At 40.8% G+C, this 115,343-nt stretch carries 117 protein-coding genes, 10 pseudogenes and 1 riboswitch (1 of these 128 cut by a window edge); of the genes and pseudogenes, 31 read left to right on the top strand and 96 right to left on the bottom strand.

Annotated elements, in window-relative coordinates; translation table 11 throughout:
* Positions 1–186: 186 nt before the first annotated feature.
* From ACZYRN_RS03400 to ACZYRN_RS03390, 3 genes are all read right to left on the bottom strand, one after another.
* Entirely contained in the window at positions 187–621 is a 435-nt protein-coding gene (locus tag ACZYRN_RS03400) for a MarR family winged helix-turn-helix transcriptional regulator (protein ID WP_488910075.1), read from the bottom strand.
* A gap of 12 nt (positions 622–633) precedes the next feature.
* Positions 634–996 carry a transcriptional activator HxlR gene (hxlR, locus tag ACZYRN_RS03395; protein WP_488910073.1) on the bottom strand — a complete coding sequence of 121 codons (363 nt, stop codon included), beginning with the start codon at positions 994–996 and terminating at the stop codon, positions 634–636.
* Positions 997–1,390: 394 nt separating this feature from the next.
* Positions 1,391–1,540 (bottom strand): ribbon-helix-helix domain-containing protein, encoded by a 150-nt coding sequence (locus ACZYRN_RS03390; protein WP_488910072.1) that lies wholly within the window; start codon positions 1,538–1,540, stop codon positions 1,391–1,393.
* Between the two features lie 78 nt (positions 1,541–1,618).
* Here ACZYRN_RS03390 and tnpB point away from each other — a divergent pair, with 78 nt between their 5' ends.
* Positions 1,619–2,770: an IS200/IS605 family element RNA-guided endonuclease TnpB gene (gene tnpB, locus ACZYRN_RS03385; protein WP_488910538.1), complete on the top strand. Its 1,152-nt coding sequence runs from the start codon at positions 1,619–1,621 to the stop codon at positions 2,768–2,770.
* A gap of 309 nt (positions 2,771–3,079) precedes the next feature.
* On the top strand, positions 3,080–3,769 hold the full coding sequence (gene fsa, locus ACZYRN_RS03380; protein ID WP_488910071.1) for a fructose-6-phosphate aldolase: 690 nt from the start codon (positions 3,080–3,082) through the stop codon (positions 3,767–3,769).
* 216 nt (positions 3,770–3,985) lie between these two features.
* Here fsa and ACZYRN_RS03375 read toward each other — a convergent pair whose 3' ends face one another.
* The 7 genes from ACZYRN_RS03375 to ACZYRN_RS03345 form a co-directional block, all read right to left on the bottom strand.
* A complete protein-coding gene (locus tag ACZYRN_RS03375) occupies positions 3,986–4,618 on the bottom strand; it encodes an FMN-dependent NADH-azoreductase (RefSeq protein WP_488910070.1) in 633 nt (210 codons plus the stop codon).
* Between the two features lie 176 nt (positions 4,619–4,794).
* Positions 4,795–5,532 (bottom strand): SDR family NAD(P)-dependent oxidoreductase, encoded by a 738-nt coding sequence (locus ACZYRN_RS03370; protein ID WP_488910069.1) that lies wholly within the window; start codon positions 5,530–5,532, stop codon positions 4,795–4,797.
* Positions 5,533–5,824: 292 nt separating this feature from the next.
* Positions 5,825–6,643, bottom strand: coding sequence for a histidinol-phosphatase (locus tag ACZYRN_RS03365; protein WP_488910068.1), 819 nt, complete (start codon positions 6,641–6,643; stop codon positions 5,825–5,827).
* Between the two features lie 186 nt (positions 6,644–6,829).
* The gene (locus ACZYRN_RS03360) at positions 6,830–7,897 is read right to left on the bottom strand and encodes an ABC transporter substrate-binding protein (protein ID WP_488910067.1); all 1,068 of its coding nucleotides are present in this window, start codon (positions 7,895–7,897) and stop codon (positions 6,830–6,832) included.
* Positions 7,898–7,910: 13 nt separating this feature from the next.
* A complete protein-coding gene (locus ACZYRN_RS03355) occupies positions 7,911–8,690 on the bottom strand; it encodes an ABC transporter ATP-binding protein (RefSeq protein WP_488910066.1) in 780 nt (259 codons plus the stop codon).
* Positions 8,691–8,695: 5 nt separating this feature from the next.
* Positions 8,696–9,502, bottom strand: coding sequence for an ABC transporter permease (locus ACZYRN_RS03350; protein WP_488910065.1), 807 nt, complete (start codon positions 9,500–9,502; stop codon positions 8,696–8,698).
* A 340-nt stretch (positions 9,503–9,842) separates the two neighbouring features.
* Positions 9,843–10,364: a CarD family transcriptional regulator gene (locus ACZYRN_RS03345; RefSeq protein ID WP_488910064.1), complete on the bottom strand. Its 522-nt coding sequence runs from the start codon at positions 10,362–10,364 to the stop codon at positions 9,843–9,845.
* A gap of 151 nt (positions 10,365–10,515) precedes the next feature.
* Here ACZYRN_RS03345 and ACZYRN_RS03340 point away from each other — a divergent pair, with 151 nt between their 5' ends.
* Positions 10,516–10,911: a MarR family transcriptional regulator gene (locus ACZYRN_RS03340; RefSeq protein ID WP_488910537.1), complete on the top strand. Its 396-nt coding sequence runs from the start codon at positions 10,516–10,518 to the stop codon at positions 10,909–10,911.
* 114 nt (positions 10,912–11,025) lie between these two features.
* Here the strand turns inward: ACZYRN_RS03340 and ACZYRN_RS03335 are convergent, their stop codons facing one another.
* Positions 11,026–11,685, bottom strand: a complete 660-nt coding sequence (locus ACZYRN_RS03335; RefSeq protein ID WP_488910063.1) for a DNA alkylation repair protein — start codon at positions 11,683–11,685, stop codon at positions 11,026–11,028.
* Positions 11,686–11,914: 229 nt separating this feature from the next.
* On the opposite strand from ACZYRN_RS03335, the gene ACZYRN_RS03330 reads away from it, so the two are divergent.
* Together ACZYRN_RS03330 and ACZYRN_RS03325 are read left to right on the top strand one after the other, a co-directional pair.
* Positions 11,915–12,325 carry a YugN family protein gene (locus tag ACZYRN_RS03330; RefSeq protein WP_488910062.1) on the top strand — a complete coding sequence of 137 codons (411 nt, stop codon included), beginning with the start codon at positions 11,915–11,917 and terminating at the stop codon, positions 12,323–12,325.
* 112 nt (positions 12,326–12,437) lie between these two features.
* On the top strand, positions 12,438–13,232 hold the full coding sequence (locus ACZYRN_RS03325; protein ID WP_488910061.1) for a VLRF1 family aeRF1-type release factor: 795 nt from the start codon (positions 12,438–12,440) through the stop codon (positions 13,230–13,232).
* Between the two features lie 81 nt (positions 13,233–13,313).
* On the opposite strand, the gene ACZYRN_RS03320 is transcribed toward ACZYRN_RS03325, so the two are convergent.
* Positions 13,314–14,138, bottom strand: coding sequence for a carbonic anhydrase (locus ACZYRN_RS03320; RefSeq protein WP_488910060.1), 825 nt, complete (start codon positions 14,136–14,138; stop codon positions 13,314–13,316).
* Between the two features lie 351 nt (positions 14,139–14,489).
* Here ACZYRN_RS03320 and ACZYRN_RS03315 point away from each other — a divergent pair, with 351 nt between their 5' ends.
* The gene (locus ACZYRN_RS03315; protein ID WP_488910059.1) at positions 14,490–15,269 is read left to right on the top strand and encodes a hypothetical protein; all 780 of its coding nucleotides are present in this window, start codon (positions 14,490–14,492) and stop codon (positions 15,267–15,269) included.
* A gap of 91 nt (positions 15,270–15,360) precedes the next feature.
* On the opposite strand, the gene ACZYRN_RS03310 is transcribed toward ACZYRN_RS03315, so the two are convergent.
* The 10 genes from ACZYRN_RS03310 to ACZYRN_RS03265 all read right to left on the bottom strand — a co-directional run bounded on the left by ACZYRN_RS03310 (position 15,361) and on the right by ACZYRN_RS03265 (position 28,742).
* Complete coding sequence (locus ACZYRN_RS03310) at positions 15,361–16,932, bottom strand: Vga family ABC-F type ribosomal protection protein (protein WP_488910058.1); 1,572 nt, start codon at positions 16,930–16,932, stop codon at positions 15,361–15,363.
* 374 nt (positions 16,933–17,306) lie between these two features.
* A complete protein-coding gene (locus ACZYRN_RS03305) occupies positions 17,307–18,389 on the bottom strand; it encodes a maleylacetate reductase (RefSeq protein WP_488910057.1) in 1,083 nt (360 codons plus the stop codon).
* 87 nt (positions 18,390–18,476) lie between these two features.
* Positions 18,477–19,454, bottom strand: coding sequence for a ring-cleaving dioxygenase (locus ACZYRN_RS03300; protein WP_488910056.1), 978 nt, complete (start codon positions 19,452–19,454; stop codon positions 18,477–18,479).
* A gap of 266 nt (positions 19,455–19,720) precedes the next feature.
* Entirely contained in the window at positions 19,721–22,900 is a 3,180-nt protein-coding gene (locus tag ACZYRN_RS03295; RefSeq protein ID WP_488910055.1) for a bifunctional cytochrome P450/NADPH--P450 reductase, read from the bottom strand.
* A gap of 139 nt (positions 22,901–23,039) precedes the next feature.
* Complete coding sequence (locus ACZYRN_RS03290) at positions 23,040–23,600, bottom strand: TetR/AcrR family transcriptional regulator (RefSeq protein WP_488910054.1); 561 nt, start codon at positions 23,598–23,600, stop codon at positions 23,040–23,042.
* A gap of 166 nt (positions 23,601–23,766) precedes the next feature.
* Positions 23,767–24,561, bottom strand: coding sequence for an SDR family NAD(P)-dependent oxidoreductase (locus ACZYRN_RS03285; RefSeq protein ID WP_488910053.1), 795 nt, complete (start codon positions 24,559–24,561; stop codon positions 23,767–23,769).
* Between the two features lie 195 nt (positions 24,562–24,756).
* A complete protein-coding gene (gene alr / locus ACZYRN_RS03280) occupies positions 24,757–25,944 on the bottom strand; it encodes an alanine racemase (RefSeq protein ID WP_488910052.1) in 1,188 nt (395 codons plus the stop codon).
* Positions 25,945–26,016: 72 nt separating this feature from the next.
* Positions 26,017–26,172 carry an aspartyl-phosphate phosphatase Spo0E family protein gene (locus tag ACZYRN_RS03275; protein WP_488910051.1) on the bottom strand — a complete coding sequence of 52 codons (156 nt, stop codon included), beginning with the start codon at positions 26,170–26,172 and terminating at the stop codon, positions 26,017–26,019.
* 31 nt (positions 26,173–26,203) lie between these two features.
* The gene (gene ald / locus ACZYRN_RS03270; protein ID WP_488910050.1) at positions 26,204–27,346 is read right to left on the bottom strand and encodes an alanine dehydrogenase; all 1,143 of its coding nucleotides are present in this window, start codon (positions 27,344–27,346) and stop codon (positions 26,204–26,206) included.
* 172 nt (positions 27,347–27,518) lie between these two features.
* Positions 27,519–28,742 carry a PucR family transcriptional regulator gene (locus ACZYRN_RS03265; protein ID WP_488910536.1) on the bottom strand — a complete coding sequence of 408 codons (1,224 nt, stop codon included), beginning with the start codon at positions 28,740–28,742 and terminating at the stop codon, positions 27,519–27,521.
* 340 nt (positions 28,743–29,082) lie between these two features.
* Here ACZYRN_RS03265 and ACZYRN_RS03260 point away from each other — a divergent pair, with 340 nt between their 5' ends.
* Positions 29,083–30,519, top strand: a complete 1,437-nt coding sequence (locus ACZYRN_RS03260; RefSeq protein WP_488910049.1) for an amino acid permease — start codon at positions 29,083–29,085, stop codon at positions 30,517–30,519.
* Between the two features lie 151 nt (positions 30,520–30,670).
* On the opposite strand, the gene ACZYRN_RS03255 is transcribed toward ACZYRN_RS03260, so the two are convergent.
* From ACZYRN_RS03255 to ACZYRN_RS03225, 7 genes and pseudogenes are all read right to left on the bottom strand, one after another.
* Complete coding sequence (locus tag ACZYRN_RS03255; RefSeq protein WP_488910048.1) at positions 30,671–31,054, bottom strand: helix-turn-helix domain-containing protein; 384 nt, start codon at positions 31,052–31,054, stop codon at positions 30,671–30,673.
* A gap of 406 nt (positions 31,055–31,460) precedes the next feature.
* A complete protein-coding gene (locus ACZYRN_RS03250) occupies positions 31,461–32,486 on the bottom strand; it encodes an HD domain-containing protein (RefSeq protein ID WP_488910047.1) in 1,026 nt (341 codons plus the stop codon).
* Between the two features lie 176 nt (positions 32,487–32,662).
* Positions 32,663–32,899 (bottom strand): annotated as a pseudogene (locus tag ACZYRN_RS03245) (DUF2935 domain-containing protein); the annotation flags it as partial.
* A 248-nt stretch (positions 32,900–33,147) separates the two neighbouring features.
* On the bottom strand, positions 33,148–33,960 hold the full coding sequence (locus ACZYRN_RS03240; protein WP_488910046.1) for a squalene/phytoene synthase family protein: 813 nt from the start codon (positions 33,958–33,960) through the stop codon (positions 33,148–33,150).
* 19 nt (positions 33,961–33,979) lie between these two features.
* Positions 33,980–34,972, bottom strand: coding sequence for an LLM class flavin-dependent oxidoreductase (locus tag ACZYRN_RS03235; protein WP_488910045.1), 993 nt, complete (start codon positions 34,970–34,972; stop codon positions 33,980–33,982).
* Between the two features lie 71 nt (positions 34,973–35,043).
* The gene (locus ACZYRN_RS03230) at positions 35,044–35,223 is read right to left on the bottom strand and encodes a hypothetical protein (protein WP_488910044.1); all 180 of its coding nucleotides are present in this window, start codon (positions 35,221–35,223) and stop codon (positions 35,044–35,046) included.
* Between the two features lie 677 nt (positions 35,224–35,900).
* Positions 35,901–36,059, bottom strand: a complete 159-nt coding sequence (locus ACZYRN_RS03225; protein WP_488910043.1) for a DUF2935 domain-containing protein — start codon at positions 36,057–36,059, stop codon at positions 35,901–35,903.
* Between the two features lie 138 nt (positions 36,060–36,197).
* Between ACZYRN_RS03225 and ACZYRN_RS03220 the strand changes: the two genes are divergently transcribed.
* Positions 36,198–36,341: a uroporphyrinogen-III decarboxylase gene (locus ACZYRN_RS03220; protein WP_488910042.1), complete on the top strand. Its 144-nt coding sequence runs from the start codon at positions 36,198–36,200 to the stop codon at positions 36,339–36,341.
* 59 nt (positions 36,342–36,400) lie between these two features.
* On the opposite strand, the gene ACZYRN_RS03215 is transcribed toward ACZYRN_RS03220, so the two are convergent.
* The 14 genes from ACZYRN_RS03215 to ACZYRN_RS03150 all read right to left on the bottom strand — a co-directional run bounded on the left by ACZYRN_RS03215 (position 36,401) and on the right by ACZYRN_RS03150 (position 49,520).
* Entirely contained in the window at positions 36,401–37,255 is an 855-nt protein-coding gene (locus ACZYRN_RS03215; RefSeq protein WP_488910041.1) for a class I SAM-dependent methyltransferase, read from the bottom strand.
* A 5-nt stretch (positions 37,256–37,260) separates the two neighbouring features.
* Entirely contained in the window at positions 37,261–37,824 is a 564-nt protein-coding gene (locus ACZYRN_RS03210; protein WP_488910040.1) for a nitroreductase family protein, read from the bottom strand.
* Positions 37,825–37,841: 17 nt separating this feature from the next.
* Positions 37,842–38,618, bottom strand: coding sequence for a uroporphyrinogen-III C-methyltransferase (gene cobA / locus ACZYRN_RS03205; RefSeq protein WP_488910039.1), 777 nt, complete (start codon positions 38,616–38,618; stop codon positions 37,842–37,844).
* A gap of 41 nt (positions 38,619–38,659) precedes the next feature.
* Complete coding sequence (locus ACZYRN_RS03200; RefSeq protein WP_488910038.1) at positions 38,660–40,039, bottom strand: cobyrinic acid a,c-diamide synthase CobB; 1,380 nt, start codon at positions 40,037–40,039, stop codon at positions 38,660–38,662.
* A gap of 174 nt (positions 40,040–40,213) precedes the next feature.
* Complete coding sequence (locus ACZYRN_RS03195) at positions 40,214–41,335, bottom strand: cobalt-precorrin 5A hydrolase (protein WP_488910037.1); 1,122 nt, start codon at positions 41,333–41,335, stop codon at positions 40,214–40,216.
* The gene (gene cobM, locus ACZYRN_RS03190) at positions 41,335–42,114 is read right to left on the bottom strand and encodes a precorrin-4 C(11)-methyltransferase (RefSeq protein WP_488910036.1); all 780 of its coding nucleotides are present in this window, start codon (positions 42,112–42,114) and stop codon (positions 41,335–41,337) included. Before cobM ends, ACZYRN_RS03195 begins: the two co-directional genes overlap by 1 nt.
* A complete protein-coding gene (cobI, locus tag ACZYRN_RS03185) occupies positions 42,111–42,818 on the bottom strand; it encodes a precorrin-2 C(20)-methyltransferase (protein ID WP_488910035.1) in 708 nt (235 codons plus the stop codon). Before cobI ends, cobM begins: the two co-directional genes overlap by 4 nt.
* Positions 42,811–44,025, bottom strand: coding sequence for a precorrin-6y C5,15-methyltransferase (decarboxylating) subunit CbiE (cbiE, locus tag ACZYRN_RS03180; protein WP_488910034.1), 1,215 nt, complete (start codon positions 44,023–44,025; stop codon positions 42,811–42,813). Before cbiE ends, cobI begins: the two co-directional genes overlap by 8 nt.
* Positions 43,988–45,121 (bottom strand): cobalt-precorrin-5B (C(1))-methyltransferase, encoded by a 1,134-nt coding sequence (locus ACZYRN_RS03175; RefSeq protein WP_488910033.1) that lies wholly within the window; start codon positions 45,119–45,121, stop codon positions 43,988–43,990. The genes cbiE and ACZYRN_RS03175 overlap by 38 nt, the downstream gene beginning before the upstream one ends.
* 4 nt (positions 45,122–45,125) lie before the next feature.
* Complete coding sequence (locus tag ACZYRN_RS03170; RefSeq protein WP_488910535.1) at positions 45,126–45,776, bottom strand: precorrin-8X methylmutase; 651 nt, start codon at positions 45,774–45,776, stop codon at positions 45,126–45,128.
* A 12-nt stretch (positions 45,777–45,788) separates the two neighbouring features.
* On the bottom strand, positions 45,789–46,559 hold the full coding sequence (gene cobK, locus ACZYRN_RS03165) for a precorrin-6A reductase (RefSeq protein ID WP_488910032.1): 771 nt from the start codon (positions 46,557–46,559) through the stop codon (positions 45,789–45,791).
* Positions 46,556–47,440, bottom strand: coding sequence for a sirohydrochlorin chelatase (locus ACZYRN_RS03160; protein ID WP_488910031.1), 885 nt, complete (start codon positions 47,438–47,440; stop codon positions 46,556–46,558). Before ACZYRN_RS03160 ends, cobK begins: the two co-directional genes overlap by 4 nt.
* 21 nt (positions 47,441–47,461) lie before the next feature.
* Positions 47,462–49,138 carry a precorrin-3B C(17)-methyltransferase gene (gene cobJ, locus ACZYRN_RS03155; RefSeq protein ID WP_488910030.1) on the bottom strand — a complete coding sequence of 559 codons (1,677 nt, stop codon included), beginning with the start codon at positions 49,136–49,138 and terminating at the stop codon, positions 47,462–47,464.
* Between the two features lie 16 nt (positions 49,139–49,154).
* Positions 49,155–49,520 (bottom strand): (2Fe-2S) ferredoxin domain-containing protein, encoded by a 366-nt coding sequence (locus ACZYRN_RS03150; protein WP_488910029.1) that lies wholly within the window; start codon positions 49,518–49,520, stop codon positions 49,155–49,157.
* A 142-nt stretch (positions 49,521–49,662) separates the two neighbouring features.
* Positions 49,663–49,847, bottom strand: a riboswitch (cobalamin riboswitch).
* Between the two features lie 310 nt (positions 49,848–50,157).
* Between ACZYRN_RS03150 and sspL the strand changes: the two genes are divergently transcribed.
* Entirely contained in the window at positions 50,158–50,292 is a 135-nt protein-coding gene (sspL, locus tag ACZYRN_RS03145) for a small, acid-soluble spore protein L (RefSeq protein WP_488910028.1), read from the top strand.
* 55 nt (positions 50,293–50,347) lie between these two features.
* Here sspL and ACZYRN_RS03140 read toward each other — a convergent pair whose 3' ends face one another.
* The 3 genes from ACZYRN_RS03140 to ACZYRN_RS03130 form a co-directional block, all read right to left on the bottom strand.
* Positions 50,348–50,746 (bottom strand): cupin domain-containing protein, encoded by a 399-nt coding sequence (locus ACZYRN_RS03140; RefSeq protein WP_488910027.1) that lies wholly within the window; start codon positions 50,744–50,746, stop codon positions 50,348–50,350.
* Between the two features lie 220 nt (positions 50,747–50,966).
* Entirely contained in the window at positions 50,967–51,131 is a 165-nt protein-coding gene (locus ACZYRN_RS03135) for a hypothetical protein (protein ID WP_488910026.1), read from the bottom strand.
* Positions 51,132–51,277: 146 nt separating this feature from the next.
* Positions 51,278–51,697 carry a GlcG/HbpS family heme-binding protein gene (locus ACZYRN_RS03130; protein ID WP_488910025.1) on the bottom strand — a complete coding sequence of 140 codons (420 nt, stop codon included), beginning with the start codon at positions 51,695–51,697 and terminating at the stop codon, positions 51,278–51,280.
* 485 nt (positions 51,698–52,182) lie between these two features.
* Between ACZYRN_RS03130 and ACZYRN_RS03125 the strand changes: the two genes are divergently transcribed.
* On the top strand, positions 52,183–52,404 hold the full coding sequence (locus tag ACZYRN_RS03125) for a cysteine-rich CWC family protein (protein WP_488910024.1): 222 nt from the start codon (positions 52,183–52,185) through the stop codon (positions 52,402–52,404).
* A 28-nt stretch (positions 52,405–52,432) separates the two neighbouring features.
* Here ACZYRN_RS03125 and ACZYRN_RS03120 read toward each other — a convergent pair whose 3' ends face one another.
* Positions 52,433–53,161: a MerR family transcriptional regulator gene (locus ACZYRN_RS03120; protein ID WP_488910023.1), complete on the bottom strand. Its 729-nt coding sequence runs from the start codon at positions 53,159–53,161 to the stop codon at positions 52,433–52,435.
* A gap of 86 nt (positions 53,162–53,247) precedes the next feature.
* Here ACZYRN_RS03120 and ACZYRN_RS03115 point away from each other — a divergent pair, with 86 nt between their 5' ends.
* From ACZYRN_RS03115 to ACZYRN_RS03095, 5 genes and pseudogenes are all read left to right on the top strand, one after another.
* Positions 53,248–53,949 carry a CPBP family intramembrane glutamic endopeptidase gene (locus ACZYRN_RS03115; RefSeq protein WP_488910021.1) on the top strand — a complete coding sequence of 234 codons (702 nt, stop codon included), beginning with the start codon at positions 53,248–53,250 and terminating at the stop codon, positions 53,947–53,949.
* A gap of 181 nt (positions 53,950–54,130) precedes the next feature.
* On the top strand, positions 54,131–54,697 hold the full coding sequence (locus ACZYRN_RS03110) for a permease (protein ID WP_488910020.1): 567 nt from the start codon (positions 54,131–54,133) through the stop codon (positions 54,695–54,697).
* Positions 54,698–55,268: 571 nt separating this feature from the next.
* Positions 55,269–55,634 (top strand): hypothetical protein, encoded by a 366-nt coding sequence (locus tag ACZYRN_RS03105; RefSeq protein WP_488910019.1) that lies wholly within the window; start codon positions 55,269–55,271, stop codon positions 55,632–55,634.
* Between the two features lie 125 nt (positions 55,635–55,759).
* Positions 55,760–57,325, top strand: a complete 1,566-nt coding sequence (locus ACZYRN_RS03100; protein ID WP_488910018.1) for an alkaline phosphatase family protein — start codon at positions 55,760–55,762, stop codon at positions 57,323–57,325.
* A 301-nt stretch (positions 57,326–57,626) separates the two neighbouring features.
* Positions 57,627–57,734 (top strand): annotated as a pseudogene (locus tag ACZYRN_RS03095) (DUF3231 family protein); the annotation flags it as partial.
* A gap of 605 nt (positions 57,735–58,339) precedes the next feature.
* Here the strand turns inward: ACZYRN_RS03095 and ACZYRN_RS03090 are convergent.
* The 4 pseudogenes from ACZYRN_RS03090 to ACZYRN_RS03075 all read right to left on the bottom strand — a co-directional run.
* Positions 58,340–58,981: pseudogene (locus ACZYRN_RS03090) on the bottom strand (glycosyltransferase); the annotation flags it as partial.
* Between the two features lie 665 nt (positions 58,982–59,646).
* Positions 59,647–60,306: pseudogene (locus tag ACZYRN_RS03085) on the bottom strand (collagen-like domain-containing protein); the annotation flags it as partial.
* A gap of 226 nt (positions 60,307–60,532) precedes the next feature.
* Positions 60,533–60,694 (bottom strand): annotated as a pseudogene (locus tag ACZYRN_RS03080) (sulfite exporter TauE/SafE family protein); the annotation flags it as partial.
* 146 nt (positions 60,695–60,840) lie between these two features.
* A pseudogene (locus ACZYRN_RS03075) lies at positions 60,841–61,544 on the bottom strand (DUF421 domain-containing protein).
* A 246-nt stretch (positions 61,545–61,790) separates the two neighbouring features.
* Here ACZYRN_RS03075 and ACZYRN_RS03070 point away from each other — a divergent pair.
* Positions 61,791–62,177, top strand: a complete 387-nt coding sequence (locus tag ACZYRN_RS03070) for a YmaF family protein (protein WP_488910017.1) — start codon at positions 61,791–61,793, stop codon at positions 62,175–62,177.
* Positions 62,178–62,547: 370 nt separating this feature from the next.
* Here the strand turns inward: ACZYRN_RS03070 and ACZYRN_RS03065 are convergent, their stop codons facing one another.
* The 3 genes from ACZYRN_RS03065 to ACZYRN_RS03055 all read right to left on the bottom strand — a co-directional run bounded on the left by ACZYRN_RS03065 (position 62,548) and on the right by ACZYRN_RS03055 (position 65,899).
* Positions 62,548–64,368 carry a LysM peptidoglycan-binding domain-containing protein gene (locus tag ACZYRN_RS03065; RefSeq protein ID WP_488910016.1) on the bottom strand — a complete coding sequence of 607 codons (1,821 nt, stop codon included), beginning with the start codon at positions 64,366–64,368 and terminating at the stop codon, positions 62,548–62,550.
* A gap of 183 nt (positions 64,369–64,551) precedes the next feature.
* On the bottom strand, positions 64,552–64,707 hold the full coding sequence (locus ACZYRN_RS03060; protein ID WP_488910015.1) for a hypothetical protein: 156 nt from the start codon (positions 64,705–64,707) through the stop codon (positions 64,552–64,554).
* A gap of 16 nt (positions 64,708–64,723) precedes the next feature.
* Positions 64,724–65,899, bottom strand: coding sequence for a DUF2325 domain-containing protein (locus ACZYRN_RS03055; protein ID WP_488910014.1), 1,176 nt, complete (start codon positions 65,897–65,899; stop codon positions 64,724–64,726).
* A 329-nt stretch (positions 65,900–66,228) separates the two neighbouring features.
* Between ACZYRN_RS03055 and ACZYRN_RS03050 the strand changes: the two genes are divergently transcribed.
* Positions 66,229–66,504, top strand: a complete 276-nt coding sequence (locus ACZYRN_RS03050) for a hypothetical protein (protein ID WP_488910013.1) — start codon at positions 66,229–66,231, stop codon at positions 66,502–66,504.
* A gap of 189 nt (positions 66,505–66,693) precedes the next feature.
* Here the strand turns inward: ACZYRN_RS03050 and ACZYRN_RS03045 are convergent, their stop codons facing one another.
* Complete coding sequence (locus tag ACZYRN_RS03045) at positions 66,694–68,022, bottom strand: RNA-guided endonuclease InsQ/TnpB family protein (RefSeq protein ID WP_488910012.1); 1,329 nt, start codon at positions 68,020–68,022, stop codon at positions 66,694–66,696.
* Positions 68,023–68,276: 254 nt separating this feature from the next.
* On the opposite strand from ACZYRN_RS03045, the gene ACZYRN_RS03040 reads away from it, so the two are divergent.
* Together ACZYRN_RS03040 and ACZYRN_RS03035 are read left to right on the top strand one after the other, a co-directional pair.
* Positions 68,277–68,684: a hypothetical protein gene (locus ACZYRN_RS03040; protein ID WP_488910011.1), complete on the top strand. Its 408-nt coding sequence runs from the start codon at positions 68,277–68,279 to the stop codon at positions 68,682–68,684.
* A 476-nt stretch (positions 68,685–69,160) separates the two neighbouring features.
* Complete coding sequence (locus ACZYRN_RS03035; RefSeq protein WP_488910010.1) at positions 69,161–69,982, top strand: protein kinase domain-containing protein; 822 nt, start codon at positions 69,161–69,163, stop codon at positions 69,980–69,982.
* A 771-nt stretch (positions 69,983–70,753) separates the two neighbouring features.
* On the opposite strand, the gene ACZYRN_RS03030 is transcribed toward ACZYRN_RS03035, so the two are convergent.
* Together ACZYRN_RS03030 and ACZYRN_RS03025 are read right to left on the bottom strand one after the other, a co-directional pair.
* Positions 70,754–71,053, bottom strand: a complete 300-nt coding sequence (locus ACZYRN_RS03030; RefSeq protein WP_488910009.1) for a hypothetical protein — start codon at positions 71,051–71,053, stop codon at positions 70,754–70,756.
* A 198-nt stretch (positions 71,054–71,251) separates the two neighbouring features.
* Entirely contained in the window at positions 71,252–71,608 is a 357-nt protein-coding gene (locus ACZYRN_RS03025; protein WP_488910008.1) for a hypothetical protein, read from the bottom strand.
* 161 nt (positions 71,609–71,769) lie between these two features.
* On the opposite strand from ACZYRN_RS03025, the gene ACZYRN_RS03020 reads away from it, so the two are divergent.
* Complete coding sequence (locus ACZYRN_RS03020) at positions 71,770–72,195, top strand: CBS domain-containing protein (RefSeq protein WP_488910007.1); 426 nt, start codon at positions 71,770–71,772, stop codon at positions 72,193–72,195.
* 406 nt (positions 72,196–72,601) lie between these two features.
* On the opposite strand, the gene ACZYRN_RS03015 is transcribed toward ACZYRN_RS03020, so the two are convergent.
* From ACZYRN_RS03015 to ACZYRN_RS03000, 4 genes and pseudogenes are all read right to left on the bottom strand, one after another.
* On the bottom strand, positions 72,602–73,156 hold the full coding sequence (locus ACZYRN_RS03015; RefSeq protein WP_488910006.1) for a hypothetical protein: 555 nt from the start codon (positions 73,154–73,156) through the stop codon (positions 72,602–72,604).
* A gap of 28 nt (positions 73,157–73,184) precedes the next feature.
* Positions 73,185–73,436 carry a hypothetical protein gene (locus tag ACZYRN_RS03010; protein WP_488910005.1) on the bottom strand — a complete coding sequence of 84 codons (252 nt, stop codon included), beginning with the start codon at positions 73,434–73,436 and terminating at the stop codon, positions 73,185–73,187.
* Between the two features lie 141 nt (positions 73,437–73,577).
* Positions 73,578–74,433 (bottom strand): annotated as a pseudogene (locus ACZYRN_RS03005) (RNA-guided endonuclease InsQ/TnpB family protein); the annotation flags it as partial.
* A pseudogene (locus ACZYRN_RS03000) lies at positions 74,430–74,612 on the bottom strand (universal stress protein); the annotation flags it as partial. The pseudogenes ACZYRN_RS03005 and ACZYRN_RS03000, both read right to left, overlap by 4 nt.
* Positions 74,613–74,739: 127 nt before the next feature.
* On the opposite strand from ACZYRN_RS03000, the gene ACZYRN_RS02995 reads away from it, so the two are divergent.
* Positions 74,740–75,258: a hypothetical protein gene (locus ACZYRN_RS02995; RefSeq protein WP_488910004.1), complete on the top strand. Its 519-nt coding sequence runs from the start codon at positions 74,740–74,742 to the stop codon at positions 75,256–75,258.
* 413 nt (positions 75,259–75,671) lie between these two features.
* On the opposite strand, the gene ACZYRN_RS02990 is transcribed toward ACZYRN_RS02995, so the two are convergent.
* The 7 genes and pseudogenes from ACZYRN_RS02990 to ACZYRN_RS02960 all read right to left on the bottom strand — a co-directional run bounded on the left by ACZYRN_RS02990 (position 75,672) and on the right by ACZYRN_RS02960 (position 81,578).
* Positions 75,672–75,899, bottom strand: a complete 228-nt coding sequence (locus tag ACZYRN_RS02990; RefSeq protein ID WP_488910003.1) for a DUF3006 family protein — start codon at positions 75,897–75,899, stop codon at positions 75,672–75,674.
* A pseudogene (locus ACZYRN_RS02985) lies at positions 75,896–76,009 on the bottom strand (excalibur calcium-binding domain-containing protein); the annotation flags it as partial. The gene ACZYRN_RS02990 and the pseudogene ACZYRN_RS02985, both read right to left, overlap by 4 nt.
* 746 nt (positions 76,010–76,755) lie before the next feature.
* Positions 76,756–77,464, bottom strand: a pseudogene (locus ACZYRN_RS02980) (IS6 family transposase).
* 358 nt (positions 77,465–77,822) lie between these two features.
* A complete protein-coding gene (locus ACZYRN_RS02975) occupies positions 77,823–79,088 on the bottom strand; it encodes a glutamate-5-semialdehyde dehydrogenase (protein WP_488910002.1) in 1,266 nt (421 codons plus the stop codon).
* Positions 79,089–79,103: 15 nt separating this feature from the next.
* The gene (gene proB / locus ACZYRN_RS02970; RefSeq protein ID WP_488910001.1) at positions 79,104–80,219 is read right to left on the bottom strand and encodes a glutamate 5-kinase; all 1,116 of its coding nucleotides are present in this window, start codon (positions 80,217–80,219) and stop codon (positions 79,104–79,106) included.
* 32 nt (positions 80,220–80,251) lie between these two features.
* On the bottom strand, positions 80,252–81,082 hold the full coding sequence (gene proC, locus ACZYRN_RS02965) for a pyrroline-5-carboxylate reductase (protein ID WP_488910000.1): 831 nt from the start codon (positions 81,080–81,082) through the stop codon (positions 80,252–80,254).
* Positions 81,083–81,425: 343 nt separating this feature from the next.
* Positions 81,426–81,578 (bottom strand): aldehyde dehydrogenase family protein, encoded by a 153-nt coding sequence (locus ACZYRN_RS02960; RefSeq protein WP_488909999.1) that lies wholly within the window; start codon positions 81,576–81,578, stop codon positions 81,426–81,428.
* A 550-nt stretch (positions 81,579–82,128) separates the two neighbouring features.
* Between ACZYRN_RS02960 and iscB the strand changes: the two genes are divergently transcribed.
* The 3 genes from iscB (at position 82,129) to ACZYRN_RS02945 (ending at position 85,243) form a co-directional block, all read left to right on the top strand.
* The gene (iscB, locus tag ACZYRN_RS02955; protein ID WP_488909998.1) at positions 82,129–83,409 is read left to right on the top strand and encodes an RNA-guided endonuclease IscB; all 1,281 of its coding nucleotides are present in this window, start codon (positions 82,129–82,131) and stop codon (positions 83,407–83,409) included.
* Between the two features lie 105 nt (positions 83,410–83,514).
* Positions 83,515–84,414, top strand: coding sequence for an aldo/keto reductase (locus tag ACZYRN_RS02950; protein ID WP_488909997.1), 900 nt, complete (start codon positions 83,515–83,517; stop codon positions 84,412–84,414).
* Between the two features lie 292 nt (positions 84,415–84,706).
* Entirely contained in the window at positions 84,707–85,243 is a 537-nt protein-coding gene (locus tag ACZYRN_RS02945) for a ribonuclease H-like YkuK family protein (RefSeq protein WP_488909996.1), read from the top strand.
* A gap of 257 nt (positions 85,244–85,500) precedes the next feature.
* On the opposite strand, the gene ACZYRN_RS02940 is transcribed toward ACZYRN_RS02945, so the two are convergent.
* The gene (locus ACZYRN_RS02940) at positions 85,501–85,584 is read right to left on the bottom strand and encodes a putative holin-like toxin (RefSeq protein ID WP_488910534.1); all 84 of its coding nucleotides are present in this window, start codon (positions 85,582–85,584) and stop codon (positions 85,501–85,503) included.
* A 288-nt stretch (positions 85,585–85,872) separates the two neighbouring features.
* Positions 85,873–86,163, bottom strand: coding sequence for a hypothetical protein (locus tag ACZYRN_RS02935; protein ID WP_488909995.1), 291 nt, complete (start codon positions 86,161–86,163; stop codon positions 85,873–85,875).
* A gap of 743 nt (positions 86,164–86,906) precedes the next feature.
* Here ACZYRN_RS02935 and ACZYRN_RS02930 point away from each other — a divergent pair.
* Positions 86,907–88,055, top strand: coding sequence for a hypothetical protein (locus ACZYRN_RS02930; protein WP_488909994.1), 1,149 nt, complete (start codon positions 86,907–86,909; stop codon positions 88,053–88,055).
* A gap of 146 nt (positions 88,056–88,201) precedes the next feature.
* Here the strand turns inward: ACZYRN_RS02930 and ACZYRN_RS02925 are convergent, their stop codons facing one another.
* The 4 genes from ACZYRN_RS02925 to ACZYRN_RS02910 all read right to left on the bottom strand — a co-directional run bounded on the left by ACZYRN_RS02925 (position 88,202) and on the right by ACZYRN_RS02910 (position 91,818).
* Positions 88,202–90,034, bottom strand: a complete 1,833-nt coding sequence (locus ACZYRN_RS02925; RefSeq protein ID WP_488909993.1) for a DUF262 domain-containing protein — start codon at positions 90,032–90,034, stop codon at positions 88,202–88,204.
* Between the two features lie 45 nt (positions 90,035–90,079).
* Positions 90,080–90,952, bottom strand: coding sequence for a phosphorothioated DNA-binding restriction endonuclease (locus ACZYRN_RS02920; RefSeq protein WP_488909992.1), 873 nt, complete (start codon positions 90,950–90,952; stop codon positions 90,080–90,082).
* 203 nt (positions 90,953–91,155) lie between these two features.
* Positions 91,156–91,392: a hypothetical protein gene (locus ACZYRN_RS02915; RefSeq protein ID WP_488909991.1), complete on the bottom strand. Its 237-nt coding sequence runs from the start codon at positions 91,390–91,392 to the stop codon at positions 91,156–91,158.
* Between the two features lie 147 nt (positions 91,393–91,539).
* Positions 91,540–91,818 carry a 2TM domain-containing protein gene (locus tag ACZYRN_RS02910; RefSeq protein ID WP_488909990.1) on the bottom strand — a complete coding sequence of 93 codons (279 nt, stop codon included), beginning with the start codon at positions 91,816–91,818 and terminating at the stop codon, positions 91,540–91,542.
* Between the two features lie 294 nt (positions 91,819–92,112).
* Between ACZYRN_RS02910 and fabF the strand changes: the two genes are divergently transcribed.
* Entirely contained in the window at positions 92,113–93,348 is a 1,236-nt protein-coding gene (gene fabF, locus ACZYRN_RS02905; protein ID WP_488909989.1) for a beta-ketoacyl-ACP synthase II, read from the top strand.
* A 115-nt stretch (positions 93,349–93,463) separates the two neighbouring features.
* Positions 93,464–94,087: a hypothetical protein gene (locus ACZYRN_RS02900; protein ID WP_488910533.1), complete on the top strand. Its 624-nt coding sequence runs from the start codon at positions 93,464–93,466 to the stop codon at positions 94,085–94,087.
* A 38-nt stretch (positions 94,088–94,125) separates the two neighbouring features.
* Here the strand turns inward: ACZYRN_RS02900 and ACZYRN_RS02895 are convergent, their stop codons facing one another.
* Positions 94,126–94,560, bottom strand: coding sequence for a hypothetical protein (locus ACZYRN_RS02895; RefSeq protein ID WP_488909988.1), 435 nt, complete (start codon positions 94,558–94,560; stop codon positions 94,126–94,128).
* Positions 94,561–94,873: 313 nt separating this feature from the next.
* Here ACZYRN_RS02895 and ACZYRN_RS02890 point away from each other — a divergent pair, with 313 nt between their 5' ends.
* Positions 94,874–95,611, top strand: coding sequence for a YwqG family protein (locus tag ACZYRN_RS02890; RefSeq protein ID WP_488909987.1), 738 nt, complete (start codon positions 94,874–94,876; stop codon positions 95,609–95,611).
* A 259-nt stretch (positions 95,612–95,870) separates the two neighbouring features.
* Positions 95,871–97,202, top strand: coding sequence for a protoglobin domain-containing protein (locus ACZYRN_RS02885; RefSeq protein WP_488909986.1), 1,332 nt, complete (start codon positions 95,871–95,873; stop codon positions 97,200–97,202).
* A gap of 72 nt (positions 97,203–97,274) precedes the next feature.
* Here ACZYRN_RS02885 and ACZYRN_RS02880 read toward each other — a convergent pair whose 3' ends face one another.
* Positions 97,275–98,489, bottom strand: a complete 1,215-nt coding sequence (locus ACZYRN_RS02880) for a polysaccharide deacetylase family protein (RefSeq protein WP_488909985.1) — start codon at positions 98,487–98,489, stop codon at positions 97,275–97,277.
* Positions 98,490–98,698: 209 nt separating this feature from the next.
* Between ACZYRN_RS02880 and ACZYRN_RS02875 the strand changes: the two genes are divergently transcribed.
* Positions 98,699–100,054, top strand: coding sequence for an MATE family efflux transporter (locus ACZYRN_RS02875; RefSeq protein ID WP_488909984.1), 1,356 nt, complete (start codon positions 98,699–98,701; stop codon positions 100,052–100,054).
* Between the two features lie 175 nt (positions 100,055–100,229).
* On the opposite strand, the gene ACZYRN_RS02870 is transcribed toward ACZYRN_RS02875, so the two are convergent.
* From ACZYRN_RS02870 to ACZYRN_RS02810, 13 genes are all read right to left on the bottom strand, one after another.
* A complete protein-coding gene (locus ACZYRN_RS02870) occupies positions 100,230–100,532 on the bottom strand; it encodes a hypothetical protein (protein ID WP_488909983.1) in 303 nt (100 codons plus the stop codon).
* A 148-nt stretch (positions 100,533–100,680) separates the two neighbouring features.
* Positions 100,681–101,451 (bottom strand): SDR family oxidoreductase, encoded by a 771-nt coding sequence (locus ACZYRN_RS02865; RefSeq protein WP_488909982.1) that lies wholly within the window; start codon positions 101,449–101,451, stop codon positions 100,681–100,683.
* Positions 101,452–101,549: 98 nt separating this feature from the next.
* On the bottom strand, positions 101,550–101,885 hold the full coding sequence (locus tag ACZYRN_RS02860; protein WP_488909981.1) for a rhodanese-like domain-containing protein: 336 nt from the start codon (positions 101,883–101,885) through the stop codon (positions 101,550–101,552).
* A gap of 52 nt (positions 101,886–101,937) precedes the next feature.
* Positions 101,938–102,180 carry a hypothetical protein gene (locus tag ACZYRN_RS02855; RefSeq protein ID WP_488909980.1) on the bottom strand — a complete coding sequence of 81 codons (243 nt, stop codon included), beginning with the start codon at positions 102,178–102,180 and terminating at the stop codon, positions 101,938–101,940.
* A gap of 257 nt (positions 102,181–102,437) precedes the next feature.
* A complete protein-coding gene (locus ACZYRN_RS02850; RefSeq protein WP_488909979.1) occupies positions 102,438–103,883 on the bottom strand; it encodes a lmo1851 family serine protease in 1,446 nt (481 codons plus the stop codon).
* 115 nt (positions 103,884–103,998) lie between these two features.
* On the bottom strand, positions 103,999–104,778 hold the full coding sequence (locus ACZYRN_RS02845) for a M15 family metallopeptidase (protein WP_488909978.1): 780 nt from the start codon (positions 104,776–104,778) through the stop codon (positions 103,999–104,001).
* Positions 104,775–105,482 (bottom strand): purine-nucleoside phosphorylase, encoded by a 708-nt coding sequence (gene deoD / locus ACZYRN_RS02840; protein WP_488909977.1) that lies wholly within the window; start codon positions 105,480–105,482, stop codon positions 104,775–104,777. The genes ACZYRN_RS02845 and deoD overlap by 4 nt, the downstream gene beginning before the upstream one ends.
* 67 nt (positions 105,483–105,549) lie before the next feature.
* Positions 105,550–106,311, bottom strand: a complete 762-nt coding sequence (locus ACZYRN_RS02835; protein ID WP_488909976.1) for a sporulation protein — start codon at positions 106,309–106,311, stop codon at positions 105,550–105,552.
* 59 nt (positions 106,312–106,370) lie between these two features.
* Positions 106,371–106,598 (bottom strand): YozE family protein, encoded by a 228-nt coding sequence (locus ACZYRN_RS02830; protein ID WP_488909975.1) that lies wholly within the window; start codon positions 106,596–106,598, stop codon positions 106,371–106,373.
* A 24-nt stretch (positions 106,599–106,622) separates the two neighbouring features.
* The gene (gene msrB, locus ACZYRN_RS02825) at positions 106,623–107,048 is read right to left on the bottom strand and encodes a peptide-methionine (R)-S-oxide reductase MsrB (protein WP_488909974.1); all 426 of its coding nucleotides are present in this window, start codon (positions 107,046–107,048) and stop codon (positions 106,623–106,625) included.
* Positions 107,045–107,569, bottom strand: coding sequence for a peptide-methionine (S)-S-oxide reductase MsrA (gene msrA / locus ACZYRN_RS02820; protein ID WP_488909973.1), 525 nt, complete (start codon positions 107,567–107,569; stop codon positions 107,045–107,047). The genes msrB and msrA overlap by 4 nt, the downstream gene beginning before the upstream one ends.
* Before the next feature lie 11 nt (positions 107,570–107,580).
* A complete protein-coding gene (locus ACZYRN_RS02815) occupies positions 107,581–108,159 on the bottom strand; it encodes a YpmS family protein (RefSeq protein ID WP_488909972.1) in 579 nt (192 codons plus the stop codon).
* Positions 108,156–108,941 (bottom strand): SGNH/GDSL hydrolase family protein, encoded by a 786-nt coding sequence (locus tag ACZYRN_RS02810; RefSeq protein WP_488909971.1) that lies wholly within the window; start codon positions 108,939–108,941, stop codon positions 108,156–108,158. Before ACZYRN_RS02810 ends, ACZYRN_RS02815 begins: the two co-directional genes overlap by 4 nt.
* Before the next feature lie 118 nt (positions 108,942–109,059).
* Between ACZYRN_RS02810 and ACZYRN_RS02805 the strand changes: the two genes are divergently transcribed.
* The gene (locus ACZYRN_RS02805) at positions 109,060–109,548 is read left to right on the top strand and encodes a PCYCGC motif-containing (lipo)protein (protein ID WP_488909970.1); all 489 of its coding nucleotides are present in this window, start codon (positions 109,060–109,062) and stop codon (positions 109,546–109,548) included.
* 107 nt (positions 109,549–109,655) lie between these two features.
* On the opposite strand, the gene ACZYRN_RS02800 is transcribed toward ACZYRN_RS02805, so the two are convergent.
* The 7 genes from ACZYRN_RS02800 to ACZYRN_RS02770 all read right to left on the bottom strand — a co-directional run.
* Positions 109,656–110,504: a DegV family protein gene (locus ACZYRN_RS02800; protein ID WP_488909969.1), complete on the bottom strand. Its 849-nt coding sequence runs from the start codon at positions 110,502–110,504 to the stop codon at positions 109,656–109,658.
* Between the two features lie 122 nt (positions 110,505–110,626).
* Entirely contained in the window at positions 110,627–111,421 is a 795-nt protein-coding gene (locus ACZYRN_RS02795; protein ID WP_488909968.1) for an ABC transporter ATP-binding protein, read from the bottom strand.
* The gene (locus tag ACZYRN_RS02790; RefSeq protein ID WP_488909967.1) at positions 111,414–112,340 is read right to left on the bottom strand and encodes an ABC transporter permease; all 927 of its coding nucleotides are present in this window, start codon (positions 112,338–112,340) and stop codon (positions 111,414–111,416) included. Before ACZYRN_RS02790 ends, ACZYRN_RS02795 begins: the two co-directional genes overlap by 8 nt.
* A gap of 53 nt (positions 112,341–112,393) precedes the next feature.
* On the bottom strand, positions 112,394–113,374 hold the full coding sequence (locus ACZYRN_RS02785) for an ABC transporter substrate-binding protein (protein ID WP_488909966.1): 981 nt from the start codon (positions 113,372–113,374) through the stop codon (positions 112,394–112,396).
* 312 nt (positions 113,375–113,686) lie between these two features.
* Positions 113,687–114,175, bottom strand: a complete 489-nt coding sequence (locus ACZYRN_RS02780; protein ID WP_488909965.1) for a dihydrofolate reductase — start codon at positions 114,173–114,175, stop codon at positions 113,687–113,689.
* A gap of 12 nt (positions 114,176–114,187) precedes the next feature.
* Complete coding sequence (locus ACZYRN_RS02775; RefSeq protein ID WP_488909964.1) at positions 114,188–115,141, bottom strand: thymidylate synthase; 954 nt, start codon at positions 115,139–115,141, stop codon at positions 114,188–114,190.
* A protein-coding gene (locus ACZYRN_RS02770) for a class I SAM-dependent methyltransferase (RefSeq protein ID WP_488909963.1) crosses the window boundary here: on the bottom strand, positions 115,134–115,343 show its final stretch. The gene runs 576 nt beyond the window's last position; 210 of the gene's 786 nt are visible here — the last part of the coding sequence; the start codon falls outside the window, past its right edge; the stop codon is at positions 115,134–115,136. Before ACZYRN_RS02770 ends, ACZYRN_RS02775 begins: the two co-directional genes overlap by 8 nt.

Genomic DNA, 115,343 nt, shown 5'->3' with positions numbered 1-115,343 from the left:
GTACAGTAAAAAATGGGGACTGACACCGTCATTTCATTTTAACTATTTCAGATAGTTGTTAATAATAGCAACAATACGTCCAAAAGACGACTAAAATCATGATGATTTTAGTCGTCTTTTCAGTTGTTCTATAGTCCGTTCATCTCAATCTCTTATTACGTATCGTTAGTTAGATAATAAAAAAAATTAATGATCATCTACTAAATTTTTTCTAACTAACTTTAATTGTTCTATAAATGAAGCAAGCTGTTCCTCCATTATGTACTGTGATAATTGTGCTTCCATTTCTTCTTTAATGCTCCATAAGCTCTCTTCTAGCTGCTTCCCCTTATCCGTCAAACTAATTTTTTTCACTCTGCCGTCTTTTCCGCTATTTGTCCTTTTCACTAAACCTTTTCGCTCTAATGTGTCAATTAATTTTGTTACAGAGGATGGTTTAATAAACAAGTCTTGTTGCAGGTTGGACTGAGTAACACCATCATGTTTGTAGAGTAGGACAAGCACACGTTCTTGCGAAGCCGTGATCCCTTCACGCTCTAGCTTTTCGTTATACTGCTGTAAAATAAGATGGGATATTTGATGAATTAAATACCCTATATGATTGTCCTGCGACTTTCGCATAGCCCTCCTCCATTATTCAGTTCCACTATTTGAAAATTCATTTATTACATGAATTTCCATATAGTTTTTCCCCCATTCATTCATTTTTTCGAGAATAGGCAATAAACTTTCTCCTTGTTTGGTCAGTGAATACTCTACTTTAGGTGGAACAACTGGGTAAACTTCACGATGAACAAGACGATCTTCTTCTAGTTCTCGTAGTTGAGTCACAAGCATTCGTTGGGTAATACCTGGAATTAACGCTTTTAGTTCGCCAAAACGCTTCGTTCCATCTTTTCCTAAATGCCACAAGATCCGCATTTTCCATTTCCCACTAAACATAGAAAGAGTAAGCTCTTTTTCACAGTTAAATGTTTTGTCCTGAAAATGAATCATTGTTTTGCCCTCCTGTCGCGTATTTTTCATATTATCTAAAAAAGTGCACACTTTTTCCTATATGAACGGGCAGCAGTAAACTCCCCACTTCAAACCTAAAAGGAATTTACATATTTCAACAATATTATTTAAAAAGGAAATGAATAAATATAATCATTTCCTTCCCCTCACAATTAATTATTTTCCTAACTAAGTATATTATATCCAACTCTCTTAGTTTACACAAATCTTAATTTTCCAATTATTTTGGAATTCCTGTATGTTTATTCATTTAAACTTATGGGGAAATTGCTGTACAATAGCATCGCTAATAGCATCTGCCATTTCTAAAGCTTGTGCCTCAATTTTATCATTTTTAGGCGGGAGTCTTCTCGCCTTCGGACAAGGGATCGCTTCAGCGGCCTCGATTGTCCGACTGTTCGAGCGCATACTGAATGAGATAAATAATGGTTTGTGTACGAGTGACAAACCCTTTCTTTTCTTTAAATTCGTCAATGCGCTTCAATAATTCTTTCGGGTAGCGCATGTTTACAACTTGTGACATACTATTCTCTCCTTGTGTATTAAAATGATACATTGTATAATGAGTATACTATACGATGACGTGGAGGTGAAGTGCATGATGGTAAACAAAGCATTCAAATTTCGCATCTATCCAAATAAAGAACAGGAAGTCTTAATCGCCAAGACAATCGGCTGTTCCCGTTTCGTATTCAATCATTTTTTAGGAAAGTGGAATGATGCTTACAAAGAAACAGGTAAAGGGTTAACATACAACTCATGTTCTGCTCAATTAACACAGCTAAAGAAAGAATTAGTTTGGCTAAAAGAAGTCGATAGCATTGCGATTCAATCATCACTAAAGAACCTTGCGGATGCGTACACTCGCTTTTTTAAAAAGCAGAATGATGCACCTCGATTCAAAAGCAAACGCAACAACGTTCAATCCTACACGACAAAACATACAAACGGAAACATCGCCGTTGTTGATCATAAAATCAAGCTGCCTAAACTTGGATGGGTCAAGTTTGCGAAGAGCCGTGAAGTCAAAGGGCGTATTTTGAGCGCTGCCGTGAGACGTAATCCAAGTGGAAAATACTTTATCTCGATCCTTGTTGAAACAGAAGTAACGGAAAAACCTAAAACCCATTCTTCTGTTGGCGTTGACGTTGGACTGAAAGACTTTGCAGTTCTTTCTGATGGAACGGTATACGAAAACCTGAAGTTTTTCCGTTCTTTTGAAAGGAAGCTGGCAAAAGAACAGAAGATTCTCTCCCGCCGGAAAGAGCAAGCGATAAACCGGAAGTGTCCGCTCCATGAGGCGAAAAATTATCAAAAGCAAAAACGAAAAGTAGCACGGCTGCATGAGAAAATCACAAACGCACGTACAGACTACTTGCATAAAATCAGCACCGAGATCGTCAAAAACCACGATGTGATCGGCATTGAAGATCTGCAGGTATCTAATATGTTAAAAAACCACAAGTTAGCCAAAGCGATTAGTGAAGTATCCTGGGCTCAATTCAGAACGATGCTGGAATACAAAGCAAAATGGTATGGCAAACAGGTTGTGGCTGTGTCTAAAACCTTTGCTTCCAGTCAATTGTGTTCTGGTTGTGGATACCAAAACAAAGACGTGAAAAATCTGAATCTTCGTGAATGGGACTGCCCTTCTTGTGGCGTCCATCAAGACAGAGATAGTAACGCAGGACAAAATCTTAAAAAGGAAGCCATACGACTTCTAACCGCAGGGACTGCGGGGCTAGCCTACTAAATAACGGGCGGTTACGCTGGTGATCGTAGGAATCCCCCACTTCAATCAGCTCGTAAGAGCGATAAGTGGGGGATGGTTCAACAAACACAGCAACATCTGTTTCATAATCCTTACTGATCATGGAAACGGCTTCCGTTTTTGATTAAGGCTAAGTGTTTATAAATCATTTTCCTTCCTTTTTCTTTCTTTAAATCCGGTTTACTTTATTCATCTTTCAGCGGTTAGGTGCATGTGTCATCAACAGGAAGGGATCGGCCCTTGTTCGGCGAATTCTATTAAATGAAGTCAAAAGGAAAGGAAGGGATTCATATGTTATTAGTGATTGATTCAGCGAATGTAGAAGAGATTAAAGAACTCATTGACTATTATCCAATTGACGGAGTGACGACAAATCCGAGTATCATTGTAAAAGAAAAAGCGGATTTTTTGTCATTGCTTAAGGAAATTAGCGAAGTGATCGGAAATGAACGAGAATTATTTGTCCAAACACTGACGTTTAAGGCCGAAGACATCATTGAAGAAGCGAAGTATATACGTGAGAACGTACCAGGTAATGTGGTCGTTAAAATACCTGTTACAAGTGAAGGAATAAAAGCGATTAAAACATTAAAAGAAGTAGGTATACGCACACTGGGGACGACTGTGTATACACCTTTGCAAGCATATGTAGCCGCAAAAGCAGGCGCTTCTTACGTAGCACCTTACGTGAATCGAATTGATAATCTGACAGGGAACGGTGTCAATGTAGTAAAAGAGATCACTCAGTTATTAGAGATACATGACTATAACTGCCAAGTACTCGCTGCTAGTTTTAAAAATGTTCAGCAAGTGCATAACGTTTGTTTAGACGGGGCGCACGGTGTGACAGCAGCACCCGATATTATCAGAGAGTTTCTCACACATCCGGCAACGGAAGCGAATGTCCATTCCTTCAGCGACGATTGGGAAAAAGCATATGGCGAGAAGAGTGTCGTCCGTACGGATAAAGTAAAATTATAACAGACAGTCTTTCCCTTCCTTTCTACACATCTTAATGGTCATTTTTGCTCTCCTTTTTTGGTAACCGATATGATGATTTTCCTTTTAGGATTTCAAATGAAAGGACCAATTAACAAAGTATTTAATAATCATTTTATCCATAGCAATGAACAGACCAAATCATATGCGATTTGGTCTGTTCATTGCTATGCTGTTTTTTATAAATAGGAAGAATCATTAAGCCTTTACTGCTGAGAATGTTTTTGCTACAGCTTCCACTTTTGCTAACCCTTCAGCAATAATGGTTTCAGCTTGATCTGGCGCTGCATTATGACCTTCAATGATGACCTCATCTACGAGTTGCATACCGAATACGCCACCTACAACATTTTTAATATACGTTGCAGCCATTTCCATTGGCGCTGCTTCTGGTGTGGAGTAAATTCCACCGCGTGCACTTAGAACAATGAATTTTTTGTCTGTCATTAATTGGACTAGTTGGCCATTTTCATCATATTTGAATGTGAAACCAGCTTGGTACACGTAATCGATAAATGTTTGTAGTTTAGCTGGGATGGTTAAGTTCCATAATGGGAATGCAAATACAACGACGTCTGCTGCTGTTAAGGCATCCATTGCTTTTTGTTTTGCCGCTAATAAACGCTGTTCGACGTCTGTCATTTCTTCGCCTGATTGTACTTTACCGAAAGCATTGAATAAATCTTGGCCGAAGTAAGGCATATCTTCCGCAAACACATCGTACGTTGTGACGTTGGCACCTTCTATGTTTTTCATGAACGTTTCATACATTTTACTTGATACAGCCTCTGTTGCTGGACGATTATTTGCTTTTACTACTAATACATTCATTATATTGTCAATCTCCTTTAATTATCATTAATTTAATTATCTTGAATTAATAATATATCAAACTAGCGTAAATGTCAACAAAGTCGCTCAGATTCTCAAACGAAAGCTTAAAAATAAGATATTTCTTATTTCACGGGCCTTGTTCATTCGTTTTATGATCTTCTAGCAGTATGACTTTATTGTGCCGTATAGCCGCCGTCAATGGTTAAGGTATTGCCTGTCATGAAGGATGAATCGTCTGAAGCCATGAATAATACGGCTTTTGCCATTTCCTCTGCTTTGCCAAGACGCTGCATTGGTGTAAGAGAAGCAAGCACCTGTTTACTTTCTTCAGGAATAATAGGTGTATCAATAAAGCCTGGTGCTAAAGAGTTCACACGAATATTTTTCGTTGCATACTCTAACGCAAGTGAGCGTGTTAAGTTAAGAACCCCGCCTTTTGCTGCATTGTATGCTGCTGAACCTGGCGACCCGACCCAACCATACATAGAAGCGGTATTGACGATAGAGCCGCCGCCTGATTTTAGCATTTCACGAATGGCTTCACGCGCGACTAAAAATACACCGTCTAAATCCACATTGACTGTGTTGCGCCATTCCTCATAGGAAAGCTCCTCTGTTTTTGTTACACGCCCAATCCCTGCATTATTAAAGACGATATCTACTTTTCCAAAGGTATCCACTGTCTGTTTAAAGATATTTTGTACCTCTTCTTCAATGGTAATGTTTGCTTTTACAAAAAGCGCTTCTGCATTTTGCGCCTTTAACTCCGCTTCAAAGGCTTTTCCTTTTTCTTCGTTTAAGTCGACAAGTACTACTTTTGCGCCCTCTTCCACAAATAATTTTGCTGTGGCAGCCCCAATACCGGATGCACCTCCAGTAATAACAGCTACTTTATTTTTTAATTTGCTCATATTCATTCATCCTTTCTCACTTTACATATTAATGGGCTAACATCTCAAAATCATTTATCTTGAAAGTGAGATGTTTGTGTACTAATTGTATTCTTTTTTTAAAATAATGTCAACTTGAATGGCTTTTTACAACCTTCATAAGGGCATTTCCCTAAAGTACGATCCGGGTCATGGATGATCATTACCTCGATATAACGGAAATATACTCCAAACCTGCCCGGATTCTACAATAGTTTCCTCTCACAAAACCCCTTTTAACGAATGGGGTTTTCTTTCGTAAATGGTGGGTCGTTCAAATGGTAGTAAGAAATCTTTTTTTATTTTTGAAATAGGCCCATTCTTTGTAGCCGATTGTTTTAAGTCGTTGTCTTACCAATTCAAAATCATCACCTACGCGATCTGGAGTGTGAGCATCCGATCCAAATGTGGCTTTTACGCCATAATGCAGTGCCCTCTCGAGGATTTCATCTGCCGGATACCATCCACCGCAGTCCTTTGTTTTACCCGACGTATTCACTTCTATCGCTAGATCATATTCTGCAATGACTTTTAATGTCTTGTCGATCGCTTCCGTTTGAATGGCAGAAAAGGAAGGATAAAACCCTTTCATCGCATCAATATGACCTAAAATTTGGAACAATCCACTTCGGGCAGATTCTTCTATTAAGTAATAATAATTTTCTTTCGTTTGCTGTTTTTCTTTATTCGACAGACCTTCCCAGCGGCCTCTCTTAAAAATATTAACGCCATCTACAACATGTACCGAACCAATAATGTAATCAAACGGATACAAATGATACTGCTGGCGATATAAATCTGCATGTTCGGGAAAGAAATCGGATTCTACACCTAATAAAACATCAATTTTCCCGCTATATTCCTTTTTCAACTGCAAAACTTCTGATACATATTCCGAAAATTGAGTTTTACCCATGGCAATACCCGGATACAACTGATCCTCTTCACTAAAAAAATAAGGGGAATGATCGGAAATTCCAATCATATCCAGACCATGATCAATAGCTGCTTCTACATACTCCCGTATAGTCCCCAAAGCATGTCCGCAGCGGTCGTGATGGGTATGGAAATCAAATTTCAAATCGGACTTCATTTTTATTGGCACCTCTCTTCCATCATTTTTACAAATTGTAGCATATACAATAAAGATGAATCCAACTTATGTAATCATAGAATTCGTCTCAAAGCAGATAGAAAAAACCCGGTTTTTAATTCGGGTCTTTTCTAAAAAAGAATCGATATACAATTATAACGCTTCTCAGGGCTATCGTTTGAATGATTATTTATATTCTCCTATAATTTTGGCTGCTTTTTCTGTTATGACTGTGTCAATTGCTTCGTCAAAATGGACTTCTCCCCGAATGGCTCCATTTTTCTTATACATTTCATACTGAGCCTGAATGTCATCAATGAACATTTTCCCATTTGGATCCAGTCCTGTCACAAATACATCTTCCCAAATGGCCGCCTTTTTTAAAGCGGTATATTGTGTCATGATGTTGATAATCTCATCTTTTCCCTCGCCTTTTTTGAAGGCATCGTTATAATCGCGAACCCCTTTTAAATAGGCAGCCATAAAACGCAACGATACATCTTGTTCTTCTTTCATAAATTGCGGTGATCCAAGTACCATCGCAATTTGTGCTTCCGGTGCGAAATCGGTTGCATCACCGAAACGAACGTGAATGCCTTCAGCCACACCTTGTGTAATGAGTGGTTCAATTTGCAGCGCGGCATCAATGGAGCCATTTTCAATCGCTGCCATCATATTGCCAAAGTCAGACATAATGACAAACTCAACGTCGTTTTTCGTTAAGCCTGCGTGCTTAAGCATTTGCTGGAAAATGTAATCGTCCACAGCGTGCTGAGTGGAAACGGCAATTTTCTTGCCCTTCAAATCACTGTATTCCTTTATTTTATCTTTTTGATCAGCACCTATTACAAATGTAAAATACGATTTTCCTTTTTCATTGTGCCCTTTATCAGCGATAATTTTCACATCAATTCCTTGAGCGATCGCATTAAAAAACGAAGCGGACGAAATGCCTCCTGCAATATCCACATCACCAGATGCAAGAGCGGGCAACATATCATCGCTATTGGAAAATGTCGCAAACTCTACTTCAATGTTGTAATCGTCAAAATATCCTTTTTCGTTGGCAATGTAAAAACCTGCGCCTGACGCAGAACCATCTTCTGCAATGACCACTTTCGTCTCTTTACTTAAAGGGGCTAAGTCGCCAGACGGATGGTCTTTACTGACGTCATCATTCACCTTCACCGCTTCCTCTTCCGCACATCCCGCCAGTAAGAATAAGATCCCTAACATACCTAACCACTTTTTCATCCATATGCCCCCTTCATAATCTTGACCCTTGTACTTCCACCTGCAAATGCTGCCAAATCGCCAAAAATTTGGCGGCCATTTCCGGATTTGATCGAATGTCTTCCAGTTTTCTGGGCCGCGGCAAATCAATTTTTACCTCATGAATGATTTTGCCCGGCTGCGTACTCATCAGTAACACCCGGTCACTTAAATACAACGCTTCGTCTATGCTATGTGTAATGAACAGCACTGTCTTCTTTGTTTCAGACCAAATGGATAACAGTTCTTCTTGCAAAATATATCGGTTCTGCTCATCCAATGCCCCAAACGGTTCATCCATCAGCAAAATTTCCGGATCATTCGCAAATGCTCTCGCAATGCTAACCCGCTGCTTCATCCCGCCAGACAGCTCTTTCGGGTACATTTTTGCGAACTTTGCCAGTCCCACTTTATTTAAAAAGTAGGTTGTTCGTTCTTTTACATACGATTTTGGTAAATGACGCATTTTCAGGCCAAACGCCACATTTTCCTCCACCGTTAACCATGGCAAAACACCTCGTTCTTGAAACACCATCGACTGGTTCGGACGATCTTCGTTGCTTCTCTTAATCTTGAAGTGACCAGAACTCTGATTTTCAAGCCCTGCTAATATGCGGAGCAACGTTGTTTTTCCACAACCGCTCGGTCCAACGAGACAAACGAACTCTCCCTCTTCGATATCAATTGAAATATTCTCAAGTGCCGTGACGCTATTTTGTTTTTTATAAAACACTTTCGTCAATTTATGAATCGATATTTTGGGGTTCATGCTCACCATCGTCACCTCCACGGTATTAATTTTCGCTGCAACCCCCGTAATAACAATGAAAAGATATAGCCAAAAAACGAAATAAGAATTAACCCAACAAACATTTCTTTTAGTAAAAAGGCACTGTAGGACGTCCAAATCAAATAACCAATTCCTGATCTTGCCCCCATCATTTCAGCTGCGACTATGGTCAGCAAGGCGATGGCCTGCCCCATCTGAATTCCTTCTAGCATGACGGGAAGGGAACCAGGTAAAGCAATTTTCAAAAAGAAATCTTTCCTGCTGGCTCCGTAGTTTTTGGCTACATCCAAGTAAATGGATTCAATAGATATAACACCAGCAACAGTATTAATCACAACAGGAAAAAAAACACTTCCCGCAATGGTCACGACTTTTGACACTTCACCAATGCCGAAGATGATTAAAATAATCGGCAATAAAGCAAGTGTGGGAATGGGCATTAACGCCATAATAAGAGGAGAAATAAAGTGTCGAATGGGTGCGTATAAGCCCATACATAAACCGAGAACGATCCCAGGAATGACACCTAGTAAGAAACCAGTGAAGATCCGAAACAAGGAGATGTTTATGTGATGAAACAATTCACCACTTGTGAGCAATTCAATAAATGTGGAAATAATCGCAGTGGGCGGCGGGAAAAATCGTGCGTCAATTAGTCCGCTTTGAGATAAAAACTGCCAAATAAGCAAAAGACATACAGGAGAAAATATGGTTAACCATGTCTTCAATCTTTGTTTCGTTTGTTGTTTGCGCCATTCTTGTTTTTCCGTTTCAATTGGATTTTTTATATCCTTCATTTTCCACCACCTCTTCATCAAAATAATATGTAGGCGCCCGGAAATGTGTGCACAGCATACAAGATGCTGATCGTTAATCTACTACACTAACGCTCCGTTAATTAGTAGCCAAAATGTACTTATCTGGCCGAAAATTCCACATTCAGCTGTCATGTCTGCCTTCCTCTTTCAGCACCGCAGCTAACAAAGGATGCCTCTGAGATTTGAGTATGCGAAACACATAACTTAAAACAAAAAAGCCTCAATCCCCTGTTCTACAAGAAATTAAGACTTTATGAAGGAATGATTCCTATTTGGTTTAAATGAGCCGCTAATTATCTCTTCAGTATGAACCTATTTATTACTTATTTACAGTGATCAAGCTAGTAACCTTTTCAGCTATTGCTTCAAAAGTAGTATTTAGTGAGAGTGCCAATTCTGCGAACAATATGTTTTGAGTAAACGTTAAAAGTTTATGGTCGCGATCGTAAAGTTTCTTTTGGTTCATTTCAACTTCATACTTTTTCCGCATCAACGTATTAATTATTTTAGAAATTTCTTTTCGGTTTCCGCTATTTATAATATCGGAATATATTTGGAAACGTTGATGACTTTTTTCTATCCAACTTATACCTGGCCGTTTGAACGAGTTTAAAATTTCTTCTGCTTCATCTTGATGAATAATTTCTAACATAACGGCTTTATTATTATCCACCGGTGTACTTATTGTTAATTTTGTATCTTTAAGGGGATGTAAAACGTAATAATTTCGGGAATCGCCAAAATATGTTTTTTCACATATATCATCTATGTGGCATATGCCATGCGCTGAATAGATAATCAAATCTCCAACATTAAACATTTTATTTGCTCCTCTATTCATTATCGTCAACCTTATTGACTAATTTTATTTTAATACAATATCCTTCGAACGTCAACAAGGTTGACATAATTCACTGATTTTTATATATTAAATAGCAAACAAAACGTTTAGAGTGAAATGGTTGAATTCTGAATGACAAAACTTAGATTTAATTGACTTATTAAGCGAGCGTCACGTTCTGTTTCGTAGAATATGTGAGAAATCATGGAACGACAGCAGTGATATTTATATTTCGAATTCTGAATGGGATATCATGGCTAGGACATATAAAAGGCAGCCAACCATTTCGCATGTTTCGAAACATGTAGACATTTCTCGTCAGGCGACCCATAAGTTTATAAAAAGCCTTGAGTCAAAAGGATTAGTGGAAATTAATAGCATAGAAAATAACAAGAAAGATAAATGCTTACAGTTAACTGTATTAGACAAAGATTGTTATGAGAAAAATGAGTCTTTAAAGGCAATACTTGAAGAAAAAATCGTAGCGGATCAATTAACACTTCTCAAAGAAATTTTAAAATTAGATTGGGGATCATCATCTTCTTAAAATAAATTCCTCTTATTTGTTGTGATGAACAAAAAAACAAGAAATTTGAAGAAAAATTACATTATTTTAGCTACGTTTTAAAAAGTTGCTGCGCATCCGTTTGTTACAAAAAAGCTAAAGATATTTACTAGCCTCTTTTATACTTAATGGAGCAAGTTTTTCGTGATAATTTTTAATAAAATCTCTCACCCATTTGGGATTTGTTTTACTATACTCCCGTAAACTCCAACCGATTGCTTTGTTTATGAAAAATTCTGTTTGTCCAAAATTATTTTTAATAATTTCTTCCAATAAATCCGTATTTGTTTTTGCTTTTCTTGATAGCTGATGGTCAATAGCGATCCTCTTCAACCAAAAGTTTTCGTCTGTACTCCACTCTAACATCGTTTCGTTTACCTCTGGATAGGACAATGCAATCTCTCCAATTACTCCATCAAGTCCGTCAATGGTATCCCACCACGATTTAGAAATGGCTAATTCCTTGATTTTGGGAACATCTGAAACCGTAAGATCCTTTTTCATAAGCAATAAATAATCCGTAGCCACATATTGATATTCTCTGTAATCTTGTTTCCAACAATTATAGACAAACGACCAATCCACTTGTTTTTCTTTTTTTGCTTGTTTGAAGTATTTCTTGCATAATGCTTTGCGCTTTGGTGAACGTATTCCTAAGAATGGAAATTGGTCACGCATGTAAGCGCTCATTTTAATTGCCTGTTCATTGTCTCCACTATTCGCTATATCAACAAATAAATTTTTAAAATCCATCATTCTCCCTTTCTTCCCTAAACAAAATAGCCATTCTTTAACATGGCTTTCAAAATAATACCACAAATGATTCCATTAAACGGTCCCGGTCGTGAAATAAGAAGATCAAAAATCAACATCACCGTTATACAAGAAATTTGTTCCAATGAAAAGTTTAATTTCATGATAACGTATTTTAGTTTTATTTTTAGCAAAGGATAGTCACTGAATACTTTAAAAGGAGTGGATCATCATGTTAAAGTTACAAACAGATCTTGAAGGGAAACAAGCCTTCTTTGGTCATATGCAAGATACGCTTAAAGACCTCGGGTACGATTTAGGAGGGCACTGGGATTATGATCAAGGGAGCTTTGATTCCGTTTTGTGGCGTGACGGAGCAGAGACCATTTATTTAAGAATCCCTTTTCTTGTGGTGGATGGAGAACTTGAGAAACCTGATGCTTCGATTGAATTTCAAACACCTTTTGTGATCAAACATGTCGTCAATACGGGTTTAGACAATGATGAACATTCATTAGCAACGGCTACAGGATTTAACCAGTTCCAGGACCCTCTGGATACAGACGGACAAATAAAAAATAAAAATAAATGGGAACATGCTGGTGAAGAAGCCATCAAACAGATCGTCGGTTGTTTACATTAAATAATTGGCCCTCTTTTCATGCTGCGGTTTCATACAAACGTACTTTAAATGCGCTTTAGAATGCCTTTCTCTACTTGTAACACGGAGAAATTTGAGGAGGTTTAATAAATTAATGACCTTAAACAAAGAACTTCAAACTTTAAAAAAATATCACAGCGGTGAACGTGGCGTATTGAGTGTTTATTTAAACACAAACCCAGCTGACCCAGAACAGCAAAACGGTGCATGGAACATTCATTTAAAGAACGGTTTAAAGGAGTTAGAGAAATATTTAACCGATTCCAAAAATGAAAATGAATTAACATTATTTAAAGAAATAAAGAAAAAAGTATTAAAAGAAATTGATGATCATAAGGATGAGTTGCGCAAAGGTGTGGTCCTTTTTGCTTCAGTGAATCCGGAATTATGGTCAGTTCACTATGTACAAGTCCCTGTTAAATCAAGCTTTCATTGGGAAGATCATCCGGTGCTAGAACAATTGGAATATATGCACAAAGCATATCCAGAAGCAGGCATCATTTTACCAAGCTTCGGGGAAGTCCGAATATTGGATACAGCAATGGGAAGGGTTAAAGAAGATTTTGCTTACAGCTTCGATCCTAACCTTGAAGAGTGGGGAGAAAAGAAGGACATGGACCCCGGTGGTCGTCATGTAATCGGGAGCAGCAAAGTAGACTTTTTAGAGTCCCGGCTTAAAGAAAACTTGCAAAGGTTCTTTAAAAGCATGGGTGCGAACGTAGAACGATTGAAGAAAGAAAGAGGATGGGTAGAGATCCATGTAGCAGGTGAAACTGAATTGGCCATCGCTTTTGCTGAAACTTTACGAGAAAAACCGGCAAGCTGTATTTACAAAAACCTAAATAACAGCAAACCGAATGAAGTGATCAATCAAGTTTTAGAAAAATAAAAGTGCTTTTATCCTTGTCTTCCCTTTGAAAAAAGGGAGGACTTTTTATCGTAATCTGTTGGCTAACAATTCCACGGGCCTTTACTTCTCCATCACTTTACGATCTTCTAAGGCTTGGATCGGACGATGGTTATTCGGATAAATTTGACGAAATGCATCGATTTGCTCTTTAGATATATCAATCGGCTTTCCTAGTACAATCCACTGCACAGCCTCTGAACATGGCGGCGTCGTTAACGAACCCCTATATTGAAACGATTGTTGGTCCTTTGGCAGGATACTCATTAAGTCAACGGGCGCTGATAATTTTACACCTTCTGCTGTTTCTTCTTCGGGAAGAGCACTCCACACATTTGCTAACACGCGGTTTGACATGCCTTCCTTCATCATGACCGCGATAACAGCCAGTTGATCCTTTTCATCTTTATGCACAAGATGCAACTCCATATCAAAATGTTGGCCGTTAAACTGATGTTCACTTGGCGTGTGAAAGTGAAATTGGACGAGTGGATACTCTTTGCCACGTGCAGTCACGATATTATCCGTTGTTCTGGCATTCGCTTGAATTGTATGTCCATTGTTCACTAACGAAAAGTCACTCGGTGTATAGTTTATTTCCATCTTTTCCAGTTGTTCACTTTCTATGACACGCGACATATCGATATTAATGGGAGACTGTTCTTTTCCGTTCGCGCATGCTGCATTTGCAGGATCTAAATCATCCCAATGCTCTGGTCCGTTTTCTCCATCGTAAGACCAATCATGAGTACGATCGGTCTCTGCTCTGTTCCTCTCTTCCTGATGCTCTTTTCCACTTGTTTCCTGCGATATATTCGAGGAACAGGCCGTTAAAGGGAGAGCAAGAAGGAACGATACAACAGGAAAAAGAAATTTATTTTTTGCCATAGCATCTCCTTCCTCCTTATCCGATGCAAATGTATTGGGCCATTAATTAAGAGAACAAGAATAGCTGAGCAAATCAGGATAGCAACGATCAATTCCCATTCGTCTTTTCTCTTACCTCTGATTATTCTTTTCTAAATCAAAAAATTCCTTTTTTCAGCATCGGAGTAATCGCCGTTTCTTTTCGTTTACTCGGTATTGGACGAATCCATAGACGATCATCTTTTATGTCAAAATTGTAATAAAGATTATGAATGATTGACATTTTGCCATAAGGGACATAATGCGGCTTATTTTTTCTTATAATAGATTAATATCATTACATAGCGTAATTAGAACGAAGGGAGGAACATTGTGAACACAGATCAAGCTTTTGAGCTGTTAATGGATGCTGGATTAGCAGAAAGTATGAGTATTCAAACGGTTAGACGCTGGCTTCGTGAAGGAAAAATTAAATACGAGGGAAATGAAAAGAGAAAAACCGGATACATAATTGATGACACAGATCAAGCTTTTGACCTGTTAAAAGATGCTGGATTAACCAAAAGCATGAGTATTCAAACAGTTAGACGCTGGCTGCATGAAGGGAAGATTAAATACGATAGAACGAAGACTCGGTCAACTGAATATACAATTGATGACACCGCCTCAAAGCTGTTTAAACATGATCGTACGGATCCCAATAAGGACGAGATCATACACCAGTTGAAATTAAAAATAAAAACACAAGATAAATATATAGAAGGAATAGAAGAAATTCATAAGACTTCAAAAAATATAGTACTCCAGCAAAGAGAGAAGTTAAATAAGCTAAATAAGGAAATTGCTCTGCTACAGAATGTGACAAGAAAATTACAAAATGAAACAAAGGATTTATTAAAAGAAAATACGGAATTGAATAAGGAATTAATCCATTTAAAAGAAAAGAAAAGAGACTATCTTCACTCTCCTGCTCAATCAAATGATTATAGTAAAAAACTAGGACTTTCAAGAACAGCGAGTAATAAAGATGTGATGACAGAATATAAAGGGTTATTAAAAATAACTCACCCGGATCATGGCGGCAACACAAAGTTATTTCATTATATTAAAACGGATTACGATCATTTTAAAAATAATATCAAAGGCAGCTGAAAGAAAAAAAGACAAGACATATTAGTCCTATCAAATATGCCTTGCCCTTTTTTTATTCATTTCATATTTTTACGAAAGGAACTCTTTTACGTTATTCAAACGTGTCCAATTTCCGTTTTTCTTCTAAAAGGATTTGAAATTCCCTTTCCATTTCTTCACATGGTTTCATACTTAATCGACTTAGTACTTCTGATATTTTCATTTCAAGTACGAGCCGTTTATCTTCTATGGTATTTCGGCTTTTTTGGTGTTCATCCTGTTTATATTGTGTGTAGGTTCCTTCAAACAGTTCAATCTCTCTATTACGAATAGCCAAAATGCGTGTAGCCATGTTTTCGATTAGCCGGCGGTCATGGGAGACGAAGATTACGGTTCCTTCATATTCTTTTAAGAGCAATTCCAGTGCGCTGGCAGCTTCAATATCGAGAAAATTTGTCGGTTCATCCAAAATTAGCGTATTAATATCGCTCAAAAATAATTTCGCAAACGCTACTTTTACTCGTTCACCCCCACTCAAAATGCCTACAACCTTATAAACATCTTCTCTAAAGAAATGCAGCCTTGCGAGTACAGTTCGAATGAATGTTTCATCCTGCTTGGAAGTGGAGCGGACATTTTCTAAAATCGACTTTTCAACATCTAGTATATTTAAGTTTTGACTAAAGTAGCCCATTTTCATAGATGGAGAAATCGTGATCCCTTCATCTTGATTGATGATCTTTTTCACAAGAGTAGTTTTCCCACTGCCATTTGGACCGATAATCGCTAGTTTATCGCCACCACGAACATGAAAACTTATTTTGTTCCAAAGAATACGTTCAAAAATGGCACCTGTCACATCTTGTACACGAAGAATAATTCTGTCTTTAAATGTTTCTTCATGAGGCAAATTCATTTTGAGCGAAGGAGTCTCTTTCATTTTTTCTACTTTTTCTAGTTTTTCCAGTCTCGTTTCAATTACTTTTGCCGTTTTTTGGAGTTTCTTTTGTTTTTTAGCAAAGTATGGTTTCGCTTTTTTTGCTTCTAATTGACTTACCTTTTTTGGCGCTTTTGTTGCTTTTTCAGCTTTTTTCTCTTTTATTTTCACTGCTTCTTCTAACTGTTTTTTCTTTGCCTCATATCTTTCATACGCTACTTTCTTTTGATTATGCTCCCATTCTTTTTGTTCTGCATAATCGCTATAGTTGCCTTTATACTTTTTTATTTGTCCTTCATTGATCTCCCATATGGTGGTGCAAATGGCATCCAGAAATGCTCGATCATGAGAGACAACGACGAAAGCCCCTTTCCACTCTATCAGTTTCTTTTCCAGCCATTCAATATGCTCTGTATCAAGATTTGTGGTTGGTTCGTCTGCAAATAAGATTTCTGAAGCTGTAACGAGTGCCTCATTAATGCAGGCCTGTGTTACTTCTCCTCCGCTTTTTGTTGTATCTGTTGTTCTTTTTAGCTGCGGCAGAAGTTCACATTGAGCATGACAGATAACGGTCCCGCTGTCTGGAATTATCTTTCCAGCCAATACGTTCAACAATGTCGTTTTTCCACTGCCATTACGGCCGACTAAGCCGATCCGGTCATTTTTATGAATTTGTAATTGATCAGTCTCTAGTAATAACCGGTCCTTTACATAGTGCTTTATATGAAGTACTTCTAATAGAAACATACAATCATCCCCCCATTTTTTCATTTTCCAGGGACAAAAAAATGCCCCTATCTATATTCAGAATAGGCGGCATAGGTATAGGTGGGCACTAAAAAGAGACTTCTCCTTTTAGGTTCAACTATAGAAAACCAATCCTATTCTGAAAACTCCGAGTGAAGGCATCAAAAATAAGGCAGAAACGTTCATCTGCTAAAAAAACACCTTCAACTAACGGCTTTCGTCAATAGGATTAGTACTTCATTTAGTTGGGTCACCCTTCCGTTCTTTTTATTTTAGTGCAACTCTAAATGATACATTCAGAATTGTCAAATGTTAATTTCCTCTACCATTATAAGCTGCTTGATTTGTTTCTTAAAGATGAATTCCTCTTTCCCTCAAAGAATATCCATCCCTTTTAAAGGCCGTGTTCCTTTAAACGCATACTCTAGTAATTGCCGGATTGATTGCTGCTCAATAGGCCGGGGGTTATAATAAGGATTCTTCACAGCCCGTTCTGCAGCCTGATCCAAATCACTTTCCCTCATCCCAATGCTCATCAATGACGCAGGGGCGCCTAGAGAGGCAGCCCAATCAAAAAGAGAGCCCGCTGCATCCTCTTCCTCTACATGAAGGGCACGTGCGATGGATGTTATCGCTTTCGGTGCGTAGGCCGCATTGTACCAAATAACGTATGGCAGCACGACCGAGTGGGTTTCTGCATGTGGAAGGTTGTAACTGCCTCCCAATACGTGACATAGCTTATGGTGCAAGGCCATTCCTACAGATCCTAGAACAGTCCCCCCAATCCAACAACCATAAAATGCCTCGGAGCGTGCCTCTATATCATATGGATCCGCTATAATAGACGGTAAACTTGAACGAAGAGCACGAATGCCATCTTCTGCCAAAAGAGAAATGATGGGGTTTATATTTTCTGCATATAATCCTTCTACACAATGGGCCATCGCATTCATTCCACTCGTGACCGTCACACGTGCTGGCAAATTAACCGTAAGAGTCGGATCATAAATGACCGATTTCGGCTTCACAATAGGATCTTTTCCAGTCTTTTTCATCCCATTCTCCGTGATTCCCCAAATCGGCGTCATTTCCGATCCTGCATACGTAGTAGGTATGGCCACAATGGACAAACTAGTATTTAGGGCAATGGCTTTTGCTAAACCGATAGAGGAACCTCCACCAATGGGAACAAGACTGTCTATATGGCGTTCCCGCACAATCTGTAACGCTTCCTGAACGTTTTCCATCGGCACATGCTGCACCGCTTTTGCATGAATCCCCGCACATAATGGACCTAGTATAGATGAAACCTGGTTGGCTAGCTTTTGTTGTCCAGGGGTGGAGATCACTAACGCCCTTTTCGCCCCCACCTTATGCAGTTCCATGCTAACTTCTTTCATTTTCCCGGTGCCAAAGTTCACCCTCATCGCTTGTGCTTCATATAAAAAATGTTGCATCGCTGCTTCCTCCTTTGTTTGCCTTTCTTTCATCGCCTGTACTTAAAAACGTCTGATGGGCAATCAATCCCCATCAGACGTTTTCCTTTATTCTTTCACAAATTCTTTTGTGCTTCTTACAGTATCAATCGGGCGTACCAATTTTTCAATTTCTTCCCGTTTTGGTTCTAAAAATGGAGGCAATGACAATTTTTCTCCAAGCGTTTCATACGGTTCATCGTCCATAAACCCTGGTCCATCTGTTGCAAATTCAAATAAAATTTGCGGAGCCACTCTTGCGTATAATGATCCAAAAAAGAATCGGTCTACGAAACCAGATGTTTGGAATCCGAAACTTTGCATCCGTTTAATCCATTCTTCTAAAACAGAACGGTCTTCCACACGAAAAGCCGCATGATGAACAGTACCAAATCCTTGTCGAGCCTGAGGCAATATCACATTTTTTTCTACCACGACTTGCGCACCATTTCCTCCTTCTCCTACTTCAAATAAATGAAAAGCTCCCTCTTGAGCGATTTCTTTAAAAAGGAGAACTTTTTCCAGCATCTCTTTAAAGTAATCAAATTCAGCGATCCGAACAAAGATGGGGCCTAAGCCTGTAATGGCATACTCTAAAGGAATCGGTCCTTTTTGCCACGGTGTACCAGCCGCAACACCTTCATTATTTTCATCTGAAATCAATTGGTATTGTTGATCATCAAAATCAACAAAAGAAAGGGTCTTTTTACCAAATTGTTCTTTGATTCCTGTATGTTTTACTTCTAAACGATCAAAACGTTTCATCCAATACTCTATTGCTGCATCACTCGGTACACGAAAAGAGGTTTTTGCTATCTCATTTGTCCCATGGATTCCTTTTGAAATACCCGGAAAGTCGAAGAATGTCATATCTGTACCTGCACTGCCCGTGTCATCCGCAAAAAATAAGTGATACGTTTGAATGTCATCTTGGTTCACGGTTTTCTTTACTAACCGCATCCCTAATACATACGTGAAAAAGTCATAATTCTTCTCTGCACTGCTTGTAATCGCCGTTACGTGATGGATTCCTTTTAATTCATTCATTTTATATTCCTCCAGTTGGTTATTCATTTTGCTTGTTTTTATCTATATATCTTTAATTAATATATCTCTAATTCAAAACAATTTTATCATGGCTGCCAGTGCCTGTCAATCCTCGGGAAGAAGATCAATAACCTAGATAATACTTACTATTCCCTATAAATAGCTCCTTAAAAACAAAAATGAACCGTTCGTTATTTCCAATGAACGGTTCATCGTTAGTTATCGGAATTTAATAAACAGAAAGCCCAAGCGCTGGAAGTTTCAATTTATCTTCCAGCCCAAACGTCTTTTGCATATCGGCCTTCTTGTTGCAGCTGTTCTAGCCACTTTTTAGCTTCTTGCCTGCTTACACTATGTACCTCTTGATAGGCATGACATAGTGTTGACTCTACATCCGGCGCCATTTTGCTTCCGTCTCCACAAAGGTACAGGTGGGCTCCGTCATCGAGTAATTGAATTAACGCGGCAGCGTCTCGTTTCATTAAATGCTGAACATACGTCTTTGGCTGCCCGTTTACGCGAGAGAAAGCTGTATGCAATGTGACCAATCCATCCTGTTCCGCTTGCTGCATTTCTTGGCAGTAAAGATAATCCTGTTCAAAATCGCGGCAGCCATAATACAGGTGTGCTTCCCCGAGCTTTTTTCCCTCTTCTTTCTGAATTCTACGGGCTTGGAGGAAGCCTCTGAATGGCGCAATGCCGGTCCCTGGACCCACCATAATGATAGGCGTTTCAGGATTTTCCGGTAATTGAAAGCCTGATTGCGGCGTGTGGATAAAACAAGTAATGTTGTCCCCTATTTGACGATCCGCTAAATAAGTGGAAGCCACTCCCTTATATTCACCCCGTCCGCTCCATGCTCGTTCATATACGACTCCTACCGTTATACTTAAAGAATCGGAAAACATTTTAGATGAACTTGAAATGGAATAATATCGGGCCTTTAATGATGGCAGAAGCTCTATAAATCGAGCAAACGGCAATTCACAAGCCGGATATTGCTCCAGTAAATCAAACATCGTGAGACGTTTTTGAAGGACCTTTTCCTTGTATGTCTCTTCCTCTAAAAGAGATTCCAATTCCCGCTTATGAGGCGGGCACACCGTGAAGGAGGCTAATTCACGAAGCTGTACGCGTGTCGCCGCTTCCTGCAATTCCACATTGCACGTAAGCAGATCATACACACTTACAGGATAACCGAGCGGAAGATGTGCCACATTGCGTCCACTTCCGCTAAGAACGATATGATCGTGTGGCGTTAGCCGGTATCGATCGAGAACACGTTCTACAAGCTCTCGTCTATTTTGCGCAACGACGCCTAGATGATCTCCTTCGCGGTACGTTACACCTTTTGGCAGCACAATTTCAATATGGCGGGTGCTCCGATCACTTTTCTCTGTTTGAAGTTCACGGTTTTCCTTCACTTGTCCTGAAAAAGCGTCGTGTGTTGCCACAAATGGTGTATGGATCGGCCCTTTCACAAACTCCATAGTAAGTGTACTTTCATCTTTCTCTCTCTGTTCTGTCTCTTTCAAATTAAATTCTTTCATTAAATCAGTCCACAATTGATCGTGCCAATGATCCAATTGGGCTTCAAAATCATCATTTGCATCCCCTTCGCCCATTGGAACAATGCGGTTCGCTCCTTTAACAGCCAGTTGTTCATCTATTAATTGAGGAATTCGCTGATAGGTACTTGCCCAGTTACGGTTTCCGCATCCAAAAACAGTATACTTCACCCCTCTGAACTCTCTGGCTTCCGCCTGATCAATCCATTTGACAAACTTAGCTGCATTATCAGGCGCTTGCCCATTGTACGAAGAAGTGATGATCAAAACGGCCCCTTCTTTAGGCAGTTTTCCGCTATATTCATCAAGAGCAGCTACTTTACTCTGAAATCCTTCATAACGGGCCGTCTCCGCAAGCTCTCTTGCAATCCCTTCTGCTGTTCCAAGGTTTGACCCGTAAAGCACGAGCAGCGGTGTATTGTGTACATCAGTTATCTGTCTAAATTCCCTTTTCGATTTCTTTTCTTCTGCAGGTACTGTTCCCTGACTGGAAACAGCCAAAGCCATCTGCTTTTTTCTTGATTTTACACGTATCGTAAAATTATCTGGTTTTAATGTTAATGTTTCTTTCACATTTAACTCATAGTCCGTATGATCAATCAATTCAAAATGCTGAAGAATCATTCCTAAAACGAGTGTCGCCTCTTGAAGAGCAAACTGCATGCCAATACACGCCCGCTGCCCGTTCCCAAATGGTTTATACGCATGTTGAGGAATTTTACTTGGATCTTCAAAACGTTCAGGCCGGAACGTTTCCACATCCTCTCCCCACGCCTCTTTATCCCGATGCAGTTTTGGAATAAGAACAACAACGCTTTTCCCTTTTTCAATCAAATACTCCCCGCCAATGACCGTGTCTTCTTTTGGATATAATGAAAAACCTGGAGCAGTCGGCCATAAACGTAATGATTCATTAAGAATCATCTTAATGTACGTAAGATTTTTCACTTGTTTATAGGAAGGGACTGAATCTGTTAAAACGCTATCCACTTCCTCGTATGCTTTCTTAAGCTTATCTGGATTCTTTAAAAGGTAATAGATTGCAAAGGACAGCAAGCCGCTCGTCGTCTCGTGTCCCGCTATTAAGAACGTAATAATTTGATAGCGAATATTAATATCATCCAATTTCTCGCCTGTCTCTGGATCTTTCGCATTTAGCATAAGAGAGAGCAGGTCCTCTTCTCCTTGATCCCCCTTCTCTTTACGCTCCGCAATCATTTGATCCACTAACGAAAACATGACGTCAATGTCCTGATTATATTGACGTTTTGTCCGCACCATCAGCTTATCTTGCAAACCTAAACGCTGCGTTTGATTCATCGATTCGTTAAGGGCTCGAAACATACTCGTAATAAATGGGTGCGGCGTTTCACGATAGAAACTGTTAAAGCGGTAATTAAAACCACACAGTCCAATCGTATCAAGTGTAAGATTCGTCATATCTTTTGGTACATCAATCGATTCCTTTGGGTTAAGACGCCCCCATTTTTGGACGAGCTGCAAAGCAAGATCCATCATCATCGGATAATATCCCTTCATCGCTTGCTGGCTAAAACTAGGCAGAAGAATATTATGAGCCTTTTTCCAATTCGGTTCTTGTGTTTCACTCGTAAATAAACCGTCTCCCGCAAATGCACGAACTTTTTTCAATGACGAAGATAGATTTTTATCAAAACGCGTTGGATCGCAAACGTCTGCTACTAATTGATGGCTCGAAACAAGCGTAGTGGCTGCACCGGGAAATTCAAATTCATAAATCGGACCATACTCATCGGCCAGTTTACAAAGTGACTGAATTGGTTTTTCTCTATCGATAAGAGGGATATTGCTAAGCGGACCGAACGTTTTAGGTTTTGGAATCTTTTTCGTATTCTTCAATATAAACCACCTTTTCTTATTACGTTTTATTCCTCTTTCATTTGTCCTCATACCATTTTCAAGGCTCTATGAGGAAACTCTTTTTAATATTTCAAACGGAATGAATATTCATTCCTGTTTAGACACAGCAGTCGAACTGTTATTCAATCCGAACTGCCCGCGCGATGAAAGTACCCATTCGTTCAATTAATTCTGTCGAATCCTCTATACGCTCACTTTCAAATAATTTCAAAACCTCAATAATGCCTCCAACAATAAAGGATATGAGCACATTTGGTGGAAATTCATATACTTCTTGTTTCATTTGGCCTTCTATAATAATTTTCTCGATGGACATAAGCAAATGCTGATACGCCTTTTCACTGTCTTGACTTAAATAAGGCATTCCTTTTTGACTGTGAATAAAACGCACCACGTGCGGATTTTGTTTCGAAAAATGAAAAAATTGATGGAACAAAAAACGAAATTGTTCATCGGTTGATTTAACATGTACATCCATTTGAATGGCTTTCGTTAACTGTTTCATACAATGTTGAAAGAGCTCATTCACTAACGCTTCTTTATCAGCAAAGTATCGGTAAATAGTACCAGCTCCGACTCCTGCCCGGCTGGCGATCATCGGGATGGTCGTTCCGTCAAACCCTCGCATGGAAAACTGCTCTAATGAAGCGGCTAAAATATCTTCTCGTTTCGTTGTCATGCTGCACCTCCATATAGGAATGAATGTTCATTCCTATTGTTTACATCATATGTTCTTTTTTTGCATCTGTCAATGATAAAATACATGATCACCTTCTAAGGAAACTAGTATAAAGAAAAGGGAAAGAGAACCGTTTAAAGCTGAAAAGGAGCCACTAGAACCATTGTTACTTCATGACGCTTCCCCCTGACAACAAGACCGATTCCCCTACTATATTTTGCGTTGCATCTGTCAGCAGAAAGCCAATGATGTTGGCTACTTCAAACGGCGTAGTGATTCTTCCGGAGGGAAGACCTTTTAAGACTTCCTCATACTGCTGCTCAAATGTCACACCGTTTCGCTGTGCTTTTGCTTTTATCGCCTCTCTGCCCATCTTCGTTTCGACAAAGCCAGGACAAATTGCATTGACAATGACGCCATGTTGGACCGCTTCAACAGCGAGTGATTGCGTAAAGCCGCGCAGCGCAAATTTGCTGGCTGCGTACGCGCTGTTGCCATGCGTGCCTCTTATACCGGACAGCGAGGAGACATGAATGATTCGGCCCGAACGTTTTTCTCTCATTTTTTCATATACAAGCTTTGTCAGCATCATTGCCGATATCAAATTTACGTCAAGCATGTTTCTCACAAACGCTTCTTCTAGTTCTTCTAATACGGTTCCTCCTGCTATTCCGGCACAGTTTACCAGGCCTGAAATAAATCCTAGTTGATTTTCACAGGACTCTACAAGAAAATTCCGTTCTTCTTCTTTTGTCATGTCTGCTTTCAAAAAATGAACAGACGTGCCTTCTGCTTTCAGCTCATTTGCTAATAGCGAAAGTTTCTCCTCATTTCTTCCTGTTAAAGACACAGATGCCCCCATCGCAGCTACTGTTTTGGCAGTTTCAGAGCCAATTTCTCCTGAGGCTCCCGTAATCAGCACATGTTTGCCGTTTAGTGCAGTGTTTGAAAAAACAGTCATGTTCTTCCGCCTCCTTGTTTTTCATAATAAAGAAATATTTCCCTATTAAGAGGAAAGTATGCCTTGTTTGCTCTAAATTCTCCTCTCTCTATCAGAAAATTAATGACAATCATTGTCGCAGAGTACGTAAAGCTTGGCTGAATAGACCGTAAGAAACTCCTCTCCAGTAAAAAACCCTGCCAATTGACAGGGTTTTTAAGCAAATTCCTGTTGGATAATTTGCTGGTGATTCTCGTCTAAACTCTTTGCCGAACCAAAATAAATGCGCGGAACACGCTTCCCAATTAAACAAACAACTTCATAGTTAATGGTCCCCATGAGACTGGCGATTTCATCAATGGACTGAAATACTTGATCATCGCCTCCAAAAATAATGACCTCGTCACCCTGTTGGCAGGCAGGCACGTCACTGACATCAATCATCGTCTGGTCCATACAGACACGGCCAGCAACCCGAACTTTTTGCCCGTTTACTAAAAACTGCCCGCGGTTTGAAAGGTGCCTGGAAAGTCCATCAGCGTAACCAATTGGAAGCGTAGCAATACAGCTGTCGCGTAAAGGCGCATACGTACATCCGTAGCTAATAGGCTGAGACTTTGAAACCCTTTTAAGTGCGGCAATTTTTGTTTTAAGTGTCATGACTTGCCTGAGTGAGATCGAATGTTTTTTTAATGAAGCTTTCGGATAAAGACCATATAATCCAATTCCCACTCGTACCATATCAAGATGCATCTCGGGAAAGTTCATCGTCCCCGCACTATTGCAGCAATGCTTTAAAGGGATATGAATATGATGATGATCTAAATAGGAAATAACTGAAATAAATTCTTTATATTGCTTCATCGTGTAAGAAGGATCTTCATTATCGGCGTCAGCAAAATGGGTAAAAACCCCTTTAAGATCGATATATGGTGAGGCCATACTCTTTTTTGCCAACAAGAGCGCTTCTTCACTTGATTGAACTCCTATTCTTGACATTCCTGTATCGACTTTGAGATGAATCGATACTCTTTTTTGCAGCTGTTCAGATTGGCAGATGATTTCGTTAAGCACGTCTTCAGAAAAGACTGTTAAGTCAACACCTGCCAAGATCGCTTCCTTTAAGGAGCGAATCGGTGTATACCCCAGTACAAGAATAGGTTCGGTAATTCCTTCCTCTCTCAGCAGCAGCGCTTCATCTAATAAGGCAACAGCTAAATAGTCTGCACCAGCTTGTAAAACTGCTTTTGCTATCGGGAAAGCTCCGTGACCGTATCCATCTGCCTTTACTACAGCCATCAGTTTCACAGCTTTTTTAATATACTTTTTATATTGCTCCGTATTATGTTTAATCGCATCTAATGAAATTTCAGCCCATGTATTTCGATAACTTTGCTGATTCATGTGAATCCCCCTGACCCCGGCTCTTTTTATATGAAAAATCCCTCAAGAATGAACTTGAGGGAAGCGATATCGTTATTGAAATTGCATAATTAACTTGTCCAGTTGTTCACTATATTTAAGGGTTTCACTATCTGTAAATCCCTTTTTTAAACCAGTGGCGATCAGTAACTTACGCATCTCATTAATTTGAGCAGATAATTCCTCCAGACTTAATTGATTAGATAACATTACATTTCCCCTATGTGAGTTTGTTTGCTTTCTAAAACACAAAGTGAGTCACTTTTTCTTTTTCCAATGCTTCTTCCACTGTCACATATTCATATTGTAAATCCTTTGCAACAGCTTCGTAAGTAATTTCATTGTTGGCAACATTGACTCCGAGCTTTAATGGTGGATTTTCTGAAATCGCTTTAATGACACCTTTATTGGCAATTTGTAATGCATATGGAACCGTTACATTTGTAAGTGCCATTGTAGATGTTCTTGGAACTGCTCCAGGCATGTTGGCAACAGAGTAATGAACGACACCATGTTTTTCAAAAGTTGGAGTATCATGTGTTGTTACATGATCAATTGTTTCCACGCTGCCACCTTGGTCAATGGCTACGTCTACAATGACAGAACCAGGCTTCATTGATTTCACCATTTCTTCTGTCACGAGCTTAGGTGCTTTTGCCCCTGGTATTAAGACGGCACCAATTACTAAGTCCGCTTCTGCTACTGCTTCGGCAATATTAAAGGGATTAGACATGAGTGTTTTAATTTGATTGCCGAAAATATCATCTAAATAACGAAGACGGTCAGCGCTTACATCAATGATCGTAACATCCGCACCTAAACCAATCGCCATTTTGGCAGCGTTTGTTCCCACGATTCCGCCGCCAACAATCGTTACTTTACCGCGGCTTACCCCTGGAACACCTGCAAGAAGGATGCCTTTACCACCGTTAAATTTTTGTAAAAATTGGGCACCGATTTGTGCAGACATACGGCCTGCAACTTCGCTCATTGGTTGAAGGAGCGGAAGAGTACGGTTAACAGCGACGGTTTCATATGCAATGGCGGTCATACCACTTTCTTTTAGAGCTTTTGCCAAGAACGGCTCTGCTGCTAAATGAAGGTAAGTAAATAACACTAAATTCGGACGAAAGTATTTATATTCACTCTCAAGTGGCTCTTTTACTTTCATGACCATTTCAGCCTTTGTCCAAACATCTGACGCACCATCAATCATTTCAGCACCGGCTGCTTTGTAATCTTCATCCGTGAAACCGCTTCCTAAACCGGCCCCTTTTTCGATTATTACTTCATGTCCTTCATTCACAAATGAAACAACTCCTGCTGGAGTAAGTGCAACACGATTTTCATTATTTTTAATTTCTTTAGGCACCCCAATAATCATTTTCTATTTCCTCCTTAGATAACTTGGTTTGTGATTGCTGTGTATTAAGAATAATCAATTCCAAACGATTTATCTTTGTTTAGATAGGAGAAAGAAAATGACTCTTTTCGTTGACTTAAACAAATCATTTAAGTCTGTCTCGATGTATTGGGAGCGATTACAAAATTTTCGATCATAAAAATTTTTCAAGCTTTAAATCCAGATATAATGTGATCTTTTGATTAGCATCTTTTAAATTAACATCACCGATTTCTGATATTCGCTTAAGCCGATAATTTAGCGTATTCGTATGAACATTTAATGCCTTCGCCGCTTCATGAACATTGCTGTCTTTGTTTAAATAGACTTCTAATGTTTCGACGAGATCGCAGTGATTTTTACTATCATACTCGTGAAGCTTTTTCAGGGAGTAGTTTTCATATTGGTCTGTTACTGCTTTTTCCAACAATACATCAATATACTTGTATATCCCTAAGCTTTGATAGCTATGGATATCTTTTGCTTCAGATGGGAATTTTTCTTTTATCGATAATACCGTTCGTGCTTCCCTGTACGCTTTTTCTACTTTTAAATAATCACTATATATACTGCTAAAACCTTGAACAATCGATTCTATTCCGTGTCGCTCTTTCATTTTATCAACAAACAAATCACAAAACGTATTTAGTTTTTTCAATGGTTGTTCGCATTGATCAAGAGAAATAAACAGGATTAATTGTTCATGGTCTATTGTATAAAGCAAAATCTTTGGCTGTTGAATAGTTTTTAAATGATAGGCTATCTGTTTCTCTTTCTCCGTCGTTATTTCCTGTGAAAATTGGTAGACGACAACTGAGTATAAAGATGGGGGTGTAATTTGCAGCAACTGAAATTTATCACTAATCTCTCTATTGTTATGAAAATGACTCGTCAACAGCTGCCAGAAAAACTCTTGATATTGTTTTTCTTTTTTATTTTTACGAGTCTGCACCTGAATTAATTTATTTTTCGCCGCTTCTGCAGCCTGTTTTAAACATTCTATATCTTCTTCCTCTAACATTTTCTCAATCTCCAATGCCCAAATAAAACCGAGCACTTCATCATTTTTCCAAATGGACACGGCCACTCTGTTTCCCAGGCCAATATCATCCATCGTCTTCACCCGTATTGGATGACGACTGCTTAACAACGAAGGTATAACTCCTTCTTTCCATAATGAATTAATCACTTTTTCAGGGACACGACGGCCGATAATGGTTGCCGTTCTTGCAGGGTCCGTTTTATCACCATGTGTACTGTAGGCAAGAAGCCGATGGTTGGCATCTTCAATGGTAATCGGACAACGTAACACTTCACTTATGGCATCAGCAAACTCTTCCAAACTATCAAAACTAGCACGAAATGGATTGTTTTTCATCATTAAAAATCAACCTTTCTCTTAGTGTGCATTCTTTTCCAAATAGAATTGGAGTTTGTGCACAATTTAACGTATTTGTGTAATATAAACAATCTCCCCACAAATATTTGTATTATTCTATAATATAATCCGTGTACAAACATGATATATTTAGCATCAAGAAACGTTCATCTTTCTTTCTTAGTAATACTTGTAAGCGTTACCAACATAAAGGGAATAGGGGGATTTATTTAAACAACGACTTAGTTAGTTTTATTCAAATAATATTTTTTGCTTTTCTATTTTATCTTTTATGAAGAAAAAGATAAATAAATTTTTTACGAAACTGGAGGTGCAGTACATGCAAAAAAGTCAAAAATCAAATAATTATCAACTGCAAAGAGGATTAGAAGCAAGACATATTACTCTTATGTCTTTAGGAGCAGCGATTGGCGTGGGTCTGTTTCTAGGATCAGCAACGGCTATCAAACTTGCAGGGCCTGGTATCATACTTGGTTATGCATTTGCGGGTATGATCATGTTCTTTATTATGAGGGCTCTTGGGGAGATGGCGATTCAAAAACCAGTTGCCGGATCATTCAGTCAGTATGCCCGCGACTATCTAGGCTCTCTGCCCGGTTTCCTGACTGGCTGGAATTACTGGTTTTTATGGGTTGTGACGTGTATGGCAGAGATTACGGCCGCAGGGATATACATGGAGTATTGGTTTCCAGATGTGCCTCGCTGGATTTGGGCTCTGGCCGCTTTAGTGATCATGGCTGCAGTAAATTTTCTAGCGGTTAAAGCTTACGGCGAATTGGAATTTTGGTTTGCATTAATCAAGATCGTCACCATCATGTTCATGATCGTTAGTGGGATTGGGATGATCGTTTTCGGAATTGGAAATGGCGGAATTGCTACTGGTATAAGTAATCTTTGGGAACATGGGGGACTGCTTCCAAATGGAATAACCGGAGTGTTGATGTCATTACAAATGGTCATGTTTGCTTTCCTCGGTATTGAGATGATTGGAATTACTGCCGGTGAAGTAAAGAATCCTGAAAAAACGCTCTCCAAAGCAATTGATACCGTTTTTTGGCGGATTCTTATTTTCTACGTAGGTGCCTTGTTTGTCATCATGTCAATCTACCCATGGACCGAAATTGGTGCAAAAGGCAGTCCTTTTGTATTAACTTTTGATAAGCTCGGAATCCCTGCCGCAGCAGGAATCATCAATTTTGTTGTATTAACAGCGGCGCTTTCTTCATGCAACGGCGGTATTTTCAGTACAGCACGGATGCTTTTTAACTTAGCTGAAAACGGCGAGGCGCCAACATCATTTGGAAGAATCAACAAAAACGGTGTTCCAAGCGTAGCCGTTTTAGTAACAGCAGGGGCACTATTAGTAGGTGTCGTCCTCAATTATTTAGCTCCTGCAAAAGTGTTTACATGGGTAACCGCTATTTCAACGTTTGGTGCGATTTGGACTTGGTCTATCATTTTGTTATCACAAATTCGTTATCGTAAAGGCTTAACTGAAAAGCAAGTTCGAGCCTTAAAATACAAGATGCCGCTCTACCCATTTACTTCCTATTTTTCATTAGCATTCTTACTCTTAGTAGTAGGCTTAATGGCTTTTTTCCCGGAAACAAGAATTGCCCTAATCGTTGGACCGCTTTGGCTGGGAATTTTGGTGGCCTTCTATTATGGAAAAGGGTTCCACAAGAGGAAAAAGGAAGAAGAGATGACGGCGCAGGATTGGGATAACAAGCATATTGAAACGAAGAATGTGCAATAAAGATACTCCTCTGGCATCGTTAAAACAAAGTTAATTGTATATGGAGTGAGAGCGTGTTTTGATCTATTTATTTTCAAAACATGCTCTTTCTATTTTGCTTATACATCCATAGGGATTTTCGCAAGATTAAGAGCACATAAAAATTATGAAGTTAACCAGACTTTTTATCTGCTTTCTTTCCTTTATTTTTTTCTGCTACTACTCTCAAAAAATCTTTCATTTGTTTCACTTCTTCTTCACTTAACGGAATCCCATCCCAGTGGAGCTCCTCTTTAGAAAGAAGGTCTTTTGTATCAAACTTTTTTTGGGAGTTTCTTTCTCTTTGGTCCGTTAAGCCGACTATATAATCCACCGAGACATCGTAGTAGTCAGCAAACAGAGTGATTTTATCTAAAGAGGGTTGTCTAAATTCCGATTCATACCCTGCATAAGTTGATTTGGCTATACCTACAATCTTTGCTGTCTTTTCCATTGTAAGATGATGATACAATCTAAGCATTCGTAATCTTTCTCCATATCCCTTTACATTTAACACCTCTTTTCCATTATTTTCTCGTAATCTAGCAGCGAGTTATTTTGAATTCTTAATGATAGAGATTAAATAATGCTTCATTTCAGCTAATTTGCCTTCAATAAACGTATTATACTGTCTAAATATTTCAATTTCCTCTGTCTCAAATGTTCTTTTTTGTTCCGAAAACATAACAGAATGGCCAATCATATGACCATGGTGATGAAGAGGACAGCAGCATACCGACTGATACCCATTCTTTAAAAGATCTTTTTTATGATTAAGAGAAACAATATCCTCTACCTAAATTTTTGCAGTGATTGAGCCGAGCCAGGTTCTTGTCCATACATTCTCATACCTTTATATATATTTAAAAATTTTCATCCTCTTTCACACAGCCTGTTTAGAGACGACTGCCTCTCTGTTTATCTTAAAACGCCTCCTTTTGCAATTTCACCTTTGTTCCTGTAAACAAATCAATTTGCCACGTTCCATTATACTGGGGCCGGTGATTGCGTTCCGTTACCGTAATGATGCAGCCTTGTACCGTGAAGTCGACTTTTCCTCCTCCTCTTGTAATAGAAGCTGATAATCCATCTATTACTTGAAATAACCGGAACATCGGCCGTAAACGCCATGGGAAAGTATCAGGTAGCTCTTGTTCCCCATGATGATGATAATGAATAATTTCTGCGATGTCATCGTGTACAGAATAATAATGTTTGGCTATCTCTGCGCCCCGATACGCATGCAGTTTGCTGTCTTCAAACACCTTTTTAGGATCGACTACATCACCAACAGATAGAACCGGCTGAGATTTACCCAGGTCATGAAAAATGAAGGTCTGCACTAACTGGTCTTTATCAATGCCAATAATTTCTGCAATTCCTTTATGATATAACTGGGATAGAAGTTTTAGGCAATTGACAACATGGCGGTAGCCGCCGTCTTGTATGACACCTGTGATGGTAATCCTCTTTGTCTTCGGGTCATATATATCGTTGTATTCAACCGTATTTTTAAGTTTATATTCTACTTTGCTGTTCGGCAGCGTGAGAGCAAAAGCCCGATCAATTTCCTCTTGCATGTTCACAAGATCCGTTACGTCTTTTGCTGTGATCAAAATTCCTTTTTTTATGCCTTCTTCCATTAACGGAATCGCATTTATCGATAGAGTTCTTCCCATTAATGTTTTTCTCAGCACGCCCTTCCTCGCCTTGCCTGTTCTTACTACGTCTTCTAATAATTTTGTGTCATATTCGAAAGGCAGCTGTATGAAATATAAGTCACTATAAATATGTTTACCTTTATATTGATTTTCTTTAAGTTGAAGTAATTGTTCAGCGGACGGGTTTAGATACTGAACGCGCAAATCTTGATCAATCAAAACTAGCGATTCATCCATTGAGTGTAGAATATACTCTAAAAATTTCTCCTCAGAGACAATCTTTTTCATGGCTTTTCCTCCTTTCATGTTCTCAAAAAGAGAATATTTTCACTATTATTTATATATCCTGTCCTTTAAATATTAAACAAAAAAAAACGCCACCTAAGTGAAGCGAATAAGTCCGTTCCTTCCTTTCTTTTTGATACAAAAAAACGTTCACACTGACGGAATCAAATGAATCTTCTTTATTTTTTCATTCTCGGTTTCGTTGGATCACATTTTGGACGCTCCAGTTTTGTCGTTTCGCTGAGCTTCGTTAAGTAATAACATTCTTCTCTCATCATGTGATCGGCCATTAAAGGAGCAAATGTGCCTAGCGCCTTTTTGCTGATCTCTATTTCCACGATTTCGTGAAGAAAATTCATAAACAGTTTCATTTCCAATGACGTGTCTTCATTAAATTTTTCCAACGCAGGGAATGTCAAATGCGACTTCGGGGAGTGCATTGTGGATGAACGCAAGCGACTTCAATCCTCTGGAAATCGACTCCCCCGTAACCTTTTCGTTCAACGCAATTTGAATATGTTCAGATTTTCTTTGCTCGATTGAGTTGGCCTACGCCAACACCTGTCTTTACCATCAAGATTCTTACAGATTTCGCTACCGCTCTATGTTGCAGCCGACAGATTGCAAAATATAATAGCGTCCTCTACACCTGCATAACATGGAATTAATTGATTTTAACTTCTTCCACCGTTTGTTCTACTTCCGCACGTGTCATTTTTTCGCGCCCTTCTTTCATCGCTTTTAACGTTTTTTGAGCCAGGGCAAGCGGCAGACGGCAGAATAATAAAATGCTTTTCTTATTGAGAGACTTCATATATTCATCTGCTTTTGCCAGGTTTTCATCTGCATATTCGAATAGCTCTGCACGATTCCAGCCGTCGGGTACAAAGCTTACACCACGTTCATCCAAATCTTCCTTCTCATTGCGCAAAATGTTTACCGCCTGAAGCCCGCGCCCATAACCGACGGCAAGTTCCCGATCTGTTTTTTCTTCGCCATAGTGCTCCCAAAGGTCCGAAAGCATGACTCCAACAAGTCCTGCAACGTAATATGTATAGTCATCCAAATCTTCACGTGTGCGGATTTCCCAGTTTGCTTTTGCCCATTTTGCCATCCCAAATGCCATTTCACAAGCAGCATTCGTGACTATTGGCAGGGCATCTTTTGGACAAGTCTGCAGCCATTCTTCTAAACGGAGTGTAACTTCGGGCATTTGATCTTTTGTCCGCCCAAGAATTCTTAAATACTCTTCGTTATCAAATGGTTGTTTAAATAATTCGCTTACTTGCATTAAGATCGTGTATTTTACATAATTGTCCAATTCCTTATGATCTTCAATTTCATCAATTGCCCGAAATACTAAATAAGCAGCTGTAACCGAGTACTTTAACTCCTTCTGCAAAAAAGTAATTGGTATATAAAATGTACGACTCGTCTCTTTTAGCATACGCATTGCATCTTTAGGAATCGCGCTCATTTTTTTCCGTACCTCCCTCTTATAACAATTCCCGGGCCAATAATCGATAAACATCCAGACGTTTCTCTTGTGAATGGGGAATACTGACGATCATCGCTTCATCAAACCCGTATTGCTCCTGTTCTTTTTGTAGCAACGTTGCTATTTCTTTAGCATCTCCAACTAAATGTATTTTACGATTTTCTTTAATGGTCATGCGATCCATTTCCGTCAATGGATAATCATATGCTTCCTCAGGTGTCAAAAATGGTATGATCCTGCCCCTCATAAACAGTAAACGCCAAATATCTTGAGGCTTTGCTTCGAATTCAGCTTCTTCTTTTGTTTCGGCTGTTGTCACCATATAGGAAACATTGATTTCCGGTTTCTCCATAAAAGCAGAAGGTTGAAAGTTCTTTTTATATGCATCTAAAATTGGTTTAGACAGCTCGCCATTGAAAAACTGTGCAAATGAATAGCCGACGCCCCTAACTCCAGCTTGAACAGCGCTATTGCCAGTCGAACCCAATAGCCAAGCCTCCGGCAAAACGACTTGGGATGGTGTGGCAATTGTTTGATTATATAAGTCATCTTCGGGTGCTTCATCATTGATTAACTGCAATGCCATATCAAATTTTTCATACATATTATGCAGTAGCGGCTGACGTCCCTCAGATAAAGCATAGATGGAACGCTGGTCCCCACCCGGAGCTCGACCAACGCCGAAATCAATCCTGCCTGGCGAAAATGCGCTTAACGTTTTAAACACCTCAGCTAATTTTAATGGAGAATAATGCATCATCATCACTCCCCCAGTGCCGATTCGAATATTTCCCGTTTTAGCAGCCAAATGAGCTGCCGTCACTTCTGGAGCTGAACTTGCAAAGTCGTTTGTTCCATGATGTTCTGCCATCCACATCCGATGATAGCCTAATTCATCGCCTAAAACAGCCAATTCTTCCGCCTTTTTCAAAGCATCTACTGCATTATTTCCCTTCGTAATAGGGGCTTGGTCCAAAATACTTAATCTCATTATATAATATAACATCCTTCCAATCAGCTTATTGTATCAGCAAATCGATTTTCTTTACTCCACCTGAGTGCTTAAATCTTATTCAATGAATCTGGGATTAAATCTTCACCAGTAACAAGGTCAAATGAACGGTTAAAAGTATTTTCCATCGGTAAAGCAGTTATAATCGTTTGCGCTACATCTTCACATGGAATCGAGGCGGTTTCTAAATCTTCCGCAATTGAAACTTTTCCAGTACCCGGCTCATTCAATAATCCTCTGGCGGTGCACAATTCAAACGTTCGCTTAGTGGATAACGTGCATAACTGTTAATAGACCGGGTGGGACAGCGAATAGAACATGTCCGAAGGCAAATAGCGCAAATGCAAAATCAGGATTTTTTATGCCTATGAAAAATTCTAACAAACTTTCCAATGTTTTGTTACTTTTTCGCTCTATGGCTTTTTAAATGTATGATTAAATTGCTGTTGTGAAATTAGAGAAACAAATGATTTAAAATATTGAAGGAGATATTGGAGAAGACCCGATTTGGTGTAATAGGTGTGGCTGCAATCTTGTCATGAAGACGTTTCGATTTCAAATGAATTAGCAGAGGAATTATCGTCTTGGTCAATGTAGTAGGCAAATGAATGGATTGGGATAAAGATAAATTGCTTCCTTCCACTCTTCATCGAAAAGGCTATTTAAAATGGGATGCCGTTTTAATACTTCGATCGCATGACCCAACACCTGCTTTCCAGCCACTTCGTTATCTTTAGTATAACATCTTATAACTGGAAGGAGCGGGTGAAACTTTTGTTCTCGTAAAATAATTACATTCAATTTACATTCACTTCAAAAATGAGATAGCCTGTACACGTTGATATGATAACGATATTAACGTTTTGAGAACTATTGAGCTCTACGTGCGCCTTTAAGACCGTATTTTTTACGTTCGTAAATACTTTTCCAGCTCGTTTACCATAGGGTTAATAAATGTGGGGCCAAGTTGAATGGAAATTGTACCGATGAGATGCCTCCGTATAATACTTAGTTTAAACTCCCTTAATTTTTTTGTTTCTTCTTGAAGAGGGAACACCACACACATTTTCTAATAGGGAATTTGATGTGACCCAAATGGCTAGTTGACCATTTTCATCCTTGAGAAAAAACGGAAAATATGCGGAAACCTAACTATTTAAAATTATTTATTCTGGGGATGCTACAGGCAGGAGGGTGAATAACAATGATTGAAAATTTTGAAGTTGCACAATTATCGTCTGAACAAACGGAAAGAATAAAACAGTTGGAAAGTGAATTAGAATGCACACTCATTGCCTATGAGCGCAAAAATGAGCACAGCACACAGACAATAACGTCCGGGGCATAATCCCGGATGTTTTTGCCGTTACTTCCTCAAAGCTTCAACTACCAGATCTATACTGTAACTTAAAATTTTATCGGTTTCCAATAAATGAGTGCTGCATGAAAAGTATATGGATATTCATATTTTCCATCCTTTTCAATAACGTATTGATTTAAAGCTTGTTCGACTTCCCGCTTGTCATAGTCTTTCGTTAAAATTTTGCTTACATTATCATGTATAAGAGATTCATATGATGGATATGTGGAAACACTCGGTATTTCAACAATTTTACAATTAGCCATAATACCAAGTTGGTACAAAATATTTTGTAAATGAATGTAGTCCCTACGTCTAAACTTAATCGAATAACCTTGCTCTCTATGTAAATCTAAATAGTGAGGTTTTTCCGGCCCACTTGTCATTCCTACTATGGCAAGCCGGGATGCAGCTTTATTCATTTTAAGCAATGCTTCTCCTATATCACTTACACGGTAATAGCAGTTTATCCCAAATACTACATCATAACTTTCCCTCATACTTATATGTTCCCATTTGTCATTTATAAAGCTTACATTATTTAATTGATGCTTCTCAGATTCATCTCTTAAAAAGTTGATAACACTCTGAGAGCTGTCCACACATGTAAGATGTTTAACATTTTCAGCCACACAAAATGTATAATTTCCCCAGCCAGGACCAATTTCTACTACATGGTCATTCGTATGTAACAACGTCAGGAGCTCTTCTTGAATTCTATAGGCGTAAGAATTTATGTAGTCCTCGCCCATTTGTTTCTTTTTTCCCATAAAAGAATGCCAAAAACCTTCTTCCGCTTCATCATGAATCATTCGGTTAGAAAGAGTTCCATCCCATTCCTTCATATTTTCTTTCCATAAATCAATGTAATTGCATCCCAATGGTACACCAGAAATGTTCATACTATTTAGAGCCAAACGGTTTTTTCTGTATAAGGCGTTCGTTTCGTCGCTGGCACTTCTTGATCTGCTTTCGGATACCCGATAAAAATCGTCCCCACTACCTTTTGATTTTCTGGTGATCCGATAAACTCGTGCATTCTTTCATCATGAACGAGGCCGACTCCTCTTGTACGCCAAACAAACCCGAGACCTAGTTCTCCAGCAGCAAGCCACATCGATTGAATCGCACAACATACGGCAAATACATTATCTTCGGAAGCATCCGAATCACCTGGAACAAGGTCTGCCGTTACGACAATGACTACCGGTGTCGAAGTAATCACTTTCAGCGAGCTTTCTACTAAATTGGGCTTTGTCGGAAAACGCTGCTGCAAAAATTCCTCTGCTACTGTTTCATAGCGCTGCTTCGCTTCATCTTTCATCACATAAAAATTCCAAGGCTCACGCAGGCGATCATTCGGGGCAAATGTCGCTGCTTCCAATAATTGCTCAATTTTCTCATCTTCGACTGGGATGTTCTCATAATTCCGGATGGCGCGACGTTCTTTCAATGCTTGAATAATAGACACGTTGTATCTCTCCTTTTTCAGTTCGTAACTGTTTCTGCTTCTAGCACTTTTTCGTACCATTTTATTTTTTCGCGTAATTGAACAACCTCACCTACGAGTACCATTGCCGGGTTTTGGATATTCTCTTCTATTACTAATTCATAAATCGTTTCAAGATTTCCAGTAATCGTTCTTTGTTTTTCCGTTGTTCCCCATTCAATGACCGCAACAGGTGTTTTTGCCTGTCTTCCATGTGCAATCAATTGTTTACAAATATAGTCTAAGTTGCCAACGCCCATATAAAAAGCAACTGTATCGATACCCGTTGCGAGTGCTGGCCAATTGAGATGATCTTCTCCTTTGCTATCACGGCCGTGGCCGGTTACAATGGCAAAGCTTGATGCATGATCACGATGCGTCACAGGAATACCCGCATACGCCGGTGCCGCAATCCCTGCCGTCACACCTGGAACAATTTCATATTCGATTCCATGTGCAACCAGTACTTCTGCTTCCTCCCCAACACGCCCGAACACACACGGATCCCCCCCTTTTAAACGGGTCACCGTTTTCCCTTCCATCGCTTTATCCACTAAAAGTGTATGTATTTCATCTTGAATGAGATGATGCCTTCCTGGTGATTTCCCGCAAAAGACGAGCTCAGCACCTTCTTTTGCGTATTCTAATAATTTCGGATTAACGAGCCGATCGTAAGCAATGACATCCGATGTTTGAATACATTCGAGTCCATAAACTGTCAATAGCTTTGGATCGCCCGGTCCTGCACCGACTAAATAGACTTTTCCTTTTTTCATAACGTAATCCCCCCTTTTCAATGATTCAAGTAAACCATGTTTTACTTCGATACCTTCTGCTTGTAATCGACACATGCCGTAATCCAACGCTCAACAAGCTCCGGATTAGAAGCAAAGTGGAGATGAGTATAACCGGCAACCAGATTTTCTTTCAAATATCCTTCTTGCTTCTTACCGAAACGCCCTTTTGTTTCATACGCGTATGGCAAGCCTTCAACTTGTTCATATGTGGAGTAATGGAATTCATGACCTTTCGCTTGTTGATTCGAATCCATTAAGAAATTCCCTTCTGTTCCGAATATTTCACGATAGCCAAGAGCAGCTCGTTTCTTCTGCATCATAATTTTCCCTGGAATCAGTCCCACCATCGGATACTTAACACCTACTGTATCCGTAATTGACTCTGTTAAATACATAAAGCCTCCGCATTCAGCGAGCGTCGGCAAACCGGTCGTAATGGACGTGCGAATCGACGCTTTGGAACGCTCATGACGGGCTAACTCAGCCGCAAACTCTTCAGGAAAACCGCCCCCTATGTATAAACCATCCGCTTTTGACGGAACTTTCTCCCCTTTTAACGGTGAAAAATACGTCAATTTCGCCCCGTATGCTTCCAATAATTCAAGATTTTCTTGATAGTAGAAATTGAACGCCGCATCTTTGGCCACAGCGATACAAACGCCTTGATCTTCACGTTGTTCAAATAAACCCGAAGAGTCCTCCAGCATTTCCGTCGTTTCTGCTAATTCATATAGTCGGTCCACATCAATCGTTTCCGAAACTAGATGTGCGAGTCTTTCAAAAAATGGATTCAGCTCGCCTCGTTCAATGGCTGGAATTAACCCTAAATGACGACTAGGAATATCAATATCTTGCTCCCGTTTCATATAACCAAGCACGGGCACGGCACATTCTTGCTCAATAGCCGCTTTCACAATATTGTAATGTCCGACGCTGCCGACTTGATTCGCAATCACTCCAACAATGTTTGGACCGGTCGCAAGCGTCTGAAAACCTTTCACGATTGCCGCTGCACTGCGCGCCATGCTAGCACAATTCACAATAAGCAGTACGGGGCTTTCCGTAATCATGCTAATTTCAGCCGTTGATCCCGTATTCTCTAATGGACTTTTCCCATCGTAGAATCCCATCACACCTTCAATGATGGAAATATCAGCACCCTTACTTGCTCGTGCAACTATTTCACGTACAGTCCCATGCTCAAACATCCAGCTATCTAAATTTCTCGAAACTCTGCCCGTAACAGCCGTATGATAAGATGGGTCAATATAGTCCGGTCCACATTTAAACCCTTGCACGGTATAGCCTTTTTGTTGCAACGCGGCCATAATACCGATTGTACACGTCGTTTTACCGACCCCACTGCCAGTCCCAGCAATGACTAATCTTCTTGTACTCATACCGTTTCCTCCATTTATGAAAAGCGCAAGGTGCCCGTAATCGGCGACAAGCATAAGATGAGCGCTGACAGAAGGCGCTTTTTGCCTTCCGAAGCGATTAGCTTATGACCTCGAGCCGATGGCGCCTGGAGCCAGACACCAAAACACCTCCAAAATTTTTTTGTCTCTTATTTGTTAAAAAGGAATGACACCGACAGAAATCGTGACATTGCCTGACTTTTTCTTAACGAGCTCAAGTTGCTCGGCTCCTGAATATAAGCGAACAGCCGGTTCACTGACTCCATAAGCGCCTGTGTATTTAAACACAGTATCAGATGGTGCCTCGATAGCTGCTCTGTTTAATTCAGCTGGCGGATAATAGACAAATTCCCAGCCGTACTTCTCAACGACTTCAAGCAAGCCTACTTCGTCTTTTTTCAAATCAATCGTACAAAGCGCCTTCACGCTTTTAATCGAAATATTCAATTCAACGAGTGTATCGAGAATGACTTGCTCAATTTCTTCTGATGAGGTTCCGCGATTACATCCCATGCCAATCACAACCGTTTTTGGCCGAAACACAATCCCATTTTCCAAAATCACTTCTTCTTCTTTTTCTAACAAACGATGCGTCACAATTAAAGCGGCTTTCGGTTTTGCTTGGATCGCTTCAGCAATAGAAGGATAGCTGATAATGTGCTCTGGAAGTGGCCGGTCATACATCCACCAATCGGGTTCTCCTGACTCTTGAACAATCGCGACATGCTCTTCATTCACGACCGACGCGCTTACAGGTGTCAGTTTTTCTGCCGAATCCCATACCCAGCCAAAACGAGAGCCAAATAAATCGACAGGAATCGTTTTTTGAACATCGGAAGCGGTCGTGATAATCGCTCTTGCACCTAAAGCGGCGGCTACTTCGTGCGTAAGCTCATTTGCACCACCGAGATGTCCGGATAATACGCTAATCACATTTTCTCCTCGATCATCAATAACGACAACACCAGGATCCGTTTTTTTATCTTTTAAAATCGGCGCAATCATTCTTACAACGGCACCGAGAGAAATTATCATAACAATACCTTTATATTGCCTGAAAAGCGTGGGCAGCAACATTCGCACGCTTCCTGAAAAAAGCTGAATATGTTTCTGTTCTTCATCACCTTTTTCAAACTTGCTCATATAATACAAATCTGAATGAGCAAACACTGTATGTAGACGGCGGGATAGTTCAACACCGTGCTTCGTAATCGCGACAATCGCATAGGCATTTTTTTGAACAACAGATGGCTGTATTCCTTCTTGCAATTCAATCATCACGATTTTATTCCTTTACGAAATCCGTGTGTAAAGCTCGCATCATATAATTTCGAGCGATATTCATCTTTCTCATGAATCGTTGGATCTAATGCCCAACCTGCCAAGATCATCGCATGTTTGCGAATTCCATTTTTCCGCATATCTTCATCTAGATTTACCAATGTTGTGCGGACAATTTTTTGATCTGGCCATGATGCCCGCTGAATAACTGCAACAGGTGTTTCGTCTTTCCAACCAGCAGCTTGCAGTTCTTTCACAATTTTCTTCGTTAAAGTAGCACTTAAAAAAAGCGCAATTGTACAATGATGACTAGCCAAGTCTCGTAATTTCTCGAATTCTGGAACAGGTGTCCGTCCTTCCGCTCTTGTTAAAATAAGCGTTTGCGTTAAATCTGGAATGGTCAGCTCGGCACCGATTGCCGCAGCAGATGCAAATACGGAACTCACCCCCGGAATGACTTCATAACCGATTTCTTCCTTCTTCAAAAGAGCGATTTGTTCCATAATCGCCCCATACATCGCAGGATCTCCTGTATGAATACGAGCGACCATTTTACCTGCATTTACACGATCCACCATGACATCGACTATTTCTTCTAAATGCATACCGGCTGTTTTTAACACTTCTGCTTCCGGTTTTGCCTTTGCAATTAGTTCTTCGTTCACTAATGAATCTGTATATAAAACAACGTCTGCCGTTTGAAGTATATGTAAACCTTTCACTGTAATTAAATCCGGATCGCCCGGGCCCGCTCCTACGATATAAATCTTCTTCATTTTCTCACCACCATTAACGTTAAATATTCAAGCTCAACTCCTTCTAACTCACTGACCTTCCAAATCACTTCTTCGTCAGACGTAACCTTCGTCACAACTGATGCTTTCTCTAAAAGGTCTAAGTCTTTTAAAACAGTCATCATTAAATCAATCACTTTCGCCACTTTAATAAACACGACAGCGTCATGATCTTCAATCGCTTTTTTCATTTCTTCGTAGTCATCGCGAGCGGGAATAATCGCAACATGATCATCGCCATCCGCTAAAGCAATACCTAGCCTTGAAGCTGAACCGTTAAAGGATGAAATTCCAGGTACGGTTTTAATCTCCACTTCAGGGTGCAATTTTCGCATTAATTTCATCATATGAATAAACGTACTGTATAAAAGCGGATCACCTTCTGTAACGAAAGCAACATCTTTCCCTTCGTTTAATTTTCCCCAAACCTTCTCCACCGTCCCATTCCATTCGCGATCTAAAATGGTTTGGTCTTTCGTCATTGGAAAAACAAGCCCGAGCATTTCCTTCTCTTCAGGGCGAATGTATACTTCAACAATTCGATGAGCATAGCTCTTACTGCCTTTACGCTTTCGTGGATAGGCAATAACAGGGGACTCTTGAATAACGCGAAATGCTTTCACTGTAATTAACTCTGGATCGCCTGGACCAACGCCCAGACCGTATAATGTGCCGAGATTACTCATTCGTGGCTTCCTTTCGTTGTGCCGTAATTATATAAATGGGATTAAGCGGAACAAAACGATTCATTCCTAAAATAGGCTTGCTCCGTGAAATTTGTGCATGCATAATGGACGTTTGAAATCCCGCTTTTGCAAAAGCTTCATTCGCCCGATACAAGTTTTCAATCGTCGCTGCATTGAGAACAATTCGTCCGCCTTCTTTCAAGCGAAGACAGCATGTTTGAATCAAATCGGCCATTTCGCCACCAGTTCCCCCGATGAAAATCGCATCTGGATCAGGGAACGTGTCTAACCCGTGCGGTGCTTTTCCATGAATGGCCGTTACATCCGTCCGAAACTTGCGTTGATTTTGAAAACAATTGTCTAAATCTGGTTCGTTCTTTTCAATCGCAAACACGTGCCCTTCTGGAGCCAGTTTTGCTGCTTCAATTGCCATCGAACCCGTACACGTTCCAACATCCCAAACAACACTATCTTTCTGCAGGTTTAATGCGTAAAGGCTTAACACACGAATTTCCTTTTTCGTAATTAGTCCTTTGTCTGGCTTCCGTTGTGAAAACTCCTCATCATCAATACCCAGCGTCCAACTTGGTCCATTGGCTACTTTTTTCAAAATCACAACATTTAACGAAGAAAACTCATGATGAACCATTTCTTCGAGTTCATACCAGCCTGCCTTTTCATTTTCCCCCTGCAAGTTTTCCGCGACAAATGCGCGGTACTCCGTCATACCGAAAGAAAGAAGATATTCGGCAATGCGATTAGGGCTGTTCTCTTCATCCGTGAGCAGCGCCACTTTTGCTTTCCCATCTATTCGCTGTGCCAAGCCTTTTATACTTCGGCCATGAACACTGACTAAATAAGCATCTTGCCAAGCTTCGCCCATTTTTGAAAAAGCAAGTTGGACAGAACTTACATATGGATACACGTCTATATTCATTTTGTGTGACAGATAGCCACCAATCCCGTAATAAAGCGGATCGCCTGAAGCTAAAATAACAGTTGGACGCATTTCTTCTTGCAATCGCTCAACAATCGCTTTTAAACCACCCTTCACGACGACCTTCTCTCCTTGATAATTCGGGAAGAAAGATAACACCCTCTCACCGCCAACAAGCACTTCGCTTTCTTCAATCCACTCGGCATATTGCGGCAACAAGCTTTCTTGACCGTTATCCCCGATCCCAATTAATTTCATCGACTGAGTCAATACCAACAGTCCTTCCTAATAATTGTCCCTTCATTGAATAAATCGCTGTTCCCATTTCGATTCCACCCTTGATATGATTCAAAGACGAGTAGCAGCAAGCTTCACAAAGATGCTCAAAGAATGCATCATGGCCTTGCTCAGACATAAGATCGCCAACCTGAGATGCGGTATTCGCATTCACCACTTCTTCTACAAGTTCTTCACTAGCACCAACATCCCGTGCCAGTTCCGCGAGAAAGTCAAAATTAATGGGTGCACTTTTCGAATGAACCATCATGACGCCTTGCGCAACTTTTGAAAACTTCCCCATCATCCCAACGAGTGTGACTTTTTTTATTCCTTGTTTTTTGCATTGCTTTAATGAGAAGCCAACAAAGTCACCCATTTCAATAAAAGCTTCCTCTTGTAAATCAGGAAGTAACCCCATCGCATATTTCTCACTGCGGCCGCCTGTCGTTAAGACGAGATGCTCACAGCCACTTGCCTTGGCAACACTTATCGCTTGTACGATACTTGCCATATAGGCAGAACTTGAAAAAGGAACGACAGTGCCTCTTGTCCCTAAAATCGAGATGCCACCTATAATTCCTAATCGGCCGTTTAATGTTTTCTTCGCCATTTCTTCACCAGCAGGAACAGAAATAACGACTTTCACACCTCTATTAATCTGAAATTCTTCTAACGTCTGCTCTACCGTTGTTAAAATCATTTTACGCGGCACCGGGTTAATCGCCGCTTCGCCGACCGGAACCGGAAGACCCGGTTTGGTCACGCGGCCAACACCGACTCCTCCGTCCAACATAATACCTGGCGTGTCCATCCAGCTCACTGTGGAAACAATGAGCGCTTGATGAGTCGCATCCGGATCATCACCCGCATCTTTGATCGTTTCACAACTCACGCAGTCTTTCGCCATTTTACATTTTTCGATTGTAAACGTAGCGTCACGCCCAATAGGCAGGTGAATCGTGGCGCTTTCTTGCTCTTCACCGGTAATTAAAGCTGTTAAAGCTGCCTTCGTTACGGCTGTTGAACAAGCCCCTGTCGTATAGCCATGTCTCATTTCGGATGGGTCCTTCTTGGCTTTCTTTTGCATGATTTTATACCTGATCAGCTAAAAGAGAAATCGCATTTAATGCTGCTACTGTAACGGTACTTCCACCTTTCCGTCCAACATTCGTGATGAAAGGAACTTCTGTAATTTTAGCTAGTTCCTCTTTTGATTCTGCTGCAGAAACAAAGCCTACAGGCATGCCAATAATCAAATCTGGCTTCGCTATTCCTTCTTTAATCAAACGAATAAGTTCTAATAGAGCTGTTGGTGCATTCCCGATTGCATAAATGCCACCCTCGTTTTCACGTACAGCTTTTTGCATCGAAATAATTGCTCTTGTCGTGTTTTGGCGTTTAGCTTCAATCGTTACATCTTCGTCTGCAATATAACAATGCAGATCCCCACCATGCTTTTCGAAACGTTTTTTCCCAGTTCCACTTTCAATCATTTGCACATCAGCAATCACATGTCTTCCTTTACGAATCGCTTCTACCCCAGCTTGAATGGCACCTGGGTGAATGATCACACTTTTTCCTAATTCGAAGTCTGCTGACGCATGGATAATACGGCGGACAATTTTCCATTCATCTTCTGAAAAATCATGTGGCCCCATCTCTTCCGCAATAATGGCAAAACTATAGTCATAAATTTTATCTGGATCAACGGTTAATGGTTTGAAATCGGTTTTAAAATCCATCATATCTTCCTCCTACTTGTTGTTTAATTGTTGCTGCACATCGCTAATCACATCTTCAAAGTTAGAATGCACATTTTGATAGTTGATGTTTGGACGAGCAATCATAATCGTCTCAATGCCACATTCCAAAGCGGCTTCCAGCTTCTCATCAACCGAACCGACTTTGCCACTTTCCTTCGTAATCATCAAGGTGACATTATATTGCTTGTAAAGTGCTTTATTTAACTCCTTTGAAAACGGACCTTGAATCGCGACGATATTTTTTTGTTCAACGCCAAGTTCCGCACATTTTTCCATATTATCGATACGCGGCAGCATTCTCGCAATGAGTCTAGTATCCTCGAGACCGACTAATTCTTTTGCAAAAATCTCTAACGTTTTACTACCTGTTGTTAGCATGATAACGCCTCGCTTTGTTGCAGCAAGCTTGGCTGCTTCAGCATAATCATGAACAAGAATTAATTTATCATCTTGGAACCGTTGACTTTCTCGTTCATAGCGAATGTAAGGAACATTCGCTTCTTTTGCTCCTTGAAGGGCATTTTTCGATGCTTCTTCAGCAAACGGGTGACTTGCATCAACAACCGCCTGACATCCCTTTTGAACAATGAGCGACGCCATTTCTTCTGCCGTTAGCCGCCCAATTTGAGTGTCTATTCCCGCATCCCGCAAGCTTTTTGCTGCTGATTCCGTTACCACTGTTGCCAGCACGTGCAAACCTGCCTGCTTTATTTCAATCGCTAATTCCCGTGCATCACTTGTTCCTGCCAAGAACAAAATCATTTTGACTTCTCCATCTCGTGGACATGATCGTGATGATGATCATGGTCGTGATCGTGATGATGGTGATGCGCATGACCATGTTCTTCGGCAAATAAACGATAGTTTTCTAAATCTTGAGCTCCACTCGATTTCCCTTCGATTGCTTCCATTGCACGTTCTTTTAAGATCGTTTGTAGTTTCGGATGGTAGCCAAAATATTCGGCTAAGACAAATTCATGCTCGGGATATTGCTGTTGATAGCCTGACACCATCTTCTCCATTCGCTCCATTAAAATGCCAGTAAACAGGAAGTATGGTAACATCACCACTTTTTTTGCACCAAGCTTTATACAACGTTCGATTCCTTCATCCACTAGTGGAGCCGTCACACCCATGAAAGCACTTTCGACCCATTTAACATGTAACTTTTCCCAAAGCAAACGGGAGATTTTATAAAAATCACTATTCGCATCCGCGTGACTGCCACCACGACCAATTAACAAAATAGCCGTGTCCGTATGTTCAGCGGACGTGTCCAAACCTACTTCTTCTAGACGATCCGTTAAAATCGATAGTACTTCTTGATGGACACCAATCGTTTGGCCATATGTAAATTGAACATCTGGATACTTCGTCTTGCCACCCTCGACTTCAGCTGGAATATGCAGTTTTGAATGACCTGCATGCAGCAAAATAATTGGAATGACAATCACTTCTGTAGCCCCTCTGTTTACACAATTGTCAATCCCTTGTGAAATAGTAGGCGATGCAAATTCAAGGAAACATGTTTCAATGAGTAAGCGATCATCCATAGTAGGGATTAATTGTTCAATAAACGCCCTCACTTCTTTATTTCCAGCTTCTAATCGGCTTCCATGTCCAACAAATAATACTGCTTTCATTCGTCATTTTCCCCCTCTTTATTAATCTCCGCACGGTGCTGGCTCTATTTTAATTTTTGGCGCCATATCTTGATATTGATAGCCTTGAATCTTTTTCACTCGCTTGAAATATTTAAATAGTCGTTCATTTGGATGCGCGTTTTGTTTGTATTCCTCCACAATATTCGTAATGATTTCGACGAGACGATCTGGCTCGATTCCTTCCTCAACTGGCTGGCCCGGATGAGCGGTTCGACCGACCGGCTTTGCTCCTAAAAATAAATCAAATTTCCCTTTACGAAAGACGATTCCAATATCATCACTCACTGCCGTATAACAAGCCATGCCGCATCCGTTAAACCCGATGTTCAGCTCCTTCGGCATCTCGATTCCGCCAAGCGCATGCTGCAGTTCATCCGCGTAAGGAATCGATTCTGCTTTTTCACCATCACAGAAGTCGCATGCTTTCAACGTGACAACATCACCGATCGGAGACAGCAAGAAGCCGACTGATTGCAACTTTTCTGTTATTCTATCTGGTTCAGTTGTAGGTATCTTTAAAATAATTTTATGATTCGGCGTGTATTCCATCGTTCCTTTTTCGCCAACGACTTCCGCGAGCATCATCATTTGCTTTGGTGTAAATTGCTTATTCGCCACACCCGGACTGACAGCTAGTTCAAACAACGATTCCATTTTTTGTTGAACTAATGGTGGAGTGATAGACTGCGCAGCACTTTGACCGGACACTCTCGATAAAGCTTCCATCGCTATTTCAAAAGATGTACTCTTTTTCCCTGGCTCAGGTGCTTTCGTCAACAAACCGACAGCCGCTTCTTCATAAGAGCCTTGTGTCAAGCCCGTTTCTTGATCCATCGCCCATGGTTCTGCCTCTTTTTGTAATCGTTGATGCGGTTTCAATGGTTGCTTTTCTGCATTCAGCGTATACTTTCTTTGATAGCCACGAGGCGTAATCATTTTATTGTCATATAAGAATGTCGATGAATTCCCAATTATAACGGTTGTAAGCATACCAATATCATGGTTTAACATTTCCGCTAAATTCGTCATCACAATATCCTGGCGCTCACGATATGCACTTTTCACTAGCCCTACTGGCGTTTCTGGTGAACGATATTTAAGTAGAATTCTCTGTGTTTCAACAATTTGTCTTGTTCGCCGACCACTGCGTGGATTATAAAGCGCAATGACAAAATCGGCCTGTGCCGCTGCTTCAACCCGTTTCGTAATCAGATCCCACGGTGTTAAGTGATCACTAAGGCTGATTGTACAAGAATCATGCATAATAGGTGCACCCAGCAACGATGCACAAGAGTTAATCGCTGAAATGCCCGGAATAATTTCAATTTCAACACCTGTTGCTTCTTTCCAGCCCTTTTCAATCAACACCTCATACACAAGACCTGCCATTCCATAAACCCCTGCATCACCACTTGAAATGACCGCCACTTTCTTGCCATTCTCCGCTTGTTTTACTGCTTCTTGTGCTCTCGATACTTCTTCGGTCATTCCCGTACTGATCACCGTTTGATCTGTCAATAAGTCTTGAATCAGTTCCACATACGTTTTGTACCCAATAATGAAATCACTTTCTTGAAGCGCCTCCACAGCCCGCGTCGTAATATGTTTAAAGTCACCTGGACCAAATCCAACAACAAATAATTTCCCTTTTTGTTCCACACAAACATCTCCTTTCATTATTTGTAACAGGATTTTATTTTTTCTTTGATATCCCTACAAGAGCAGAAGCAGCTGGATTAGGCGACATTTCTCCATTCACAAATTGATACACTTTATGCGTTTCAAGAATAGGTTCGTGCATATCCCGAACAATTTGGCGGCCAATTTCAGGTGAATCCACTCGATACCAAGTACCTTCTGGATAAGCGATGACAACACAAGCATCTTTACATCTTCCGTTACAACGAGTTCTTGTCGTATGAACCTCTTCATCTAATCCTAGTAAACTAATTTCATCACGAACGGCTTGCGTTACTTCTTCGCCGCCCTTTCTCATACAACTACTTCCATTGCAAAGTAACAGGTGGGATCTTGTCCCTTCTAAATTCCAAGTTGTCATTTTTTCCTCCTGATGGTTGGAGGGAAATAAAAAAAACCTTCACTCTAAAGAGTCAAGGTTTAAGAAGCGTCTTTAATTGAATGAAATAGCAAAAAAATACCAGTCCACACGCTTAATAGCCTCAACCTTTCCCTCCGAAAAGTATCGTTCACATTTAAAAGCAGGTCTCCTGGCTTTCGCTTCATTTTACTCTTGTCCCTTCCCAGTTTGCACCAGTGGTTTGACAATTTCATCAGCGTTACAGTAGCGGGGGCTGCATCGGACTTTCACCGATTTCCCTATTATCCCGAGCATGACGCTTCGGGCACTTTTAAATTACATATTCAATTTTCATTCTTCTGTATAAAAAACCCAATATTTCTTAACTTGGTAAAACTTACGATACTTATCATATAATACCTTTCTAAAATTTTAAAGAAATAAATAATCTTTGAATGTTCACTATACGTGTTTATGGATCAAATTTAACGTGATTAAATGAATTATCTAACAAATTATTTTTGTAATGGGTAACGGTGTTAACAAGGGATACTGCCCTCTTCAGTGCATAATAAGAGGATTATATTTATTTCTTTTGGGGATACTACAATTACGAGCTCAAAACAATTGATGTGGTATTTAGATGGGGGTGAGAAAAATGGGGAATAGCAAAAAAAGCAATAGAGGCAAGAAAGCTCCTAGTGTAACTCCTCAAGGATACGGAGACACGGAATTCGCTGAAGAACCAAAAACCAAACTGGAAAATGCCGCTAAAAAGAAAAACACCAAATAAAAAGAAGCAATCGGTGAAATCGCCGATTGCTTCTATCTATTTGCCTCTTTACTTCTTACATAAACGAAGCATCAGCTGGACGGTGTGCTGTGTAGATCGCTTCTCCATCACTTTCACCATCAAAAATAACAGGTACATTCGGCGTGAAGAGGACAACATCTCCTGCTTCTGCTTCATATCGGTTGCCTTCTAGATCACGCATAACAAATTTACCTTTTGTAACAACTTTATATTCGACAACTTCATATAAGAATTCAAATGATTCGCCTGGCTGCATGGAGAAGAAGCCAATTGTAAGTGGATTTGGCGTTTCTGTAACCGGTACATCAACAATTTTACTGTTTACTCCCGGTTGGTTGATAATCGTACCCACATCCAGCTTTGGAAATGTTTTGTCTAAATCTGCTGCTTTAAATACTTGGATTCCTGGTGTTTGGCTCAATACGTTCGTCATGTGTGACACTCCTATTTATGTAGTTTTTTCCTAACATGATGCTACAGTCATTATATGTTCTAATGTTCAGATAATAAAGTACGCACTTTATTATCAAATAGTGTCGAAAAATATACTGTAAAGATTCAGATAAAAGGGCTGCCGACTTTGTCGACAGCCCTGCAATGTACTTAAGCAATCAGATTTACACGTTTTACACGTGAATCCAACTTTTTTTACATCAATTGCCTCTGCCTTTTCGGCCTTGCTTAGAGTTACGGTTTGCGCCTTTCATTGGATCTTCTCCATCAGAAAATTCCACCGTATAATCTGCTTCTTGAATGTTTTTCTTTGGCGTTTTAGCGTATTTTTCCACAGCATTTCTTTCCGCTTTCCGCTTAACCATTTTCTTCATCCCCTTTCAAGTATAGAACCACCGATAGCTTTCCCGCTTCCGGCATTCATATTCACTTGCAAAATGAATGTGGCTGCTCCTATGCTCGGTGCATACAAACGAAAACAGAATGTATTTTTACTCTTTTATTTTGATATTTAGGCACTGATGATTTCTTCAAATGCGTTCACGGCCGCTTTTGCGACTTGTGTGTCATTGTCAACAGAACTTCCGCTCACCCCTACAGCCCCAATCACCTTTTCATTCACTTTTAAAGGAATGCCTCCGCCAAATACAACGATTCTCCCGTCATTGGTTGTATTTAATCCGTACAGCTCCGTTTTCGGTACGGTGACTTCTTCTAATTCTTCCGTCTTCGTTTTTAAAGCGACCGCTGTCCATGCTTTATTTTGTGAAATATCAATACTTGCAAGCCAGGCATCATCCATTCGATGAGAGGCAATTAAATTCCCTCCGTCATCTAAAACCGTAATCACCATCGCAACATTCAGTTTTTTCGCTTCTTTCTCAGAAGCTTTGATTAGTTTTTTGGCTACGTCCAATGTTAATTTATTCACATGATACAACTCCTTTATCTATTATTTACATGCATGACCGCCAGCTTATAACGTTTGCATATTTTTAAAAGCGACAATCACGACTTTACACAGCTATGTATACCCGAGTATTCAAAAACAAAACGAATATTTTCCTTTCATTCCCCATGCGAAGATGCCAAAGCAAAAGCTTATCGGCTTCATGATCAGGGAGTAGCACATAAGAGCGACAGACAAAAAAACTACATCCGTTGCCTGACCGGATGTAGAAATATGTGAGGGGGCCATCACTGACCCATAATGTAGTGTATACAGAAGAGCAGCTTCTGAAGCGGCATTAGCCCTTTATAGCACACTAAACCGAAAATTTAGTGTGCTAAAGCGGGTGAAAAGTGCCTCCATTGAAAAAACATGACAGACCCTCATTATTCTCATGTATGGATAGCCTCACACCATGGTACAATTAATTATTAATTATCTAATTAAAATAGAGGTGGTGATTACACATGAAGGCAGGAACTAATGAATTTGAGAACTGTCCACTTTGTGGCAAAAACAATCATTGTGGCCATTCTAAAGATCAATCATTAGGAAGATGCTGGTGCAACGAAGAAGTTTTTCCAAAAGAGATTTTTGATCTTGTATCGCCCCATTCATTACGAAAAACGTGCCTATGTAAAAACTGTCTGGAGCAGTTTAAGAAAGAGAATAGAGCGACCCGTTTTTAAACGGCAGTAGAAGAACGGCTTGAACGTTTTACTTATTTTCAAAGAGATCAATTGCTTCTTCTAAAAACACTATCGCTTCTTCTCTAATAGGATATAGATTTAGTGCTTCTGATGCCTCCGCTGATCTTCGCACATTCCAAAACTTCTCTTGTAACGCTCGATCTCCGCCAAATGTTTCATCAGTCAATACAAGAACATCCGCAGCAATGATTTGGCCTTCTTCTGAGCTTGGGCTTTCTTTTTTCTCTAAACAAATTTCAATTCTCCTCATCAGATTGATCCATTTGTTTATTTGCCGTTCATCATCTTCCAGTTTAGGAAGACGAGTAAAGAGAATCGCTTGTTCTTTTTCATCAAAGAAATGGTCCCATTCCTTTTTCTTCTCTCTTTTAATCAAAGGGATGAGCTGTTCCCAATTTAACGCCCCTTCCATTTTCAGTATATTAAGCAGTGTATTTGTATGCAATGCGGCTGCTTCAAGATCTTCAATTTTTTGTTTCAATGAACTTCTGTGGACGTTTAACAACTGTTCAATCGTCACTTTAGATAACACTTTTTCAATATTTTTCAATGGCAAATCAAGTTTTTTTAAAATAGTAATTTTTTCGATCGTAAGAAGGTCATCATCGTTGTAATATCTCGTCCCATTTTCTTTTTTACATGAAGGCGTGATTAAACCGATTTGATCGTAGTACCGTAAAGATCGTACCGAAGTATTTAACTTTTTTGATACTTCACCTGTCGAATAATAGTTCAAAGAAAATTCCTCCTTAAAAAGGACTTGCAGGTGACGCTACGTAACCTTTTAGACTGAATATATCACATATTAAGGAGAGAGTTATCTTGAATACGAAAGAGATGTTTTTTAAGCATACGCCATGGTCATGGAAGGAATTCGTTCAACTTCTTGTCCTTGTGTTCGTATTTGTCCCATTTTTCATCGAATTTTTATTGGGGAGTTTCTTATCAAACTTATTCCAAAACGATTTGTACGCTGGAACACTCGTTGGGCTTATTATGTCCATCATCTTTCTTTTTGCGATCTATTTCATCGCTTTAAAGCCAAAACTTCTCACCTGGAAGGAAGTAGGGGTCAATAGGTTTCAAATAAGATATTGGAGATCTGTCGCGGGCTGGACGTTCGTTTTAATGATCATCAGTATCACAATCGTTATAGTCATGGATCTATTAGGGGTGGGATATGAAAATAGCAAAACGGAAAGTATTCAGTCTCAATTAACACCAATCCATTTCCTGATTGCCTTGGTGTCAGCAAGTATGATTTCACCTGTTTATGAAGAGATTTTATATCGGGGTTTCCTTTATCGATGGCTTAGAACTCATTATGGAATGACAGCAGGAATAACGGTGAGTGCTGTCATTTTCATGATTGTTCATCTCCCAACATTTAATGTTCTACCAATCGTTTTCGTCTGTGGTTTAATCTTTGCTTGGACATACGAAAAGACTCATTCCGTTCTTCCTGGCATCATTATTCATGGCACTTTCAATGTCATTGCTCTAATTGTTACTGCGTCTGTATAAAATACGCACACATTCACCAAAAGGACGTAAAAAAATGGATGTATTTGACCCACTCTATTTCATTATCTATCTCTATCCTTAAAACTTTACAATTCTTTAGAAATGTCCTCCCTATTTCCACGCTATAATGATCATGCTTCGTTTATTAGTAAATACAGAAAGTTCTCAGGGAGGTCATTGTATGTTTGCTGGACACTTTGGAATCGCCGCCGCAGTGAAAAGGAAAACCCCCGAGCTGCCGCTTTGGTCGCTGCTGGTCAGCTCACAATTGCTTGATATCGCGTTTATCCCCTTTCATTTAGCTGGAGTAGAGACGATCAAGCCTTTAGGCGATGGCGGCTATGCCAGCATGATGATTTATGCGTTCTATACTCATTCCTTCGTCGGGGCACTCTTGCTTGCCATAACAGCAGCGTATCTTGCTGGGCAATTTTGGGGCAAAAAAGCAGGAGTTAGTACGGGAGCCGTCGTATTCAGTCACTGGATTCTTGATGTAATTGTTCATCGCCCTGATATGCCCATTCTCCCTGGAAATGCAGGTGATTTTCCGCTTCTCGGTTTTAGCCTATGGGAATCGGTTCCCGCAAGCATCCTAATAGAATTTCTCATTATTACGGCCGGTGCCTTTCTTTATTTCCGGTACGCACTCCAGAAATCCAGTCCTGAACAGAGAAGAAAAAGCATTGCATTGGGATGTGCCATGACTGTCTTTCTCTTCCTTTCATTAGCCATTGACGTTTTCTTATAAGGCCGCCACCATAGGAGATGCAGAGTATTTTGATAGGAATGTGCCACAAACAGAAGGGCCGTTCTCTCCATACTTTATAAAGCCCCTATAATCGAATATACGTTCCTAACACAAGTAATAATTATTTTAAAAAAAGAACTTCTTATTGCACTTATTTTAGACTTCATAGATCCATTATTAAACAGAAAAAAGTTGGGTGGGTTTGCCAACCTTTTCAAAATTATTGCTGTTTGTTATATCTTTTAAATATCTTCCCTTTCATGAAAAAAGCATTATTTCAAAAAAGAGTTCTGCTTTTTTCATAAAATTATTTTAACGATTGTTGAACCACATTTCCTTGCCAATTCATTTTCATTTGTTTATTGGTATGATGATCAATGCTTATGTTAGTAAAGACCGTTTTCATGTTTTCTGCATTCTTTGAAAAATCTTCATTTTCCTCCTTTATCTGACCAATAAAAATAAAACAAGAAGTCATACAAAACGAAGAAAATAAACCCAGAATAATTACGGCCTTCTTTCACATAATAAAAAAGCTTTTTCAAAATAAGAAGATGAAGGAGGATGTTTAGTGAATAATCGAAACGGCATGCTCAGCTCTATGTTATCACTAGGTGCAATAGGTGCGGCTATTTTTGGAATAGCAAGAGGATTGCGCAATGGAACTTTCCAGCCGCTCCTGCAAACCATTATGAGTTCCATGACCGGATCCGCAGCTCAACAAGTTCCACAGGCTGCGCAGGGAATGACTGGGTCCATAGCCCAACAAGTTCCACAGGCTGCATCGGGAATGATGATGGGACAGACCGCACAAAAAATGGCACAGCCCCTTCAAGGGATGATGAATAACCAAGCTTCTCAACAGCGTTCATCAAATCAAACAACGAACAATATCAAACAAAGTGTAACCAATCAGAACAGTAATAAATCAAATTAAAACAGCCTAGCTTATAGACACGGCCTGTATCAAGGCCGGTCTATAAGTTTTTATTTTTTTAATTAAGTATCCCCCTTCCTCTTTTTATCCATACTAACGATATTCATCAAGGAAAGGTTGACGTCATGATACGCAAAATATTCGTGTCCGTTCTTATTTTCTTTTTGTTTATCGCTGGTCTAGGCTGGTATTTGTTGATGACGCCCGCAAAAGATCTACATAACATTTCCATCACGGCAGCTCCCAAACCAGTAGTCGTATTAGTCATTGATTCACTCATGGATCAGCCGTTGAGAAAAGCAATGGATGAGGGGAAAGCGCCCGCACTCAAATTTTTAATGAAACATGGACAGTATCTTCCTAATGTGGTTAGCTCTTACCCGACGATGTCTGTAACCATCGATAGTACTCTTTTAACGGGTACTTACGCTGATCAGCATAAGATTCCAGGGCTTAGCTGGTTTAAACAAGATGAAAACCGCCTCATTAGTTATGGAGGCGGAATAAGCGAAATGTGGAACGTTGGCCTAAAAAATGTGATAACAGATGGCCTGATCGAGTTAAACGAGACGCATTTAAACAAAAATACGCCTACCATTTACGAAGAACTGGCGAAAAGTCACATTCAATCCGCTTCTATAAATGGTCTGATGTATCGTGGAGATTATGCCCATCGTTTACATGTTCCAACCCTTCTTTCAGGGATGAATCTTTTGCCACACAATATAGAAATAAACGGACCGGCCCTTCTATCCATGGGCAGCCTGTCGCAATACAATCCGAAAAATGACCGGTATAATTATGTGTGGCAATCAATGGGCATCAATAATCAATTCACGGCAAATGAGTTGACATACTTCATTCAAAAAGAGCAATTGCCTGCTTTCACTCTCGCCTATTTCCCAAACTTAGATCAGCAAGTTCATGAACACGGACCAAAAGAGCAAAAAGGGATTGAAGAAGTGGATAAGCAGCTTCAGACAATTTTGAACAGCTATTCATCATGGGAGGAAGCGATTCAAAAAGCCATTTGGGTTGTACAAGGCGACAGCGGCCAATCTGCTGTTATAAAGGATCGCAATAAGGCACTCATTGATTTAAACACGTTACTGGATGAATATACTTTTTGGAATCCAGATGAACCGTCTAAGAAGGAACTGGCTTTAGCTGTCAATGAACGGATGGCATACATTTATAGACAAGATGAAAGGATTGAGCTATCTGACATTACATCGAAATTAAAAACGGATGCCCGAATTGGTTTCATTGCGTGGAAAAGGAACCATATCGGCTATGTACTGGCGAAAGGATCGGATCAACCATTTACCTTTTCACCAAACGGTCCTTATAAAGATAAATATGGACAATCCTGGAATATAAATGGCGATAGGTCCATTTTGGATTTGTCGATCAATGAACAAAATGAAATCAACTACGATGACTACCCTGATGCCCTTGCCAGACTATATGGAGCACTTCATTCACACGAAGGCCAATATATCATTGTGGATGCAAAACCCGGGTATGAATTTGTTGGCACACATAGCCCGAATCATGCAGGGGGAGCAGCTCACGGATCCTTACACAAAGCAGATTCTGAGGTACCTTTAATTATCGCTGGAACAGATCAGGCACCTAAGCACCATCGGTTAGTCGATTTTAAAAACTGGCTAGTAGAACTGACAAAATAACGCCTCTACTTTTTAATTGATGGAACAAAAGCAAGAATGATTTTGTTCCATCTTTATTTTGACTTTTATAATTTGCGAGTAGACTCTAAAAAATTTTTATTGTGTAAAACACTCGCATGATGAGGAACATATTGCCGTGCAATTTCATTATGTTTAAAAGCAAGTTCGTACTCCCCTAAACGCGAATAACATAAACAAAGTTGCAGATGAGGCAGCCAAGTCCAGCATGCATGATTGAGCAATCCCCAATTTTCTTTTGGTTTTTCTAATTGCGTCGCTATTTTATACCAAAAGAGGGCCAGCAAAAGACATATTTACTTATGGGCATGAGGGTGGAAAAATCATGGCGAATAATGGTTGGCTTGAAGAGCCACCTCAAATGCAGGATAGGAACGATTTAACTAAATAATCAAGATAACTACTGAAATAATACAAGCTCTCATCACCATTAGTAGAGCTTGTATTATTTAACTCAGAAAAAGTATCGTATAATACTCCTTCTTAAACAAACCTGCCATTTAGTTAAACAAGGCAATTTTACAATTTCCGTAATTACCCACCATAACGCCATTTACCATCCTAAATTTTGAGGCAAAATCTCCCTTATGCATCCTTTTGCGCTTCCGGCAGCTCGTTCTTTTTCAGAGATTTTCCTTGTTAGCATAATGTGACATTGCAAAAAACCACCCAAACACACTATATTAAACGTATGTTTTTGTAATTAACTTTTTGCAGATAAAGCTACCAGATCAATAAAAATACCCAAGTGTGAATACCCCTAGGATTTTTCAAAATATTTAAATTTCGGCATATACTATCACATCTCACAAACTTATTAAACGCAATAAAATAGGACTTAATTTTTCACAAAATAATAGTCACACGCTGGTCACATCGTGGTCACACACTATCGAAAATTATCGAATACTACAGTTCATGTTAATTTTAAAAATTCCCTTTAATGCTTGATATAAAGCCATTCACGGGCATATTAGAAAACTACAGGATATTTCACTCCCCACTCTGGATCCCTTCAAGCAATAAACGTTTATCTCTTTCAAATTTGTCAGTCTTACTTCCGCCATCTTCCTGATCATTAACTACAAGGCTATCTAATTTTCCCGTTGTATTAAAGTTATGATATTGTTCAGTATTCAATCTTGAATAATCAATGTCCCAATATTCGTGTGTCACTCTAACCGATTTCCAAGGTAAGGATGTCTTTAGGAGACGAGTTAACCAATATTTAATTTTACCATTATACTGCATGGTTAGATACTGATCTTCGAATAAGCTACTCTTATCAAATTCAGAATCTACTTCTAAGATCATATCAGCATCGAGCAACAGCAAATAATCTGACTCAGGATATGTCTCTTGAGCCAACGATACAGCTAAACTTCGATTAAATCCAAAATTCTTAAAAGTTTCATAATCCATTGTAACAGGGATGTTATTTTCTTCGCCCCATTTTTCAATAATTTCTGGTGTCTGATCACTGGAGCCAGTATCACAAATTGAGATGAAATCAATAATAGGCTTAGCCGAGTCTAAGCATCTTTGGATTATTTTTGCTTCATTTTTTACAATCATGCAGAGGCAAATTTTTTTTACAGGTTCCTTTGATGGTTCTGATTTTATTTTATTTTTACTCACAATTTTAATAACCCCCTTCTATTTTAGAGTTATACCTAAATGTTTGTTCCGTTTATCGATTAATGCCATGATTTTCTAATTTTAACCTATGAAAAAAGAGAAAATATGGTGAGTACAATCCCTGTTTTTGTTTCTTAAAAGATAAATTATCTGCTTTCATTTCACAGGTAGCCAGAAAAAGGAATAAGTACATCATTTCCTAAATAAGGAATATAAAAAAATAGTCGTGTCGAAACACGACTATTTTAAAATACTGAAAGTTTAAAACTACTTTACAACTCTTTTTAGAAAGTAAAGAAGACTGTTACAGTTGCACCTGAAGATAAAGCCCCACCACCAGTGTTAACTTGTACAGTTAACAGATCGCATTGGAGAACATTGAAAGTAAGACTCGGATCTGATATTCCACAACAAGCAGGTGGTGTTACAGTTACAGTGACAGGCGTAGCAGCAAAATTACTACCACACCCCCGTCTTATAAATATCGTAGCTGTTACAGGATTGGCCGGTACCACTCGGCTATTAAAAACTAACCTTGTAATGGTTGCGTTCTGTGGTATGACTATTGAATTTCGTAATGAATCATTTGAAGCATTACCAAGGCCAAGGAATTGAGTACTTGGAATTGATTGGTCAGTTGCTAAATAAACCGTCATACTTCCTGGTCCAGTAGCGCCTGTTGCTCCTGTTGCTCCTGTTTCCCCTTGTTCTCCTTGTATCCCTTGAGGTCCCTGAGGCCCTGTTGCTCCTGTTTCCCCTTGTTCTCCTTGTACCCCCTGAGGTCCCTGAGGCCCTGTTGCTCCTGTTTCCCCTTGTTCTCCTTGTACCCCCTGAGGCCCTGTTGCTCCTGTTTCCCCTTGTTCTCCTTGTACCCCCTGAGGCCCTGTTGCTCCTGTTTCCCCTTGTTCCCCTTGTTCCCCTTGTTCTCCTTGTATCCCTTGAGGTCCCTGAGGCCCTGCTGCTCCTGTTTCCCCTTGTTCCCCTTGTTCTCCTTGTACCCCTTGAGGTCCCTGAGGCCCTGTTGCTCCTGTTTCCCCTTGTTCTCCTTGTACCCCTTGAGGTCCCTGAGGCCCTGTTGCTCCTGTTTCCCCTTGTTCTCCTTGTTCTCCTTGTTCTCCTTGTATCCCTTGAGGTCCCTGAGGCCCTGCTGCTCCTGTTTCCCCTTGTTCTCCTTGTACCCCTTGAGGTCCCTGAGGCCCTGTTGCTCCTGTTTCCCCTTGTTCTCCTTGTACCCCTTGAAGTCCCTGTGGTCCTGCTAGTCCTCTTCTTCCTCGTTCACCGTCTTCTCCTGCTCTTCCCCGTGGACCTGGTGGGCCTGGTAGGCCATAACATTTACAACAACATTCCTCACAATTACATATTTCACATCTGCGTTTTTTATAACAACTCATTAATCTTCCTCCTTTCTCTTATAATCTACGAATAAGATTAAAGATCGGAACGGCTAATACACAGGTGGTTTTCAGCATTTGTCCAAATCTTAGTAAACATAAAATAATCCCCACCTTGTGGATATGGTGGGGATTTAATTATTCTTATTGCATAGATGAAAATAAATGTAATCGCAAGTGAGATGGAAATGGTCATTCTCACTATGATTTTTAAGATGACCAGTATAAGTGGTACTAGAATAAAAGCTCCTGCAACTTCAATATTGACAATGAATGCCCGTCATTTATTAAACATAACCTGATCAAACGGGATATCATCAATTCATTTTTTTCAGATAAACATCAAGACAGCAATAATATATCGACTTTTTTGTTTCTCAAGTATTAGAAAATGGAACAAAAGCAAGAATGATTTTGTTCCATCTTTATTTTGACTTTTATGATGATATGTCTGGCTGCACTTCTTTCTTATTTATATAAAAAGATTTGCATATTATCGGCATGATCAATGGTCGCTAATAAAACATCCTTTATTTTCGCATTGGCTGTTACCTCCAGTTTGTTTTTCACCAAATTTCGTCCTTCCCGCTTTTATTTAATTCATCGATGTTTATTTTTCCTTTTTTAATAATCGTCCGAGGAAGAGAAAATGGTTTTGTTACCAATTTCATATCAGCAGGTGTGAGGGCTTCATGCTGAGGATTTAGAAAAAACGAAATGGAGCCACCCGGTTCCCATAATGCGAGAGCTACCTTTTGAACATCTTCCATTTTACCTTTCCTTAACTCTGATAACAGAAAATCGATGGATATTCTTGCTTTCTTCAAGTTTTTATAGAGGATTTGTCCATTTTTTATGAGCGGATAAGGGGATGGTTCGAGCCAGAATCTTAATTTGACCCATCTCAAACTTACAAACACACCCGCTATGTATAAAAGTACTAAGACTGTCATCGTTATCATAGATCCCTTTAGTCCTAATTGTTCATCCGACAAAGGATGGGCAATAATGTTTCCAATTAATATCGCCATAATAAAATCGAGCAGTCTTAACTGAGCAATGGACCGCTGTCCCATTATTTTAGCTGTAAAAAGCAAAAAGAAAAAAGCAACGACTGCTCTTAAGGCCCATTGAATAGCCGTAAGTGATTCCTGGGCATGAACAAAATCCATTAGATTCACATCCTTTATTTTAACCAAATAGATGCTTATATCGTCCGTCCCCTGTAAATCAATATTTATGAGAAGGAAGAGAATAGCAGAAACCTTAACGGAAAAATTTCTTCCATTTCGATGTATCTCTTTTTCACATACTTATAAGAGAAATCACCTACCTCATCTATTTTAATTGGGAGGAATTCATGGCTCTTACTTTCATAAAGTGTAGAAGAAGGATAAGAAAGGTGGCGAAAAACACATATGGAAATACCGGTTACTGGTTTGATTATGCACTCAGACGATTCAAATTCAGATTCCGGCCATTCTCACCACTTGTATATTACGACATGGAATGGCCGGCCCATACCCGTCCATGTCCACCATTTTTCAGGAGTGACCTCTTTTGATGCAGGACATCATCATTATTATGCTGGAACAACGGAACCTGCACCTACCGGAGTACCCCATACTCATCAATACTTTACGGTTACTTCATTTGATGATGGACACGAACATGAAATCCGAGGATTGACTGGTCCTGCTATTCCATTGCCTAATGGGGGACATTATCATACTTTTCAGGGGGTAACGACCGTTAACGGTTCTCATCCTCATTCTCATAAATATAGAGGCAACACGAGCGCCTGAACTGGATTTATAAAAAAGCTGTCGGAAAGGACCAACGGTTTGAGCCCACATATTTTAAATATGTGGGCTTTTTAATACAACATAATGTCCTTATGCTGCATTAGATTATGTATTTTTGTTTGTTTAGCCGTAAAAAGCGGAGATAACTCTGTTATTACAGTTTGCGGAGAAGATGATCCACAACAACCATCAGTACAACAACTACGGAAGGCGAAGAAGTGATAAAGAATTCATCATTCTTTTTATCGCAAATTAGATAGATATCGAAAAACAAACAGCCAGCCTGGAATCAGGTTGGCTGTTTCGTATGTGCAACAGAAATCATGAACGATGGATGAACGTTTCCCAAAATTGTCCTATGCCAGCGCTCTCACGGTAAAAAAATCAATGTTTCCGCGATTTCAGGAAGATGCTCCTTGTCTGCCCATAAGATAAAGTAATTGTACGTTGCCCCTCCGATGTCAACCGGCTTTGGATACTTGACAATCAAAGCTGCCTGGCCCTTCATTTCAGCGGGTTGGTCGGCAGAAGGAAAAATGGTGCATGCCTCTTCGTTTTGAATTTGCGTATGAACGATACGGGGTGTGGAGCCATAAGGCATTAAACGATGGAACGCTTCATTCTGGCATACTTCCTCCATATTTTGACCCGCGGAAATGGCTGAAATTTGAAAAAAGCCGTCAGCCCCTTCATATCTTTCATCGTTTACTTTTTGCCAGTGCGACGGATAGCGGAATTGAACGTTGTAAATCGGGTTCGTATAGGTCTTTCTCGGTACATCCAAAATCGGCAAAGGTGACCACTGCAGCGACATGATCCTCACGCCTTCGATGAGGCGAATGGGGACAGGGTGATGGAGATCGAGCATCCACATCTCATTGGCAAACTCCTGTTCCTTGCAGCCGGAAAGGTAAGCGATTTTTCTTCCACTTGGTGACCAAGTAACAGGTGTCGCAAAGCAATGGGAGATCGCCCCTATCCGATCATTTTCTCCTCGGCGTCCCACGGTTCGGATCTGCGAGAAAGTTCCTCTGTCATCAAAAGCGGTCGCGCTGTAAGCAATTTGCGAAGAGTTAGGAGACCATTCCGGGAAGTAATTTTTGGCGAGCGGACCTCCTTTCACTTCAAACACATGGCCTGTTGAAAGCTCCACGGTGTGAATAATAGAAATACTCGCACCAGGCGTTGTATAAAGCGCAAACGTGCCATTGGAAGATAGACGGGCATTATGGAGAGGACCGTCTGTATTTCTTGTGATGGGCTGTTTACCCGTTCCATCTGTTCGCATACGGAATAGCTGGCTTATGCCTGATGCATCTGGTGCTTGAAACAGCAGTTCCTCACCGTTTGGAAACCACCCGACATCGGATGCACCAGGCTGCCTAATGCTTTTCGCTTCGTGCAGCGTGACGTTATACAATATAATCTGATCTCGCTTTACATAGGCTAATCGCTGGCTGTCCGGCGACCAATCTAAATGAGATTGCGCTTCTTCTTCCAACTGATCAATACGGGCTATAGATCCGGTATTGATTGAAATGACGTAGAGAATTCTGTTCTTTCCTACGAAAGCGATTTTACCGCTGTCTGGCGACCACACCGGTTTCGAGAAAGAATCCCCTAATTCGTTTGTTAGCTGCACGTTCGTTCCATTTTGAGGATTGTATAACCAAATATCATCATGTCCGCCGCGATTCGATGTATAGGCAATGAGTCCCCGGTCACCCGGAGGAGCGTAAGGAATAATTAATCTCATCCCTGGAAAAATAATAGAGGATGGAAGTTGATTAACCTGCCGGATCAGCTCGTGCTGACTTTGTCCTCCCGTTGTCACGTTATAACGCCTTGCTATCTGAAACAGCGTATCGCCAGGTTGCACGACATAGTAAGGGACACCGGGCGGAATATTCAGCAGCTGACCGGTCTGTAGGGTGTAAGGGGGCTGAAGCCGGTTCGCTTCAATGATCACGGATGACGGCACTCCATACATTTGAGAAATCTGATTGACCGAATCGCCCGGCTGCACGCGATATGCATTAACGCCTGGTGGAATTGACAGCTGTTGGCCGATAAAAATCGTATATGGAGGCATCAAATTGTTTGCGGCAATCACGGATTCGACTGGTAGTTCCCATCGTCTAGCTATCCGATACAACGTATCACCGGGACGAACGGTGTAAAAAAATTGCATCCTTCTCACTTCCCTCTAATGAAATAATCGTTCAGCGAAGAGACACAAAGTGGTGCAGGCAATAACGACCTTCCCCGCTCTGCCTATACGTCATGCTATTCGCATAGGCACAGTGAGATTCACCAATCAGAGGAAAAGTGATGTTTATCTTCCCTAAAAAAGCCAAACAAAAAGAGCTCTTTATTAGAGCCCCCCATAATGCGTATACACATACCAAATCCCCAAAACCACCGCCGCAAAAAAAGCCAATCGGACTAATTTTTTCAAAAGCCATACCGCGATCAGCACAACAAGCAGGATAATGAGCACTGTCCGCGTTATCATTAACAGTTCCAACATCCTGTCCACTCCTTTTTCAAATGGTTTGAATGATAAAATTTTTCAGCTGCCGCTCAAATCCGCTGACGCCCGTTGTATTTACATATTCAAACGGGACACCGTATTTGGCTGCTGCTTCTTTCGCTTTGTAGTAAAGCGAATGGCCCGCAAAACCATGCATAAAAAAAACGACGTCTGCCCGGCTCACTGCACCTTCGACGAGTGTCAAATCGGTTTCCGATACAAAATCCATCTTTCCGTTGTATTTATGGACCACTTTTTTAAAGTGGCGCACTTTTTCCCCGCCGATGAAAGCGACAACTGCTCCATGCAAATCAAGAACAGGCTCCTCCTTCTGTCCATCTGTTTTACGTTTCAAGGCGCGAATCATGAGCGCTTGCTGCTCCAATCTATCGGTCAGCTGCCTCACGACGTCATGACAGATCTCGCACTCTTCTTGCAGCATCTTCCCTTCCTTCTCAGTCTCTTCTAAAAAAGAATCGAATTCTCGTTGCAGATCCTCTTTTTCCTTTTGCAGCAATAGAACTTGTTCCGTCAATTTGGCTATTTCGCGGTCTTTCTCCCCATCCGCCCGTTCATGTTCATTATGTAGAGGACGAGGTGGAGCTGCCTCCTGGTTTCTTTTAAAAGCAAAGACATCATTTGGAATATCACTGGCAAATGTCAACAGCTCGATCTGCACGTTTACATACTCAAGCGGAGCGTAATTAATAAAGGAATCAATCCAATCGGGGCGCTCGTCGTTTAAGGCCGTGAACAAGATGGAGGCCGGCGGCAGTTCGGCTAATGCCTCTGTCATCGTCTCCTCTTGCCGCAACGCAACAGCCGCTTCACGCACAGACAATGAAACGATTTGTTCGAGGCGCGCCCGTACCGTTGGCTTATGGTAATGCCGGTACAGCCGCTCCATTACGCCCGTCACTCCTTTCTTTTTATCTTTATCGGTCAATTGAATACCGAACGAGCCAAGTACACCCGCCCGTTCACTCGGTGTCATTTCAAATAGACTCTGTCTAAAGATATATAACTTGACGGCGTCGATTTCCTCCAGCCAAAGCAGCTGCCAATACTTCTTTATTTCCTTTATATAGATGGGATAATCCGCTCCACTTACGTCGACCCCTTGTTCTTTATAAGTAAAAAGCGCGCTCACCGTTTGTTTCAGCGCTAAAAAATTTTCATCGTTTACCATTTTTTTCATCCCTTCAAAAAAAAACGCCCCGGACGTTATCCAGAAGCGTTCAGAACTATTACATGCGTTTATTTTGTTTCATTATTTGTACAATGGTTGTCTGAACATCTCTTCCGTTTTCAAAGAAAGCAATCCGTATAGATGTATTGTATCATGCTCCATGTGTATTCTACAAACGATGCTCTTTTCGTTGATTTGGATAATGAAAAGAAACAGACATTCCCACCATTACGGGATTCAGGCTCCTTCTGCTGGAAATGAATAAAAACGACCTTGTTTTTGCATAGTAAAGGCGTACGATCATCAAAAAACGAGAGGAGGATTTTGCTATGATGGATCATACGCAAGTAAGCTGGAAAAATGAAAATGTCATCTCTCAATTACGTAATTCGGTCGACAATGTCACAACAGCTGTACGACAAGCGCAGTCACATCCTACTCCGCAATTGATCCAACAAGCGCAAAATACGATGGAGCGGGCAAATAATGCGCTCACTAATGCGCGGCAAAACAGTGAGCACCCGGAACCGATTCAAAGACTTCAAGAACAGTTACAGGAAAGTAAAGAGCAATTAGAGCAATTGCAGCTAGTAAAGAATCCATAAAGAACAAAGAATCATCAAAATCAGAAATATTTCCATCTTTAGACTGACCACTCCCATGGCTGAAGCCATGGGGTTCTTTTTCGCAAACATCCCACTTATATTCTTTCATCGAAAGAGGCAGAGGCGAGACTTGGGCGAACAACTCTTGAGAAAAAAAACAGTCTTTCAAGAGGGCAAGGTCTGTGCCAACTACGCCATCTCACTGGCGATACGTTTTTCTTTTTTCGGCTGATCGTTTGGATGTTTCATTTTTTGTCTTTGTTCCTCTGACAAAAACCGTTTATACCAAACGGGCTGCTTGTAGACAACCGATAATAGCGGTTTGACGTCCATGTGGTGTTGTTTACGGGCAATGTTTTGCGCGCCGTTGACATCACGGTGGATTTCTGTTTGGTGAACAGAACAAGTGAAATTTCGTCCTTTGGCATGGTGCCGACCACCGCAAAACGGACAGTCTTGTGACGTATAGCTTTCTTCTGTTTCTTCCACGTTGATACCCTTTAACTGCGCTTTATAGGTGAGTTTTTGTTTGATTCTCCCTTGATTCCACAGCGACAATTGTTGCCTTCTGACCTTCTTATTCTTTCGTTTCTTTTCCGCCTTCTTCTTCGTGTTTTTCTCGATGCCTGATACATTCCCAATCACAAAGTTCGTGACGCACTCTTCTTCTAAAAACGCCACTATTTCTTTGGTTGTCTTATGTTCCAATTGTTCAAGCTGATGTTTACTTTTTTGACGAATACGACTTTTCGCTTGCCGATATTTTTTCCATTGGTTCGATCCTTTTTTGCAGCGAGACATTTTCTTGCTCAAATCTGCTACTGCTTTGGCGCGAAATTGGGAAAGACTGCGCATCGCCCGTCCTGAAACTACTAAAGCTTTGTCCTCCGTTGCCACCGTCACCGCATGAATTTCTCCTAAATCACCACCGGCTACTTTACCGTCATACGAAGAGAGATCTTTTTCAGGAACTTGAACGGAATAACAAAACCAGTACGCTCCATTTCGCCACACAATTTCCGCATAATTGCAGTTTTCAAGATTTTCCTCGGACCGATTGGGAATGATGACTGCCTTGTTTTTCTTCGGAACCTTTTCCGTCCACGCTTTCTTTTTTGTTAACAAGTCTGAAAGAGCGTATCCATATTCGGCTTTCTTGATCGTGATGGTCTCTTTGAAAATGGTCATGGACGCTTTTTTTAACGGAATACAATAATAATATTTTTTTCGCCACGGATATTTGGCTTTTTTATCCGTTTTTCGCAGCTGTCGGATGGTCTCACGGTTCGCTGCGTATTTATCCGCAATCGCTTGAACCGTTTGAGAATGAAGATCGTAGGTTTGTTTTCGGATGGCTTGAATCTCTGTTTTACTCAGCCACTTTTTACACGTGAAATAATAAGAAGTCGCTTCCCGAACAATGTCATTCCAAACAGAAGCGGCTTCCCGTTGCATGATCCTTAATTCATCGTATACGTTTGGATCATAAGGAATTCGAAAGGAATGTGTGACAAACATAGTGGTGCCCCCTTCCTCGCTTGATACGCTCATCATAACAGAATATATGTTCTGTACACAAGAGATAAGCGTTGAAAAAACAAAAAATTAGAACGATTAACATGCCAAAAGACACACCTCGTTCGACCTCACTCTCATCCCATGTCTAAAGACGATGGGCTTTCCCATTCGGAAAATCTGTAAGATACGGTTTAAATTTTAAAGCAATGGGGAAGCTACATACTAATTCACATTTACTAAAGGAGTATACTTATATGGATTTTAAGTGGAAAAAGAATTTAATCGTGAGCGGAATGGCGGCTGCCTTAACGCTTGGCGGATTAGCCGGTTGTGCAGACGGAGAAGATCAGGATAATGGAGTAAATGATGGTGAAGTTGATGATCAGTTAGATCAAGAAAACAATCCTGTCGATGAAGACGGCGGTACAAATGAGGAAACTGATCAAGACAATGGGGTAAATGATGGCGTTGATCAAGACAATGGAATCGATGATGGCACAGTCGATGATCAGCTTGATCCAGAAAACAACCCGGCTGATGAAGGCAACGAAAACAATGATGGCCTTGATCAAAACAATGGAATCGGTGACGGAGAAATCGATGACCAGCTCGATCCAGATGAAAATGCTCCAGAGGGACAAGAAGAAAAGGAACAACAATAATACACAAATCCGGAGAGAAATTTTCATTCTCTCCGGATTTTTCTGTTTTATCAGCTCTCTGACTGCTTTTGTATACGATAAATGCTCTTGATATTAGAACCTTTTTATCGCCGTTACACATGTCCTCTGCCGGCATTTCCCCCCCTTAAATATAAAGAAAAGAATCCGTATAGAATAAGGATGGGCCGAAGGAATAGGCTCAAAAAAATGGCACCCGCCGCCTGACGGATGCCGTATATGTGAAGAGCCATCGCTGGCCCGTACTGTAGTGTATTACTCGAGAACGTCTTTCGAAACGGCATAAGCCCTTATAGCTGTATATACAGGAAATGCACGAAACGAAAGTCAGCATGCTTTCCAACCTAAATGCTATAAAATTCAGACGGCTATTTTCCTTCGTGTATACTTAAGACATCTACAAGTTTGATCATGAAAGAAGGTTAAGCTATCTGTCATCTCCTAATTTAAAAGAAGAGGTGAGAACAATATCCATTTTACGTTCCATTCGAAAAATATATCAATTTTTTGTTGATGTGCCCATGAAAGAAGGAACCATTTTAAAGGATCAATACAGCGTGTTGAGTGTGATAGGAACAGGAAGCTATGGGATGGTGTATCTTTGCCGTGACTTAAAAACAAACGAGAAAAGAGTAATCAAACAGCTACGGCCGAGTAAACGCCGTAACCAAAAAGAGGTGGAGCTATTTGAAAACGAAATCTCTATTTTACGTTCGCTGCATCATCAAAATGTGCCCTTATTATATGAACATTTTTCAACTGACAGCTCTTTTTTTTATGTCATGAGTTTCATTGAAGGGGACAACCTGGAAGATCAGATTTTTTTAAATAAGAAAACGTTTAACGAGCAAGAATCTCTTCTCTTTCTCGCTCACCTGCTCGAATTAGTGGCTGATCTGCACGAAAAAGGCATTTACCATCAAGACTTGCGTATACCGAATATTTTACTTAAAAATAAGAAGCCTTTTTTAATCGACTTCGGTTTATCCAAGCAAAGCCTCTCTATAGATCGAGCTGGTTCTTTCCATACAGAACAACATATTCTAGAGATGAAACAACAGGATTACTACGATTTAGGCGAAATCCTTTTATACTTGCTTTACACGACCTATTCATCCAAAAACAAAAAAGCTCTTCCCTGGACAGAAGAACTTTCTTTAGAAAAGGAAACTGTTCACTTGCTGAAAAGATTGTTAGGAATCATAGAACCGTATTCAAATACGGAAGACCTGTCAGCCGATCTGCATGCGGCCATTCAGGTGAACAAAAACGGCCATTAACCGCCTGTATTAGCTGCTGCTCCGGCCCTTTCGTTTATAGCGGTTACTTCCACTCATCGGAGATCGTTTATATCGCTGGCTGCTGCTACTGCTTCCACGATAATGACGATTTCTTCGGTCACTGCTGCTCCCTCCACGGTAACGGCCATGTCGCCGTTCACTGCTCCCGCCGGAGAGCTGCTTGATTTGTTTCATGATTTTTTTAAACATTTGTTTCCCTCTTTCTTTTTTAGAGCTTGTTTTTGATTCTGTCTAGTCTAACACAGATAAACCCGTTATCCCAAGAGAAGCCAATGGTGTATTCCATTCCCCATTTTTTGTCTACTATATGCTACTAAAATACATATTATTTTCTCTCCATTTTCTTTTTTCATTCGTCTTCATTTATCATGGAGATTCAGCATGGACTGGCAGAAAAACAAGCCGATGCCCCGCTTTTAATCAGAACAGCCCCCTAACCAGTCAGTACTTTACCTAAGAGGACTTAAAAAAATTTGAAATGAATGCATGACAAACATATTGGCCGTGCTCCTTTCTCGCTTTATAAGTCCACCACAGGCGAATATGCGTTCATTTCGCAAGTGATATGCGTTAAAAAACAAAAAAAGACGAACGATTGACGGGCCATAAGCCACGCCTCGTTCGACCTCACTCTCATCCCATATCTAAAGATGATGAATTCAGGGATGTGAACTCGTCAAAAGAATTATTTTGATTCGAGTCACGCATTGTTTCATCCTATGCATTTCAAATAGACGATGTCGGTGTCTCTTATTCCGTGACCGATTTATGTTTGGCTGCACTTGTTAGCAAGAAGAACGCAGAGGCAAGATGCATACCTACGCCGACAACAGGAATCCACCCGACGATGGATGTGACAATCCCTAAGATAGAAGCTGTTTTGTTGGTTTTTTCTTTCGCACTGTAAAACAAAGCGAACATGTGTAAAAATAACATAATAACAAGCGGACGCCACTCCCATGATACGACAAATGCAAGACTGATGTAAGGAATGCCCAAAAGAGCCTCAAGACCGCCTGTTGTCCACTTTAAACTTCTTGATACCAACACTCCATCACCTCCAATTCCCCTCTTATATTCATATATGAGAAAAAGTAAAGGTTTATACGAAACAAGAAGCAGATGGTTTTCTTGTCGGTTTTCTATATGTGGATTTGGCTCTTGTTCGATTCATTCTATTGTATCCAGCAGTGACTGTCACAACATATTTTAATATGTTAGTAATTAGAACAAAGAGAAAAAAATCATTTAAAACCTTTTAAATGTGCGCACGGATCTTAACAAGCTAATACAAGATGTAGACCTTGAGCTAATCCGCTTATACTCCAGTATTTGCATACGGCGTTCCGCAAAAACATCAAGCAATCTTCCTGCTTTGAGGTCTTTTAATGCATCACGACTTGCTTCATTTGTAGCATTTAGAAGCATTCTGCAAACATAATACGTTTCGGGAGTTGTGGACGAATCACCTATTTTCCGCTTTAAAAATTTTTCCAGAGCAGTCATTCGCAATACCCCTTTTCTTTTTAGAGATACCGTTTCTTTAACTGTTTTGAAATCTATTATAATAACATTTCCCCGTTTCGGTTGTTTTGAATCAATCATTTTTTCAGCTTCTACGTCATTTGTACACAGTATACAAGTAAAATACCTTTGCAGCGGCTTAAACCATTCATACATCGATAGCGATAGAGGGAGTAGTATTTTTTGTTTTAGAGGAAATTAAACGGGTATAAAAGTGAATATTACAAGAAGGAGGTATTGTTATGAAGGTATCAGAAGTAATGACATCTAATGTGGATACTTGTACCCCTCAAAGCTCTTGCAATGAAGTTGCAGCTATGATGAAAGATCTGAATGTAGGTTCCATTCCAATTTGCGAAAATGAAAAATTAATGGGTATCGTTACCGACCGTGATTTAGTGATAAGAGGACTGGCAAATAACATGCAGACTGATACAAGAGTTTCCGAATTGATGACTGATGAGATCATAAAAGGAACAAAAAATATGTCTATAGAGGAAGCAGCAAGTTTAATGTCTAATCATCAAATACGCCGACTGCCAATTGTGGAAAACGAGAAACTTGTCGGAATTGTATCCCTTGGTGATATAGCTGTAAATAACCAGTCAAATGAAAAAGCCGGCAAAGCCTTGGAGGATATTTCTCTTCCAGCAGAACCTAATAAATAAAGAGATAGGATCTGTTTTCCCTAAAATTCATATAAGTAAGAAAAGACTCTAGCGTCAAACTGCCGTTAGAGTCTTTTTTCTATTTTAGAATATATCTTAGTTAAGGTTGCAGTATAATATCGTAAGAATAAACAGGAATATTTTCATAACTGCTGTCTTAAAAGCCTTACAGCAGCTATTTGATTTTCAGGATAAGTGCGGATTCCATTACTCCCCCACTCCAATAAATTTTCACCTTTTGACCTTCTTCAAAATTTGCATCTATTGCTCTATTAATAAGAGGTACATCGTAATACGATCCTTCTGATTCAAAAGCTTTTGATCAATTCCTAGTCTGAGATCGATACTTCTTTCCGCCTCCATTTAACTTCTTCATTTGCGTATTTCATCGTTCTTTTCTTTCCCGTTACCCTTTTTTCCTGAAATAGAGCCAGCTAAAGAATGCTGTCACTGCAACAGCTATTAAAACAATGAATGCTTTGTCTTGCCCTGTGTTTCCTAGGTTAATCTGCTCTGCAGGTGTCTGCCCTTCACCAAGTATGGCCAAATCTTCTTGTGCAGCACTGATTTCAGTTGTTCTACTGCAAATAATGGCAGTCAGTTCATTCGAGCCATACATGTCAGAGTCATTCGCATACACTAAATACTCTTGGCCTTCTTTGAACTCATAGCCACAATCCCCGCCGCCATTCCCTGTTGTAATCTTCACTTGGGGGTGAGCAGCACCCTTCCATGTCTCGTTGACCTCGAAAAGAACAGACTTTGTAAGAAGGCCGGTTATGCTTTTTTTCTCTTCAATCTCTATGACTTTTCCGCTGAACACCGCTTTCGAAAGGGAAAATTTTTCTTTTACACCTGGTGGTTCAGCACAAGAACAGGCTACCCCATAAGAAGGGAAAAAGGTCATCACCGTACTGAAAACAAAAATAATTAATGCAGCGAAGCCAAATCGTTGTTTCATAAAAACACCTCCAACTTTTCTGGATTGCTCACTCAGTTCGATGAATTTCAAGCTGCTCTATTCCGAAACAAGGATTCTCCACCGTTTCAAAATCGTTAATTTCATCTCGGATTTTTTCGGGATAAAGTGCTAAATCGATTGGACTGCGATATTTCAATTCAAGCGCTCCATACTTTTTCAGTGTCATCATAAAGTGATGGATCGCTGTAAGAAGCTCCGTTAAAAATTCTGTTTTGGGTAAAAAGCCCAAAACTTCATTATGATTTTCTTGAACACACATTGGAACCACCGTGTAGTGAACTACCCGCCACTTATTCAACCTTCCGGTCTAATTGAAGTGGGGGCTTCTCGACTTATCGTTGCTTTTACTAGCCAACGAAAACGGACCGAGCTAACCCTCTTGTTCCAAGAGTTTTTTCCTTTATACATACGCCCATAAGCGTATGCTTTCATTTTTGATATTGATCGCTGAATTGTGGTCACGGTCTGCTGTATATCCAGAACATTGGTAGATGCGTTCAGATAGGTGTATACTCTTTTCTATTCCACAATTCGAACACTTTTTCGTAGAAGGAAACCACTTATCAATTTTGATTAGTTGTTTTCCTTGTTCTTTTAGTTTGTAGTCTAGATATGTAGTGAACATGCCCCATCCGTTGTCCGATACACTTTTACCAAAGTGAAGTGCTTGTATACCTTTCATGTTCAAGTCCTCAATGGCTACGGCATCAAAGTTCACGGCTAATTCTTTGGACTTGTGATGGAGAAAGTTTTTTGCGTTGGTTCGTTACTTTTTCATGCAATCTTGCTACACGTATATTTTGCGTATTCCAATGTTCAGAACCTTTTGTGCGCCTTGAAAATACTCGTTGAGCTTTCGCTAATTGGTCTAACATTTGACGATAGAAACGAGGATAATTGGCTCTCTTCCCCTCGCTGCTAACGTACAATTCAGCCATTACAAAGTCTAATCCAACGACAGTTCTCACTTCTTTTTGCACGATTTCTTTTTCGTATTCATTCAAAATAGATACATAATATTGACCAGTAAGTGTCATGGAAATAGTACATGACTTGATAACATGGTCTGTTGGTATATCTCTATGTTGTTTGATCTTCACCATTTTAAGTTTAGGCAATTTGATACGACCGTCCAGCAACATAATATTTCCATTAACCGCATTCGTTGTATAAGATTTTCTATCTTTTTTACTCTTGAATGTTGGAAACCTAGCATGGCCACTAAAGAAATTTTTGTAAGCAGTCTGCAAGTTCAATTAACTACTTTATGACTCACGCTGCCTAATCCCATTTCTTGCAATGAATTAAGGCCACGGCCTCCTATAACGACTAAATCAAATTTCCCCTTACTTTTGTAGTCTACAATGGTAGGAGCAGGTTCTCCACGCCATATTTTAATTTGATAAGGAAGGTTATTGGCTTTTAACAGCTCTTCCATGTAATAGTTTTAGCGTGTAAGATGCGTGTTTTGCCGGAGTTACTTTGTATGCAGGCAACAGCCGTTTCGGATCTATCCACTTTATCATAAATTATATAATGATACGCAGAATGGAGAGATGTTCATGAAAGAAAAGCAAAATCAACAGAAACAAACGCCTCCTGGACTAGAGCGAGGATTGCTTACAGAATTTGACGGAAGTGTCACTCCTACTCCTATTATGATCCCTATTCAATTTGAAAATGAAATTACTCCAGCTACTTTAGGGACCGCAACGCTGTTTGTTAATGAGGCAAGTGACCGTATATTGCTGCATGCGACCATCCCTTGGGGTATTCCCGATGTAGAGGATGTTTTATCGGAAGCAATAGAACTACAGGCCAAGTTTGAAATTTTCCGTAATGATGTATCTATTTATAAGTTAGGAGACAGCATTTCCGGCAGAAGCGACTGTACTTTAAAAAGAATCACCAGTATAACTTTTCTCGATATCAATCATCCAATCGGGTTACTTGAATACGAATTAAAGGTGACAGATTTGTGCGGGATCGTTCCAGAAGAATTGGATCTCACATTTGCTACTGATTCAGAGGTCATTTTCACAGCTGCTGAAATCGAAGCCAATCATCCGACAAATCCATGAATATGACTCATTTAGGACGAGTGTTTGGTGACATTCGTCTTTTTCTTGTCCGGCTATAACTCTGCATCCTTAATTCTATTTCTGTTAACACAACAATGGCGATCAATGGTGCCGGAATGGATTTAATAGCAATAGAATATGGAAAAAATAATGGCGATTGTTTCAAACGTAAAATGAAATAATTATGACACGTCAATTAATGGCGTGTTTTTTCTATGTCATATTTTGTGTAGAGTAAAAAATGCGAAATGTCGCTGTACCCTATATAAGGGAGTGACGATTTTTCAAATACTAATAATTACTTAATTTTTTTGCTTCTTTTTTCTTCAAGCCACGTTTTTTCATTTCCATTTTTACTATGGATAAGTATTTCTTAATTTCAATGTACTTATTGAGATCATAAAATTTAACAACTATACTTTTATTGCTTTTATTTCCTCTTTAATACTCTCCATTTCTTTCTTTAAAAACGTAATCTTCACACCAGCATCAGACAATTCAATTCTTACCAAATCCCCTTCTTTTGCTGCGTAACTAATTTTTTCAACAGCTATTAACTCTTCAATCGATTCATCTTCTCGCCAGAGTAACTTTGCGTGACCTTTTTCAATAGAATCAATCGTGTAAATGCCATTTCTCATCGCTCACACGCCCGGCCGTCGTTATCACGGTCCATTTTATCCTGATAAGCAGGATGCCCCTTAGCTACGCCGTCTGGATATACTTTTCGAAGTTCAGTACAGTTGGCGAATCCTGTTTGAACAGGTGGTTCTAGATTCGGTTCCGGTTCAGGCGTTGGCTCTGGTTCCGGAGCTGGAATAGTTCCTAAATTATCTTGTTCAAAGTAATTTGATGTCGGTCATCCTCAGCCGTTTTGATAGCATACAAATCTTCCGTAAGATCTTGTTGTTTTTATTATACAAAAAAGCCTGTAGACACCGTCTTCATAATGAAGACTTTGTCTACAGGCTGAACAAGGACATTCCCCTGAAGACAGGGATACCCTTGTTTTATATCATCTACCGTTATTAAAAAAGGACAGGAAAGAACCAGCCTGTCTTAACATATTGATTCCATTTGATACATTCCCTACATGTGTCATAACCTGATTTAGATTGTTCCACATACTAGGAGTTTGTTGCCCTTTATACTCGTTTTGGCCCTGTCTAGGATATAGACCGGACGGATAATATCTAGGCGGGCGGGACATTTGTCTAGGATAAGGCCGGTATGGTTTAGGACCGGGATTTGGAGGATAAAACGGCATTCTTCACCACCTCCCTTCTTTTAACTGATTTTAGATTAAATCTCGCAAGTGACCATTTTGCTCTCCATACTACTTATATTTTTATCATATGAAAAAAAAAGCCATAGATTGACTGGGAAAAATTCATTTATCAAATCTTTATTTACAACTACACATAATACTTCTAGTGGTTCTGGTGCGAAAATAATTTGATAAAAAGATAGAACCTATATTACCCGCTAACTTGCGAGTTATGATGCTATGCCGAACAACTTATGTATGAATTCAACTTCATTTTGGACAGACTTCTCTCCTTGGTGAACTTGCCCTTTTTTTATCATATTGCATCGCTTCAATGCCACTCAATATATAAGTGGCTGTTTTATACGACTTGAATCCCAACATAGAGCGCACACGTTTCTTAATGAAACGGTGATCTTGTTCTGCTATATTATTGAGATATCTAACTTGTCTTATTTGTATGCCTTCCGGCATACGTTTTTCCTCTTTTAACTCTTTAATTGCTACAGGATAGGTTGGATTCTTGTCTACTGTTATGACACGAGGTTTAGAAACATGAAAAGACCGCAAAGCTTTCTTAAAGAAGCACTTTGCAGCTTGTTTGTCTCTTGTTTTACTAAGGCAAAAATCAATCGTGTTTCCTTTGGAATCCACTGCACGATATAAGTACATCCATTGACCTTTTACTTTGATATACGTTTCGTCGACTCTCCAAGAGTCATTTGTTGGTCGAAGATGACGCCGTACTCTTTCATCTAATTCCGGGCTATATTGATGAACCCAACGCATAATCGTTGTGTGAGCCATCGATAAGCCCCGTTCTTCCATCATCTCCACCACATTACGAAAGCTCAATTTGTACCGCAGGTACCACCTCACTGTTAACAAAATAATGTCAGGCTGATAATGTTTCCACTTGAATAAATTTTGCTTTTTCATACTGATCACGCACCTTTTTTAAAGTAATAGTATCAGCATGTCCAAGATTTAAAGATGATTTGCAACTGTCCCTAAGTTTTTGCACCAGAACCGCCAACATCCTTTTACTTCATTTGTTTTTGGATCATTCTTTGCTTCCATTAGCGATTGTACTTGTCATCTTTCATTGTTATTTGCTGTTTATACACTGGATGAGCTTTAAAAGTATTTTTTTAAAAAACCACTCGCCTAATTATCACCGTATATTTCTTGTATCTGGTTTTTATTTATTGCAAGAAGATAAGTGAAGAATAAAAAAGACTTGCAGACCGTTTCTTGTCTGCAAGCCGAATTTTTGTCACGGCAGAAGGTGTATCAATTAACGTACTTGTCCGTCTCCGCTCATCATATATTTAATTGTCGTCAGAGCCGGCAGCCCGACTGGACCCCGGGCATGAAGTTTCTGTGTAGAGATGCCGATTTCCGCACCAAAGCCGAGTGCTTCTCCATCGGTAAATCGTGTTGATGCATTGTGGTAAAGAGCGGCAGCATCGACCTCGGTCATAAATATCCGGGCGGTTTCTTTATTTTCAGTCGCAATCGCCTCTGAGTGCTTCGTTCCGTATTGATTGATATGATCAATCGCTTCGTCCATGTCTTCTACGATTTTCACAGCGATATCCAGGCTTAAATACTCACTTGCCCAGTCTTCTTCATTCGCCGGCATTGCTTGCGGAATTACATTCACAGCTGTTTCATCGCCGTGAACAGAAATGCCATGTTTTTGAAAAGTCTCAATCAGCACTTCTTTATTTTGTTCAAGCCATTCTTTATGAATAATGACCGTTTCCAGCGCATTGCAAACAGCCGGACGATCCGTTTTAGCATTGACTAAAATGTTCAACGCTTTCTCCGTATCCGCTTCAACATCAATATAAAGATGACAGTTTCCGACACCTGTTTCAAGAACAGGCACCGTGGCGTTATTCACGACTGTGCGGATGAGCGAACCGCCGCCGCGTGGAATAAGCACATCAATATGCTCTTTCATCGTCAGCAGCTGCTGAACCGCACTTCGGTCAGTCGATTCAATAAATTGAACGGCTTCTTTCGGAATGGCTGTCTGCTCCAGTGCTTGATGCATCACACGAACGATCTCTTTATTGGAGAAAAGAGCAGATGATCCACCTTTTAATACGATGGCGTTGCCTGATTTTAGCGCAAGCCCTGTCGCATCAGCTGTCACGTTTGGACGGGCTTCATAAATCATCCCAATAACGCCAAGCGGAACACGCACCGCTTTGACATCCAGCCCATTTTCAAGCGTCCAGCTTGATGGCACGTCTCCAACCGGATCTGGCAGGTCAGCCACTTTCCGAAGACCACCGGCAAAACCGAAAATACGGTCTTTCGTTAAGGCAAGACGATCCATAAATGCTTCGTCATATCCTTGCTCACGTCCGTTTTGTAAATCTTGTTCATTTGCCTTTAAAATAGATTCATATTCTGCTTCCAATTGATCTGCTATATAAAGCAATGCTTTATTTTTCTTTTCTGTCGTAATGCCAGCTAATGTTCTTGACGCTTTTTTCGCTCGTATGGCTTGCTCGGTGATCTCATGTACGTTTTCTTTTACTACGTTCATATCGGCCTCCTTGTATTATACAGTTATCGGAACGGAAACCTCTGGATGATGGCAAACAAATCGGCTGCTGTCAATAGCGGTTCTGTCCTCATATTTCTGCTGTTTCTCACTTAACTGTTCAGATGAATAATTAATAATACCCAATCCTATTTCATTGCTGTTCACATCTTTAATGCTGACGACTTCCCCGTTTTCAAATGATCCTTTAACGGCATAAATATCTGAAACGAGCAGGCTTTCACTTTGCTCTAAGATACATTGGCCGCGTTCCACTTCCACCACTACTTCTCCTTGCGGGCCTGAGTGAAACGCAATCCATTGCTTTTTATAATCAAGATTTGCCGTTTCGTCATTTACTTCAAAATAGGTTCCCTTCGCTTCTTGGCGGACAGCATCGGTCAAAATGTTTGTTTTGCCTGCTTTGCCCAGAAATGAAGGAATACCGGATGCCATAGCGATTTTCACCGCTTCAATTTTCGACTTCATCCCACCCGTGCCCACATCGCTGGCAGGTCCTCCTGCAGCCGCTTCAATTTCCGGCGTGATGTCACGTACACGCTCCAGCCGTACAGCTGTCGGATCTTTCGTCGGATCGGCATTATAAAGACCGTCGATATCGGATAAAATAGCAAGCATATCGGCACCGATCAGTCCGGCCACTTTTGCGGAAAGTGTGTCGTTATCGCCAAATTTCAAATGATTGACGGCCACCGTATCGTTTTCATTCACAATGGGGATAATGCCGCGTTCAAGCAGCACAGACATTGTGTTTCTAACGTTGTGATAACGGTCTTCATCAGAAAAATCATCCCGTGTGATTAACATTTGAGAAGCTGTGTAGCCATGGGATAAGAAGAGATTCGAATACGTTTCCATTAAGAGAATTTGGCCAATAGAAGCAGCCGCTTGTTTTTCTGGGAGTGTATTTGGACGCTGCAAAAACCCGAGCTTGCGGTATCCGGCTGCTACAGCCCCCGAGGAGACGAGGACCACTTCGTAGTTTTGATCTTTTAATTCTACAATCTCATCAACTAGTTTTTCGATTTTCCTGCGACTAATTTCACCATGTTGGCTTGTCAGGGAGTTGCTTCCGATTTTCACAACTACCCGTTTTCCTCTTGCTTCTGTCACCTAACCACTCCTTTTTGTCTTTACACGTGCTCTCATTTTGCGGAAAATTGCTGACTGATTTCTTCGGACCGTTTTGCCGCTCCTTTTACCGCCTGATAAATCGCTTCTCCGCCGCCAAAGGCTTCCAGCGCATTTAATCCTGCATAGGTCGTGCCGTTTGGTGAGGTTATTTTTTCACGCAGCTCGGCTGGTGTGTTTTGCTGCATCATGATCATTTTAGCGGCACCAAGAAGTGTTTGAGCACCGATTTCCCGGACTGTTTCTGCATCAAAGCCGCCTTCTTTGCCGGCTTTCTCAATATGTTCCATTAAATAATAAAAATAAGCCGGACCGCTTCCCGCAATGCCTGTAAAAACGTCCATTTTTGCTTCTTCAATTTCATAAACTGCGCCAATACAGCGCAATAATTCTGAAGCTTCTTTCATATTCTCCATTTTCGTATAACGGCCTGAGGAAATGGCCGTTGCCGATTCTTCCGTTATGGCTGATGTATTTGGCATCGCCCGAATCACTTGCTGTCCCTCTTCGAAATACGCTTCTAAATGAGATGTTGTTATTCCTGCGATTACGGATAAAATCACTTGATCCGTCCGGATACGCTCCTTTAATGATTGAAGGGCCGTATCCGCATCTTTCGGCTTCATAGCCAAAATAAAGAAATCGATTTGATCAAAAGGCAAATCCCCGCTTTGCATCGCTCTTATTCCATATTTTGCTTGAAGCGCTGCCCGTTTTTCCTGATTGCTGTGGTTTGTAGCCATAACGTTTTCCAGAGCCAATTGTCCATTATGTACAATGCCCGCGATCATCGCTTCCGCCATTGAACCTGCACCTAAAAACGCGACTGTTTTATTTTTCAGCATCCCGCTCTCCTTTTTGTGTTCGTATTTTTTTCTTTTTTGTTCGTATTTTTCATGACGGTTCCCATGGTAACATGCTGAATTTTGTTGTCAAGGGAAGCAGACTGCCTTTGCCTGCGCGTCAAAGAAAAAGGGACACACGCTGATCAAAGACCGCTAAGCAAAAATGACAGCGCTTTATTCAGCATAAGCATGCAGGGTAGCTCGCCACTAAAAAAACGCCTTTTCCGGGGGATTGGCACCGAAAAAACGCAAATATCAAAAAATTATATTTTTTTTCATAAAGACATTATTTGTCCGTTTATTCCAAGATCCGGCGCAACAGATAAAGGTTGAAATGTTGATGTTATAATAAGAGAAGGATTATCAATAGTCCGGCCCTTACAGGGGTTTCGGATATTGGCTTAATCACCGCAGTATTTCCTGTTGCAAGAGCCGGTGCGAGTGAGCGTATTGTTAGATGGAACGAGAAATTCCATGGGCCGATGATATCCGCCATCTACGTGAAGCCACCGTAAGAACTCCTTTAAATAGAAAAAATAAAAAAGAGAGCCCTATGAAAGTGAGCGTCCTCCATACTCAGCATCTATAATATCCTCCCTTTTCTTCTTTTACCTTTATCTTAAACAGCACTCCTTATCTTTCCTTATTAAAAAGTTTGTTTTCTTCTGCGCATAAGAAAATAAGAGGTTTAATTGATAATGCATTTTACTTCCACAACAAAAGGAGGAAAGGTAAAATATACATAGTTAAATTAAAGAAAACATAATGAATCATCTTTTCCCAACTAGTCAACTACCCACCACTTATCGATCTTACGACCTGATTGAAGTGGGGGCTTCAAAAGCCTTTAGTTGTCTAGCCTACGTTTTTCGCAAACGACGTTGGTTTGGTTATCACACCCTCGGATGATACCCTAGTCCGTTGCTCTGTGCAGGCTCTGTAAAAGCTCTGATGGGTAGGAGCGGTCAACTTGATTGGGCGGTTTTACCGCAAAGCCTTACCAACATTGGCGAAGGGTAACAAACTCTAAGAGGAGGGAACACGTTATGCTCGTGTTCGTCATGAATAAACAAGGTGAAGCTCTTATGCCGTGTAAGCCAAGAAAAGCAAGACTGTTATTGAAACAAAAGAAAGCGAAGATTGTATCATACAAACCATTTACCATCCAGCTGCTCTATGGAAGCAGCGGCTACAAACAGGATGTACATGTCGGTGTCGATTTAGGCGCAAAGCATGTTGGCATCGCCATGACGAGCGAAGATAGAGTACTGATCAAAGGCGAGATTGAATTACGTCAAGATGTCAAAAGTTTGCTAGATACGCGACGCACTTATCGAAGAAGCAGACGGCATCGAAAGACTCGCTACCGGCAAGCGCGCTTCTTGAATCGTGTTTCATCAAAGAAAGAAGGGTGGCTTCCCCCAAGCATTCAAAGCCGAATAGAAAATACATTTTTTTGGATAGATCGTCTTTGTTCACTTGTGCCCCATCCCAAGCTAATCATGGAAGTGGGAAAATTCGATGTGCAGAAAATGATCAACCCTGACATTCAAGGTGTGGACTACCAAAAAGGGCAAACATATGGGTATTATGATGTTCGATATTTCGTGCTGGCAAGAGAGCGCTATACGTGCCAAGTATGTAATAAAAAAGGACAAATTCTGAACACGCATCATATCGTTTATCGCTCTCACGGTGGAACAGATCGGGCAGATAATTTGGTGACGGTTTGTACGGATTGCCATACGTACGACAATCATCAAAAGGGTCAAATTCTGTACAAGTGGATGATGGAAGGAAAGAAGCTGCCACGTTACAAAGAAGGCACCTTCATGAATGTATTCCGCAGGCGGGTATTCACTAAGTATCCTGATGCGGCGTTCACATACGGCTCGATCACCACACCGAAACGGAAAGAACTGGGATTAGAAAAGACGCATGCAAATGATGCGCTAGCGATTAGTGGGATACATGCCATCAAGAAGGATGCCAATGCGATGTTCAAAATCAAACAGTTTCGTAAAAAGAAACGCTCCCTGCATGAAGCAACCGCAAGAAAAGGCCGTACAACGAAGAATATCACGAGTAAGCGAAACGAGAAGAATACGAAACAGCTCAAAGGGTTTTATTTGAATGACAAAGTGAGGTTATTTGGGCGAACAGGCTATATTACTGGTTTCACGGGAACAAGCGGTGCTTATGTCAAGACAATTGACGATGAGTATATCACGATCCCGGATAAGAGCTACAAACAAGTGAGTCTAAAGGAATTGACGGTAATCCGTCATAACAGTAATTGGCAGTATGAACAAAAAGCTTCTGGCTAACGCCAGCCGACATTCATCCCCCACCTTCAATGGGCCGCGCCCGTACCATTTAGATGTGGGAGACTTCTTTCAGAAATCAGGTTAAAAAGAAAGGGGAAATCTTCAATGAGTTTACTTACTGAAAAAAGAATGGCGGAAATAAAGAATCACCTAAAAAAGCGGATAGTAACTTTGCCTGATAGCACTTTCCTTCCTAGTTTAGGTCAAGGGACTTGGCGTATAGGAGAAAATCCCAAATTGAGAGACAAGGAAATTAAAGCCTTACGCTTAGGGTTGGAACTCGGGATGACGCTAATTGACACAGCGGAAATGTACGGAAATGGGGAGTCTGAAGAAGTAGTTGGAGAAGCAATCAAAGGACTTAGGGAAGATGTGTTTTTAGTTTCTAAAGTTTATCCTCATCATGCCAGTTTAGATATGATTTCAACAGCTTGTGAAAACAGTTTGAAACGGTTAGGGACAGACCATTTAGACTTATATCTTTTACACTGGAGAGGGCGTGTTCCTTTAGCAGAAACGATTGAAGGGATGGAAAAACTGAAGAAAGAAGGAAAAATTTTAAGGTGGGGAGTATCTAACTTTGATACAGATGATATGAACGAGTTATGGAATACTCCAAACGGGCGAAATTGTATGATAAACCAAGTACTGTATCATCTAGGGTCCAGAGGAATTGATTTTGATTTATTACCTTGGCACCGAGAACAGGATATGCCCATTATGGCCTACAGCCCTCTTGCTCAAGGAGGTTCTCTAAGAAGCCAACTGATAAGCGATCCAATTATCAATGAGATGGCCGCAAAATACAATGTCAAACCTTTGCAAATCGCACTGGCATGGGTACTACGTACGAATGATGTCATTGCTATTCCAAAATCTGTACAAGAACAGCATGTAATCCAGAATGCTGAAGCAGCTACGATCCAATTTACAGAAGAAGACTTAAATCGTCTTGATGACGTTTTTCCAAAACCTCGTAAAAAAATGCCTTTAGATATTATTTAAATGTTAGGCTAGATCATGAAAACAGAGCTATCCCCGAGCTCTGTTTTTTATCACGTTTCTATTAAGCATTAGTGTCGTTCTTTTTTAGGGGCCTTAAAAACAACTCATTCGTGCCAGTGCAGATAGACTTCACCGATTTGTCTTCCTCTCTTTCACCATTTCTGTATAGAATGTTTTGCTCCACACACCAATAAAACAATTGCCATACATTGTAGGAAGACGGCATATATATTTATTATATTTCGGTCATGTTTATTTTCTCAATAAGCAAGGAAAGCTGTGGTGGAAAAAGATGAACGATTATCCAACTCATAATCCTTCCTTTCAAAACCTTCAAGAAACGAATCTGTCATTTGAAGAAGTTTTCCATCGCATTGTCCAGTTCATGACCCTGCATCCAAAAGGCATGTATCGATTAATGATCGGCACCGATTCCCAAGTCCATACCGAACATACCGTTTTTATTACCGGGATTGTCATCCAGCAAGAAGGACAAGGTGTATGGGCGTGTATACGCAAAGTGATCATTCCAAGAAGAATGACACAATTACATGAACGGATTTCCCAAGAATTATCTTTAACCGAGGAGATTGTGTCCCTGTTTACAGAAGACCGAAAAAATCAGTTAATCAATATCGTTCTTCCTGCCATATACGAAGGAGCAACCTTCACGATGGAGGGCCATATTGATATCGGCGCCGGCAAACGGAATAAAACAAGCCAGTTTGTAAAAGAAATGGTCACCCGGATGGAATCGATGGGCGTTGAACCTAAAATTAAACCCAATGCTTTCGTTGCATCAAACTACGCCAATCGGTATACAAAATAGGAGGTGTCTTCCCCTCGATTTATAGGAGAAGAGATAAAAGGCCGCATAACAAACAGAGTGAAAGGAACCAAGTGCGGAGACAATTAAATTATTTTTCATTTTGGCGGTTTTAAGGTATAATCAATGTGTAAAGAAGCATATTTAAAAAGGCCACTGGTGCGGCAAACACCAGAGGCTCTGCAATAGAATTCCCTTCAAGGGGGATCAGCATCTACAGAAAGTAAGTCATTCCTCTGCTTAGCTGGCTCAAGGGTGACTTACTTTTTTTGTGCCAACGTAATAATCGACACGACCAAACTGGCAAATGCAATCATAAGCACAAGCGTTTGAAAAGTCGTCACAGGCAGCACCCCCTTTCTATCGAGGGAATGCTGACCGCCCTTGAGTCTCTATTCTATCGTGCTCTTATTATAGCATAATGCACGCGAATATAGATAATGAAAAAGGAACATTAGTTCTTTTTCAGTGGCGCATTTTTATGGGATTTATTAGAAGGACTGGTCGTTGAATATTCTCCATTATACAAAAAAAACACAGGTCCGTTGCGGTTCGCCTGTGTTTTTATGTAGAGATAAACGAGAAAAGCAGTTAAGCACAGTAGAATAAATGAAAAAGGTCTTTTTCCAACATTAACTTACTACAGCCGCTTTAATTTTTCTATTAAACAAGCTTCTGTTTTTCCAAATAAAATCAACCAAATCCTTATCAAGGAGCCTCTGTTCATCCGGATCACAATAATCCAAGCCTTTGCCATGACGGGTCCAGTGGCTTTCTGAATATTTCATCAGTGTCCACTCGCCTCCCCGTTCCCGATCTTCAATCACAAGGTAATGTTTTTGTCCCGCATCATCATATGAAGCTATTAATTCAAACTTTTCAATAAAGTCCTGAATATCTACTTTTTTCTTAATTATATGCACGATGTCCCGTCCTTCCATTCACTGTACTGATTGAAGCACAATAGATTTGCTTATGATACAACATATTATATCATATGAACCCTACAAGAAAATCCAAATCTATTTTTTTTTGTAAACATCTATGTTTGGCTGGAAATTGAAAAGAACAAGAAAAAGGACATGTATCATTTGTTTCGCAAATGATGACATAAATAACGCGGCCCTCACTAACCTGTCCTTCTATAATGCAGATCCTGTATAACTGTATATACAGAAATGACCAGCACGAGTTTTAAAACAAAGGCTATGTTAAACAATCATGTTGATCATTGTCTAAAAGAAAAAGAACTGTATTTCAGTCTGTAGTCCTTTTTACAGGCTTCTTTTTCAACTAACGCTTTCGAAGTGATAGTTGAAACAATTAATTTCTCCAGCTTCATTCCGCTTTCTCCACGTTTTAAAGTGTATAAATTTTCAATCCCGTACTGATACAAATTTTTTTAATTTGTTACGTTACCCTTTAACTTCCCTTTCATGACTTGCCCACTTAACGCCTTTAGAATCGCGTTATTATCCACGAAAAAACATTTCCGATCATCTAGTAGTTTAAATTAGATTTCGAAGGCCTTATAAATTTATACCCGCTAATAGACAAGTGCCGTTGCGACCAAAATTGCAGCACATAAGATGAAACAAATAAGGTAGATAGGCTGGAAAACAATACATATGAACAAAAATACAACGATGAGAGGAGTGTTTCATTCGTGAGGAACAAAAAAGGGTCAGGTAATGATTGGTTCGTTCTGCAATCTCTATTTAACCATAACGTTCCTTTCGAACTCATCAATATACTGGACAATTTGATTAAAAATAATAAAATGGATACCGCAAAAATAACCGACGTTGAGACTATGAAAAAAGTAAAGAAATTATATAAGCAATTTATTAGCCGTTTTAGCAGAATTCCTAAAGTTTTCCCGATCATTATCTCAGCAACAGAAGCATTGAACACGAATCTTGTTGTTTCAAATTTCAATGTGAAAAGCATGAAATATGCTTTGACGATAAAAGAGCTGGATCCTCAATACCAGGTCTTCATCAGCCTGGCTTTTGGCAATCAAATTTATGATGTAGAAGCTAAATTAAGAAAACATGGGAAAGATCTTTATAATTTTGTCGGAGGCCTGCCAGCGATTCCGTTTCAAGATGAAGCTTTAAAGCAATGGATTGTTCGTCATGCAGGGGCGACCGATAACCTGGCTATTCATTCGGTAGCCCGCTTGTGGAACCATCCTAACTTCCCAAGAGGCAAGTCATTAGCTGAAATGAAAGCTTATATTCTCAATCACAGAGCCGTCACCGAATGGGAACTGGCTAAACAAAAATACCCAGAAATATTCATTCGGCCATTTAAATGCAGAATTCAAGACACTCCCTATAAAAATGAAAATGAACAAGTCCGAATTCTAGACGCTAATGATGAACGGCAAATAATGCTGGGTGTCTTGACCGCTTGCTGCCAGCGGCTGGACGGTACGGGTGAAGCTTGCATGATTGAAGGACTTATCAATCCTGACAGCGGATTTCTAGTATTTGAACGAGGGCCCAAAGTTTTGGCACAATCATGGATCTGGCTTACTGAAGACCTGACATGTCTTGTGATGGATAACATCGAACTAGCAGATTGTCGAAAACCGGAAGATATCCTTTATCTTTTGTTCCATTGGGCGAACCAATCATCTTATCAAAATATTCAAATGGGTACTGGCTTTAACCGCGTGAAAATCGGATTGCCTGTACAGGCAAAAGAAATGCAATGGTATCGGCAAATGTGGAAATTTAAATATACTGATGCTCATCAGCGAGTATGGATTAAAAAGAACGGGGAGATGTGTATCTCGTTAGAAAAGTGAAATGCGAAATAAACATTCGCATTAAAATTATCCGTAATGATATTTAAACACCGTCCAAATAATTGGACGGTGTTGCGTACGTTTATACGTCTTTTTTAATGAACAATTGCGACAAAACAAATGAAAAGTGACACAATTAACAGAGATTAATTTGTTTTTAAAACATCTAATTTATCTAAGTTCCAAATATCTTTCGCAATGTTTGCATATAATTTTTGCCGTTCGTCCAAATCCTCTTTCCTAAAGTCGCTGTGGGGTATAAATGGCAAATTTTTTTCTCTTCTATAACGATTAAAACTAGGATTGCTTTCATAACAGTCTTTGTGGAGTGATTTAGCCAAAAGATTTTGACCGAAGTATTGTTTGAGCTTTACCTGATACTCGGCATCTCCATAACTCTGATTAATTCGTTTAGGGAGCAGCAATAGACCACCGACTCGGTTGCGGTATTCCGTAAACTCACTTTCATGATCAAATAGTTCGCTGTACCGCTCGTATTTATTTGCCCAAATATGCTCGATCTGGAATGGATTTTTTGACTCTTTCGTTACATACGTTTCAAATTTCGAATCAATTCCACTCTCGACCTCGACATGATGCGTGAGACGGGCCAATAAATAATGCACATATTTCTTATTTTGTTGATGCATTTTGAAGTCTTTAATCGCATCGATGTTACTGCTCTTTAAATGCTTTTTCAAAATATCGGTCAACTCGTCCAAGTCTTTGTTTCTTATTTCTTTTGTTAGATTGTACATCGTATAAGAAATGGCTGAGTAATTTAACGTACTATAGGAAATAAACCGATTCACGACCCACATATCAATGAAATAGGCGACCATATTCATTTTACGATCAACAATTTCTTCTGAATCCGTTACTTTTAAAGGAGACAAAAGCAAATGATATTGATGTGTGAAATTGTTGTGGGCATTATAATAAAGATATTCCAAACCCTCGGTATAATTCCATGTTGCGTCTAAAATACGGCCATACTGTTTCGCATAAAAATCAAAATGCTTCGTAATAAACTCATAATAATCATTGCTTGTATTCAATTGGAGATTTTTCTTATTGTCCCTAACCCACTTGTGAAACGACGTAGCGACTTTCTCGAAATCTTTATTCTCTTTGCCTTTGCTTCTTTCCCTTAAAGTTTCAGCATATTTAGCCCGGAACCAATGTTTAAAGAAATCAATTTCTTCTACTTTATCAAATTCAACGAGCTCCAGAATTCTTTTTTTCCAAAGATCGTTCGCTCTCAATTTTTGATTGTCATCTTTAATATTGGCAAGAAGATAGCCTTTTAACATATCAGTAGGACTTAAACTTAATCCTCGGTCATTCATTGTTTCAAAGATCGTGTAAGCGTCATCTTGATTGTTCGCCTCAATATGGACCAACGTCACTTTATGCAGCAGCCAATCGATAAAATAAGGGAGAGCGTCTCCTTTTAACTCTTCTGGAAAATAAGCTTTAATATCTTCAAATCGTGCACCTATATTTCGAACAGACTCTACTTCATGATTTTCAAATTCAAATTGAATTTCATTAAAAAGTGCTTCCATCCCTTCCATTCTTTCTTCTACAAACAGGTTGAAGTCCTTATTCCCATACTTCTCTGAGAAGATCAATTCACTTACATTTACTGTTCTTCCCGCTCTGTCTTTTTGTATATTGTGAAGGTAAATGAGTAATAAAGTTAAGGATGTCAGCCGTTGCTGACCGTCGATGATTGATTTCTTTCCTTCTTTATTGCTGATAACGACGGAACCTAAAAAGTAATTATCGTAATTTTCCACTTCTCTCGGTTCATGGTTGGCGTCGTAATTATCGCTAAACTTCGTTTCAAGATCTTCCAATAGCTCTTTAATATTTTTCGTTTCCCATTTGTATTCTCTCTGATAATAGTCAATGCCATATTTGGCGTTGTGAAGTGTTTCCTGAATACTTTTCGCTCGTGCATCAATTTTGCTCACCTCGTGCTGGCTCCTCTCATAAAACTTTTTTACTTTATTCTTTATTTAATAATTAACCGTATATCTAGCAGGCCCCCGAAATACTTCTCTTACATGCCAGTCCAGATAGCGTTTATTTGGTTCATATATCGTTTGAATCGGTTCTCTTACAGCTTTTCCATGAAATTGCATGAGCCATTCATTCAATCCGTGCGTTCCATGTGCATCCTCTGACACGACGAACAGTCCTGAATCAGATAGCGTAAAGACCCCTCTGTCAAAAAGCTTATGATGAAGTGAACAGAGCGCGATGCCATTTTCTTCATGATCTGGACCGCCAGCCTGGTGCCATTTTATGTGCGCTGCTTCAACCGCCACTAGTGTGTGACCGAGTCGGACGTTAAACCCGCAAACGGCACAGCTATAGCTATAGGCGCGAAGAATCTTTTCTCTGAATTTTGGATCGCGTGATTTCGTTTTTGTGAAACTGAAATCAAGTCCCGCAGCTTGCAATATATCTTCGTGAATGCTTTCAGGAAAATGTGTATTCAACACAATGTTAGCCACTTCCTGAATAAGATGATCATTTTTTAAAAGAAGATCAAATACTTCCTCCGTAAAACCACCGAACACGTTACTTGACATCAGCTTTTTATTCGTGAAATTTTGGTCAAAAGGCATATCAAGTTCCCAAATCCCGTCATTTTTCAGACGGACAAATGGCTGCTCGGGATGATAGGATTTTCGGATTGGTCCAAATGCGATGAGCAACTCTTCCAATTTTTCTTTCACTTCAACATATGGAATATATCTCACTTGATCTTGCTGCAATCTGCCCAGTGCATACAAGATTAATAATGGTTTATGAGGAGCCCTTTGATCTCTTTTTTTCCAAATGGATACATTATTGATTTTTTGCAAGAGTGCTTTTTCCTCCAAACATCCCCCCTCCTCCATTTTTTGTTTCCTACTATTTTACCAGACCCTTCAGATTATTTGTTGTTTATTATCGATTTAATCCCCTTTTCTAAATGAGAAGATATTGTTTCAAGAACTAGTAAAAGAAATGCTTTTCGGCTCTTGTCAACGTGTGAGTTTTATTGCCCTTGCAAAAATAAGCGTACAAAAAAAACTTGGTGTTCTCAACCAAGTTTTTGTCGGTACTTATAAATATAAATTTTTTCCGCAATAAAACTGGCAATCAAGCCGATCACTAAAGGAACGAATGAACCCGTTGTCATGAAGAATCCATTTGCGTTATCTGTATATTCGTAGTGAAACATTAACCAAGGAATAGTAAATATATGCCCTACTAATAAGAGCAAACCCGTTGTGAAAACAAGTGATGTGAATGCAATGATAAAACTCTTACATTTCATTTGAACACCTCCTAATCACAGTTTAGCCTCCATCTTCTTTTCGTTACTACTATACAATACTTTTTTATTTGAGCTACACTCTTTTAGAAAAGAGCTAAAAGAAAAGGAGCCTTTATTGGCCCCTGCACGCCCGTGATAGTTTCTGATTCAATCGATTCGTTTATCTTTTTCCATATATTGTTTGATCTTTCGCGCTTCCCATTCCGCTCCAAATTGGCCATACGCGAAGGTCGATATCCCATGGGCGAGAAGCCCAATTCCCCAGCCGCCAAGTGGATAGATAAACCACCAATCTCCCGGGTTGGAAGACAGATTCAGGCCAAAAAGAAATGCATTTACTAAAATGTAGACGGTTAAATGGATGTAAAATGCCTTTAGCTGTTCTACCCTTTTTTTCGCTCTCAAATATTTTTCATCTTTTTCCAAGCTTATTCCCCTCCTTCTACTTCCCCCCTTTATATATGTATGATGATGGATTCCCATCATGCTTTGTTTAGAATAGAGCGTACAGTTTCCCGCACGCGGTCGTTTATTCCCCATTTTCATCTGGCAGACCCTGTTTGAATCGCACGCTTGTCTTGTTTTGTCATTTTGTCCTTTTAACAGCGCCGTTTCATTGACAGTGACGGGCTAGAAAGTTAGTATTCAAGCATGTCACAGCATCTTTTATTAAATTATATGAACGTTATGGTAAAATTGAAGGAAAAAGGAGTTTTGTAAATGGAACGCAGAGTCGTTGTCACAGGTATGGGGGTCACTTCCTCTTTAGGGCATGATGTGGATACGTTTTGGAAAAATATTCAGAGTGGAAAGTCGGGCATTCGCCAGCTGGAGTCCGAGGAGTACAGCGAAATGGCGACGCGCATTGGCGGGTATATGACGGATTTTCCTGTTGAACAATACATTGATAAGAAGGATGCAGGCAGATACGATTTATTTACCCAATATGCGTATGCCGCGGCTAAACAAGCACTTGATCAGGCAAATCTTGATTTAGAAGCGATCAATAAGGAACGGGTCGGCGTGTACATTGGCTCGGGAATTGGCGGGATCGATACGATTTTAGAAAATCATACGCGTCTGCGGGACAGTGGTCCGAGACGGGTTTCTCCTTTTATGATACCGATGATGATCAGCAATATCGCAGGCGGGATCATTGCCATTAAGTACGGATTTCGCGGACCGAGCTTCTCTCCTGTTTCTGCATGTGCGACGGGAAATCAGGCGATTGGCGAAGCGTTTTTGAATATTAAGCACGGCTATTCGGATGCGATTTTAGCCGGTGGTGCAGAGGCGCCGATTAATCCGCTCGCGTTTGCCGGTTTTTCACGGATGAGAGCAATGTCTACTCAAAATGAGACGCCAGAGCAAGCAAGCCGTCCGTTCGATCAAAAGAGAGATGGGTTCGTCATGTCTGAAGGATCGGGCATTTTGTTTTTGGAAGAGTATGAGCATGCGAAACAAAGAGGCGCGACGATTCTAGGCGAGATTGTCGGGTATGGATCGACGACAGATGCTTACCATATTACGTCTCCTGATTTTACAGGGGCAGCGAAAGCGATGGAGCTGGCGCTTGAAATGGGGCAGATTGATCCCTCGTCCGTCGGGTATATTAATGCACACGGAACAAGTACGCCCGAAGGAGACAAATCGGAAACAAATGCGATTAAACACACGTTTGGCGAGCATGCTTATAAATTGAAAGTAAGTTCGACTAAATCGATGACCGGCCACTTGTTTGGCGCAGCGGGCGGCATTGAAGCCATTATTACATTGAACAGCTTAATCGATGGCGTCCTTCCGCCGACGATCAATTTGGAAAACCCGGATGCGGAATGCGATCTTGATTATGTTCCGAATCGTGCGGTTTCAGCACCGATCACATATGCTCTTTCAAATGGATTTGGTTTTGGCGGCCATAATGCTGTTTTAGCGTTTAAAAAGTATCAAGAATAATTTGTTCTTTTTCTTTCTGTTCCTGTATAAAGAAAGACAGATGATATTTAAAGCGGGCGCTTCGTTTTGGACGGGACTAAATCCTTTTTAAAAGGAGTGGATGCTGGTGAAATGGATGCCGTTTTTGTTTATGGGTGTTGTGCTTACGGCTGGCTGCGGGGATGATCTTTCAGAGCCTGCACCAGTTGAGGAGCCGGTGATCGATGAAGCAGCGGATGTTCCGTCAAATGTGGATCTTTCGTCTTATTTTTTAAAAGATGGTCAAGTCGCGCATTTTGCGGGTGAAGGGAATGAATTTGCGTCGTATACGGCGCGGACGGTCTGGCATGATGATCGTCATGTGACGGTGTATGAAGACAATGGCGGGACAGTGATGGCGCGGACGTTTCGTTTAGAGGATGAGCGGATTGTTGTCGTGCGTGAGGAAGGCGAGCAATATGAGGACTATGGGCCTTCTGCTGAGGAACTTGAAAGCCTCAAGCCGCTGAATACGTACTTGCAGCTCCCGCTTGAAGTGGGACGATCGTTTGACGGCTGGACGGTAATAGATGATTCGTCTTCGGTCAAGACGCCGCTTCAACCATTTGATCACGCTGTTGTTTTGGAGAAAACCGGTGAAGATGGGGCAATCGTTCGCCGCTATTTTGCGAAAGGCTTTGGCGAAGTAAAACGTGAATTTGTGATGGACGATTTTATCGTCTTATCCATGATCGAACAAATTGAAGAACCGGCGCATTGAGGGTATGTCCCGCGCCGGGCTTTCTGTTTCGATCACCTTTAGCCATAACGTCCATAGGAGGAGTTGCGGAGAATGCCACGTCCGACCAAATAGATCGTTGCCATCGTGATGATCAAAATAAACGTATTCATGGCTGCATCCGTCCAAGTAAAGGGCAGTTCTTGTGTATAGACGGCTTTTTGAAATTGGCCAGAAGCCGTTTCGACCGCAATGGCGATATCCGTCGGGAGACCGATAATATCCATATAGGCGGTGCCGACTGGATAAACGTTGGAAGCATCGCCTGAATAATCACTGGTCATTTTCTCTGTTTTTCTATTTACTTCACCGATTTGTGCACTGACATGGATGACCTCTTCATCTGTTACTTCGTATACATTTCCATCGTGTACGACAAATGGATAGGACCAGCTAACGGATTGCACAGGCAAAGCGAACATCATCAAAAAGACAATCAATGCCAAGCTTTTCATGACTGCACTCCACTTCTATTCATTAGATTTTTTCATCCTTCCCTTTTCCTGTATGGCCCGTAACACGTCACATTGTCTTCATGTTAACATAATTGGGATATTTATGTAAGCGATTGCATGTCGAAAAGGCTAAGTAGACAGGCGGTTCAGCTCTCTTTGCGTCGATTCTTTTTGATTATCAGATTATTCAGAATAAAGGAGTCTTTTTACTTGCTTTGTCTATAAAAATACAGTATAGTACAGATGTTCGTTGAATGGAATGTGTTAATCAAACAATAAATAGAAAGATAGGCCAAAATAAAGGAGTGGTTTGATGAGTAAACAATGGGAGCAGTTGATTACAGAATTTGATCTTGAACATGTGCGTACGGATATTTTAAATACGATGCATGAATGTGTCTCCATTTCAAGTGCACCGGCAGAGCGGCTTCCGTGCGGTGCGTCAAAATTTGGCGGTGTGGCCGATTTGCCGGCTGAGACAACCTATCCTTCGTTTAATGGCACACCGCTTTCTTTTATCGGACAGATTAACTTAACCGAAGTGTCGGCGCTCCGTTTAGAGCACAACCCGCTGCCGATGTCCGGCATGTTATCCTTTTTTTACTTCGATAATGAAGAGGAAGCTGTATATGGCGAACCCGAGCATAAAGAGGGATGGCGTGTTCTTTATACCGACGATACAAGCGGCCTGAGCGCCCAGGGCACAGCCTCTTATCCAGAGCGCCGTATGCTTTTTAAGAAAACAGAGAAGCTCGACTTTCTTTATTTTGAACAGGATGAGGATGATGAGAAGTTTGAGAAGTTAATGGATCGGCTTAATGAGCCGCTTGATCATCAGCTGCTTGGCGTACCCGTGTCCGTACAAGGTGAAGTCTTTGATGAAGTAGCCGAATATATAGACGGCAAGCCCGTTCTTCTCTTCCAAGTGGATACGGACGATAAGCTCGACATGATGTGGGGTGACATGGGCATGCTTTATTATGTGATTGGCGCACATGATTTGGCTTCAAAACGTTTTGAGAAAACATGGTTTAGTATGCAGTGCTATTAATTTGTTTATGATTTGATAAATTTTCAATACTTTTTTCCTACAAAACTTCGGATAAACAGGCAAGCGTCCTGTCCGGAGTTTTTGTCCTTTTCTCACGTACAAGCGTTTTCCCAAATGACTGAAAAGCCTTTCTATTAAACTCTATTAGCATGATGTTAAACATTAAAAAACAAAAGCCTTGATTAATTTATAGCCACTGATGCAAAAATAAGATAAGATTAATAGTGACTATGTTATAGGACTATAGGAGGCTTTTGAATTGAGACTGTTTACAAAGAAAAAAAGAGTTGAACCACACCTTCCTTCATTCACCGAAAAAGATGTCAAACTGGCTATTTCCAAAGGAACCGATCTCGATCGTCAAATTCAAATGATCAACTTAACCAAACAAGACCTTCTCTTACTAAAGTCATTAAAGCCGGAAATTAAAAAACAAATTGTCCCCATTATTGATTCATTTTATGAAAGCATCACGAAAAGTGGCGATTTAGTCTCGATTATCGAAGAACATAGCAGCATTGAACGGCTGAAAAAGACGTTGACTCTCCATATTCAGGAGCTTTTTGACGGCATCATTGATCATTCTTTTTTACAGAAACGACTGACAATCGCTCATGTACATGTCCAAATTGGCCTTGAACCAAAATGGTATTTAGCGGCTTTTCAAGATTTGCTTTCTTCTTTTATTGCCATTATTGGCAATCTCCAAATGAACCAGATAGAAAAGACACAGCTCCTAAATGCAGTGACAAAAATATTGAGCCTGGAACAGCAGCTCGTCCTAAAAGCCTATACAGAGCATGAACAAGGACTGAAACAAAAATTAAATATGCGCAAAAAAGAAATTTTGACGGACAAAGTATACGCGATTGCTCAAGAACTCGGCGGTATATCCGAGGAAACAAGCGACTCTCTCCACATGCTTAGTTTGGAATCTAAATCGATTTTAAATGTCGCCAAAGATGGATTAATCCTTGCCGATCAATCATCCGAAAGTTCCCGTTTTGGCCAGCAGCAATTACACATACAAGGAGAGAAACTGGCTGATATTCAACACGCCGTTCATGATATTCAATCCTTTTCAATTGAATTAAACAACATCGCTGCAGACATTACCAATGTTATCAACATCGTCGGCGAAATTGCGGACCAAACGAATTTACTTGCGATTAATGCCTCTATAGAAGCAGCACGTGTCGGCGATCATGGAAAAGGCTTTGCCGTCGTCGCAGAAGAAATACGGAAGCTTTCTGACCAAACAAAAAGGTCGGCCGCCAACGTTTCAACGCACATTACGAAAACAAATGAACTGATTAAAAACGTCACCGGTTCCGTCGAACATGTAAATGATCTTGTTACATCCAGCCGTGAGACGATGAACATGACGGTCGATGAAATGAATAGCTTGCTTGCTTTAATTGACAACACGAAATCAAAAAATCACGCGATTGAACTTTCTTTACAAAAATTATTTTCTATTATTACGGAAATTGAGGCTGCTTCAGAAGAAGTCGCGCAGTCTGTTATCACCTTAAATCATTCTACGGAAGAATATTTGCGTGGAGAACCACTTTCTTCTTCTCTTTCATAAATGCGTTCAGGACAAACAGTTAGACTGTCTGTCCTGGTTTTTTTATTCTTCGTAAGCAAAAGTGCCGCTTTGTTAATAGGTTCCTTCAAGCTTGGCAGCAAAATCTTCGATTGTGTGGCGTGGGGCCACCCCTTGTCGCTTTAGCAAATACGGATCGTCGCCAAGTTTGACGTTGCCCGTTTCGGTTGTAAATGCCATCGTAATGCCAGTGTCCCGCGCAGCTTGAATGGCTTGTGGGCTAAATTGTCCCCACGGATACGCTAAATATTGAATGTGTGCAGAGTCCCCATCGTAAATGTAGCCGATTCGCTCCTTGGCTGCGAGGAAATCATTTTTAATCTCCTCATACGTTTTCGTTTGCAAATACGGCAGGCCGCCGATCGGTTCACGCAAATGCATACCAAGTGTATGATTCTGATAATCATATACGTCACCCGTTCCAGCTGCTTCATCGAATCCAACATATTGCAGCGTATTTTCATCCCATGGTTGGCTCTTTTGATTCAGACGGCCGCCAATTAAAAACTGGGTTGCTTTCATGCCGTATTCTTTTAAAATAGGATAAGCGTATTTCAATGTCGACGTATTGCCATCGTCAAATGTGATAACCACTGCTTTTCCAACCATGTTTTTTTCATGGTGTAAATAGCTTTCTAGTTCCGGCAGTGTAATCGTCCGGTAGCCTTTTTGTTTTAAATAAGCCATCTGCTTTTGAAACTCAACAACTTTGATGACCATTGAATTATTATAAAAGACTGTGTTTTCCGGATTTTCAAGCATATGGTGGTACATTAAAACAGGGATCCCGTGATCTTCTTCCACCGCCTGCTCTTGAATATATCCTTCTTGTCCCCCGACGTTCACCGTATACCACGTACCTGTTTTACCGGTAACTGGAAAACGGACGTTCCGATTTAATATGGCGATCGGCTCGCGGTCTGTGCTTATACGATTAAAAATAAATTGCTGTTTTTTCGTAATGACCGTATCGTTTGTTTCTGTTTCAACGGGCGCGGATGACGCGGTTACGGTCTCTTCATCCACATTGATGGCGACCTTGCTGTTGCCAAATTCCACTTCACGTGTACCGCTTGCGGCCGTATATACACCCTCTTTCATGAGCGAGCCAATCCAGACTTGCTGATTGTTAATGGTTTCGTAAACAGGCACTGTTTCACGAAGCTTTACCTGATCAGCTGATGCTTTCGTTCCCATCATAAAAAATCCCGTCATGCATACTGACACAATCGTTCCAAACACCCATTTCTTTTTCTCTCTATCTCTCATTCTCCCTGCAAAACTCCTCTATGTTTTTTCTTTACAAGGTATATTGTATCAATTTTTTGCCCGATTAGCTGTATCAATCTTTTAAAACAAACCAAAGCAGGGATATTTTACACCTCTTTTTCGTGTTCTCTTCTTTTTCTTTCCATTCTTTTTTCCCAAAATGGAATGTTAATTATGGTATACTTCTAGATTGTGAGGAGATGAAGAGCTTGATTGAAACGTTAACAATCCATGCAAAAATACGTCAGTTTTTATATATTTTAGTCCCTATCTTGATTACTCAGCTCGCAATGTTTTCGATGACGTTTTTTGACACGATTATGTCGGGGCGCTATGGCGCAGATGATCTTGCCGGTGTAGCAGTTGGTTCGTCCCTCTGGGTGCCCGTTTATACAGGGCTTTCCGGCATTTTAATGTCGATCACGCCCATTATCAGCCATTTAATTGGCGGCGGTCAGCTGAAAAAAGTAGCATTCTCGGTGATGCAGGGCATTTATGTATCGCTCTTTATTGCAGGAGTAACGTATGCTCTAGGTCTTTTGTTGTTAATGCCGATCATGAACACCATGAATCTAGAGGAAAATGTTCGACGCATTGCAGTAGAATATTTGATTGGCCTTTCATTCGGAATTATTCCGCTCTTTTTAACAGCGGTTCTACGCGGTTTTATGGATGCACTTGGTATGACGCGCACATCTATGATCATTATGTTATTATCGCTGCCCCTTAATATTTTCTTTAATTATGTATTGATTTACGGAAAATGGGGATTCCCTGAACTTGGCGGTGTCGGATCTGGCTATGCGTCTGCAATTACGTACTGGCTCATTTTCTTTTTATCCGCCTGGATTGTTTACCGGCGTGCACCTTTCCGGGCATACCGGTTATTTTCTGTACTGCCCCGCCCCGCGTTTGCCAAATGGAAAGAAATTTTGTCATTAGGACTGCCGATTGGTTTATCGCTCTTTGTTGAAACGAGTATTTTTTCGGCTGTCACGCTGCTCATGAGCGAATACAATACACAAGTCATTGCCGCCCATCAAGCCGCACTCAATTTTGCTACATTGATGTATATGATTCCACTGAGCGTGTCCATGGCGCTCACGATTGTAGTTGGATTTGAAGCAGGTGCTCGCCGGTGGGCGGACGCCCGGCGTTACAGTTCCATTGCCGTCATCATGGCAGTCAGTATCTCATTGCTATGTACAGCAGGTATTTTCTTTTTCCGTGAGCAAGTTGCCTACTTGTACTCGACCGATACAGAGGTACTGGAATTAACAGCCGGATTTTTGCTGTTTGCGGCGTTGTTCCAGCTATCCGATGCGATCCAAGTACCTGTACAAGGTGCACTGCGTGGATATAAAGATGTAAACGTCACCTTTCTTATGACAATAATCAGCTACTGGATCATTGGGCTCCCGCTCGGCTGGCTGCTCGCCCGATTTACGGAATGGGGGCCATACGGCTACTGGATTGGATTGATTATCGGACTAACATGCGGTGCCATCACATTATCTATTCGATTGACCCTTTTCCAAAAAAGAAAAGCATCACTCTCCGCCTAAATGGAGGGTGATGCTTTTTTATGATTTTGTTATTTCTGACCGTTTAGCCGGATTAGTGCCATTTGATTTCCTTGTATTAAGAAAATAGTTCCTTTTTTCAAATGAGTTTCTTGAATTGGAAATTATGTATATAAACTCTTATGCAGCAGCTTGTGTTCTTTCTTTAGCACAGTGGTCAATCGGGGAAAGTTCTTCCTATTGCAGATAGGTATTGGAATTTTTTTGAATAGATACTCCATTTTCGCAGGAATTTCTGAAGGATATAAAAGAAGGTGATGTTTTCATTGGGCGGCTCGATCGATAGGCGGGCGTTTGGATTGGAGAAAACGACATATCCATTTGAAAAAAGACCCGGTATCCGTCCAAGCCTTGATTCTTTCCCGTAACACCCCACCTGTAATTCGTCCTGCCCCCCTGCAAGTCCTGCTTGCACATAAGAAAGCTTGACCTTATTTCCTACGCTACTCTTGGCAGCCACGCGAGCGGCACCTTCAATTTTTCAAGACAATCAGGCTTTCTTGCCGATTATTGATCAGTCAGGCTGCCTTCTGACTGCTTGTCCATTTTCTGATCACTCAGCCACTTTTTCGCTCGTTCTCCGTAGAAAAGGATGTAAAAGAACCATTTCATTTGCGAAAATGCTTTCCTAGTACATCCTGTCCACCTGTAACTGGAATGATAGCACCTGTAATAAATGACGACTCCTCCGATGCTAAAAATACGACGACGCGTGCGATATCTTCTCCTGTGCCCGGCCGGCCAACTGGGACAAGGCATGACTCAACAGGAATAGCATCGGCTATATCCCCCTCTTTCCAGCTCCCTGTAATATCACCTGGGCATATCATGTTCACCGTTACACCACTCGCCGCTTCCTCCATTGCTATCGTTTTCGTTAATGAGGCCAGCCCTGTTTTTGCCGCCGCAAAAGCCGACCGGCAAAACCAGCCCGGTGCTGTTTCTACCCGATCAAAACCGAACGTAATAATGCGGCCCCAGCCATTTTCTTTCATGGCTGGCAATAATAATTTCGTTAAATAAAAGACAGCGGTCATATTGCCATTTACAAGCATAGACCATTCATCCCACGAATACTCCACCATTGTCTTTCGTTCATGTATGTATGGGCCTGCATTATGAACCACTATATCTGCACCGCCAAATTCCTCTAAGACGAATGACGCAATGTGCTCACAGTCTTCCTTCATGGAGACATCACCACGAACCACCGCTGCCGCAACACCGAATGTAGCGGACAGTTCATTTGCAAACTGCTCTGCCTGCTCCCGGTCTGAACGGTAATTGATGACGACTCTGCAGCCCGCCTCTGCAAGCGATTGTGCCGTTTTTCGTCCTATTCCTTTTGATCCGCCTGTAATAAGTGCCGTTTTCGTCATATTGAACCCGTTCCCCTCTAAAACAAATCCTCTTTCTTCTTATGTTAATCAGAGCACGATCTGAATGCAAATTTAAAAGCCGGCACGAGAGCACCGGCTTAACATGCTTTACCCATGCAAATAAATCCTTTTACATGAATACCATACTTTTTCAACAAACGTACCGCAAAATTACGTTCCACTGCTGTCGTTGCAGCAATATATACTTCCTGCCCGCCATATTCACCGGCACGGCGTGAAATATATCCGCATGGAATATGCACGGCGCCTATGAGCGGCACATGATTTGCTTCCTGCCAGTCGCGTACATCGATAACGGGATGACCGTCTGCTTCCTCAGGAGAAATGCGCTTCACATTTACCGGCCAGTACCGCTTATATCCAATCAGTAAAGCTGTTGCCAGTACGATTGCTAAAGTAATAAAAAAATACACGTTTCATTCCTCTTTCCATTTTAATTGCATCTTATCCAGATAAAGGTTAAATTTACTTTTTTTGTTTCGATTGCTCAAAACAAGAGATATATGCATCGATGAGCTGGACCTTTTCCGCATCTGAAAGATCCGACTCATTCACGCGCTTTACTGATTCGAAAAACTTAACCTCTACCTTTTTTCGGAGTCTTGGGTGAGTGAGTTTATCAAGCAGCTCATGTTTCATTGCTTCATCCATATTATCAAATGTACGGCCTTTCCACATTCGCTCATACGATTTGTGCCAATTCGCCACAAAGCCCCTCCTTTTGCTACGATTCCCGCTGACAGACGCTTACCTTTATCATTTTATGACGAATTTGATCTTTTGAATAGATACAAACATCAGTTCCTATTTGGTATTTTAACTATATGACAGTTGAAAAAGGGGAATTTTATGAAGATTGAACAGAACATCTTTTCCCGCAGCAAATAGATAAGCGAATCCTCTTTTATTTCAGGCGCATTCCTACTAAAAAAGCTGTTCCCGCCTAGGCCGGAACAGCTTTTTCATTATTTTAATTTCGTTTTCACAGATCCAACCGCTTTGTTTAGCTGTGTATCATTTTCTTTCAGCTTAAGGCGCAGTTCTTCCATTAACTTCGTCGTCGCTTTACCGGTTAAAACACCGTTTGATTCGATGTCAGATGCTTCTTGAAATTTTTTAACCGCGCTTTCTGTACTTTCATCAAAGTAGCCATCCACTTTTCCTGGATCATAGCCAAGAGCACTCAGCATTTGCTCAGCTGTTTTTACTTCATCGGATAATGTTTCAAGTTTCAACTCTGATTCCGGATTAATGTACGAAAGGTTTGCGTAATCCGGGAGCGCGACTGCTGTAGCCGGCTTAATCCCTTTTTCATGAATCCATGTACCGTTTGGTGTCAGCCATTTTGCCGTCGTTAATTTCAAATTGGACTCATCACTGAAATCTTCAGCGGACTGTACTGTTCCTTTCCCAAACGATTTTTCACCGATCAATGGGATACCAGCGGACTCCTGTAACGCCGCCGCTAAAATTTCAGACGCACTTGCACTTCCACTGTCAATTAACACCACGGTTGGAAGTTTAATTTTATTGCCGCCTTCTGCTTTATACGCCTGTACGTTCCCATCATTGCTTTCAATTTGTACAATATTTTTTCCTTCAGGTACGAAAAAATTAGCCATTTTAATTGCTTGATCAAGCAGACCACCTGGATTTTGACGAAGGTCAAGGACAATGCCTTTCATTCCCTTTTTCTCCATATCGGCAAGAGCTGTATTTAATTCTTCTGCTGTGTGTTCAGAAAAACTGGTAATTTGAATGTGGGCAATTTTGTTCTCATCTAGTTCAGTATAGACTGTTTCAATTGGAATTTCATCGCGGACAATCGTCATATCCTGTGTTTTTTCTGAGCCGTTACGCTTTACTTCAAGCGTTACTTTTGTGCCTTTTTCACCGCGTATTAACAACACCGCTTCAGACGCACTCATTCCTTGAATGCTTTTACCATCAACAGACATAATCAGATCGTTGGGCTTCAATCCGGCTTTTTCTGCAGGTGACCCTTTAATCGGTGAGACGATCATAATAAAGCCGTCCTGCTCTTGAACTTCTGCGCCAATTCCTTCAAATGAACTGGACACGCCTTCATGAAACTGTGAAGCTTCTTCTTTGTTCATGTAGTCTGAATACGGATCTTCAAGTGCATCAATCATTCCGTTAATCGCGCCGTTCACGAGTACATCTTGATCGATCTCTTTGTAATAGCCTTTTTCAATTTTGTCATACGCTTCGTACAATTTATTAAACTCTGCCCGTGCAGGCACACCCACTTCAACCGCTTTCTCATCCCCGAAAGCGAGCGTAATGGTTGTCACTGCAGCTGTCACGAACACGAGTGCAAATACAATCATAATAAATTGAAATCGTTTTATCTTAATATAATGACCCTGTTCTGGTTTTTCCTCTTCCATACTGTTCCCCGCCTTCTACTCTTTGTCCATTGATTTATTCATTCTATCAGTTTTCTTCTTCATTTGAAAACAAAAACATCTCTTCGTTACGAGGAATAATAAAAAAAACCGGCGATTATTCCGCCGGTTTTACGTTGTTAAAATATTCTTCAAGTGTCCATTCATTTTCCTTTATCTGGGCGGCCACTTCTTTGCCGACATACCGAAAGTGCCACGGCTCGTATATATACCGTGTAATCTCTTCTTTTCCTTTCGGATAGCGCAAAATAAATCCATATTCATGTGCATGCTCTTTCAGCCACTGACCTTCTTCGGTTGATTCAAAGTCTTGATTCAACTCAAAGCCGTTGCTTTCTGAGGAAATATCCATTGCAAGCCCCGATTGATGTTCACTCATCCCAGGCGGTGCAATCGATTCAAGTGCTTTTGCCTCACTGCTTGCCGCCGCGCCAGCCGCTAATATTTCTTGTTGGCGATCATATGAACGGTATCCTGATACCGCAAACAAAAACAAACCATTTTCTTTTGCGCCAGCAAACAATTCCTCAAGTGCATCTGCCGCTTCCTTTCTCATATAACTTTTCTCAATGTCTTGATCGCCGAATGAATAGGTCACATTTGGGCGAACAAGATCAGGCGGCGTATAATCGGACTGAAAAGAATACTCTTTATTGACAAGGACCAACGGGTTTTCAGGATTTTGAATAAATTGAATACCTTCGATCTCTTCCACCTCATTAAAATAAGATGCGTCCAATACAGGGCCTGTTTCTTTTGCTTCCGATTCTTTCGCCGGTGCGTTTGTTTCTTCTTTTTCCTTGACAGGTTCTTCTGCCGCTGAACAAGCACCAAGCAGAATCGTTCCTGTCACTAGCCATGCCGTTACTTTTTTCATTTTGATTGAACCGCCGTTTCTAATGCCACTTCAATCATTTCGTTAAACGTTGTCTGCCGTTCGTCTGCCGTTGTTTCTTCGCCTGTGAGGATGTGATCACTGACCGTTAGGACAGACAGCGCACGGCGGCCATGCTTTGCAGCCAGCGTATAAAGTGCCGCCGTTTCCATTTCAATGGCTAGAATGCCGTACTCCGCCCATTTTTCATGATCGGCGTTGTCATTGTAAAATTGATCTGCTGTAAAGACCGTTCCGACTTTTAAAGACAACCCTTTTTCTGTACCCGCTTCAAACGCTCGCTTAAGCAGTTCCCAGTTTGCAGTCGGCGCATAATCAATGCCGTTAAACGTTTGGCGGTTCATGCTTGAATCGGTTGATGACGCCATCGCCAAAATGACATCTCGTACATTCACGTCTTTTTGAATCGCCCCGCACGTACCGACACGAATCAAATTTTCTACCTGGTAGCTTTGCATCAGCTCATTAATGTAAATTGAAATGGATGGCACACCCATTCCCGTTCCTTGGACAGACACTTTTTCCCCTTTATAGGTGCCTGTAAAGCCGAGCATACCGCGCACCTCGTTATAGCAGAACGAATTTTCCAAAAATGTTTCAGCTATATATTTTGCGCGAAGCGGATCACCGGGAAGCAAGACCGTTTCCGCAATATCGCCTGCCTTTGCGCCAATGTGTATACTCATATCTATTCCTCCAATTCAGCCAATATCCACCCATTATTTTATGCCTTTTTCACGGATCCCGCAACCGTCAGCAAAAGCGGCTGATCGTTGCATTTAGCTTGGATTCAATCGCATTCAACTCATGTTTGCTAACGCGAAGACGGACATTCGTTTCATCCGTTCCCATCGCTTCGGACAAGAATCCGCTAAGGCCCCGCGCCCGCTTATCCACTTGAAGAAGGATTGTCGCTTCATCCATAGACTGCTCCAAAAACGTCACTTCAAGCTCATCAAGTTTCCCTTTATAGGCTCCATTCACCGGCACAAACTCAAACTCCTGAACGAATGGATACTTTCGGCCGCGCGCATGCTGACACTCCACTTCACGCAAACGGAAACCGAGCGCTCGAACAGCATCAAGTACGCCTTCACTGATTGGTGTGGCTCTTACTTCAATGTAATCTTTATCACCAGGATCAACCGCCTGTTTAATGTCGAGTCCTGTCTCCACCCATACACGCGTTTTCCCCTGTGTAATCGGCGTATCGTACGGCAATGCCAATTCAAGCGGAATTTCCCGTGTTTCCCCCGCGCCAATCGTAAACGGCTCATTCAATCTATGCTTCAATATGGCCGCTCGATCGGTCACCTTTTTATCATCAGATTCGCGCACATATGTTGTGTTTACTGTCAAATAAATCGAATCAATGCGTTGTTCTACATTGCCACCCTTTACCCAGACTATCCCGCGCATCATTTGCCCCGCCATATAGGCAGCTTTCTCAAGCCTTGTATCTACCTGTGCGCTTCCGATCCCAACACTTGCCAGCATTTTATTAAATAAAGCCATTCTTCATCTCTCCCTTTCTTCACTTTAAATCCATTTACGCACAATCCTCCCAATAAGTTTCAAATCATTAATTCATCCTCCTCATATTTTTCCCATGCTTTATCAAACACGGACATAGACGGCAAATAATCAACGTCCATTTCTAAATAACGGCTCAATGTATCATACTCATCGGCATCTTTTGGAAATGCATGATCCGCAAATGCCTCATTTGCAAAGGCAGCGATTTCATCACGCGGCGGTTCTTCTCGATATTTCATTAAATAGTGATAAAACGATTTGTGCATATTCTTTCCTCCAAAAAAAAGACCTTAAAAAAGGTCTTTAAATTCACTATATCCTTCTCTATCCAAGTCTTCTTTTCGAATAAAACGAAGCGACGCTGAATTAATACAGTAACGTAGGCCGCCAGCATCACTCGGGCCATCCGGAAATACATGGCCTAAATGGGCATCCGCTGCTTTGCTTCGAACTTCTGTTCGAATCATGCCGTGTGTGATGTCCCGTTTTTCTACCATTTCAACAGCTTCAATCGGTTTTGTAAAGCTTGGCCATCCACAGCCTGCATCGTATTTGTCTTTCGATGAAAACAACGGTTTTCCGGAGATCACATCGACATAAATACCGTCCTCAAATTCATTCCAATATTCATTCTGAAAAGGCGGCTCCGTGCCATTTTCTTGTGTCACGTTATACTGCATCGGTGTTAGCTTTTGTTTTAATTTTTCTTTGTTCATTTCATGACCCCCCAGTTTGATTGAATAAACCCGGCACGGCCGGAACGTGCTTGATATGCTTCATAATGAAGACGATTTTTCCGGTAATAGTGCTGATGATACTCTTCCGCTTCATAAAAACGTTCTGCAGGCAATATTTGAACGGCGATTGGACGATTAAAACGCCCGCTTGCCTCGAGTGATTGCTTTGACTTTTCCGCCAGCACTTTTTGTTTGTCGGTTGTGTAGAAGATCGCTGGCATATACGAACGACCGCGATCATAAAACTGACCGCCGCTGTCTGTTGGATCAATTTGCATCCAGTATACTTCAAGCAGTTTTTCATACGGGAACACCTCTGGGTCAAACGTAATTTCTACTGCTTCCACGTGACCCGTTGTGCCTGAGCATACTTCTTCATACGTCGGATTTTCGGTGTGGCCGGCTGTATATCCTGAGATTACAGATTGAATGCCGGGCTGCTCGTCAAACGGTTTAACCATGCACCAAAAACAGCCGCCAGCAAATATAGCTTTTTCCATTATTCATTCTCCTATTGTGCTGCTTCTTCAGGAAGAAGGACAGCAAATTTAATATTATCTTTTTCTAAATTAAATGCCTCTGCTTTTACTCTCATGCCGTTATTAAGTTCCAAATCGGCAAGCGACACATAAATGAGCTCTTCATTCGGCACGACACGTACCCAATGAGGAAATGCCCCTGCTTTTTCTGCTGTTTTCAGCACATAGGAAGCGGGTACATCAAGCAAGCCTACACGCAGTCCATTCTGGCGAAGCACAATATTGCCGTCTTCCTGTGCTTCCGGTTCAAACGTCATATGGTAATCAATATCCGTCGCAAAAACTGGAATCGATCCATACAATTCGACTTCATTGCCGATATAGACGTTATAATCAAATGGTGTGCTACCGGCTTCTTTTTCTAAATAGTACGACACAAGCTTATTTAATTCTGCTTTTGTTGATGTGACATGAAACGCGATTTCTCCTTTCGCCTCCGTCACAGCCGGTTTTTCTGTGCCCGACGGTGTTAAAAGCATAAACATTATGCTGCCGACTGCCGCTATGACCATGAAGAGTAATAGAAAAAAGGCCACTTTCCATTTTCTCAATGAGATCCCTCATTCGCATAAACCATTTTCTGATTCGTTAATTGATCTAGTTCCTCACCTTTAATCGTGTCAAAAATACGGTCTGCTATTTGTTTATACCCAAGATCGTTCGGATGAAACTGATCCTCGAAAAATAATTCGGCACTGCCTTTTGAAAAAATATTTTCAATATTGACAAATGTTGTCCGGTCAAATCGAGCTGCGGCCAATTTGCCTGTTTCATTCCACGAGCTGATAATTTCCTCATCATCTTCTGTTTCAACAAATATTTTGCCGAACGGATTATAAATACCGACGAGGACAATGCCAACATCTTCATTTTGTTTCCTGATTTCTGTTAAAATAGCACGGATACGTTTCCCGTATCCTGCCTCTTCCTCTTCAAAATTATCGATCGTTAAATGAGCCCAATTTTCTTTCACTACTTTGACAACATCATTGCCGCCGATTGTAATCATCACGATATCGGCTTCTGCTATATCGGCCTTCATTTTGTCTGTTTGGACCTGTTTAAGTAATTGATCGGTCCGATTGCCTTTTTTACCATGATTTGTGAATTCAGCATCTTTAATTTCATGAAGAGATTCAAGCTTTGTTTCTAAATAAGGAATATACCCGCCATTGCCCGTGCTGTCGCCTACACCTTCTGTAAGCGAATCACCAACAGATACAATTTTTATATTTTGCGGAACAGTTGCTACGGTTTCTTCCACTGTATTTCCACATCCCGCCAGACTTGCGACTAGGAAGAGACCCGCCATCGTTCGTTTCAATGCGGTCACCCCATTCTTCTTTGTGAAATCGTATCACGTTCCATCTTATGTTGAAAGTGATATGTTTTAAATATATGATTATAGCATGTTATACATTATTTCTTTTCATTGAAAGGAGCTTTAACAATTGAAAAAATCATTATCTGCGATCGTGTTAACGCTAGCGATTCCATTTGCAGCGGCTTGCGGCAATGACGAGGCACATAACGAGCACGAAGGACATACACAGGAAGCACCGAATGGTGATTTGCAAGAAGCGACTGCTTCCATTACCGACTTACCGGCTTTTTTGGATGATAAAGACGAAAACATGCGGGCCATTTATTTAGCCGCTGCTAAACATGCGTCTGTTATCGAACAAATGCCATGCTATTGCGGCTGCGGTGAATCAGCCGGTCACAAGAGTAATTTAAACTGCTTTATCGCTGATCAAAGTGAAGATGAAGTTGTATGGGACGATCACGGCACACGTTGCGGCGTCTGTCTTGAAATCGCAGCAACGGCAGCGGTCATGACCGAAGAAGGCAAATCCGTTGAAGACATTCGCACATTGATCGACGACACATACAGCGAAGGGTATGCCGAACCAACCCCCACGCCTCTTCCAGGTGCCTAAAACCGGATCACGTAAAGTGACCCGGTTTTTTGCATCTTTCTGATCACTCACCATGTTTCCTGAATAATAAAAGCCAAGGGAGGAACATTTGTCTTGGCGCCATCACCTTACTTTGCCCAATACATAATGCCTACAGCACCGGGGCCCGCATGTGCGGATATAACCGGTGTGGTGATACAAATATCAATATCCTTAAATCCAGTTGCTTCCGCTATCTTTGCGCGTAAGTTTTCGGAAAACGCAAAACTATTGTGGCCCGCGTGAACGATCGAAAAGCGAACAAGTTCGCGTCCTTTTACTTCTTCTCTAATCTGATCAACTAAAAACGTAATGGCTTTCGAGTGGGAACGCACTTTCGTTACCGGCAGCAGTTCTCCGACATCGAGGTTCGCTATTGGTTTAATATTAAGCAGTGAACCGATAAATCCTTTCGCTTTGCCGATTCGTCCGCCCTTTATTAAATTTTCAAGCGTATCGATCATAATATACAATTTCGTTTCTGAACGCACTTCATCCAGCCTTTTCACAATTTCCTCTACCATATGACCAGACTCTGCTAGACGTGCGGCTTCCAAAACCTGATAAGAAAGGGCTTTTGAAATATAGCGTGAATCGATAACAGTCACATCGGATTTCGATATTTCTGCTGCTTGTTTTGCCGATTGGTACGTACCGCTCATGCTTCCCGTCATATGAATAGAAATGATCTGGCTGCCGTCCTGTCCAAGTTCATCGTACACTTCTACAAAACGTCCAACCGGCGGCTGTGATGTTTTGGGGCTCTCTTTCGCATGCGCCATCTTTTCTAAAAATTCTTCCGGTGAAAGGTCCACGTTATCTAAATAGGTTTGACCACCCACTAGCACCGTCAACGGTACCACCGTAATGCTGAACTGAGCCAATTCATCACTTTTCATATCAAGTGATGAATCTGTCACAATTTTGATATTGTTCATCTTCTGTCCCTTCTTTCTCTCCCTTGCAAAGACTTTTCTTCATCTTACTATTCTTTATCCATTCTTCCTATTCCAGTAACTTATTTGCCTAAAAAAAGAAGAAGACCTAAGGCCCTCTTCCTTTATGATAATAGCGAGCGGTCGCTCAGCCCGCCTCCGCCTTTAATTTTCTGAAATTCCGCGAGCAGCTTTTCTATCGTTAAGTCCTGTTTTTCGTCCTCGTCCGCTTCAAAGATGATCTGTCCTTTGTCCATCATAATTAAGCGATTGCCAAGGTCAAGTGCCTGCTGCATATTGTGCGTCACCATGAGCGTCGTCAACCCGAGTTTGCTGACAATTTCTTTCGTTAACTTGGTGATTAACTCGGCACGAGACGGATCAAGCGCTGCCGTATGTTCATCCAGCAGCAAAATTTTCGGATCCGTAAATGTCGCCATCAATAAGGACAAGGCCTGTCGTTCACCGCCGGATAACAAGCCTACCTTCGCCTGCAAGCGATCTTCGAGCCCGAGGTGCAGCATTTCGAGCTTTTCCCGATAAAAGTCCCGCCGTTTTTTCGTTACCCCGAAGCCAAGTGAACGCTTTTTCGTCCGATTGTACGCGATCGCCAAATTTTCTTCAATCGTCATCGCAGGTGCAGTGCCCGCCATCGGATCCTGAAAGACGCGCCCGATTTTTATGGCTCGTTTATGCTCAGCAAAGGACGTCATATTTCCACCATCGATCATAACAGTTCCTGCATCGGGTACTAATTTACCGGATATGACATTCATAAGTGTCGACTTTCCGGCACCATTACTGCCGATCACCGTTACGAAATCTCCAGGACGCATCGATAAATCGACTTTATTAAGCGCAATTTTTTCGTCCGGTGTCCCTTCATAAAACACTTTAAAAATTTGTGTCATTTCAAGCAACAGGGCCACCTCCCTTTTCGTTCAACTGCATCAGCCGTTTTTTCTTTCGGGCGGCTGCTTTTTGTTTATCAAGCACTTTCGGCATGATGAGAGCGATAATGACAATAATAGCTGTAATCAATTTCATATCACCTGTATCTAAAAATTCGATGCGAAGTGCCAGTGTCACAATAATACGGTACAAAATTGCTCCGATGACAACAGCCAGTGTCGCACGGGCAATTGTTGAATGGCCAATAACAGCTTCCCCAATAATAACAGAAGCAAGCCCAATGACAATCATCCCGATCCCCATTCCGACATCACTGAATCCATTATATTGCGCTACCAGTGCACCAGAAAAGGCAACCAGCGCATTGGACAAACCGAGGCCAAGCACTTTCATCCAGCCTGTGTTCGCTGAAAAACTGCGAACCATGCCTTCGTTATCCCCAACTGCACGTAAGCTTAACCCAACTTCTGTTTTTAAAAATAGATCTGATACAAATTTTATAAGGAGTGTCAAAACGAGCATAAAAAAGAAAATGCTCCATTCTGACGCAAACCATGATTCCATTTTCGTTATCACCGTTTCTTCTGCTAAAAGCGGCACATTCGGTTTCCCCATAATGCGCAAATTAATCGAATAAAGAGCAATCATCATTAAAATCCCAGAAAGGAGGGGGTTAATCCCACCTTTCGTATGCAAAAGGCCTGTCATACATCCTGCTAAAAAACCAGCAAAAAGAGCAGCGATGGTCGCAACAAAAGGATCGTACCCGTTCACGATCATAATCGATGCAACCGCTCCACCTGTCACGAAACTGCCGTCAACTGTCAAATCGGGAAAATCAAGCACCCGAAATGACAAGTACACGCCGAGTGCCATAATCGCATAAATGACGCCGGATTCCACGGCACCAAACATGGCTGTCATCATAAAAAAATCCTCCTCACGAAAAGAGCGCCTATTATGAAAGGCGCACTTTTTCGTTATTTCACAAGCTCAGCTTCTGCTTTCCATTCTTCTTTAATCTCGATATTCATTTCTTTTGCGGCTGTTTCATTAATGACAAGTTTCAAATTCTGCGGCGGTAAAACCGGCAATTCACCTGCTTTTTTCTCACCTTTTAAAATTTGGGCAGCCATTTTCCCTGCTTCCATACCAATATCTTCGTAATCAAATCCGTATGCGGCAAATCCTCCGCGAGCAACGGAATCCTTTTCTCCAACAAACAGTGGCAAATCTTCTTTGTTCGCAACCTGAACGACAGATTCAAGTGCTGAAACGACTGTGTTATCCGTGAAAATGTAGAACATATCCACCTTGCCGATTAATGATTCTGTCGCCTGCTTTACTTCAGATGACGTCGACACTGTGACCGGTACCATTTTCAACCCGTTATCCGTTAATACTTTTTCAACTGCTTCTGCCTGTGCAACGGAATTTTGTTCACCGGCATTATAAATGACACCCACATTTTTGCCGTCAAACTGCTCAGCCATAAATTTTACTGTGTTATTGATTGCCTCCGGATGCAAATCAATCGTTCCTGTCACATTGCCGCCTGGTTTTTCCGTATCTTTCACAAGACCTGCCGCAATCGGATCGGTGACCGATGTAAATACGATTGGAATATCTTTCGTTGCGTTCAATGCCGCCGTCGCACTCGGTGTCGAGTTCGCGAAAATTAAATCAACATCATCGCTCACAAAATTGTTTGCAATGGTTTGGTTATTATTTTGATCACCCTGTGCGGTTTGCTCATTAAATTCAGCTGTGACTCCTGCTTCTTCCAGGCCTTTTTTAAAGCCTTCGTACGCTTTATCTAGTGATGGATGTTCGACAAATTGCGACACGCCGATGTTATACGCTTCGCCGCCTGATTCGTTCGTTTCTTCTCCACCCCCGCAGCCCGCAAGCATCAGCACGGCTGTCCCGGAGATTAACCACCCTTTTGTCCACTTATTCATTTATCTGCCCCCTATTCGCGTATCACCGCTTTTATGTGTAAAGTTGCCTTTATTATCGTTGAATAATAAGAGAAAAGCAAGGTTTTTTCGTTCAAAAAAAAACCGGAGAAATCCCGGTTTAGTTATTTTTTCCCATCTTTATTTTGAGCATTTTTTACATCCGCAGCCAGCTTCTCTGCATTGCCCTCGACAAGATTATTCGACATAATCAGCGCCGGTACGACAATACCTTTTTGTGTCCGTATCTTTTTTTATATTCTTTTTTTTAAACACATTGCTGTCTGTTTCAAATGAAAAAGACAACCTTTTCCATCATTTATTTACTCTTTTATACAAGCAAAATTCATAGTCATACGGATTTTTCTCATTTTTAACACCTGGTGTACAGTATTCCATTTTAAACTCATTCCACTCAATAGCATTAAAAAATGTATCCCCTTCAAACGTATGATGAATACGCGTCACATACAGACGCTCCACATACGGCAAAAAGGCTTGGAATACAGCCGCTCCGCCCGTGACAAATACTTCCTCATTCTCCGCTTTCGGCAGGATGTCCTCTACCGAATGAACAACTGTGCAGCCTTCTGCTTGAAACGATGAATCGGTTGTCAAAATAATATTTTCCCGCCCTGGTAAAGGCCGGCCAATTGATTCATACGTTTTTCGGCCCATTACAATCGGAGATCCGAGCGTTGTATTCTTAAAAAATTTCAAGTCTTCCGGCAAATACCACGGCAGTTTGTTCTCTTTTCCAATGAGACCCTTTTCATCTTGCGCCCAAATAAATGAAATCATCATTTCCGCTCCTTTTTAAACCGCGACCGGGGCTTTAATGGCCGGATGCGGATCGTATCCTGTTAACGTCATATCGGACAATTCCATCTCAAATAATGATTTCCCTTTCGTTAAAGATAGTTCCGGCAACGATCTCGGCTCACGTACCAGCTGCGTTTTCACTTGTTCAATATGGTTGGTGTAAATGTGCGCATCCCCAATCGTATGCACAAATTCACCTGCCTCAAGGCCACATTCATTTGCCATTAAATGCGTTAGTAACGCATAACCAGCAATATTAAAAGGGCCGCCAAGGAAAATATCACATGACCTTTGATAGAGCTGACAAGACAATTTTCCGTCTGCTACATAAAACTGGAACATCGTATGACAAGGCGGCAGCGCCATAAGCGGCACATCTTCCGGATTCCATGCCGATACGATTAACCGACGTGAATCCGGTGTATTTTTAATCATCTCTATTACATCCGCAATCTGATCGATCGTCTCACCTTGTGACGTTTTCCATGCACGCCACTGCCGGCCATACACATCACCGAGTTCTCCATACGTTGCTGCAAAATCATCTTCTGCCAAAACACGCTGTTTAAACAGTGCCATCTGCTCGCGATAGTCTTTTGCAAATGCTTCATCTTTCAATGCGCGACGGCCAAAATCAGTCATATCCGGGCCTTTATATTCTGAGCTTTCCACCCATCGTTTAAATGCCCACTCATTCCAAATGTTATTGTTATTCTCCAGCAAATACCGAATGTTTGTGTCCCCTTTTAAAAACCAGAGCATTTCAGATGCAATAAGCTTAAACGGTACACGCTTCGTCGTTAAAAGAGGAAAACCATCTGCTAAATGAAATCTCATTTGCCGTCCGAAAACCGAAATGGTTCCTGTGCCTGTCCGATCTTCTTTTTTATGCCCATTCTCTAAAATATCGCGGCATACGTCTATATACTGCTGTTCACTTTTACTCATGTACGCTCCCACTTTCTATCGTGCCAAAATGAAATTTTGACGTCTTACGAATCTGCTGCTCAAATTCAAATTTCGCAAATCGCTCCGAACGAAAATGATCTTTAAGCACTACGCGGCACTTGGCAATCCGCTTTGCTTCCTTCACTGCAGCTATCGTCAAATCTGAATACGAAGCAAACGAGCGGAGCGGCATCATGCCGGT

Source organism: Domibacillus sp. F004, from assembly GCF_057814295.1.
The sequence above is the reverse complement of the archived record's forward strand: the minus strand, read 5'-3'. Positions and strand labels throughout refer to the sequence as shown.

What these genes read in the sequence shown, in the direction of transcription:
- ACZYRN_RS03400 (WP_488910075.1), bottom strand. Translation starts at nt 621, where the DNA reads ATGCGAAAGTCGCAGGACAATCATATAGGGTATTTAATTCATCAAATA.
- hxlR (WP_488910073.1), bottom strand. Translation starts at nt 996, where the DNA reads ATGATTCATTTTCAGGACAAAACATTTAACTGTGAAAAAGAGCTTACT.
- ACZYRN_RS03390 (WP_488910072.1), bottom strand. Translation starts at nt 1,540, where the DNA reads ATGTCACAAGTTGTAAACATGCGCTACCCGAAAGAATTATTGAAGCGC.
- tnpB (WP_488910538.1), top strand. Translation starts at nt 1,619, where the DNA reads ATGGTAAACAAAGCATTCAAATTTCGCATCTATCCAAATAAAGAACAG.
- fsa (WP_488910071.1), top strand. Translation starts at nt 3,080, where the DNA reads ATGTTATTAGTGATTGATTCAGCGAATGTAGAAGAGATTAAAGAACTC.
- ACZYRN_RS03375 (WP_488910070.1), bottom strand. Translation starts at nt 4,618, where the DNA reads ATGAATGTATTAGTAGTAAAAGCAAATAATCGTCCAGCAACAGAGGCT.
- ACZYRN_RS03370 (WP_488910069.1), bottom strand. Translation starts at nt 5,532, where the DNA reads ATGAGCAAATTAAAAAATAAAGTAGCTGTTATTACTGGAGGTGCATCC.
- ACZYRN_RS03365 (WP_488910068.1), bottom strand. Translation starts at nt 6,643, where the DNA reads ATGAAGTCCGATTTGAAATTTGATTTCCATACCCATCACGACCGCTGC.
- ACZYRN_RS03360 (WP_488910067.1), bottom strand. Translation starts at nt 7,897, where the DNA reads ATGAAAAAGTGGTTAGGTATGTTAGGGATCTTATTCTTACTGGCGGGA.
- ACZYRN_RS03350 (WP_488910065.1), bottom strand. Translation starts at nt 9,502, where the DNA reads ATGAAGGATATAAAAAATCCAATTGAAACGGAAAAACAAGAATGGCGC.
- ACZYRN_RS03345 (WP_488910064.1), bottom strand. Translation starts at nt 10,364, where the DNA reads ATGAATAGAGGAGCAAATAAAATGTTTAATGTTGGAGATTTGATTATC.
- ACZYRN_RS03335 (WP_488910063.1), bottom strand. Translation starts at nt 11,685, where the DNA reads ATGATGGATTTTAAAAATTTATTTGTTGATATAGCGAATAGTGGAGAC.
- ACZYRN_RS03330 (WP_488910062.1), top strand. Translation starts at nt 11,915, where the DNA reads ATGTTAAAGTTACAAACAGATCTTGAAGGGAAACAAGCCTTCTTTGGT.
- ACZYRN_RS03325 (WP_488910061.1), top strand. Translation starts at nt 12,438, where the DNA reads ATGACCTTAAACAAAGAACTTCAAACTTTAAAAAAATATCACAGCGGT.
- ACZYRN_RS03320 (WP_488910060.1), bottom strand. Translation starts at nt 14,138, where the DNA reads ATGGCAAAAAATAAATTTCTTTTTCCTGTTGTATCGTTCCTTCTTGCT.
- ACZYRN_RS03310 (WP_488910058.1), bottom strand. Translation starts at nt 16,932, where the DNA reads ATGTTTCTATTAGAAGTACTTCATATAAAGCACTATGTAAAGGACCGG.
- ACZYRN_RS03305 (WP_488910057.1), bottom strand. Translation starts at nt 18,389, where the DNA reads ATGCAACATTTTTTATATGAAGCACAAGCGATGAGGGTGAACTTTGGC.
- ACZYRN_RS03300 (WP_488910056.1), bottom strand. Translation starts at nt 19,454, where the DNA reads ATGAATGAATTAAAAGGAATCCATCACGTAACGGCGATTACAAGCAGT.
- ACZYRN_RS03290 (WP_488910054.1), bottom strand. Translation starts at nt 23,600, where the DNA reads ATGACAACGAAACGAGAAGATATTTTAGCCGCTTCATTAGAGCAGTTT.
- ACZYRN_RS03285 (WP_488910053.1), bottom strand. Translation starts at nt 24,561, where the DNA reads ATGACTGTTTTTTCAAACACTGCACTAAACGGCAAACATGTGCTGATT.
- alr (WP_488910052.1), bottom strand. Translation starts at nt 25,944, where the DNA reads ATGAATCAGCAAAGTTATCGAAATACATGGGCTGAAATTTCATTAGAT.
- ACZYRN_RS03275 (WP_488910051.1), bottom strand. Translation starts at nt 26,172, where the DNA reads ATGTTATCTAATCAATTAAGTCTGGAGGAATTATCTGCTCAAATTAAT.
- ald (WP_488910050.1), bottom strand. Translation starts at nt 27,346, where the DNA reads ATGATTATTGGGGTGCCTAAAGAAATTAAAAATAATGAAAATCGTGTT.
- ACZYRN_RS03265 (WP_488910536.1), bottom strand. Translation starts at nt 28,742, where the DNA reads ATGAAAAACAATCCATTTCGTGCTAGTTTTGATAGTTTGGAAGAGTTT.
- ACZYRN_RS03260 (WP_488910049.1), top strand. Translation starts at nt 29,083, where the DNA reads ATGCAAAAAAGTCAAAAATCAAATAATTATCAACTGCAAAGAGGATTA.
- ACZYRN_RS03250 (WP_488910047.1), bottom strand. Translation starts at nt 32,486, where the DNA reads ATGAAAAAGATTGTCTCTGAGGAGAAATTTTTAGAGTATATTCTACAC.
- ACZYRN_RS03240 (WP_488910046.1), bottom strand. Translation starts at nt 33,960, where the DNA reads ATGAGCGCGATTCCTAAAGATGCAATGCGTATGCTAAAAGAGACGAGT.
- ACZYRN_RS03235 (WP_488910045.1), bottom strand. Translation starts at nt 34,972, where the DNA reads ATGAGATTAAGTATTTTGGACCAAGCCCCTATTACGAAGGGAAATAAT.
- ACZYRN_RS03225 (WP_488910043.1), bottom strand. Translation starts at nt 36,059, where the DNA reads ATGTGTGTGGTGTTCCCTCTTCAAGAAGAAACAAAAAAATTAAGGGAG.
- ACZYRN_RS03220 (WP_488910042.1), top strand. Translation starts at nt 36,198, where the DNA reads ATGATTGAAAATTTTGAAGTTGCACAATTATCGTCTGAACAAACGGAA.
- ACZYRN_RS03215 (WP_488910041.1), bottom strand. Translation starts at nt 37,255, where the DNA reads ATGAACATTTCTGGTGTACCATTGGGATGCAATTACATTGATTTATGG.
- cobA (WP_488910039.1), bottom strand. Translation starts at nt 38,618, where the DNA reads ATGAAAAAAGGAAAAGTCTATTTAGTCGGTGCAGGACCGGGCGATCCA.
- ACZYRN_RS03200 (WP_488910038.1), bottom strand. Translation starts at nt 40,039, where the DNA reads ATGAGTACAAGAAGATTAGTCATTGCTGGGACTGGCAGTGGGGTCGGT.
- ACZYRN_RS03195 (WP_488910037.1), bottom strand. Translation starts at nt 41,335, where the DNA reads ATGATTGAATTGCAAGAAGGAATACAGCCATCTGTTGTTCAAAAAAAT.
- cobM (WP_488910036.1), bottom strand. Translation starts at nt 42,114, where the DNA reads ATGAAGAAGATTTATATCGTAGGAGCGGGCCCGGGCGATCCGGATTTA.
- cobI (WP_488910035.1), bottom strand. Translation starts at nt 42,818, where the DNA reads ATGAGTAATCTCGGCACATTATACGGTCTGGGCGTTGGTCCAGGCGAT.
- ACZYRN_RS03175 (WP_488910033.1), bottom strand. Translation starts at nt 45,121, where the DNA reads ATGCAAAAGAAAGCCAAGAAGGACCCATCCGAAATGAGACATGGCTAT.
- ACZYRN_RS03170 (WP_488910535.1), bottom strand. Translation starts at nt 45,776, where the DNA reads ATGGATTTTAAAACCGATTTCAAACCATTAACCGTTGATCCAGATAAA.
- cobK (WP_488910032.1), bottom strand. Translation starts at nt 46,559, where the DNA reads ATGATTTTGTTCTTGGCAGGAACAAGTGATGCACGGGAATTAGCGATT.
- ACZYRN_RS03160 (WP_488910031.1), bottom strand. Translation starts at nt 47,440, where the DNA reads ATGAAAGCAGTATTATTTGTTGGACATGGAAGCCGATTAGAAGCTGGA.
- cobJ (WP_488910030.1), bottom strand. Translation starts at nt 49,138, where the DNA reads ATGAAAGGAGATGTTTGTGTGGAACAAAAAGGGAAATTATTTGTTGTT.
- ACZYRN_RS03150 (WP_488910029.1), bottom strand. Translation starts at nt 49,520, where the DNA reads ATGACAACTTGGAATTTAGAAGGGACAAGATCCCACCTGTTACTTTGC.
- sspL (WP_488910028.1), top strand. Translation starts at nt 50,158, where the DNA reads ATGGGGAATAGCAAAAAAAGCAATAGAGGCAAGAAAGCTCCTAGTGTA.
- ACZYRN_RS03140 (WP_488910027.1), bottom strand. Translation starts at nt 50,746, where the DNA reads ATGACGAACGTATTGAGCCAAACACCAGGAATCCAAGTATTTAAAGCA.
- ACZYRN_RS03135 (WP_488910026.1), bottom strand. Translation starts at nt 51,131, where the DNA reads ATGGTTAAGCGGAAAGCGGAAAGAAATGCTGTGGAAAAATACGCTAAA.
- ACZYRN_RS03125 (WP_488910024.1), top strand. Translation starts at nt 52,183, where the DNA reads ATGAAGGCAGGAACTAATGAATTTGAGAACTGTCCACTTTGTGGCAAA.
- ACZYRN_RS03110 (WP_488910020.1), top strand. Translation starts at nt 54,131, where the DNA reads ATGTTTGCTGGACACTTTGGAATCGCCGCCGCAGTGAAAAGGAAAACC.
- ACZYRN_RS03100 (WP_488910018.1), top strand. Translation starts at nt 55,760, where the DNA reads ATGATACGCAAAATATTCGTGTCCGTTCTTATTTTCTTTTTGTTTATC.
- ACZYRN_RS03070 (WP_488910017.1), top strand. Translation starts at nt 61,791, where the DNA reads ATGGAAATACCGGTTACTGGTTTGATTATGCACTCAGACGATTCAAAT.
- ACZYRN_RS03065 (WP_488910016.1), bottom strand. Translation starts at nt 64,368, where the DNA reads ATGCAATTTTTTTACACCGTTCGTCCCGGTGATACGTTGTATCGGATA.
- ACZYRN_RS03060 (WP_488910015.1), bottom strand. Translation starts at nt 64,707, where the DNA reads ATGTTGGAACTGTTAATGATAACGCGGACAGTGCTCATTATCCTGCTT.
- ACZYRN_RS03055 (WP_488910014.1), bottom strand. Translation starts at nt 65,899, where the DNA reads ATGGTAAACGATGAAAATTTTTTAGCGCTGAAACAAACGGTGAGCGCG.
- ACZYRN_RS03050 (WP_488910013.1), top strand. Translation starts at nt 66,229, where the DNA reads ATGATGGATCATACGCAAGTAAGCTGGAAAAATGAAAATGTCATCTCT.
- ACZYRN_RS03045 (WP_488910012.1), bottom strand. Translation starts at nt 68,022, where the DNA reads ATGTTTGTCACACATTCCTTTCGAATTCCTTATGATCCAAACGTATAC.
- ACZYRN_RS03040 (WP_488910011.1), top strand. Translation starts at nt 68,277, where the DNA reads ATGGATTTTAAGTGGAAAAAGAATTTAATCGTGAGCGGAATGGCGGCT.
- ACZYRN_RS03025 (WP_488910008.1), bottom strand. Translation starts at nt 71,608, where the DNA reads ATGATTGATTCAAAACAACCGAAACGGGGAAATGTTATTATAATAGAT.
- ACZYRN_RS03020 (WP_488910007.1), top strand. Translation starts at nt 71,770, where the DNA reads ATGAAGGTATCAGAAGTAATGACATCTAATGTGGATACTTGTACCCCT.
- ACZYRN_RS03015 (WP_488910006.1), bottom strand. Translation starts at nt 73,156, where the DNA reads ATGAAACAACGATTTGGCTTCGCTGCATTAATTATTTTTGTTTTCAGT.
- ACZYRN_RS03010 (WP_488910005.1), bottom strand. Translation starts at nt 73,436, where the DNA reads ATGTGTGTTCAAGAAAATCATAATGAAGTTTTGGGCTTTTTACCCAAA.
- ACZYRN_RS02995 (WP_488910004.1), top strand. Translation starts at nt 74,740, where the DNA reads ATGAAAGAAAAGCAAAATCAACAGAAACAAACGCCTCCTGGACTAGAG.
- ACZYRN_RS02990 (WP_488910003.1), bottom strand. Translation starts at nt 75,899, where the DNA reads ATGAGAAATGGCATTTACACGATTGATTCTATTGAAAAAGGTCACGCA.
- ACZYRN_RS02975 (WP_488910002.1), bottom strand. Translation starts at nt 79,088, where the DNA reads ATGAACGTAGTAAAAGAAAACGTACATGAGATCACCGAGCAAGCCATA.
- proC (WP_488910000.1), bottom strand. Translation starts at nt 81,082, where the DNA reads ATGCTGAAAAATAAAACAGTCGCGTTTTTAGGTGCAGGTTCAATGGCG.
- ACZYRN_RS02960 (WP_488909999.1), bottom strand. Translation starts at nt 81,578, where the DNA reads ATGGCGGATATCATCGGCCCATGGAATTTCTCGTTCCATCTAACAATA.
- iscB (WP_488909998.1), top strand. Translation starts at nt 82,129, where the DNA reads ATGCTCGTGTTCGTCATGAATAAACAAGGTGAAGCTCTTATGCCGTGT.
- ACZYRN_RS02950 (WP_488909997.1), top strand. Translation starts at nt 83,515, where the DNA reads ATGAGTTTACTTACTGAAAAAAGAATGGCGGAAATAAAGAATCACCTA.
- ACZYRN_RS02945 (WP_488909996.1), top strand. Translation starts at nt 84,707, where the DNA reads ATGAACGATTATCCAACTCATAATCCTTCCTTTCAAAACCTTCAAGAA.
- ACZYRN_RS02915 (WP_488909991.1), bottom strand. Translation starts at nt 91,392, where the DNA reads ATGAAATGTAAGAGTTTTATCATTGCATTCACATCACTTGTTTTCACA.
- fabF (WP_488909989.1), top strand. Translation starts at nt 92,113, where the DNA reads ATGGAACGCAGAGTCGTTGTCACAGGTATGGGGGTCACTTCCTCTTTA.
- ACZYRN_RS02900 (WP_488910533.1), top strand. Translation starts at nt 93,464, where the DNA reads ATGCCGTTTTTGTTTATGGGTGTTGTGCTTACGGCTGGCTGCGGGGAT.
- ACZYRN_RS02895 (WP_488909988.1), bottom strand. Translation starts at nt 94,560, where the DNA reads ATGAAAAGCTTGGCATTGATTGTCTTTTTGATGATGTTCGCTTTGCCT.
- ACZYRN_RS02890 (WP_488909987.1), top strand. Translation starts at nt 94,874, where the DNA reads ATGAGTAAACAATGGGAGCAGTTGATTACAGAATTTGATCTTGAACAT.
- ACZYRN_RS02880 (WP_488909985.1), bottom strand. Translation starts at nt 98,489, where the DNA reads ATGAGAGATAGAGAGAAAAAGAAATGGGTGTTTGGAACGATTGTGTCA.
- ACZYRN_RS02865 (WP_488909982.1), bottom strand. Translation starts at nt 101,451, where the DNA reads ATGACGAAAACGGCACTTATTACAGGCGGATCAAAAGGAATAGGACGA.
- ACZYRN_RS02850 (WP_488909979.1), bottom strand. Translation starts at nt 103,883, where the DNA reads ATGGAAGAGGAAAAACCAGAACAGGGTCATTATATTAAGATAAAACGA.
- ACZYRN_RS02845 (WP_488909978.1), bottom strand. Translation starts at nt 104,778, where the DNA reads ATGAAAAAAGTAACGGCATGGCTAGTGACAGGAACGATTCTGCTTGGT.
- deoD (WP_488909977.1), bottom strand. Translation starts at nt 105,482, where the DNA reads ATGAGTATACACATTGGCGCAAAGGCAGGCGATATTGCGGAAACGGTC.
- ACZYRN_RS02835 (WP_488909976.1), bottom strand. Translation starts at nt 106,311, where the DNA reads ATGGCTTTATTTAATAAAATGCTGGCAAGTGTTGGGATCGGAAGCGCA.
- ACZYRN_RS02830 (WP_488909975.1), bottom strand. Translation starts at nt 106,598, where the DNA reads ATGCACAAATCGTTTTATCACTATTTAATGAAATATCGAGAAGAACCG.
- msrB (WP_488909974.1), bottom strand. Translation starts at nt 107,048, where the DNA reads ATGAACAAAGAAAAATTAAAACAAAAGCTAACACCGATGCAGTATAAC.
- msrA (WP_488909973.1), bottom strand. Translation starts at nt 107,569, where the DNA reads ATGGAAAAAGCTATATTTGCTGGCGGCTGTTTTTGGTGCATGGTTAAA.
- ACZYRN_RS02800 (WP_488909969.1), bottom strand. Translation starts at nt 110,504, where the DNA reads ATGAACAATATCAAAATTGTGACAGATTCATCACTTGATATGAAAAGT.
- ACZYRN_RS02790 (WP_488909967.1), bottom strand. Translation starts at nt 112,340, where the DNA reads ATGATGACAGCCATGTTTGGTGCCGTGGAATCCGGCGTCATTTATGCG.
- ACZYRN_RS02785 (WP_488909966.1), bottom strand. Translation starts at nt 113,374, where the DNA reads ATGAATAAGTGGACAAAAGGGTGGTTAATCTCCGGGACAGCCGTGCTG.
- ACZYRN_RS02780 (WP_488909965.1), bottom strand. Translation starts at nt 114,175, where the DNA reads ATGATGATTTCATTTATTTGGGCGCAAGATGAAAAGGGTCTCATTGGA.
- ACZYRN_RS02775 (WP_488909964.1), bottom strand. Translation starts at nt 115,141, where the DNA reads ATGAGTAAAAGTGAACAGCAGTATATAGACGTATGCCGCGATATTTTA.